A 113,149-nucleotide genomic window follows, 5' to 3' on the forward strand; every position below is an offset into this window, starting at 1 on the left:
GTCCGGGTCGGCCGGTTCCGGCTGGAGCCGGACTGCGGGCTGGACCGGCTGCCGAGCGCCGACACCGTGATCGTCCCGGCCCTGGCCGACGTCGACGAGGACCCGCCGGCCGACCTGGTCGCGGCGGTACGGGCGGCACACGAGTCGGGCGCGCGGGTCGTCTCGCTCTGCACCGGCGCCTTCGTACTCGCCGCCGCCGGCCTGCTGGACGGGCTGCGCGCGACGACGCACTGGGCGCACACCGAGCAACTGGCCGCGCGCTACCCCCGGGTCGAGGTCGACCCGGACGTGCTCTACGTCGACAACGGCAGCGTGCTCACCTCCGCCGGCAAGGCCGCCGCGATGGATCTCTGCCTGCACCTGGTCCGCCGCGACCACGGCTCGGCGGTCGCCAACGTGGTCGCCCGGCGCCTGGTCGTGCCGCCGCACCGGGCCGGTGGTCAGGCCCAGTTCGTCACCACCCCGGTACCGGCCCAGGACGACCATCCGCTGGCCGAACTGCTCCCCTGGGTGATGCGGCGGCTGGACCAGCCGCTCACCGTGGAGGACCTGGCCCGCCAGGCGAAGATGAGTTCACGCCACCTGGCCCGGCACTTCCACGCGGTGACCGGCACCACCCCGCTGCAATGGCTGCTGACCCAGCGGATCCGCCGCGCGCAGGAGCTGCTGGAGACCACGGACGACAGCGTCGACACCGTCGCCTCGGCCGCCGGCATGGGCACGGCGACGACGCTGCGCCGCCACTTCCAGCGCACCATCGGCGTACCGCCGGACACCTACCGCCGTACCTTCCGGGCCTGAGGCGCGGCACGCCGTGGAACCCGCCCGGCCCGACGGGAGTCAGCGGTCGCGGGGATCGTCGTTGTACCGCTCACCGCTGGACGGCATGCCCACCGCGTCGCGGGGCGGCGTCCGGCGCGGGTCGTCGAGCGACCTCGCCTTGGCCGCCTCGTCCGCCCACTCGCTCCGGTCGGGATTCTGCTGCTGTCCCGCCTCGTCGGCGCGGGCCGGGCCGGACTTCGCCTTGCCGGATTTCTGGCGGGCCATGACGTCCCTCACGTTCCTCTGCCGGTCGGCGTGAGCGCCGGCCCGGTACCTGGTCGGACGATCCGGCCTTCCCCGACTGGGTACCGGCAAACCCGGCCACCGCAGCGGCTCCCGGCGCGTGGTTGAGCCCGGCACCGCCGGGTAAGGCCGACAAAGGCGGCGGGACGGCGGCGGGACGGCACGACCGACACCGGCAAGCCGCGCCGGGAAGAGGCAGGGGAGGCAGCCGGATGGACATCCGGACCAGCGACACCACGATTCCGGCCGGCGAGGTACGACTGACCGGCGACCTGGTCGTGCCCGCCGACGCGCGCGGGATCATCCTGTTCGCGCACGGCAGCGGCAGCTCCCGGCACAGCCCGCGCAACCGGATGGTGGCCGAGGCGCTCAACCGGTACGCCCTGGCGACCGTGCTGGTCGACCTGCTGACCCGGGAGGAGGAGGCGGTCGACGACCGTACCGGGGCGCTGCGCTTCGACATCGGCCTGCTCACCGGCCGGCTCGTCAGCATCGTCGACTGGCTGGCGACCGGCGAACCGGCCGGGCGGCTCCCGATCGGCCTCTTCGGGGCGAGTACCGGAGCCGCCGCCGCGCTCTCCGCCGCCGCCCAGCGCCCCGACCAGGTGTACGCGGTCGTCTCCCGGGGCGGCCGACCCGACCTGGCCGGCGCCGACCTGCCACGGGTACGCGCCGACACCCTGCTGCTGGTCGGCGGGCTGGACGACGAGGTGCTGCGGCTCAACAACCAGGCGCTGGCCGAACTCGACAGCGGCGCGGAGCTGCGGGTGGTACCCGGTGCCAGCCACCTCTTCGAGGAGCCCGGCACGCTGGACCGGGTGGCCCGGGACGCGGCGGAGTGGTTCGTCGACCACCTGCCGCCCAGCTGACCCTCCCGCCGGGCTGACCGGGCTGACCGGGCTCACCGTCCCGCCGGGCCGCGACCCGGACCCGGCGGGCGTGCACCGGTTTTCCATACTCGAAGGATGACGGCGGTGCCCCGCGACCTGAGTACGACGGACCTCGGCTACCTCAACGGTGGTGCCTGGGGCGCCGTCCGGGCCGGACTGGTGACGCTGCACGGCCGGGGCGGTGTGACGGCCGCCCGGCCCGGCGGGCTCAGCCGGACCGGCGGCCTGCCGGCGTACGCGGAGCCGCTGGAACGGGCCCTGTTCGGTGCGCTGTACGGCACGATGTCGCCCCGGGAGGTGGCCAGCCGGCGGCGGGTCCGGCAGGCCCTGGCCGAGCAGCGGGAAGGTCTGATCGGGCTGGGACTGCTCCGCCCGGCATGGCGCCGGTTGCTCCTGCCGGCCACGCTGGTGCTCGTGCTGCCGCTGCTGGTGGCCCGGCTGGTCGCGGCCGACCTGCTCGGCGTCGGCGTCGGCCTGCTGGTGGTGCTGGCGTTCGTCGGGATGGCCGGCTGGTTCCTGCCCCGGCGCACCCTCTCCGGCGAGCGCACCCTGCGCGACGCCCGGCGCCGGCATCCCCTTCCGACCGGCCCGGACGGCGTACCGGCCGACCACCCCGCCGGGCTCGACCCGGGGCTGGCGGTGGCGCTCTACGGCACCGCCGGGGTACTGCCGGCGGTGCGGCAGTTCGTCCGGGACAGCGGGCTGCTCGACGGCGGTACCTGGTCTCGGCTCCTCGGCGACTCCACACTCGACGGCTCGATGCCGGCCGGCGGAGCCACCGGGCACGCCTGAGGCGACCCGTGCCCGGAGCACACCGCGCCCGGCCCCGGAGTGGCCCCCGCCGGCCCGGAGTTGCCCCCGGCCGGTCAGCCCAGCCGGGGCGCGGGCTGGCCGGTCAGCTCGGAGCGGGTCGCGGCGGGCCGCTGCGCCGGCTCGGTGGGCAGCACCGGGAAGCCGTCGGTGCGGTAACACAGCTCGTCGGAGGTGATGATGCCGACCTCGTGTTCCGGCAGCTCGGCCAGCCAGCGCAGCCCGGCCTGACCCATCGCCACCCCGGCCGTCGCGTACGCGTCGGTGCGGCCGAGGTCCGTGCCGACCACGGTGACCGAGGTCAGCTCGGTGGCCGGGGCACCCCGGTACGGGTCGATCACGTGGAAACCGCGCTCGTACGTGCCGGAGGTGGCGATCGCGAAGTCGTTACCGCCGAGCACCCAGCAGATCTTGTCCTCCTGCCACGGGTGCCGGATGCCGATCCGCCACGGTTCGCCGGGTCGGGGGCCGCCCCGGGCCCGGATGTCCCCGCCCGCGTTGATCCAGTGCGAGCGGCAGCCCGCCGCCAGCAGCCGGTCCGAGGCCACCTGCACCGACCAGCCCTTGACGTAGCCGGACGGGTCGAAGCGGCCGGTCGCGTACGCGTCGAAGTAGCCGTCCGTCTCCCGCCACAGGTCGGCGCAGGTCTCGACCACCAGCCGCAGGTCGGCGGAGCAGTCCTGGATGGAGAGTTCGCCCCGGTCGAAGCGGTTGACCTCGCTCTGCTCCTTGTAGGTGCTGAACCGCTCGTCGACCTCGCGGAACCAGTCGAACGTCTGCTCGGCCAGCGCCTCCAGGCGCCGGGCCGGCAGCGGATCGGTGAGCTGCACGCTGATCGGCGTACCCATGATCTGCTCGACCCGGCGCAGCCCGGTGGTGCCCATCGGAGTCAGGCCTTCGCCTTGTCGAGCGCCGACTGGAGGGACGCCTTGTAGGCCGCGCTGGTCAGGCTCGCCCCGGAGACCGTGTTCACCTTGCTGGCGCTGGTGGCGGCGAGCGACTGCTGGCGCAGCTTCGGGATCGCGCCCTCGTTGATGCTGGCGCTGGTCGGGTCCTCGTCGGGATAGGTCGCGTCCGCGCCGGTGACCTTGCCACCGGAGACCTTGATGGTCACCTTGATGGCGCCGTAGTCGTAGTTGGCGGTCGCACCGACGAAGGTGCCGTCCTTCAGCCCGCCGGCCGGCGCCTTGGCCGGCGGCTTCTTGGCCGGCGGCGCGGTGGTCTTCTTCCCGGCCGGCGCCTTGCCGCCCGGCGTCGGGCTGGCGGTCGCGTCGCCGGTCTCCTCCTCCAGCGCCACCTGGGCGGGGTCGTCGGTCGAGGTGCCGAGCTTGGCACCGATCAGCAGGGTGGCGCCGATGGCGGTGCCGAGGACGGCGAAGGCGGCGCGACGCACGGGATGTACCTCCGTTGGGGGTGGAAGTCCGAGGGATCGGAATTCTCCGGGGGATCAGAATTCGAACGGGTCGAGGTGGATCTGCCGGCGCGGTACCCGGAGCTTGCGCATCGTCCGCATCGAGACGTCGACCAGGCCGGGCGGTCCGCAGAGGTAGACGTCCCGACGGCGTACGTCCGGCACCAGCTCGCGCATGCCCTTGGCGGTGAAGAGGTGCCGGGGCGCCGGGTCCTCGCGCGAACCGATCACGTACCAGACCTGGGCGTTGCGGGACCGGGCCAGGAAGTCCAGCTCGTCGCGGAAGAGCAGCTCCTCCTCGCTGCGGGAGCGGTAGATCACCACCGTCTGCTCGGGCAGGTCCTCCAGCAGCGCCCGGATCGGCGCGATGCCGCTGCCACCGGCGATGAGCAGGGCCCGGGGCCGGATCGCCCGGTCCGCGGTGAAGACCCCGGACGGCCCCTCGGCGAAGATCCGGGTGCCCGGCTCCAGGTACTGCAGCGACTCGGTGTGGTCGCCGACCACCTTGACGGTCAACCGCAGCCACTGCTCGTTCGGCGCGGCCGAGAGCGAGAACGGGTGCGCCTGCCACCAGCAGCCCTTGGTGAGGAACCGCCACCGGAAGTACTGCCCGGCCCGGGCGTCCAGCTCGTCGAGGCGGTTGCCGGAGATGTAGATCGAGACCATCTCGAACGCCTCCGGCACCACGTCCTCGACCCGCAGCCGGTGCCGCAGGTTGAACGCGATCGGGGAGATGATCCGTCCCCAGAGGACACAGGCGATGACGAAGACGTAGAGCCCGGCCCAGAAGTACTGCCCGAAGCCGGGCTTGGACAGCTCCTGCCCGGCGGCGAACTGGTGGCCGTAGCTGAACAGCAGCACCAGGTAGGTGCTCAGGTGCAGGTAGTACCAGAGTTCGTAGTTCATCATCCGGCGGATCGCCCGGATGGCGAGCAGCGCGATGCCGACCAGGATGCCGGTGGCCACCGTCGCGCTGATCATGTCTTCGTACGTGCTCAGCAGCGACCAGGTGCCCTCGACGATCGGGGTGTTGGTGAGCTTGCTGTAGCCGACCGCGATCAGCCCGGCGTGCGCCAGGATGGCGAGCAGCAGGAAGGCGCCCAGCTCCCGGTGCCAGATCAGCAGCGAGTGCGCCCCGATCCAGCGTTCCAGCCAGCGTACCCGGCTCATCAGCAGCACCTGGGCGAGCAGCAGGAACCCGCCGACCATGCCGGTGAGCCGGCCACCGGCGATCAGGATGTCGGCGGTGGTCCGGATCGACCCGGCCGGGGTGTTCAGCCACCACAGCTCGACGCTGGTGGCCAGCGCCGACCAGAAGACGATGTGGAAGAAGAGCCGGCCACTGCGGTCGTACGGCTCGACCTCGGCGGTCTCCCGGTGCCGGGCCGCCTCCGCCGCCCCGCTGATCGGGTTGGGCCGGTACGCCGGTGCCTCCTCGGCGTACGACCACGGCTCGCGGCCACGCGTCGCAGCCGGTTCACGGCCACGGGTCGGAGACGTCCAGTCGCCCTCGGAACGGGTCGGCTCCGCCGGGGTGTACCGCTCGAACTCGTCGTACGGTTCGCGGTCGCGCCCACGGGGTGGCCGGTCGTAGGGGTCCTCGGACGGCACCCGGGGCAGCAGGCCGGTCACCCATTCGGTGAGCGGCTCGGCCGTTTCGACATCCCGACGACGAGTCACGAAGAATATGTACCGGTTGACGGTGTCGGAAACCAGTCCGAGCGGCCCGCTTAGTTCAGTCTTAAGAATCGCTTGGTTGGGGGCTAAGGAAGCGACCGTGCGGTGGCCCGGGCGCTCCCCGCCCCCGGACCACCGCACCCCCCGTTGGTCGACTCCCGTCGATCCACCGCACGGGCGGTCGACGTCGCCCCCGTCAGTCCCGCCGACCCGCCCCCTCCCGGGCGGCGAGGGGGCGGATCACGCGCCGGGCCGCGTCAGCGGGCCGGCGCGACGCACAGGATGAAGTCCTCGAGCGTGCCGATCGCGCCGTCCTGGTAGAGGTACTGCGTGTAGTCGGTGGACTCGCAGGCGGACTCCTTGATGGTGCCGTCCTTGCGCAGCAGCACCTTGAGCGCGCCCTTGGTGCCGCAGCTCGCTTCGTCGACCTCGTCGGTCGCCTCGTCGATCGTGAGGCAGTCGCCCTTCTTGAACTGGTCGAGGTTGCCCTCGATTGACTCCTCTCCCGGAGTCGGCGACGGCTTGCCCTTCGGCGGGGTCGCCTTGGCGCTCGCCGTCGGGCTCGGGGTCTCGTCGCTGGCGGCCACGTTCGACGGCTCGTCGTCGCCGGCCCAGAGGTACGACGCGATGCCGCCGCCGCAGCAGAGCAGCACGACACCGAGGACGATGCCGATGACCAGCGGCGCCTTGCTCTTCTTCGGCGGCGGAACCGGCGCGTCGAACTGTGCCGCCGGCCCGGCCGGCGACGAGGGCGTCGACGGGTAACCACCGGACTGCTGGTAACCACCCGACTGCGGGTAGGACTCCGGCTGTCCGTAGGGGTTGCCGGACGACGGAGACTGCCCGTAGGGACCGCCGGACGACGGGGACTGCGGGTAGCCGCCCTGGGAGGGCGGCGGGTAGCCGGAACCGCCGCCCGCCGGGCCGCCGTACCCACCGGGCTGGCCGGACTGGCGCGGGTCGTGGGGCGGCTCTCCGGGGCCGTAGCCCGGAGGGGGATATGTGGACATCATTGCCTTTCGCCAAGAACTGTATGGTCGCGCCCCCTGCGAGGCCCGTTGGCCGGGGCCGCCGGGGAAGCAGCGTTTGGAGCAGCAGCATTATGGGCCCGCCCGGTTCGCCCGGCGCGCCCGGACCAGGGGTCGGGACGGTGGCGGTAGTCGGATGGTCGGGTGCCCGGCGCTCGATCCGGTGTCAGGGACTTCCCCGCACCCGAGTCCCCCCGAACGCCGACCCCCGTGACCGGCCCGCCCCCCGCGGGCCTCTAGCAGCTTGGGGATGCCCGCCACACAACTGCCACACGATTGCCACACGCCACGCCGCCGCAACCCCGGCGCACCGCGCCATGCTGGGCAGACACCGTAGTACGGTTTCATGTCCGTGATTTGCCTGCGGCTCAGGGAGACGGCGAGTGAGGTTCGGGGTGCTCGGGCCGCTGCGGGTCTGCACGGACTCCGGCGCCGAGCTGGTGCTGCGCAGCCGACACCAGCGCACCGTGCTCGGCGCGCTGCTGGTCGGCGCCGGCCAACTCGTCACCGTCGACCGGCTGGTGGAGACGCTCTGGGGTGACAACCCGCCGGCCTCGTACGCCTCCAACCTCCAGACCTACGTCTCCCGGCTCCGGGAGCGGCTGCCCGGCCTGCGCATCGAGCACCGCAGCGACGGCTACCTGCTGCGGGTACGGACCGACGACGTCGACGTACTGGTGTTCCGGCGGGAGGTCGCCACCGGTCGGGCGGCACTGGCCGCGGGCGATCCGGCGCTGGCGGCCGACCGGTTCCGGCGCGGACTGCGGCAGTGGCGGGGACGGCCACTGGCCGACCTGACGGTGCCGACGCTGGAACCCGAACTCGCGCAGTGGGAACTCGAACGGGTCGGCGCGCAGGAGGACTGCGTCGACGCCGACCTGCGCGCCGACGGCGACCTCGCCACCGTCCTGTCCGAACTGCACCAACTGGTGACCGAGCACCCGATGCGGGAGCGGCCGTACGGCCAGTTGATGGTGGCGCTCTACCGCGCCGGGCGCCGGGCCGACGCGCTGGCCGCGTACCAGCGGGCCCGGGAGATCCTCGTCACCGAGCTGGGCGTCGAGCCGGGACCCGAACTGCGCCGGTTGCACCAGGCGATCCTGCGGGGCGAGGAACCGTCGGTCGGCCGGGTCGGCAACCGGCCCGAGGTCGCACCCCGGTCACCGTTTCCGGTCTGCCAGTTGCCGCCGGCCCTGTCGGGCTTCGTCGGCCGGGCCGGCAGCATCGAGCGGATCGAGCGGCTGCTGGGCGCGGCGGACGGCGGGGTGCCGGTGGTGGCGGTCTCCGGCCAGCCGGGCGTCGGCAAGAGCGCCCTGGCGGTGACGGTGGCGCACCGGATCCGGGAGCGGTTCCCGGACGGGCAGCTCTTCGTACACCTGGCCGGTGCCTCGGCCGCACCCCGGGATCCGGCCGCGGTCCTGGCCGACCTACTCCGGGTGCTGGGCGTGCCCGGTTCGGCGCTGCCGCAGAACCTCTCCGCGCTGGCCGCCGCCTACCGGGCCCGGCTCGCGGACCGCCGGGTGCTGGTCGTGCTCGACGACGCCGCCACCGCCGCACAGGTCCGGCCGCTGCTTCCGGGTACCCCCGGGAGTGCCGTGCTGACCACCAGCCGGCGCCGGCTCAGCGGCCTGATCGACGCCCGGCACCTGCCGGTCGGCCCGCTCACCGACGACGAGGCCCGGGCGCTGCTCGCCGACGTGGTCGGTCCGGAGCGGGTCGCCGAGGAGCCCGGCCAGGCGGCCCGGATCGCCGCCGCCTGCGGCAACCTGCCACTGGCGGTCCGGATCGCGGGTACCCGGCTCGCCACCCGGTCGTGGCCGCTGGCGATCCTCGCCGACCGGCTCGACGACGAGCGGCAGCGCCTCGACGAGCTGGCCGCCGGAGACCTCCAGGTCCGGGCCAGCCTGGCGCTGAGCGTGCAGGCGCTCTCCCCGCCGACCCGGGAGGCGTTCGGCCTGCTCGGTTCGCTCGGCCCGGTCAGCTTCGCGGCCTGGGCGGTCGCCGAGCTGCTGGAGAGCGCCGACGCCGACCGGATACTCGACGAACTCGTCGAGGCGAGCCTGTTGGAGGTGACCCGGCCGGCCGACGGCGGCGAGCCGCGCTACCGCCTGCACGACCTGCTCCGGGTCTACGCCGAGGAACTCGCCGCCACCGACGACCGTCCCGCGCCGGACCGGCCCTCCTGCACAGTGGAGCCAGCGGGCGCGGCGCCGGGGCGGCGGGCCGGGGCGCAGCGCCGACTGGTGGCGGCGGCCGCCGCGCTCGCCGGCAGCGCCGCTCGCCGGCTGCCCCGGACCCTGACCTGGGCCCGCCTCGCGGAGCCGGCCGAACGGGTACGCCCACCGCGCGCCGCCGAACGGGCCGCCGCCGACCCGCTCGGCTGGTTCGGCGCCGAACTCGACCTCCTCACCGGCCTGCTCGGACTCGCACCCGAGTGCGGGGCCGAACGGGCCGCGATCGACCTCGCCGAGCGGCTCGCCCCGTTCTGCTGGGTGCACGGGCACTGGACGGCGCTCCAGGCGGTGCAGCGGCTGGCCCGACAGGCCGCCGAGCGGATCGGTGACGACCGGACCATCGCCCGGGCCGACTTCGTGACGGGCCTGCTCCAACTGGCCCGGGGCGACCTGGCGGGCGCGGCGCAGCGGCTGCGCGACGGCCGGGACCGGTACGAGCGGCTCGCCGACCGGCACGGCCTGGCCTGCCTGCTCAGCGACGAGGCGGTGCTCTACGACTACCAGAACCGCGCCGAGGACGCCGCGTCCACGGCCGAACGGGCGGTGGCGCTGTTCCGGGCCGAGGGGGACCCGCTCGGCGCCCTGCTGGCCGCGCCGGTGCTCTCCGCCGCGTACCGGGGGCTGGGCCGGCTGGACGAGGCGCTGGCGGTGGACGAGGCGGCGGTGGCCGAGGCAGGTGAACTGGGCGCCGCCGAGATCGTCACCGCCCGCTGCCTGAACGCGCTCGCGGTGACCCGGCTGCTCCGCGACGAACCGGCGCTGGCGTACGCCGCCGCGGAGCGGGCCGTGGCGCTGCTGCGTACGGTCAACGACCGGTACGTGCTGCTGGCCGCCCTGCGCCACCTCGCCTCGGCGGCGATCTGCCTCGGCCGGCGCGCCGAGGCGGTGCACCGGCTCCGGCAGAGCCACGACCTGGCGGTGCAGTTGGGCGACCGCCCCTGGGCCACCGGCCTGGAACGGGACCTGGCGGTGAGCTGGATCGGCGAGGGACGCGCGGCGGCGGCGGTCGACGTACTGCGCCGCTGTGTGCGCACCTTCGAGGAGATGAGCATGCCGTCGGCCCAGGCGGCCACGCTGAACATGCTCGCCCGGGCGTACGACGAGACCGGTGACCGGGAGGCGGCCCGGGACGCCCGGTTCTGGGCCGGGATCCTCAGCGATCCCCGGGACACCCGGACTCCGGCGCTGGCCAGCATCGTACTGCGGTTGGCCGACGCGCCGGGGCTGGTGAGCAGCGGCTCCTGACCGGCCGGGGCGGTGCGTGAGCAGGGCGGAAACGTCGTACCCGACCGGTAGTTTTGGCAGGTGAACCGTACCGATCGGCTTTATGCCCTGGTGGAGGAGTTGCGCGCGGTCGCACCCCGACCGCGCAGCGCACGCTGGCTCGCCGACCGATTCGAGGTCGACGCGCGCACGATCAGGCGGGACATCGGCGCCCTACAGGAGTCCGGCGTGCCCATCTACCCCGAGCTGGGTCGGGGTGGCGGCTACGTGCTGGACCGGGCCTACACGCTGCCGCCGGTGAACATCACCCCGCGCGAGGCGATCGCCGCCGCCGTCGCGCTGGAGACGATGGCCGACACCCCGTTCCTCGATGCGGCACGTTCGGTGCTGCACAAGATCCTGGCGGTGATGCCACCGTCCGGTGTGGAGGCCGTGGCCGAGCTGGCCGGCCGGATCAGGCTGACGGCGCTGGAGCCGGAGCCGGTGGCGGCGCCCGCCCGGCAGGTGCTCCGGACCGCCGGTGACGCGCTGCTCAGCCGCACCGTGCTGGCGATCGAATACGTCGACCGCAACGGCGCCGCCTCGCAGCGGCTGATCGAGCCGGTGGAGCTGCTCGGCGCCGGCCGGCTCTGGTATCTGGTCGGCTGGTGCCGGCTCCGGCAGGAGGTACGCGGGTTCCGGCTGGACCGGATGCGCCGGGCCGCGCCGACCAACGAGACGGCTCCGCCCCGGTCGATCGAGCCGGCCTGGCGGGGTGGGTTGGACGTGCCGGCGACCCCGCTGCAACTGCCCGGACGAGCGGATTCGTCGAGAAAAGCGGACAGGATGCTGTCCTGACCGGCGTCGAGAATGGTGGATGACGAGGCCGGCGCGGTGCCGCCGACGCGATCGGCGGGCCGGGCCGGATCACCGCCCACGGGAGGACTCTCGCGATGACCATCAACACCAACCACAGCTCGGTCGTGGCCCCCGTCGACTCCCGACCGATGCTCTGGCAGAACTGGATGGCGCTGCGCAACGGCGACCGGTCGCTCGTCGAGGAGATCCTCGCGCCCACGGTTCTGGCCCACCTGCCGGTGCCGGGCGGGTCGCCGGAGCAGGTCCGGGGCCGCCAGGCGCTGGTCGCCTGGGTCTCCGGCCGGCACGCCGGCTGCCCCGACGCGCAGCTCGCCGTCGAGGTCGGCCCGATCATCGGGCCCGACCTGATCGCCGGCCGGTGGATGCTCACCCGGGCCGGCGACGACCCGGGCAGCGTCTGTCCACACCGGATCGTCGTGGCCTGCTCCGGGGTCGACATCCTGCGGGTCGACGGCGACCGGATCGTCGAGTACTGGAGCCACGACGACAGCGTCCGGCTGGACCACTGCCCGACCTACAGCGCCGCCTAGCAACTGACGGCTCGGGTGCGGGGCGGGACGGTGCATACACCGTCCCGCCCCGCACCCGGCCCTCCCCACCGGGCCGGACCGGTGTCCCCCGTCGACACGGTCCCGGGCACGGGCCCGCCTGGCATGCCGGTCAGGAGGGTGCGGCCTCGCCCCGGTAGCTGCCGAACGACCAGCGGTTGCCCTCCGGGTCACGGACCAGCACCTCGCGCCCGCCGTAGTCGGTGTCTCGCCGGTCCTGGACCACCTCGGCACCGGCCGCGACCGCCCGGGCATAGAGCGCGTCCACGTCGTCGGTCACCGCGTACGCCCCGAAGCTGCCCGGTTGCAGCGCCCACGGGTCCGCCGGATCGTCCCGGGCCGAGCCGAGCATGATGCCGCCGCCGGGCGGCCAGCGGAGCTGGGCATGATGCACCAGGTCACCCTCGGCGCTGACCATGACCTCCTCGAAGCCGAACGCGTCGACCAGGAACCGGATCAGCCCCCGGGCGTCCCGGGCCCGCAACGTGGGCCAGACCTGCGGCGGCGGAGGTGAGTTGACTGTCATGCGGCCGAGTCTGCCGACCCGGCCCCCGCCCCGGCTTGGACGTTTCGGAACCCGGCGCCGCCGGCCTCGTCGGCCAGCCATCGGCTCGGCGGGCAGCCGGCGAAGGCCCGGAAGTCCCGGTCGAGGTGCGCCTGGTCGTAGTAGCCCGCCGCCACCGCCACCTCGGTCAGCGCACCGGCCCGGCCCGGCCGGGGCGGACGCTGGAGCAGCCGGCGGGCCCGGTCGAACCGCACCACCCGGGCCGCCCGCTTCGGGCTCAGCCCGATCTCCACCCCGAACGACCGGCTCAGATAGCGGGAACTCCAGCCGGTCTCCCGGGCCAGCTCCGCCACCGGTACGGCGCCGCCGCTGGCCAGCAGGCGCCGCCAGGCGTGCACGAGTTCGGCCGGGAGTCGGGTGTCCGGGGTGAGCCGTTCGGTGAGCAGCCGGTCGAGCAGCGCGAACCGCCCGGCCCAGCCGTCGGTGGCGTGCAGTCGTTCCCGGAGTTCGGCGGCGAAGGGCCCGAGCACCGTACCGGCGTCGAGGTCGGTGTGCGCGAGTTCCCCGGCCGGCAGACCGAGCAGCGCCCGGGCACCGAGCGGACTGAGCGCCAGTTGGATCCCGGACTGCCGGCCGGGGTGCGCGATCAGCGCGGGCGCGGTGTGCAGGCCGCCGAGCAGCGTGTCGTACCGGCCCGGCGGGGTGGCCGGATCCGGGTGGACGGCCACCACCAGCGGATCGTCGAGGGTGACGATCAACGTCAGGTACGGCGACGGCAGTCCCCGGTGCCGTCCCGGCGGTTGGCCGCTCTCCCGGTAGCCGACGTAACCGGCGAGATAGGGCCGCAGTGCCGGCGCCGGACGCCGCTCGACGAATTCCGACCTCGCCTCGTCCGTCACCCTGGCACCTCCCGCACGGCTCCGACCAGCCTATGTCCGCCGGCCGGGGCGCGGTGGCGGGCGTTTGCCGGGTACCCGGCCGGGTAGCCCGGCCCAGGTGGTGGAGGGGGAGGATCATGCGGATCGGCATCGTCGGCACCGGGCACGTCGGCGGCACCCTGGCCCGGTTGTTCACCAAGGCGGGCCACGAGGTGGCGGTGGCCAACTCGCGAGGCCCGGAGACACTGCGCGGGCTCGCCGAGGAACTGGGCGAACGGGTACACCCGGCGACCGTGGCGGAGGCGGCCCGGTTCGGCGAGGTGGTGGTGGTCTCGGTACCCGTCGGCCGGTACGCCGAGCTGCCCGCCGAGCCGATGCGGGGCAAGACGGTGATCGACACCGGTAACTACTATCCGGAGCGGGACGGCCCCAACCCGGAGCTGGACCAGGACCGGACCACCTCCAGCGAGCTGCTGCAACGGCAGCTGCCGGAGGCGCACGTGGTGAAGGCGTTCAACGCGATGCGCTGGGAGCACCTGCGCGAGTACGGCCGCCAGTCCTCGGCGCAGCGCCGTTACGGCATCCCCGTCTCCGGCGACGACGACGGGGCGAAACGGCAGGTCGCCGACCTGATCGAGCAGGTCGGGTACGAGCCGGTGGACGCCGGCCCGCTGACCCAGGGGCGCCGGCACCAGCCCGGTACCCCGGTCTACCTCGCCGACCTGGACGGCGCCGAACTGCACAGCCGGCTCGGCGCACCGTAGCCGAGCAGCCGGGGCGCCCGCTGGGCGGCGGCGAGCAGGCAGACCCCTCTCCCCCCGGGCGGCTCCGGATCCGCCGGGGGCGGCGGGGCGATGTCGATGGGGCCGAACAGCGGCGGCCAGCGGCGGGTCAGTTCTCCGGCGGGTTCCGTCCGGCGTCGCCGGGTCTCGTCGGGCCCGCCTCGTGCTCCTCGCCGGTCGGCGCGACCCGGTCGTCGTCGTCCGCGCGTCCGGGCCGGCGGGAAGTCCCGGCATCGTTGGCGGCACGCCGGTCGGCCGCGACCCTGTCGACCACGTTGTAGAGGACCGCGGCGATCGGCACCGCGACGAAGGCGCCGACGATCCCGCCGAGCAGGGTGCCGGCGGTGACCACCAGCAGCACCACCACCGGATGCAGCCGGACCTGCCGTTTCATGATCAGCGGTTCGAGCAGGTTCCCCTCGGTCTGCTGCACGGCGATCACCGCCGCCAGCACCAGCAGCGCCGTGGTCGGCCCCTTCGCGGCCAGCGCGACGAGTACCGCGATGCTTCCGGCGACGGTGGCCCCGATGATCGGCACGAAGCCGCCGAGGAACGTGATCACCGCCAGCGGCAGCGCCAGCGGGACGCGGAGCAGCACCAGGGCGATCCCGATGCCGATCGCGTCGATCGCGGCGATCATCATCGTGCCCCGGGTGTACGCGCCCAGCGTGTGCCAGCCGGCCCGACCGGCCGCCGCCACCCGGGGGCGGGACGGTTCCGCGACCCGACCCAGCACCCACCGCCACATCGGGCGCCCGTCCTTCAACAGGAAGAACAGCAGCACCAGGACCAGCAGCAGGGCGCCGGCCGCCTCCGCCAGGGTGGCCGCGCCGCTGACCGGGTCCGGAGCCGACTTCTGCACCCCGGTGACCGCCTGCCGGGTCAACCTGTCGAGCTGCTGCTCGCTGATCGGCAGCGTGCCGGTGACGAAGTCCCGGGTCCGCTCCAGCCCCTGGTCGAGCTGTTGGGCCAGGTCGGAGAACTGGTCGGCGGTCAGCCGCCAGACCAGCAGTACGGCACCGCCGAGCAGCGCCAGCAGCAGCAGTACGGTGGCCAGCGCGGCGAGCGCCGGCGGAAAGCGGTACCGGCGCAGCCGGCTGGCCACCGGATCGAGCAGCCCGGCCAGGAACAGGGTGGCCGCGAGCGCGATGCTCAGCGGTGCGAGCCGGGTGGCGATCTGCGCCAGCACATACGCCCCGGCCGTGATGACGAGCAGGCAGGCACTGGCCAACACCGCCCAGCGCACCAACCAGGGGAGACGGTCCAGTAGCTGGCTGGGGCGCCCGCCGTACCCGTTCGACCGGTCGGCCGCGTTGCCCATGTCCGCCTCCTGTCGACCTCGGCGTCACGGGTACCCGCCCGATGCCCGGGCGACACCTGCCGCTGTCGGCCGATCTGTGCGGTTCCGGCGGTGAAAGCCGCCCGGGACCCGACCCTGTCAGGAGGCGGAGCCGGGATGCCGTTCCGGCCAACGGGAAGGTGTCGTGCCCGACATCCGGTTCGGTGCCGGCGAGTTGTGCCCGGACGGCGACAGGTTCCGGCCCGGCGTCGGCGAGCCGGCGCCCGGGGTCGACGAGTTGCCGGTCGGCGGGGCGGAACTCCGGCTCGGCGTCGGCGCGTTCCGGCGACGCAGCGCGCGACGGTAGTAGTCGTCCCGGTGCGCGAACTCGACCGGCAGCGAGCCGGGCAGGTCGACGCCGCGCCGGGGGTCGGCGAGGGCGTCGGCGTGCAGCGCCAACCCGGCACGGCTGAGCAGCGCGTCCCACTCCGGCGGAGCCAGCTCCACCATGGCCGGATTGGCCAGCCGGAACCCGGCGACCGCCCGCCGGATCACCGTGGCCAACCGCCGTACGCTCTGCGGCGAGTCGAGCGGGCCGCCGGAGAGGGCGAGCGCCGGCCGGCCGACGGCGCGTACCGCGTCGCAGACGACGAGCAGGCGTTCACCGGCCACCGCCGGATCGGTCTCCGGACCGGTGCCGGGCGCGAGGATGCGCAACCCGGCCGGCCACTGCCAGCGGATCTGCCCGGTCACCACCCGGCTGGCGACCGGTCCGGTCCGCCGCCGGTGCCGTGGATCGGCCCCGAGCCCGGGCGCCGGTCCGATGTGGCAGTCCACGCAGACGTACGTCAGCCGCCGGTCGGTGACGGTCACCTCGGCCGGACGCGGCAGCGACCAGGCCAGCTCGTCCGGGCCGGCGTGCGGGGCGAGCAGGTATCCGGCGACCTGGACCCGGTCACGCCACAGCACCCGCTCGTCGGTGTCCAGCACGAGCCGGCGGTGCCAGTCGAGCCGGGGGAAGTAGGTGTCGTCCTGGTCCGGGTCGTCGAAACGGTGGGGCCGGATGAAGAACGGGGACGCGTTCTCGGTCATGGGGGAGGGCCTCCCGGGTACGGGACGTCGTACCTTCTAGGCTGGCGGACTTCCGATCCGCTGTCACGACGGTTGTTGGGGGGTCGGACGCTCGGCTGACCCCCGGACGGCCGTTGGGTGACTGGCGTTGGATCTACGGCCGCGTCGACGTGACAGCGAGGGGAGTCGACGTGACGCCGCGGCGATCGGCGGCCGGGGCCGCGCCGGCTAGTTGCCGATCTCGTCGGCCCGGACGAGACCGTCCTCGATGGCCCGGGCCAGCAGCGCGGCCTTGGTGGCGGCGGGCCGGCCGGCCCGGGCGTACTTGATCCGGGCCCGGTCGACGTACTGCTTGACGGTGTGCTCGCTGATGTTCATCCGGCGCGCCACCGAGGCCTTCGACATCGACTGGAACCAGAGCAGCAGCGCCTCGCGCTCCTTGTCGGAGAGGACGGGCCGGCCGGTACGCCGGTCGCCGACGATCGCGCCGGCCAGCGCCGGTGGCACGTACGGCCGGTCGCTCGCCGCCGCCAGTACGGTGTGTACGCAGTGCTCCCGTCCCTCCTGTTTGGCCAGGAAGGCCACCGCACCCGCGTCCAGGACGGCCAGGATGGTGTCGGAGTCGCTGTGTTCGGAGTAGACCACCACCCGCCGGCCGGCGCCGCTGAGTTCGGCCACCTTGTCGATCACCATCCGGCCGCGCAGCCGCAGGTCGAGCAGGATCACGTCGGCCGGTGGCTGGCCGGCGGCGAGTACCGTGTCCGGGTCCTCGCCGGTCGCCACCACCGCCAGCCGTGGCTCGGCGGCCAGCCACGAGCGGATCCCCTCGATGACCACCGGGTGGTCGTCGACGATCGCGACCGTGATCCGCGATCCTCCCGGGGTCACGCCGCCCGCCACCGGGTCTGCACCCATACCAGTTCCTCGTTCTCCTCGTAGACGTACTCGACCTCGCCGCCGGCAGCGGAAAGCTGGTCGTCGCCGGTCCCTCCGATGGTGTCACCGGGCTGGTCCGGCCCGGACGTGATGATCGACGTGCCGGGTGTGGTCAGGCTCACCACGACCTCGTCGGGTTGGCCGACCACGGTCAGCCGGGCCCACCGGGTCGCGGCGGCCAGGGTCGAGGTCAGCGGTTCGGCGAGCTGGCGGCGAATCTCCACCGGCAGTGCCGGCAGCGTGCCGACGGCCACGAAGTCGACCGGCAGGCCGTTGCGTTCCACCACGTCGACGCAGGCGCGCAGCTCGTGCAGGAGCGGATCCGGCACGTCGTCGGACTCGGCGATCAGGCGGCGCAGCCGGGACGCCTCCAGGGCGCAGCGGCGCTGCACGGCCGGGTCCGCCGGATCGGCCCGGCCCTGCGCGAGTTCGGTCAGGATGGCTCCGGCGGTCCGGTCCAGCGCGGCGAGCCGGTCCCGCCGGGTCTGGTGGGTCCGGCCGGCGGCGGCCCGCTCGGTCTCGATCGCCGTCCGGGCCGCCGCCGCCCGGGCGGTGGTGCCGGCGAGGGTGCCGAGCAGGTTCACCGCGATCATCATCGCGATCGGCAGGGTCGCGTTGCCGTAGACGGCCATCGCGTACCGGCTCAGGTCCGCGGCGCCGCCGCCGCGCAGCGCCAGTACCCCGACCAGGGCGATCGCCGCGCCGACCGCCAGTACGGCGACCAGGGCCGGGATCCGGCGACCCCAGAGCAGGAGTACGACGAACCAGCCGAGGGTCGCCCAGCCGAAGTTGGCGGAGTCGAAGACCAGCGCCCCGGGTACGCAGGCGAAGACCACCACGTCGACCAGGAGCAGTACCCCGACGAGTGGCCAGGTCGGCGAGGGGGTGCCGCGCAGCAGGTTGACCGCGGCGACCACCCCGACCGCGCCGAAGACCAGCCAGCCGATGCCGACGACCCAGGGCAGCCGGTAGTGCTCCCAGTCGCCGAGTACCGCCGGGAGGTTGATGGCCAGGTGCCAGCCGAAGGCGATCAGCACGGCGGCGATCCGGGGGCCACGTTCGACGGTGGCGGTGACCGTACCCGCCGCACCGCCGGCCAGGTCAGTGGACATCCGGCCACTCCAGCCGGATCCGGGTGCCCCGGCCGGGCGCGGAGCTGACCTCGGCCCGGCCGCCGACCGTCGCCATCCGGCCGCGCACGGACTCCCGCAGGCCGTACCGGTGCCGGGGGACCGTGGCCGGGTCGAAGCCGGGTCCGTCGTCGACCACCTCGACCGCGACGGTGTCGCCGCTGCGGCACAGTCGCACCGAGGCGGTGGCCCCCGGCGCGTGCCGGAGCACATTGGACAGTGCCTCGCCGGTGCTGTGGGTGACTGCCTCGGCGACCGGGGCCGGCACCGCGCACGGCTCCAGCGCGGCGCTGGCCCGCAACTCCGGCAGGCGGCCGAGCAGGGTGCGCAGCCGTTCGTCGAGCGCGATCAGCCGGACCTCGCCCTCCGGTTCGACGCCGGACGCCGACCGGTCGCCGGCCAGGCCGGCCAGGGTGCGCAGGTCGGCGGCGGCCCGTTCGCGCAGCAGCGGTGAGCGGCCGGCGACAGCGCCGAGACCGACCACGGTGAGGGTGGAGAGCACCGTGTCGTGCAGGTCGCGGTTCTGTTGCCGCTCGGCGGCCCGGGCGGCCCGCGCGGTCACGGCGGCCCGGGCGGTCTCCTGGTAGGCCGCGAAGGCGGCGTCGGCGAGCCGGCTGCTGCGCCGGGCCACCCCGGCGAGCGCGGCCGCGCTGACGGTCTGCACGACGAGGGTGACGGCGTGCCCGACCGCCTCGATGTCGTCGCCGGCCAGATGCGCGCCGATGCCGTACGCGGCGGCCACCAGCAGCCCGGCCGGGATCGAGCGGGTGGCCGGCAGGATGAACTGGGCGACGATCACCGAGGTGCTGGACTGGATCGCCACCCAGCTCACCTCGCCGGGCAGTACCTCGGCGGCGACCACGTCCCGGATCAGCAGGCAGGTGCCGACGGTGAGCAGGATGTCGACGGCCATCGCGGACATCGGCCGCCGCCACCGGACCACCAGGGCGGCGAAGAGCACCGACCAGGCGGTCAGCAGGCTCACCACGACGACGAGCAGCGGGGTGGAGACCGGCGGGGTACGCACCGCGAGCGCCGCCACCGCGCAGGCGATCCCGCAGGTGAGCCGGAGCAGGGCCGGAAAGATCGTGTAGACCCAGCCCAGCGCGCTCGCCGCCGGCATCTCGGTGCCGGCCGGCGGCGGGTCGACCGGCCCGGGTCGCCCGGCCGGCGCGGAGGCGGCGGTGGCGGTGGAGACAGTCACGTGCCCGACTCCTCCCGTCGCTCCGCCGCCCCGGCGGTACGTCCGAACCGGACCGCACCCAAGACATCGATGCCGAACAATAGCAGAGGCATAACGGCTGGTTTGCCCCAGATGACACCCGTTGCCGGCCGTCTCCGGTCGACGGAAACGCCGGACCGGTCCGGCACGACCTGACCGCCGGACGGGGGTCACGGTGACGGCCGGACGGGGGTCAGTGTGACAGCCGTACGGGGGTCAGCGCGACCCGTACCGCCGGTCCCACGGGTGTGGCGGGATCGGGTGATCGAGGGTCAGGCGTGGTCGTTGGCGGGCGGTACCGCGTCGACCGGCATCCGGTAGATCCACACCGGATAGTCGACGTTCGAGGTGCCGCCGGAGAGCCCCGGGGTCCGGTTGAGCTGGGCCGCCGGGATCCAGAGCTGACCGGTGCCGTCGAGCCAGAGCGCGTCACCCCAGACCAGCCGGGGGTCGGCGACCAGCGTCTCGATCCGGCGGTCCAGGTCGATCGCCAGGATGCGCCGCCGGTCCACGTCACTCAGATAGATCACCCCGGCCGCGTCGATCGCGGTACCCCCGGTCGTCGGGGTGTCCACCCACGGCTCGACCTGCTGCGCCACGATCTCCGGCGGAATCTCCGGGTCGTCCAGGCAGCGCGTCTCGATCCGGTGCAGCGGCCCCGAGGCGGGCTGGTAGTAGAGATACCGCCCGTCCGGCGAGACCTCCAACTGGTCGGCGTGGATCCGCAGCTCCCGGCCGTGCGCGTCGCGGATCATCTCCCCGTCCGCCCGCAGCGGGCGGCGCGCGACGGTACTGGCGTGCCCGTCGAGTACCCGCCGGCACGCCCCGGTCGCCAGGTCCAGCACGATCAGCCCGGGTGCGCCCGCGTCGGTCAGGTAGCCCATCCGGCCGTTGAACCGGACGTCGTCGACGTAGCTGTTCGGCCGCAGCGCCGGCCCGAGGTCGTAGCTGCGGAGCACCGTCGCCGACTCCGGCTCCACCACGATCAGCCGGGGACCACCGGGTACGACCGGCAGCCCGACCCCCGGACTGCCGGCGTCGACGATCCAGAGGTTGCCGTCCGGCCCGATTCGCAACCCGTTGACGTGCACGAAGGCGCCCTCGGGATCGAGGTCGTCGCGGACCTCGTTCCAGGCCGCGTCGGGATAGGGGAGGATCCGGCCGTCCGAGACCACCTCCCCGACCTGGATCCCCGGGCCGTCGGCGGAGGGGAAGCTCACGAAGACCCGGCCGTCACCGGTGGTGGTCACGCCGGTCCAGACCCGGTCGGCGGCGGTCACCGGGCGCAGCCGGGGATTCTCCTCGATGGTGGGGCGCACGCCGCCGAGCCTATCGCCGGACACGCCCCGGAAAGTCCCTTTCGTTGCAGCTCAATGCTTCTACCGTGGCGCACATGCCGATCCCGCCGTACGTCGCCCGGCTGCGTGCCGCAGTCGGATCCGAACTGCTGTTGCTGCCCTCCGCCTCGGTACTGCCGGTCGACCCGGCCGGCCGGCTGCTGCTGGTACGCCACCGTGGGCACACCGAGGGGTGGGGGCTGGTCGGCGGTGTCGTCGAGCCCGGCGAGTCCCCGGCCGAGGCCGCCGTACGGGAGGCCGCGGAGGAGATCGGGGTGCGGGTGCGGTTGACCGGGCTGCTCGACGTACTCGGCGGTCCGGAGTACGAGGTGACCTATCCGCACGGCGACCGGGCCGCGTACGTCACCGCGGTCTACCGGGCCGAGATCGTCACCGGCACGCCCGTACCGGACGGCGACGAGGTCGGCGAGGTCGGCTGGTTCGGCCGGACGGAACTCGCCGCGCTGCCGCTCAGCCGGTTCGCCCGGGCCGTGCTCCGGACCACCGGGTACCTCGCCGGGCCGTCCGGCCACCTCGGCGGATCGTCGGGGCACCAGCAGCGCTAGTCGGAGCACCAGCAGCGCTAGTCAGGGCATTTACGGCGTTTCGGGGCATATCCTCGGGCACGATGGCCGAGTGGAGTTCGCCCCGGCCGAATCGCCCGCCCGCCGCCGGCCCGGCGGTACGGCGCTACCCGGCGTGCTCCATCAGTCACCCGGCCACGACCGGGGCCACGACGCGGGCCGGTCGGCTGCCGGTACCGGCTGACGGGCGGCCCGGGTGGACGGCGTCATCGACACCCTCACCGCACTCTCCGGCTGGGCGGCGCTGGTGGTGGTCGGCGGGCTCGCCTTCGGCGAGTCCGCCGCGTTCGTCGGGTTGTTCCTGCCCGGCGAGACCGCCCTGCTGCTCGGTGGTGCGCTCGCCGCGACCGGCCGGGTGAGCCTGCCGGCGATGGTGGTGGTCTCCACCGTCGGCGCCATCGCCGGGGACAGCGTCGGCTACGAGATCGGTCGCTGGACCGGCCCGCCACTGAAACGCAGCCGGGCCGGGCGCTGGGTCGGCGAGGAGCGCTGGAATCGGGCCGAGCGGTTCGTGGCCCGGCACGGACCGCTGGCGGTGCTGCTGGGCCGGTGGGTCGGGGTGCTCCGGACCCTGGTGCCGGCCCTGGCCGGAATGAACCGGATGCCGTACCGCCGGTTCCTGCTCTTCAACGCCCTCGGCGGCGCGGCCTGGGCGACCACGGTGGTGATGGTCGGCTATCTGGCCGGCGCCTCCTGGCGGCGGATCGAGGACCACCTCGGCGAGGCCGGTGCCGGCCTCGCCGCGCTGGTGGTGCTCTGCCTGGCGGTGTGGTGGCTGATCCGACGACGGCGCCGGGCGCGACGCCGGGCCCGGCCGTGACCAGGGCGGGCGTCGGCGGCGGTCAGCGGGCCCCGACGGGTACGTCGATGATGCTGGCCAGCAACTCCTGGGCCCGCCGGGCCCGGTCCATGTCCTCCCGCTGGATGCGGTCGATGAACTGCCGGACGTCGTCGTGCCCCTCGGCGTCGCTCTTGTACTGCTCGTAGACCTGACCACCCTTGAGGGCGTGGTACTGGATCGACACCAGGTCATAGACGATGTTGTCGGCGTGACCGTGGACCTTACCCATCGTGGTCTCCCTCCCTCGGCTTCCGTCGCCGGCTACCCGGTTACCGACCGTTGAACCGCCACCGACGACACCACCGGCGACGGTGCGCTGGTCGACCGGCGTGGCGGCTCGGTCGCGGCGGGACCGGTCAGGGAGGGATCGGTCGCGGACGGGCCGGGTTCGGGTTCGGGTTCGGGGCGGGTTCGGGTTCGGGTTCGGGTTCGGGTTCGGGTTCAGGTTCGGGGGCGGGGCGGATTCGGGGGCGGTCAGTCGGCGTTCGGCCAGGGTGACGCGGCCACGACGACGCCGTACAGCAGGTGGTCGGCGAGCAGGGCCAGCCGTTCCCGGGCATCGTGGTGGCGGCGGTCGTCGATGCCGAGCAGGGGTGCGAGGCCCGCCTCGAAGACCGCCCAGAAGGCGAAGCCGTACGCCGGGCCGGTCCAGGGCTGTCGCCGCAGCGACCGGGGCAGCAGACCGAAGAGCATCCCGCCGCCGGCACCGTAGGCCCAGTGGACCAACTCGACCAGGGCCTGTCGGCGGTCCACCGGGATCCGCCGGAAGAGGCTCGGCGCGGTCTGCCGCAGTACCTCCTCGGGCGGGGTGCGTTCGACCAGCCCGAGGCCGGTGGTCACCTGCCGGAAGCCGGACATCGCCATCGCGGCGAACGCCCCTCGGGTGGTGCCCCGCAGCGCCGCCGAGGCCGCCCGCCTGGGGTGTCGATCCGTCACCTGGGGCTCCTCTCCGTGCCGGCGAGCCGCGCGTTCCCGTACCGGCGAACCGCGCGTTCCCGTACCGGCGAACCCTGCGCCGCCTCGCTCGCCGGCCAGTCCAGCCGTGCGCCGCCCTCGCTGCTACCCGGGCAGAGCGCCGGGAAACCGAACCCGGGGTCGGAACTTCCCGGCTGACCCGCCGGGACCGGTGATCGCCGGACAATAGTTAAGAAGACACTTGACTATTGCTCACCCGGCGCCAATACTTAAGTACATGCTTAACCAAGGGTACGAGCTGGACCGGGTGTTCCAGGCCCTGGCCGACGGCACCCGGCGGGCCATGGTCGAGCGGTTGGTCCGGGGCCCGGCCCCGGTCAGCGAACTCGCCCGACCCTTCGCCATGTCCCTGCCGGCCGTGATGCAGCACCTCCAGGTGCTGGAGACGAGCGGCCTGGTCCGCTCCGAGAAGGTCGGCCGGGTCCGCACCTGCCAGATCGAGCCGGCGGTGCTGCGGATCGCCGAGGAGTGGCTCGGCGCGCAACGCACGTCCTGGGAGCGGCGCCTGGACCGGCTCGACGACTACCTGACCGAAGACTCCGACCCGCAAGAGAACGGGAGCACGCCATGACCGACCGATCCGTGACGCACGGGACCTTCAGCCTCGAACGCAGCTACCAGCTTCCACCCGCCCGGGTCTTCGCCGCCTGGGCCGACCCGACGGCCAAGGCGCGGTGGTTCGCCGGTCCCGCCTCCGTCGAGCACCACCTCGACTTCCGGGTCGGTGGCCGCGAGGTCAACCGGGCGCGCGGCGACGGCGGCGAGACGCTGACCTTCGAATCCGTCTACCAGGACATCGTCCCGGCCGAGCGGATCGTCTACGCCTCCACCCTGCACGCCGGGGAGACCCTGGCCACCGCCTCGCTGACCACCGTGGAGTTCAGGCCGACGGCCGGCGGCACCGAGCTGCTCCTCACCGAACAGGCCACCTTCCTCGACGGCCACGAGGAGCCGGCCTGGCGGGAGCGGGGCACCGACGACTGGCTGACGGCGCTCGGCGTGGAGCTGCGCCGGCCGGCCGGAGTCGAGTGACCGACCCCTGACCTGCCCGGCCGGCCTTCACCGATCCACGGCGAGGCGTACGCCGAGACCGATGAAGATGCCGCCGGTCGCGGCGTCGATCCGGCGGCGTACGGCGGCCCGGCGGCGCAGCCAGCCGCCGATCCGCCCGGCGAACACCCCGACGGCACCGTCCACCAGGAACTCCAGCCCGATCAGGATGGTGCCGAGGATCGCGAACTGTAGCCAGACCTGCCCCAGCGCCGGATCGACGAACTGGGGCAGGAACGCGATCGTGAAGGTGACCATCTTCGGGTTGAGCAGGTTCGTCAGCAGCCCGCTCAGGTATGCCTTCCGACCCGAGAGTCCACCCCCGGTCGGCAGCTCGGCCCGGGCGTCGCGGCGGTGCCGGATCAACTGCACGCCGAGATAGATCAGGTAGGCGGCGCCGACGATCCGGACCACCGCGAACGCTGTCGGCGCCGCCGCGAAGAGCGCGGCCAGTCCGGCCGCCGCCACGGCCACGTGTACCGCCTCGCTGGTCGCCACCCCGGCGGTGGCGAGCAGGCCGGCCCGGGAGCCGCCGCGCATCCCGCAGCCCAGCACGAACAGCATGTCCGGGCCGGGCGTGATCATGGCGATGATCGTGGTCAGGGTGAATGCCAGCAGCAGGTGTTGGTCGATCGGCATCCGGTGATCCTTTCATCCGTACCGCGATGTCGCCGTTCGCGCGCCGCCGCCACCGGCCCGCGCAGCCATGGCGGCTGCCTCCGGTACCCGAAAATGGCTGGGCCGGTCATCCGGCGGCGCCTAACCTGCCAGCAGCGACAGCCGGGATCGTCGACCACCGTCGTTGCCGAGGGAGCTGCGTTGGCCACCGCTGATCTGCCGCACGTCGAGGTGCCGACCGACGAGGCGCTCGTCCGCCGGCTGATCGCGGCCCAGTTTCCGCGGTGGGCGGAGCTGCCCGTCGTACGGACCCGGAGCTGGGGCACCGACAACGCGATGTACCGGCTCGGCGACGACAAGGTGGTCCGGCTGCCCCGCTTCGCCCGATGGGCACCGCAGGTCGACCGGGAGCACCGGTGGCTGCCCCGACTCGCCCCGCACCTGCCGTTGACCGTCCCCGTCCCGCTCGCGCTCGGCCAGCCGGCAGAGGGCTACCCGTTCCGGTGGTCGGTCTGTCCGTGGCTCGACGGCGAGAACCCGGCGCGCGGGGGCGGCCCCGACCCGGACCGGTTGGCGCGGGACGTGGCGGGGTTCATCCGCGCGCTTCGCCGGATCGATCCCACCGGCGGTCCGGCACCCGACGCGAGCAACGCCTTTCGGGGCGTACCGGTGGGCGACAGCCGGCCGTCCCTGGCGACGGACGGCAACCTGCGGCGGCGGATCGCGGCCCTGTCCGGGCTGGTCGACACCGACGCGCTGGCGGCGGTCTGGGACGCCGCGCTGGCCGCGGTGCCGGCCTGGGACGGCAGGGGCGGCTGGATCCACGGCGACCTCGCCGCCGGAAACCTGCTCACCGTCGACGGCCGGCTCCGCGCCGCGATCGACTTCGGCTGCCTGGCCGTGGGCGATCCGGCCTGTGACCTGATGGTCGCCTGGACGCTGCTGCCGGCGGGCAGCCGCGCCGTGTTCCGGGCCGCGCTGGAGGTCGACGACGCCAGCTGGGCGCGGGGCCGGGGCTGGGGCATGGCCATGCGGGTGCCCGCGCCGGAGGATTTCTCGGCCGCCGACCCGGACCGGGCGGCCTACGCTCGGCGGATCGTGGCCGAGTTCGTCGCCGACCACCGGCAGCCCGGATCCGGGACCGAGCAGGCCGGGGACGAGCAGGCCGGGGCCGAGGAGGCCGGGGCCGAGGAGGCCGGGGACGAGCAGGCCGGGACCGAGCAGGCCGGGGACGAGCAGGCCGGGGACCGATCCCGGTCCCGGCTGTCCGGGGAGTCACCCACCGCGTGACCGCCGGCTCGGTCCGGAGTCCCCTGGTACGCGACGGTGCGGAGGACCATCGTGGTCCTCCGCACCGGTCGTGTCGTTGTCGGTCGGTCAGCTGGCGCTACAGGTCGGTGACAATCCCGTGCCGCTGCCGGTGCCCTGGAAGCCGAACTCGGTCGACTGTCCGGCGGCTATCCGGCCGTTGTAGCTCACGTTGGTGAAGGTGACCGCGCCGCTGGTGCCACTGCGGTTCGCGTTCCAGGAGTTGGTGACACTCGCACCGGACGGCAGGGTCACTCCGACCGACCAGCCGTTGGTGCCGGAGGAGCCGGCCGTCACCCGTACCGTGGCGACGAATCCGCCGTTCCAGGAGTTCAGCGACACCGTCGCGGTACAGCCGCCCGGCCCCTGGGTCGGCGGGTTGGTGGGCGGGTTCGTCGGCGGGTTGGTCGGCGGGTTGGTGGGCGGGTTCGTCGGCGGGTTGGTCGGGGTGACGCCGTTGTTCAGCGCGCTGAGCGTCGCGTCGTACGCCGGCTTCTTGTTGCCGTTGCAGTCGAACAGCAGCGGGGTGCCGCTGCTACGCCACGAGTCGCAGTCCCGCACGCCCCAGACGGTGATGCCGGTGCAGCGGGCGACGGCGAGGCAGTCGTTCACCACGTTGCGGTAGGTGTTCGCCTGGGTCGTGCCGGAGCCCTCGATGTCCAGCTCGGTGATCTGTACGTCGACGCCGAGCGCCGCGAAGCTGGAGAGCGTGGTGCGGTAGTTGCTCGGGTACGGCGAGCCGCTGTTGAAGTGCGACTGGAGACCGACGCAGTCGATCGGTACGCCCCGGGTCTTGAAGTCCTGCACCATCCGGTACACCGCCTGGGTCTTGTCCCAGGTCCAGTTGTCGGTGTTGTAGTCGTTGTAGCAGAGCTTGGCGTTCGGGTCGGCGGCGCGGGCGGCCCGGAAGGCGGCCTCGATCCAGTCGTTGCCGGTGCGCTGGAGGTTGGAGTCGCGGCGGGCGCCACCGTTGCCGTCGGCGAACGCCTCGTTCACCACGTCCCAGGAGTCGATCTTGCCGGCGTAGTAGCTGGCCACCCGGGTGACGTGGTTGAGCATGGCCTGCCGCAGCGCCGTACCGCTCATGTTCTGCATCCAGCCCGGCTGCTGCGAGTGCCAGGCCAGGGTGTGGCCCCGGACCTTCCAGCCCCGGCTGATCGCGTGGTTGACGATCCGGTCCGCGTTGGTGAAGGTGAACTGGTTCTGCTGCGGCTCGGTCGCGTCGATCTTCATTTCGTTCTCGGGCGTGGCCTGGTTGAACTCGCGGTTCAGCACGGTGCTGTAGGTGCTGTCGCTGAGCTTGTTCGCCGCCACGGCCGCGCCGAAGTAGCGCCCGCCCCGCTCCGCCGCCGACGCGCCGAGCGTCGTCGCGGCGTTGGCGGAGCCGGCGAAGGTGAGGGCCGCACCGGCGGCGAGCACGCCGACGGCGAGTGAGACCAGTGCGGCACGTGGGCCGGGCCTCGCCATCAGGCGTCTGGGGTCAGGGACGGTTCTGCTGCTCATGACCTGTTGCCTCTCGGATCCGGGAAGGGATGGTGTGCGGGTGTGTCGTCGATGTGCCCGTCCGTTGTGGTGCCGGCTCGGTGGACGGTGTCGGGTGGAGTGGGTGGGCGGCCCGGGGCGACCCGAGCCCGGACAACCTCGGCGAGCCCGGCGCAGAGGTCGCGGTGGCGACTCGTGTCGCGGTCTGAGCGACGACCACGGCACTCGGCGCCGGCGGGGGCGTGAGCCCGTGTCACGGGCACGGGACGGGGGTTCGGAGACACCCGACCCTACCGCTGTATCGACAGGGCTCGATTTTAGGAGGCTAACGGAAAGATTCCGAAACTTCAATCGGGCCCACTCTAGTCGTATCGACGCGGGTAAGGATATGGATAGCTTTCACCGGTCTTCCGGCGACCGGCTGGGTCGGACATACCCGCTGGTCACCGGCATCAGGCAGAACGGCGTTGCGTGAGCCGGGCTAAAGCACGGACGGCCGAAACTTTTCGCCGTACGTGCCGCATCGCCGGCATCGTCCGTCCTTAGTGGGATTCGTCGACAACGATGGATGCGGTCCGGATCGCGGCGATCTCACGAGTCCGGGTCGGCGAAATTCTCCCGCTCGGCCGATGACGACCCGGCGGCACCGGCTTCGGCGGCGACCTCCGCGAGCCGCCGCCGCAGGAACGCCCGTTCCGGCTCGTTGCCGACCAGGTCGAGTGCCCGACGGTACGCCGCAGCGGCCTCCCCGGCGCGACCCAGCCGACGCAGCAGGTCCGCCCGGGCGGCCGGCAGCAGGTGGTAACCGGCCAGCCGGCCCTGCGCGTCGAGCGCGTCGAGCAGCCGCAACCCGGCGGCCGGACCGTCCCGCAGCGCGATCGCCACCGCCCGGTTCAGTTCCACCAGCGGTGACGGCGCCAGCCGGGCCAGTACGTCGTAGAGCGCGACCACCTGCGGCCAGTCCGTACCGGCCACGTCGGCGGCCTCGCCGTGCAGCGCGGCGATCGCGGCCTGTACCGCGTACGGGCCGGGGCGGTTGGTGAGGGCGTCCGGCACGAGCCGACGGCCCTCCTCGATCCGGTCGCGGTCCCAGAGCGTGCGGTCCTGCTCGTCGAGGAGTACGAGGTCGCCCTCGGCGGTGCACCGGGCGGCCCGGCGGGCGTCGACCAGCAGCAGCAGGGCGAGCAGCCCGGTCACCTCCGGTTGCCGGGGCAGCAGCCGGTGCAGCAGCCGGGCCAGCCGGATCGCCTCGTCCGCCAGGTCGGCCCGGACGAGCTGTGGGCCACTGCTCGCCGCGTACCCCTCGGTGAAGATCAGGTAGATCACCCGGAGTACCCGGGGGAGCCGGGCCGGCAGTTCGGCGGCGTCCGGGACCCGGAACGGGATCCGGGCGGCCCGGATCTTCTGCTTCGCCCGGCCGATCCGCTGGGCCATCGTCGGCACCGGGACCAGGAACGCCCGGGCCACCTCGGCGGTGGTGAGTCCGGCCAGGCAGCGCAGGGTCAGCGCGATCTGCGTCTCGCCGGGCAGCGCCGGGTGGCAGCAGGTGAAGAAGAGCGCCAACCGCTCGTCCGGCAGGTCGCCTCCGTCGGTCGGGTCGGGTGCGGCCGGCCCGTCCCGGATGGCCTCGGCCCGGAGTACGGCCAGCCGGGCCGCGTAGGCGCGGTCCCGGCGGAGCCGGTCGACGGCCCGGCGCCGGGCGGTGGTGAGCAGCCAGGCCGCCGGACGGGTCGGCACACCCTGCACGGGCCAGTGCAGCAGGGCCGCCTCGATCGCGTCCGAGGCGACCTCCTCGGCGAGGTCGAGGTCGCCGAAGTGCCGGACCAGGGTGGCGAGCAGTCGCCCGCGCTCCTCCCGGAACACCCGCTCCAGAATGTCGACGGTCGGCCGCTCGCCACCCGACACGGCTATCCGCCCTGACCGCCGTCGACGCCCTGACCGCCGTCCATGCTCGGCCGGAGCCGGTCGCTCGGCCGGAGCCGGTCGCTCGGCGAGAGACGGTCGCTCGGCCGGAGCCAGCCGATCGGTCGCCCGGCCCCGGGGGACGGCGTAGCGCGGGTCACGGCTGCTCGAACTCCATGATCGGTCGAATCTCGACCTTGCCGCGCAGGGCGCCGGGGCAGCGGGCGGCCCAGCCGATGGCGGCGTCCAGGTCCGGCAGGTCGACCAGGTAGTAGCCGCCGAGGATCTCCCGGGTCTCCGCGAACGGGCCGTCGGTGACGGTCGGCTCGCCCTCCCCGCCCGCCTGCACCGTCGTGGCGGTCTCGGTGCCCTGCAACGCCTGGCCGTCGAGCATGACGCCCGCGTCGGCGAGCAGTTTGTCGTACGCCCAGTACGTGTCGATCTCCGCCTGGATCGCCTCCGGATCGGTCGAGTCCTGGGCCGGGTCGCCGTAGATCAGGAACATGTACTTCACGCCAATCTCCTCCGTCTCGTTCCGCCGAACCGGCCGCCGGGCGTCACCGGCTCGCTCCGGATCCTCGGGCAGCGGACTGCTGCACAGCATGACGACGAACGGCCCCGGCCGGGAACGACAGCCCGGGCCAAGTTTCCGCCGACCTGCCCCCCGCGTCTCCAGGACGGAGAATGGTGCGATGCGCATTGCGGTGACCGGCGGTGCCGGGACGGTCGGACGCTCGGTGGTCGAGCACGCGCTGGCCGAGGGGCACACGGTGGTGGAGATCGACCGGCCGTCGGCCCCGTACGCCGGCAGCGCCGTGCCGGCCGGGCTGGTACGCCGGCCCGCCGACGTGACCGACTATCCGGCGCTGCTGCGGGCGCTGGACGGCTGCGAGGCGCTGGTGCACCTGGCGGCGTACCCGAAGCCGTGGGGCGAGCCGGACCACGTGGTGCACAACGTCAACGTCACCGCCAGCTACAACGCGCTGCGGGCCGCCGTCGAACTCGGGATCACCCGGGTCTGCCTGGCCTCCAGCGTCAACGCCGTCGGCGGCGGCTACAGCCGGAAGCCGCGCTTCGACTACTTTCCGCTGGACGAGCGGCACCCCAGCTACAACGAGGACCCGTACAGCCTGTCGAAGTGGCTCGGCGAGGCGCAGGCGGAGAGCTTCGCCCGCCGGTACGCCGGGCTGACCGTCGCCAGCCTGCGGCTGCACGCGGTGGTACCGACCCGGCCGAGCACCCGGGCCGGTTCGGGGCAGTGGGCGCTCGCCGTCCGCGACCTGTGGGGGTACACCCTGGCCCGGCCGGCGGCCCGGGCCTGCCTGCTGGCGCTCACCGCCGACTTCACCGGCCACCAGGTCTGCTACGTGGTCGCCCCGGAGACCACCTCGGACATCCCGAGCGAGGAGCTGCGCCGCGAGCACTACCCGGAGGTGCCGGTCCGCGGCGAGCTGCGGGGCAACCAGGGCTTCTTCGACTGTACGAGGGCGGAGCGGCTGCTCGGCTGGCGCCACGACGAGTAGCCGGGGCGCCTGCGGCGGCGGACATCGCTCCGACAGCTCCGCTTTCCTTGACAAAAACAGTTGTCGGTGACAGGCTTGCCGCATGTTCGACATCGCAGTGATCGAGGACCCGGCGGCGGCCGAGGTGTCGCTCGACCCGATCCGGGCGCGGCTGCTGGCCGAGCTGGCCGAGCCGGCCTCGGCCACGATGCTCGCCGCCCGGGTCGGCCTGGCCCGGCAGAAGGTCAACTACCACCTCCGGGCGCTTGAGCAGCACGGGCTGATCGAGCTGGTCGAGGAGCGCCGCAAGGGCAACGTCACCGAGCGGGTGATGCGGGCGACCGCGGCGTCGTACGTGATCTCCCCGGTGGCGCTCTCCGCCGTGCGGCCGAACCCGAGCCAGTCCCCGGACCGGCTCTCGGCGCGGTGGCTGCTGGCGCTCGCGGCCCGGCTCGTCCAGGACGTGGGTGCCCTGATCACCGGCGCGGACCGGGCCGAGAAGCGGGTCGCCACGTTCGCCATCGACGCCCAGGTGCGATTCGGCTCGGCGGCCGACCGGGCCGCCTTCGCCGAGGAGCTGGCCGGGACGGTCGCCAGACTCGTCAGCAGGTACCACGACGAGTCCGCGCCCGGCGGCCGCGACCACCGGGTGGTGATCGCGCTGCACCCGCACGTCCCGGCCGACCCGGAGAGCCCCGAACCGACCGGTTGAGCCCGGCCACCCGGTACGGCCGCCCGGTACGGCCGCCCGGTACGGCCGCCCGGTACGGCCGGACAGAGACATCCCCGCAAGGCCGGCACGGTCGGCCTGATTCCGCACGTCAGCGAATTGGAGACTTCTACCGTGGGACACGAATTCGAGCTGCGCAAGGAGATCGAACTGGCCGGGACGCCGGACCAGGTCTGGGCGGCGATCGCCACCGGCCCCGGCATCGACTCCTGGTTCATGGGACACACCGAGGTGGACCCGCGCGAAGGCGGGCGGAACACGTTCGCGATGGCCGGCCACACCGAGGAGTCGACGGTGACGGCCTGGGAACCCGGCAAGCGGTTCGGATACGCCACCGAACCCGGCCCGGACGGCACGTTCATGGCGATCGAATATCTGATCGAGGGACGTGACCAGGGCAGTACGGTGCTGCACCTCGTGCAGAGCGGTGTGCTCGGCGACAACTGGGAATCCGAGTACGAGGCGATGCGCGACGGCTGGGACATGTACCTGGCCACCCTGGCCGCGTACGTGCGGTACTTCCCGGGCCGGCACGGCACCCAGGTCGCCGCGTTCCGGCCCGGTGCCGGCGAGCCGGACCAGGTCTGGGCGGCCGTGGCGGAGGCGTTCGGCATCACCGGCGCGATCACCGAGGGCACGCCGGCCCGGCTCACCCTCGACGGCCTGCCGCCGATCGAGGGAGTCGTCGACATCACCGGCCTGCCCACCTATTTCGGGGTACGCACCGACGACGCGCTCTACCGCTTCCTGCACTCCGGTACCGACCGGGGCAGCGTGCTGGTCCTCGGCCACCACATCTTCGCCGACGACGTGGACCAGGCCCACGCCGAGCGGGTCTGGCAGGACTGGACCGCCCAGCTCCCGATCCGCTGACCCGAAGCCGGCGCCACCCGGTGTACGACCCCGGAGACGGATCGGGGTCGTACACCGGGTGGAGTAGTGATTTCGACTCCGATCGGCAGACGTGCGACGGCACCCCCGCTCCCTAGCGTCGGGGCATGGCACAACGACGTCTGCTCTGGGTCGGGCTGGCCGTGGCACTGGTCGGGCTCACCCTCAACCTCGGCTGGTTCTGCGGCCCGCCGCACGTCTGGCTCGACGACCCCAATCTGGTACCGATGCCCGAGGCGCTGCCCGGCTGGTGGGTGATCGCCACCGGCGTCGTACTCCTGCTCGTACTCGTGCTCTGGAGCCTGCGGCCGCGGAGCCGGCGGTGACGGCCACCCGGCGGAAGGTGCTCGGCTGGCTCGGCGCCGGCACCGGCCTGCTCGTCGCCCCGGCCGCCGGATACGCCGGCTACCTCTGGGCGGAGTCCGGGCGGAGCAACGTCGGCACGCTGTCGTTCCGCAACCGGCTGCCGATCCCGCCGCTGCTGCCGCCCACCGTCGACGCCGACGGGCGCAAACGGTTCCGGCTCACCCTGGCGGCCGGCCGCACCGAACTGCTCCCCGGCACCAGCACCACCACCTGGGGCGCCAACGGACCGATCCTCGGCCCGACACTGCGGGCCCGGCGCGGTGACCGGGTCGCGGTCGACGTGACCAACAACCTGCCCGAGACCAGTTCGCTGCACTGGCACGGCATGCACCTGCCGGCGGTGATGGACGGCGGTCCGCACCAGCCGATCGAACCCGGCCGGACCTGGCAGCCGTACTGGACGGTCGAGCAGCGGGCCGCGACCCTCTGGTACCACCCGCACCTGCACCGGCGTACGGCGGCGCACGTCTACCGGGGGGTCGCCGGCCTCTTCCTGGTCGACGACGACGAGGCCGACACGCTGCCGCTGCCCCGCCGGTACGGCGTCGACGACATCCCACTGATCCTCCAGGACCGGAAGCTGCACGACGACGGCACACTCGACGAGTCCGGCCTGGAGTTCGGCGGGTTCTCCCTCACCGGCCTGCTCGGCGACCGGATCCTGGTCAACGGCGGCTACGACCCGTACCTGGAGGTCGACGCCGAACTGGTCCGGTTCCGGCTGCTCAACGGCGCCAACGCCCGGGTCTTCTCCGTCGGGTTCGCCGACGACCGGGAATTCTCGCTGGTGGCCACCGACGCCGGACTGCGGGACGCGCCGCTGCCGCTGCGCCGGCTGATGCTCTCGCCGGGCGAACGCGCCGAGATCGTCGTCCGGTTCCGGCCCGGCGAGGAGGTGCTGCTGCGCGGGTTCCCGGCGCCGATGGGCGGCAACGCGCTGATCCGGCGACTCGCCGGCGGTGCCGACACCTTCGACCTGCTGAAGATCGTCGCGGCGCCGGCCCTGCGGCCGTCACCCGCGCTGCCGCCCCGGCTGGCCGCCGCGCCGCCGGTGCCGGCGCCGACCCGGGCCGAGCCGTACCGGATGACGATGGGGGACTTCCGGTTCGACGAGCGGGTGCACGACCCGACCCGGATCGACCGGGTGGTCCGGGCCGGTTCGGTGGAGACCTGGGAGATCGGCAACACCGGCGGGATCCCGCACAACTTCCACCTGCACGGCGCGGCGTTCCACCTGCTCGACGTGGACGGCCGGCCGCCGGCACCGCACCTGGCCGGGGAGAAGGACACCGTGTACGTACCGCCGGGCGGCCGGGTCCGGCTCGCCGTACGCTTCCTGGCACATTCGGACGTACGGACGCCGTACATGTTCCACTGCCATCTGCTCGCCCACGAGGACGCCGGCATGATGGGACAATTCATCGCCGTCTCCGCCCGGGACGAACCCCGGGTGCCGGCCGACCTCGCCGGCACACATCCGGGGCACGGAAAGTGAGGTCCGATGCGCCGCCTGGAGTGTGCTGCTCGCGCCGGTCAGCGCCGTCACCCTCACGGTGGCGACCGAGGTTGCCGGCGGAGCCGCCGGCTGAACCGCGTCGGTGTGGATCGGCCGGTGTATCCCGGACCGGTGGGGTCACCGGCGTCCGTGGGTGTCGGGGGCCGGGGCGGTGTCGGGGCCGGTCGACCGGGTGCCCCAGAGCCGGTCGGCGTTGCCCTGCCGGACGGCCTCCTCGTAGGCGCTGACCTTGTTGCTGATCAGGTCGAGACAGTCGTGGAGTTCGGCGATCCGGTCCAGTACCCGCTGCCGGTGTGCCCGGAGCAGTTCGAGACGTTCGGCCTCGTTGCCCGGGCCCTCGCCGACCAGTTCGGCGAGGCGACGGATCGCGGCCAACGGCATTCCGGAGGCCCGGAACTTCGTACAGTTGTCGAGCCACTGCACGTCCCATTCACTGTAGACGCGACGGCCACCGCTGCTCCGGCGCGGCCGGGAGGTCAGCAGCCCTTCCCGCTCGTACAGCCGGAGGGTGTGCACGCTCAAGCCGGTGCGTTCGGCCACCTGCCCGATGCTGAATTCCGCAGGAGTGTCGAGCATGGCCCGGAGCATACGCGCGCGTTGACCTAGACCACGGTCTAGCGAATAGCTTCGCTCGCATGACGGTGAGAGCAGGCAATCGGGATAAAGGTTTCGATGTCCGGGGCGGGATCGGTGCAAGGGTTGGGGCCGGGGCCGGGGGGACGGCTGGGTTCGGTGGGACGGCCGGGTTCGGGGCACGGAGTACCGCCGAGGAGGTGTTGCGGGGGATCGACCTCTCCGGCCGGCTCGCGCTCGTCACCGGCGGGTACTCCGGACTCGGCCGGGAGGCGACGGCGGCGCTCGCCCGGGCCGGCGCCCGGGTGGTCGTACCCGCGCGGCGGCCCGCGGTGGCCCGCGCCGCGCTGGCCGGGATCGGCGGGCTGGAGGTGGACGGGGTGGAGGTCGACGGGGTGGAGGTCGACGAACTCGACCTGGCCGACCTGGGCAGCGTACGGGCCTTCGCGGACCGGTTCCTGGCCTCGGGCAGGAGCATCGACATCATGATGAACAACGCCGGCATCATGGCCTGCCCCGAAACCCGGGTCGGCCCGGGCTGGGAGGCACAGTTCGGCGTCAACCACCTCGGGCACTACGCGCTGGTCAACCTCCTGTGGCCGGCGATCAGGCGGGACGGGGGAGCCCGGGTCGTGGTGCTCACCTCCCGGGCCCAGCACCCGTCGGCGATCCGCTGGTCCGATCCGCACTTCACCCGTGGCTACGACAAGTGGCAGGCGTACGCCCAGGCGAAGCGGGCGAACGTGCTCTTCGCGGAACGGCTCGACACGCTCGGCCGGGAGGTGGGGGTGCGAGCGTTCTCGGTGCACCCCGGGCACATCCTCACCCCGTTGCAGCGGCACCTGAGCCGGGAGGAGATGGTCGCCGCCGGGTGGGTGGACCTGGACGGCAACCTGGTGGACGCCGAATTCAAGACGCCGGAGCAGGGGGCGGCGACCCAGGTCTGGGCGGCCACCTCGCCCCAGCTCGCCGGAACCGGCGGGCGGTACTGCGAGGACTGTGCCGTGGTCGACCAGGAGTTGGACCCGGAAGGAGCGGCGCGGCTGTGGACGCTGTCGGCCGAGTTGACCGGCGTCGACGCGTTTGGGACCCGGCCCTGACCTTGGCGCAGCTCGGGGTGTGCGCACAGCGGTGGGCAGACGCGCCCGGTGTCGGGAACGCCTGGCATGGCGTACCCGATGCGGGGCGGGCAGCCGGCGGCACCGCCGGTGCTGATCGGGTACGAGCCCCCTGCGGTACGCTGACAGCCGCCGTCAGGTCGCCTGGCGTCGCCCGCCCTCGTAGCTCAGGGGATAGAGCAACGGTTTCCTAAACCGTGTGTCGCAGGTTCGAATCCTGCCGGGGGCACCCCAAAGATCAGCGAAAACACCATCTGACCAGCGGATACGTTCAGTGGTCGATGTGATCGCGTAGGCAGCCGTAGGCCGCTCCGAGCCGCCGTTTGTCGCCAGTCGTGCAGAGTACGTGCAATGATCTTGGAGCCTTTCGGGCGCATGTTTGCGCAGCTCACAAGGCACAAAGGCGAGGAGGCCGCAGCATCGGCTACGGCCTCTCGAACCCTATCGGTGATCGTCACGCGGACAGCGCCGCCTCGATCCGCTCGTTCATCCGACTCCGGTCCCCGTCAATGCACTTCGCGTACACCCTGAGCAGCACGTCGACGGAATGACCCGCCCGCTCCGCGACCTCCGGAGCGGGTAGGCCCGCGTTCAGCCAGAGCGAGACTCCGGCATGCCGCAAGTCGTACGGCCGCCCCGCCAGCGGCGACGCCACAAGGTCCGGTGGCAGGCTCAACGCCCGCGCCTCTTCCCAGACCCGGGAGTACGTCGAGGACGCCACCACGTTGCCCCGCTCACTGCGGAACAGCCGGCCATCCTTGCCGACGCCGAACCGTTCGATGTGCCACCGAAGGAGCCCGACCAGCTCCGGCGGAATCGGTACCTCCCGCGCTTCCGTCTCGCCCCGGTGTTTCAACCCGCGATCGTCGTGCACCTCACCGCTGTCGGTGTAGCGCTTGCCCGCCGCCGGACGGGACTTCTCCACCGTCAGCAGACCCCAACCCGACTCGGGCAGGTGGCAGTCCCGCTCCCGCAGGCCCAGCGCCTCACTCGGCCGCAGCGCCGCAAAGTACAGGCAGGCGTAGAAAGCGCGTAGCCGCTCACCTCGCCGCCCGTCTCTGCCGCGCCGGCCGACGTACGTCACTGCGGTCAACAGTTCCCGCGCCTGGCCGACGTTGACCACCACCCGCCGATCGACCTCCGCCGTCACCTTTCGCCGAGCCGACCGTACGCGCGCCGCCTGGTCGTCGTCGCGGCTGCTGGCCGCCCATCCATCCGGAGCCCGAGCGCGTCCAGGGCCGGCCGGATCACCGAGGCTTCCGCCAGGGACGGCAGTGGACGCGATGCCTTGCCAAGCCAGCGCAGCGCGGCGATGACCTCCGTCGGTTGGTCGAGTTGCCGAGCGGCCGGCGGTAGCTCGTACTCCCGAAGCGCCCGACGCAGCAGCGCCGCATCGGGACGGCCGGGCAGGTCCTGGATGAGCAGCCCGGTCACGGCCGCGAGCGCGTCTGTCATGCTTTCCCGCGATTTCGCGGCGGCACCCGGCCATTTCATGTCGACGTACCGCCGTACGAAGGCAAGCCAGGTCACCGACTCCTGTGGCGGCACCATCGAACCGGGCAACCCGGTATCGGTGTCGAACGCCTCGCCACGGTTGACGGCCTGCATCAGGTCCGAGCGGAAGTTATCCGCCAGAGCACGAGTGCCGAAGGTCCGAGACTTTGGCTCCGTGCCCACAACCCACCGGACGGTGTACGACTTCTTGCGCTTGGCCAGGGTGTTGACCTGGATACCGCGAATCCGTACCTCGCGCGACTTCACGCCGCCTCCCGGTGCTGGTCCAGCCAGGCTCGCAGGTCACGCCGCTTGATCCGTAGCTCACCGTTTGGCAGCTTGATGCACTCCGGTGCGACGCCCAGCTCACGCCACCGGTAAAAGGTTCGCCGCGATACACCGTTGAGCGCGGCGAGAACCTGAGGAACGGTCAACAGGTCGTTGTCCATAGGGGTGGTTTCCTCCAGGAGTCAGGCTGCGGGGACGAAAGTCTGTGCGGTTGCCGAAACATCGCCGGACGCCCGTTGCCGGGCGGTGTCGAGGTCTGTTCGCCAGCGGATGCGGGCTGAGATGGCGCGCAGGATGCGGTGTTCGAGGGGTAGGACGTCGGGGTCTTCGGGGCGTGCGAGTTCGAACCGGTACCGCTGCGGGTTGTCGGCCGTTGTCTGGTCCTGGCCGTGTCCGTCGCCCTGGTCTCCGTCGGCCGGATCGGTGTCGGCCATGCCACCAGCGAGGATGGCGCGAATCCAGGCCCGGTTGTCCGCCCGGTGATCGGCGAGGGTCTTGCCGGACCACTGCCGGGAGACGAGAACCCGCCGGCCGGTGAAGCCGAGCGTGGAGCGTTGGTGGACCTTCCCGGTACAGCGGCCGGGGGTCAAGCCTGCCTTGACCCCGTCAGGCTGGACGCCGTAGAGGAGCCAGTTGGCGCAGGTGGGCGAGCAGGGCAGGACGGAGAGTTCGGCGTGGAGCCGGTCGAAGTGCGCCTTCTGCGCGTCGGAGCGTGGTCGGGCCTGGTCGGTCAGGTCCTTGGTGACGTACTTCGTGACGTAGCGGATTGACCGTTCCGCGTCGCGGGTGCCCTGCTCGATGCCGCGTGCGTCGATCCGGCCGAGCCGGGCGACGTATGCCGGTCGGGCGGCGGGTTTCTCCAGCTCGTCCAGGGCGTGCGACCACGGGGTCAGCGGCTCGCGTGTCTTGGGGTCGACGTACGCCTGTTGCTCGACATCCCACACGGGCGGTTTGTCGACGGTGTAGCACGGTTCGTTGAACGCTGGCCACCACACTTGGTGGTAGGTCGCGGCGGCGATCTGCTTGAGTAGCCGCCTCGGGAGGGTGCCCCGGATGGCGAAGTGTGCGTGTGGCGCGAGCCGGCGTTGTAGCTCGACTGCTCCGGCGTATTGGACGTTCCAGCTGTAGTGACCATGAGCGTTGTTGACGGCGTGTCGGCTTGATCGATGGAGAGACCTCCGGCGAGGTGTGAGGTGCTGACGCCCATACCTACCGGAGGTCTCTATGGCCCACCGTAACGCCCGGCTGGAAAGTGGCCCCCTCGTCCCTGTGTCGGGCCACCCTCTCGTGGATGTGGGGCGACCCTCTGTGCTCCACGGGGGGGGTGGTGTTGACGGGGGGGCGGGTGTGGGCCGGGGGGGGGTGGGGTGGGGTGGCGGGATGTCCGCAAGCGCCGCTGACCCGCGGACGTCGCACCGTTTCCGGGAAGGAGTGGCTTCCCGACCCCGCGAAGCCACTCCTTCCCGGAATTGGCGTCCCCCCCGCATCGTGGCGGGAGGTCAGGTGGTGGCGCGTTTCACGAGGGCGCTGATGCGGGTCTCTACGTCGGGGGTTAGGGCGGTCAGGGCGAAGGCGGTGGGCCAGATCGGGCCCTCGTCCAGGTTTGCCTGGTCGCTGAAGCCGAGCGTCGCGTAGCGGGTCTTGAACTTGGCGGCGGGCTGGAAGTGGCAGACGATCTTGCCGTCAAGGGTGTAGGCGGGCATCCCGTACCAGAGCTTCGAGGCGAGCGCGGGGGCGCTGGCGGTGACGATCGCATGGACACGTTCGGCCATGATCCGGTCGGAATCCTGCATCTCGGCGATCTTCGAGAGCACGTCCCGCTCCGCCTCCGCCGCCTTGTCCGCCCGGGAGCCACGGCGCGCTGCCTTCTTCTGCTCTTGGGCGTGTTCCTTCATCGCGGCGCGCTCTTCGGCGGTGAAACCCTGGTAAGTCCTGTTGCCGTCGCTACTCATGGTTGACACTTCCTATCGCTCGGTACGAAAGCCAAGATCGGCAGTGTTGGCCTGGCCGTACTGTTCGTACGAGGTGGAGACGGCCTCCCACTGGAAACCGTCCGGGTCGGCGAAGGTGCCGGCACTGCTGCCGATGACGAGGCGGTGTGATCCGGTGCCGTCGGGGGAGACGCCTGCGTCCTTGGCGGCGGCACGGCGGCCGTAGAGGGCCAGCCTGATGCCCGAGGTGGCAAACTCGACGTACTTGCGACCGAAGCTTCTGGCCACGGGCAGGCCGCGCTCGACATAGCAGCGCTTGGTCGCGGCGACGTCGGCCACGCCCAGCAGCAGGACGATATCGTCGACGTGTCGGCTGGCCGGGCCGGTGTTCTTCTTCGACGACGAAGCGATCTTCCAGATCGTGCCGTACGGGTCACGTAGCACCCCGCCGTAGCCCCAGAAACTCTTCGCGGCCGGCTTCAGTGCTGTCGCTCCGCGTTCGACGGCGGTGTCGAAGTAGCTGTCCACAGTGTTCGGCTGGGACACCACCAGCGACATGGCGAACCCGCGAAAGCCGGTCGTGGGTGCCTGCGAGGCGCGTACCCGCACTCGGGCGCCCAGGTCGAAAGCCCCGGAGTAGAAGGCATTGGCGGCGACGGGGTCGGGTACTTCGAGCGTGACAAACTCGATGGAGGACATGGCAGGGCCTTTCCATAACGGGGCGGTTCAGGCAGAAGAGCAGTTCAGGTGGAGTACGTTCAGTCCTGGATCAGTCCCAGGACGTTGCCGTCCGGGTCGGTGACGGTGGCGACGGTGCGGCCGCCACCGACGTCGTGCGCGGGCTCGGTCACGGTGGCGCCTGCGGCGGTCAGTTCGGCGAGTTTCGCCTCGATGTCCGGTACGTGCCAGTAGGCCACCGGCGAGGTCATGCCCTGTGGGCCACCGCCCGGCACCAGCCCGATGTGCTGACCCCCGGTGTCGAAGCCGACATAGTAGGACGAGTCACTCGTCGGCGGCACGCCGAGCAGAGCCGCGTACACCGCCTTGGCCTTCGCCAGGTCCGACACCGGATGCAGCACGGTCTTGACTCCCTGGGTGGCAGAACCGGCCATGGTTACTCCTTCGATCGCTGGTCGCGGGCCACCGTCGGCCCGGTCGGTTCGGGTACGCAGACAGCGTCTCCGCCGGCACGTCCGGTGCGGATCCGTGCTGACCACGGAGCGGCCACGGAATCGGCACACGGAGGGGCTGACAGAATGGGGCAATGGTTGACATCTCGACTCGGGAAGCCGAGGTGCTCGCGTTGGTCGGCGAGCACCTCAGCAACGCCGAGATCGGGGCCCGGCTGTTCATCTCGGTGCGTACCGTGGAGACCCACGTCTCGTCGCTGCTGCGCAAGCTGGAGGTCCCGGATCGGCGTGCGCTCGCCCAGCGGGTGCCTGAGGAGGCCGTCGCCGGCCCGGCCCAGCCGGTACCGGTCCTGCCGGCCCCGCTGACCTCGTTCGTCGGTCGGGTGCGCGAGCGGACCGAACTGACCGAGCTGATCAAGGCGCACCGTCAGGTGACCGCGGTCGGCCCTGGTGGCGTGGGCAAGACCCGGCTCGCGCTGGCGGTGGCCTCGGAAGCCGCTGGCGAGTACCCCGACGGGGTATGGTTCGTCGACCTGGTCCCGGTCGCCGATCCTGGCATGATCGCGACTGCCGTCGCCGGGGCGCTCGGCCTCGGCGAGCAGCCCGGCCGGGACATGACCGGGTCCGTCGTTGCCGCGTTGGCCGGCCATCACGCGTTGCTGGTCCTGGACAACTGCGAGCACGTACTGGACGGGGTGGCGCCGCTGCTCGAGCGGCTGTTGGCAGCGTGCCCCGGGGTGACGGTGTTGGCGACCAGCCGGGCCCGGCTGATGGTGCCGTTCGAGCGGGTGTACCAGGTGCCACCGCTGTCGCTGGCTGTCGACGGTGGATCGGACGCGATCGCGTTGTTCATGGAGCGGGCGGCGGCGGTGGGCTGGCCGCTGGATCCGCCACTGCGCGAGCAGGTCGCCTCGATCTGCGAGCGTCTGGACGGCATGGCGCTGGCGATCGAGCTGGCCGCCGCTCGGTATCCCACGCTCGGGCTGGACGGCATCACCACCGCGCTGTCCCATCCGCTCCGGATGCTGACCGGCGGATCCCGGGCCGATGAGCGGCACCGTTCGGTGCGGGCGGTACTGGACTGGAGCCACGCCCTGCTGGAGCCGGCCGATCGGGTGCTACTGCGCCGGGTGTCGGTGTTCGTGGCACCATTCACCGCGCAGGCGGCGGCGGAGGTCACCGGAGCCGAGCACGTAGCGGAGGGCGCCGGGTTCGAGGGCGCGGCGGAGGGCGCCGGAGCCGAGTACGCGGCGGAGGGCGCCAGGTTCGAGGGCGCAGGGGAGGGCGCAGGGGCCGAGGAGGGTCTTGTCGCCGAGGGGCTGGCGCGGCTCGCCGAACAGAGCCTGCTGGTGGTGACGGCCTCCCCGGGCGGCACCCGGTACCGGGCGCTGGAGACCATCCGCCAGTACGGGACGGAGCGGCTCACCGAGGCCGGTGAGCTGGTTGACGCCCGGTCCCGGCACCTGCGCTGGTGCTTGGCCAAGGCCGCTGGGCTGACGGAGACGGGGGCGGACTGGCGGGTCCGCTTCGACGCGGTGGCCGACGACCTCCGTGCCGCCCTCGCCTGGGCGGCCGACCGGGCAGAGCAGCGCGCGGACGCCTGTCGCCTCGCCCGGTTCCTGGCAGAGCTGACCTTCACGCGTCACCTGACCGCCGAGTCCCAGCAGCGCTACGAGCAGGCGGCCGCGCTCGCCGACGACCCCGCGGTCACCGCGTCGATGTACCGGCAGGCCGCGGCCGTGGCCGGCTGCCGGACGATCGGTGACGACATGTACCGGCTGCGGCGCGCTGCCGCCGACGCCGCCGGTCGGGCCGGTGACACCGCTGGCGCGGCGGGTGACCTGGCGACCGCCGCCACCATCGCCTACCGCTTCTCGAGCAAGTTCGTGCGGATCCCGTCCCCGGCGGAGGCGCTCGCGCTGCTCACCGAGGCGCGACAGCTGGCCGGCGACGACCCGGCCGCGCAGGCCGCGGTCTCATTGGCCGAGGCGGGAGTGCTCTCCGACGCGTTCGGTGCCGCCCAGGGCCCGCCGGACAACGCCGTACCGGAGACGATCGCGCGCGCCGAGCGGGCGGTCGAACTCGCCCGCCGGACCGGCGACCCGCTCGCCGAGTCGGCCGCACTCGACGCACTCACCGCCGCGCACAGCTGGGCCGGTGACACCTTGGCGGTCGCGGCCACGGCCCGGCGCCGGATCATGCTGCTCTCCGACACACCGGATACCCCGGCTGGTACCCACGAGCTGATCGACGCACTCGGCATGGTCACCGAGACGGGCCTCGGCGCCGGGGACGTGCCGGGCGCCCGGCGGTGGGCACGGGAACTGGCCGGCCATCCGGCGCTGGCCGAGGTCGGGCACCTCGCCACGTACCGGCTGCTGATGGTGGAGGCACTGGCCGGCAACGCCGCCGAGGTGCTGACCGGCAGTGTCCGGTTCCTCGACGGGTGGCGGCGGTCGGGCAGTCCGGCCCTGCCGGGCCTCGCTCCGGCGGCGGCCGGGGTGGCGATGATCCACGGCCTGCGCGCCGACCAGGAGGCGAGGGGCGAGTGGCAGGAGATCCTGGACCAGTTCGGCACCTCGGCGGGCGGGCGTACCTACGGCTACGGGGCGGTCTTCGACGCGATGCTCCTGCTGCACCAGGGGCAGGCGCCGGAGGCGCTGGAGCGGGTGGCACCCGAGCCCGGCGAGGTGTGGAAGTGGGTCACCTGGATCTGGCTCCACTGGTACGTCGCACTGCGCGCCGAGGCCGCCGTACTCGCCGCGAGCCCTGACGCTCGCGACCGCCTGGCGGAGGCCCGGACCATCGTGGCCGGCAATCCGGTGGCCGATGCCATGGTGGCACGGGCCGAAGCCCTGCTGGACGGCGACCGGGCGGCACTGCTCGGCACGGCAGCGGCCTTCGAGGTGGCCGGCTGCCGCTACCAGTCCGGCCGGACTCTGCTGCTGGCCGGCGGCGCCGATGCCGAGCGCGGGGCGGCCGTGCTCCGCGAGCTTGGGCTCGCCCCGACGGGCAGCGAGCCTGGGGTCGCCCCGATGGGCAGCGGCGTCGACGGGCTGGTTCGGCCCGGGTGATAACTCGGGCTCGCGAATGCGGGCGGTCGGCTGGAATACATGACGCAGGGTGTCGTGATTGGTTGGCAGGCTCGTCGACACGTGGGGAGCCGTTCCTGGCGTGCCCACACCTGCGAAAGAGCTGAGGCTGACAATGGATCGAACGGCGGTCAACCCGTGGGCCTGGTCGGTGGAGTTGGGGTACAACCAGGGCGAGGTCGTCTCCGGGCACACCCGGACGCTGTACTGCGCCGGGCAGGCCGCGATGGGTGGCGACGGCCGACCCCGGCATGCCGGTGACCTGGCGGCGCAGTTGGCGCTGAGCCTCGACAACCTGGAAGCCGTACTCGCCGGGGCCGAGATGTCCCTCGCGAACCTCGTCCGGCTCAACGTCTACACCACCGACGTCGACGGGCTCTTCGCGCACTACGGCGTGCTGGCGTCGCGGCTGGGTGCCGCCGGGGTGGCACCGCCGACCACGATGCTCGGGGTGACCCGGCTTGCGATCCCCGACCTGATGGTCGAACTTGAGGGGACCGCCGTCGCGTGACGGCAGCCGGCCGCGGACGTCGCACAGATTCCGGGAAAGAGTGGCTTCCTGACCCCGCGAAGCCACTCTTTCCCGGGATTAGCGTCCCCCGCGCATCGTGGCGGGAGGTCAGCCCCGTTTACGCTTACCGTGCCCGCAGGACGACGATCTCCGGGTGGGTGCCGGAGAGGCTGATCGGGTACCGCTGCCGCAGGGCCAGCCCGGTCGCCTCCACATCGGGTAACTGGCCGTCCACGTCGGAGAGCAGCAGCACCGCGCGGCCGTTCGGGCGTAGCACCCGGCGCAGCTCCGTCCAGAACCGCCGCTGTTGCCCGGCCAGGATGCCGGCGAACGGCACCTGCCGGTCCCACGGCGGGTTGGTGAGCACCAGGTCGACGGCGTCGTCCGACAGTGGGATCCGGCCGGCGTCCGCGACCACCCAGCCGACCGGTGTGTCCCGGCCGTTGCCGGCGGCGATCGCGACGACGGCCCGGTCGATGTCACTGCCCACGATGGACAGACTCCGACCGGAGAGAGCCGCCTCGACCGGTATCGTCCCGGCACCGCAGCAGGGATCGAGGAGCCGGTCGCCGTCCCGCGCCCCGACGAGCCGGACCAGCGCGGCGGCGACCGGCGGATGCAGGCTGCCCGGCCGGGACATCCGACGGTACGCGCGGCGGTGCAGCGGCCGGTCCGCGATCCGCAGCGCCACCAGCGCCCGGTCGTCGACGAGGGTGACCCGCCAGGAGAGTCCGCCGGGCGGTGGCGCGACCCCGCCCCGTCGGCTGTGGTACGGCAGCCCGAGCGCGGCGGCGATCGGCTCGCCGACCGCGTCCTCCAGATCGAACCGGGTGAAGTTGCGCCGCCCCAGGAACGACGCGGAGACGTCGATCCCGGACAGCGGTGCCCACTCGTCCGTGCCGGACAGTGGTGCCGAGCCGTCCGTGCCGGACAGTGGTGCCGAGCCGTCTGTCCCGGAAAGCCGGCGGTCGCGCATGCTGGAGGTCGGTTGTCGGGCAGCGCCACGGCAGCGGCGCCACCGGGTCAGCAACTCCCGCAGCGGCAACGTCGACGCGGCCTTGCCCAGCATCCGCAGATCGGCCCGGCTGCGGCCGATTCCGTACACGGCCGTGCCGACCAGGAAGATGTCGTCGGCGCAGCGCAGATCCAGTACCTCCGGACCGGGATCAACGCTGTCGAACCACACCTCACGGTGTGCGACCGCACTGACCCGGCCCACTTGAAGTGTTGCTATCTCGTCGGCCACCACCGGCTCGATGCCCCGCACCGTCCGCGCCACCAGGCGCGCGGCCGTCACGACGTGACGACGGTGCCAGGACGCGGTGTGGCCCCGGCGCGAGTACGCGCCGGCAACCGAAAGATCATTCGATCTTCTCCCACGTCGCGACTCGGGGCGACGCGTCGCCGCCCCGCATCGCTGGCGAGGGGTTGTCCGCAACCCGCCAGCGGTCGCGTCAGGCGAGGAAGAAGAAGTTCATGGCCTGGAGGATAGCGATCAGGTCGGCGGCACGTCGCCGGATATTTTCGGCGCCGGGTCGTTCCGGAGCCGACTGTAGAGCCAACCGTCCCGCCACCGGCCGGCCCGGAACTCGACCGACCGCAGCACACCCTCGCGGCGGAACCCGGCCTTCTCCAACGACCGCTGCTCCGCCGTGTTCTCCGGATGGGTGCCGGCCTGGATGCGCTCGGCCGGAGTGTGCGTGAACAGGTAGTCGCAGAGCAGCGCCTGGGCACGCCAGCCGATGCCCTGGCCGCGCCACTCGGGCAGCAGCGCGATGCCGATCTCCCAGAATCTCGCCACGCCGAACCCGTCGGCGTGCCAGCCGACGAACCCGGCGGCGGTGTGTTCCTGCTCGGCGTCGGGATCCGGGGAACCGGTCTCGACGATCAGCCGGCTGTTCTCGGCGCCGAGGTAGCCGTCGGCGGCGTACCGGCGTACCGGCTCCTGGGCATCGCGGAAGCCGGCCCAGTCCAACCCGACCAGGCCCGGCTCGGTCAGGAAGCGTTGCAGCATCGGAAGGTCGTCCTCGCGTACCGGGCGGAGCCGTACGGATGCTGCCACGGTCTGCTCCTACTCGGGTCGGTTGAGGAGGGGAAATAAGCCTCGCTCGTGCCGGACTCACAATCCTCAGCTGTTGTGCCCAGATCGTCAGTCGGTCGGCTGCGAATCGGGGTAACCCACCCCGCTGAGCCGTTCCGACACCTGCCAGAGCCGGGCCGTGGTGGCCTCGTCCAGGGCTCGGGCGGGGATCTGGGCCGGGGCGGGTCCACCGTGCAGTTCGCGGTAGCCGTCCGGGCCGTAATATCCACCGCCCTCGGCCGTCGGGCTCGTCGCGGCGAAGATCGCTGGCAGGGCGCCGGAGGGGATGTCCTGCCAGATCCCGGGCACGAGATAGATCAGCCGGTTCCGGATCCGGTTGAGCCGCAGCGAACCCCCGCCGTGGGTCGGGCCGGTCACCTGGAGGTTGGTGACGGCGGCACCCGGATGCGCGGCGTTGCTCAGGATGCCCCAGCCGCCCGCGGTGCTGCGTCGCTGGAGTTCCCGGGCGAACATCAGCAGGGCAAGCTTCGAGAGCCCGTACGCCCGCAGCGGCTGGTAGCGGCGCTCACCCTGGAGGTTGTCGAAGTCGAACCGCCCGATCCGGCTCATCAGGCTGCTGATCGACACCACCCGGGCGGCACCGGCGGCGCGGAGCAGCGGGAGCAGGTGACCGGTCAACGCGAAGTGCCCGAGATAGTTGACGGCGAACTGGAGTTCGTACCCGTCCTCGCTGAGCGCCCGGGGGCGCGGCGTCATGATGCCGGCGTTGTTGACCAGGATGTCGATCGGCCGACCCTGCTCGGTCAGCGCAGTGCCGCACGCGGCGATGCTGGCCAGCGATGCCAGGTCCAGGTGCTGGAGGCTCAGCTTCGCGCCGGGCACCTCGGCGCCGATCTCGGTGACGGCCCGCTCGCCCTTGGCCTGGTCGCGTACCGCGAGGATCACCTCCGCGCCGGCCCGGGCGAGCCGATGGCTGACGCCGAACCCGATCCCACTGTTGGCCCCGGTCACCACCGCGAGCTTGCCGGTCAGATCCGGTACGTCGATGTCAGGTGCGCGGTGCGGCATACGATCATTATCGATGCTGGCCCGCCCTTCGTGGGGGGCGCGGCGTTCAGTGCCGCTCGGGCAGCCCGTTGACGAAGCATCGCCACGCGGCGGGCCGGAACGCGAGCGTGCCGCCGTGCCGGTCCTTGGTGTCGCGTACCAGCACCTGACCGGGTACGTCGACGGCGACCTCGACGCACGCCCCCTGGTTGCTGCTCCGGGTGCTCTTTCGCCAGGTGAGGATCGTCGGCTCAGTCATCGACAGCCTCCTTGATGATGGCGGCGAGCAGATCCTCGGAATCCTCCTGGCTGAGCGCCAGTTCCGAGAGCGTCTGCCAGGCGCCCTCATGGTCAGCCACTTCCACCGGCTTGTCCAGATAGAGCGCGCCGGTCAGGTTCTCGCTGTAGACGGTGGTGGGCTCGGGTGGGCGGGTGCCCTGCGTCGGGAAGTCGAAGATGTGGAACGAGTTGGAAACCGAGGCCCGGTGCGGCCCGACCGCGAACGGCAGCACCCGGACGGTGACCGAGGGGTGGCGGTTGCTGTTCGCGAGGTGGGCGAGTTGGGCCACCCAGGCGTCGTGGTCGGCGATGGGGCGGCGCAGTACCGCCTCGTCCACGATCACTTCCAGGTCGGGGGCCTTCGGCTGGCGACGGGTCAGGATCCGTTGCCGTTCCAGGCGTAGCGCGACCTTGCTGGCGACCTCCTGCTCGGTGACCCCGGGCTTGGTCCGGATCACCTCGGCGGCGTACTCGGCGGTCTGCAACAGGCCGGGGATCAGCGACGACTCGAACTGGCGGATGCGGGCGGCGGTCGCCTCCATGCCGACGTACAACTGGAACCAGGAGGGGATGACCTCGCCGTACGCGTGCCACCAGCCCTTGGCCTTGGACTCCTTGGCGAGGCTGAGCAGGACGTTGGTCATCTTCGGGTTGACGCCGTAGAGCCGGCACATCGCCTCGACGTCGTGCGTGCGTACCGTGGTCTCGCCGCGCTCTATCCGGTACATCCGGGCGCGGGACCATTCCAGGATCTTGGCCGCCGGTTCGAGATTGATCCCGGCCTCCTCCCGGGCGATCTTCAAATGCCGGCCGAGTTGACGTTGCGGTACGGATGACGCGCGGTCGGCCACGATTCGCTCCCATCTCTTCTGGACAGTTTCGAACGACTGGAACGAGACAGCGATATCGGGTCGGGCGTATCGATGTCAATATTTTCCGGCAAATCTCGCGCCATACTGCTGACCGCACGGGCGTCGATGTCCAGACTCCTGCGCCCGGCTGCGGCTGGCGGCGACGTACAGTCCGTTGATGGTGCGGGCGGCGGCGGTACCGGAGCGGCTGCGGTGGGCGGTCGAGTTGTTGCGGGTGGCCCCGGACGACCAGATCCTGGAGATCGGTTGCGGCAACGGGGTCGCGGTGTCGCTGGTCTGCGACCGGCTGGTCGGCGGGCGGATCACCGCGATCGACCGTTCGGTGGCGGCGGTCCGGCAGGCGGAGCGGCGCAACGTCGAGCACATCGCGGCGGGGCGGGCGGTCGTCCGGCTCGGTGCCCTGGAGGAGTTCGGCGCGCCGGAGGGGATCGGTGCGCTGGAGGAGTGTGGCGCGCCGGTGGGGTCCGGAGTGGACGGTGGGCGGTTCGACAAGATCTTCGCGGTCAACGTCAACCTGTTCTGGACCCGTTCGGCCGCCGCCGAGCTGACCCTGCTCCGCCGGCTCCTGCGGCCGGGCGGCGGGCTCTATCTCTGCTACGAACCGCCCGAGGCGACCCGGGTGGCGGAGCTGGTCAGGCGGCTGCCGGCGACGCTCTCGGCGCACGGGTTCGCCGCCACGGCGGTCACCTCGGCGATCACAGCCACCACCTCCCTGCTCTGCGTCAGCGGTCGGGCGGACCGGCGGCCGGAGGGGACGGGAGCGGGAGTCGGCTAACCGACCCCGAACGGGACGCAGCCGCCCGCCGGCGGCTCGGGGTCGTCGGCGATGGCCTTCACCAGCAGCGCACTGCAGTGCGCGACGGTACGCAGCTCGTCGTCGGAGAGCCGGTCGAGGATCCGACGCATCTTCTCCGCCCCGGCCGTCACGAACCGGTCGACCAGGTCGCGCCCCGGCCCGCTCAGCTCGATTCGGCGTACCCGGCGGTCGTGCGGGTCCTCGCGGCGGGTGACCAGGCCCTGCGCGACCAGTCGGTCCACCATCCCGGTCATGGTGGCCAGGCTCACACCCATCGCGGTGCTGAGTTCCTGACCGGCGATGCTGCCGTGCGCCGAGAGCACCAGCAGCGCCTTGAGCTGTGGCAATGTCAGATGCAGCGTGAACAGCGGATTCGCCGGGTCATTGGCGAAGAGATGCTGCATCTCCCGCTGCGTCTCCATGATCTGGGCGATGAGATCGTGCCGGTTACCCATCGATCCCTCCAGAGCACGAGACGGCGGCAACGGTCGGCCGCAACGCGGCCACGCCCTCCGCGGTCAGCGGAGGTTACCAGGGATGTGCCAGCCCCAGAATACTTCGCTGTGAGCGAACTGTTAGTGTCAGCCTAACTTTATATCCACGGGGAAAAGGAGCGAGCCGCATGTCCGTGGCCGTCCAACCTGACGCCGGGAGCGACAAGCTCGATCCCGGCGTCCTGAGGGTCGCCGGTGTGGTGGTGCTCGGCGCCATCATGTCGATCCTCGACGTCACCGTCGTCAGCGTCGCGATACCGACCTTCCAGCGCGAGTTCGACGCCAGCTACGCCACCGTCGCATGGACGATGACGGCGTACACGCTGGCCCTGGCCACGGTGATCCCGATCACCGGCTGGGCGGCCGACCGGTTCGGCACCAAGCGCCTCTACCTGATGTCGCTGGTGCTCTTCCTCGGCGGCTCGGCGCTGTGCAGCGTGGCCTGGGACATCGGCCCACTGATCGTCTTCCGGGCTCTCCAGGGTCTCGGCGGCGGCATGCTGATGCCGCTCGGCATGACGATCATGACTCGCGCCGCCGGCCCGCACCGGGTCGGCCGGGTGATGGCCGTGCTCGGCGTACCGATGCTGCTCGGCCCGATCGGCGGCCCGATCCTCGGCGGCTGGCTGATCGAGGCGGCCTCCTGGCACTGGATCTTCCTGATCAACGTGCCGGTCGGGATCATCGCCTTCGTCTTCGCGCTGCGGGTCCTGCCCAAGGATGAGCCGCAGCCCTCCGAGTCGTTCGACTTCCTCGGCATGCTGCTGCTCTCGCCGGGTCTCGCGCTCTTCCTCTACGGCGTCTCCTCCATCCCGGAGGAGGGCACCGTCGCCGCCGCCAAGGTGCTGGTTCCGGCGATCATCGGCCTGCTGCTGATCCTCGCGTTCGTGGCGCACGCCCTGCGCAAGGACCACCCGCTGATCGACCTCAAGCTGTTCAGGAACCGCAACCTCACCGTCTCGGTCGTCACGATGACGCTCTTCACCGTGGCGTTCATGGGCGCGATGCTGCTGCTGCCCAGCTACTTCCTCCAGGTACGCGGCGAGGGGACCCTCGACGCCGGCCTGCTGCTCGCCCCGCAGGGCATCGGCGCGATGCTGACCATGCCGATCGCCGGCCGGCTGACCGACCGGATCGGCCCCGGCAAGCTGGTACTCGGCGGAATCGTGCTGATCGCCCTGGGGCTCGCCCCGTTCACCCAGATCACCGCCGACAGCTCGTATGGGCTGCTCCTCGGTGGCCTGTTCGTGATGGGCATGGGAATGGGCATGACCATGATGCCGATGATGTCGGCGGCGATGGCTAGCCTCACCCACCAGCAGGTCGCCCGGGGCTCCACGATGATGAACATCGTCCAGCAGACCGCCGGCTCCATCGGCACCGCCGTGATGTCCGTCATCCTCACCAACCGGGTGCTGGAGAGCCAGGCGGCCACCGCGTACAGCGCGGTCACCCAGGGGCAGGTGCCGCGCGACCAGGTGCCGCCGGAGGTACTCACCCAGGGGCAGGCGTCGCTGGCCGACGCGTTCAGCCAGACGTACGTGATCGCGCTGGTGCTGATCGTCCTCTGTGTCATACCGGCGGTGCTGCTGCCGCGCAAGCGGATCGAGCCGGCCGCGCCGGAGCAGGGCGAGGTGCCGGTCCCGGTCGTCATGCACTGACGAGCACACCCCGGAGCGCCGCTCCGGGCACCGCGAAGCCCTCCCGCCGCTCCGGCGGGAGGGCTTCGGCGTCCGCACCGGCCCCGGCCGGGACGAATCGGCGTCCTCCGCACGGTTACTTCCGCCTTGTCCGGGTACCCGGGAGTGCACAGCGGGCAGGGACGGAGGCGGAGGCGGACCGATGACGACCACCAGGGGTGAGGAACGGGCCGCCGTCAGGCCGGCCAGCCTCAGGTTGCCGGGGATCGTGCTGGGGGTGGGGCTCGGCGGATTCGTCGACGGCATCCTGCTGCACCAGATCCTGCAATGGCACCACCTGCTCAGCAGCACCAACACCGACAACGTCGGGGTGCGGTACTACGACCCGAAGACCGTACCCGGGCTGGAGATGAACACCCTCTGGGACGGCATCTTCCACGCGGTCTGCTGGCTGGCCGTCCTGATCGGCCTGGCCATCCTCTATTCCCGGGTGACCCACCACCGCCGCCGGGTCTGGACCTCCCGGGTCCTGTGGGGCTGGATCCTGGTCGGCTGGGGGCTGTTCAACCTCGTCGAAGGCATCCTCGACCACCACATCCTCGGCATCCACCACGTCTATCCGGGCCCGGACCAGCTCTGGTGGGACATCGCCTTCCTCGTCCTCGGCGCGCTGCTGGTCGTCGGCGGCTGGCTGCTCCAGCGCGGCGGACGCTCGTTCGACCCCGTCTCCGGGCCCGACGCGCCGACCGGCGGGCGGGCGCCCCGGAACACCTGATGGGTCACGAGCCACACCACCTGCCCGAGCACGGGGCCGGCATCGACGTGTTCGGGGTACTGCTGCCCGCCGTCGTCCTGCTGCTCTGTGCCGGCCTCTACCTCCGGCTGGCCCACCGGGCACGGCGGCGCAACCCGGCGCTGGGCTGGAGCCGGTGGCGCACCCTGAGTTTCGGCGTCGGGCTGCTCCTGCTGGCGGTGGCGCTGCTGCCGCCGGTCGCCACCTTCGCGCACACCGACTTCCGGGGTCACATGGTCGCGCACCTGCTCGTCGGCATGTACGCCCCGCTCGCCCTGGTGCTCGGTGCCCCGGTCACCCTGCTGCTGCGTACGCTGCCCGCGCGGCGCGGCCGGCGGCTGACCGGGCTGCTGCACAGCCGTCCCGCCCGGATGCTGACCCACCCGGCAACCGCCTGGCTGCTCTCCACCGGCAGTCTCGTGCCGCTCTACTTCACCCCGCTCTACGACACCGCGACGAGCCACCCGGCCGGGCACTGGCTGCTGCACCTCCACTTCCTGCTCGCCGGTTGCCTCTTCGCGCACGCCATCGCCGGCCCCGATCCGGCGCCCGCCCGGCCCGGCGTGCGTACCCGGCTGGTCTACCTCGGCTGCGGCATCGCGCTGCACGCCGTCGTCTCGCAACTGATGTACGGCGGCTACTGGGTGCAGATCGCCGCACCCGCCGTCGAGGTCCGGACGGGCGCCGAACTCATGTACTACGGCGGCGACATCGCCGAACTGCTGCTCGCCGCCGCCCTGGTCGCCACCTGGCGCCCCGAACGCCGCCCGCAACCCGGTGCCCGACCGCAGCGGCGGGCCGCCCCGGCTCCGGCCGGCGGCAGCGGGCTCTGATGATCACCGCGCTGGCGGGGCGGTGGGGCTGGCGCGGACTGGCGGGGCGGCGGGTTGCGGCGCCATCCAGCCCGCCACCGGGAACACTCCGGCGCGCAGACTGTCGAGCTGGGTGCAGAGACGGGGCAGGCGCCGAATGTCGGAGCGCGTGGGTGCACAGACGGGGCAGCTCGACAGTCTCCGTGCCCGGGAGTGCCTACCCGGCCGGCCGGAGACCGGCGATGCCCTGACGGCTCGGTACGCCTAGAAGAGGGGTTCAGCCGGTGCGGAACAGGTCGGCCCGGGACTGCTCCCGGGGTTCGCGCTCGTCCCGGGACCACCACCAGGCGTAGCTGATCGCCCCGGGGCGGGGTGTGGTCAGCACGATCCGGGCCACCAGCGGTCCCTCGTACGCGGTGAACTGGCCGGGGGTGCGCTGGGTGAAGCGGACCATGCCGGGCAGTTCGAGGCTGGCGACGTGCAGTTCGAGTCGACCGCCGGCCCCGAGGACCAGCACGCTGTGCTCGACGTGCCGCAGCCCGTCGCTGTCGGTGGTCGCCTCGTAGTCCAGAATGGCGGCACGTCCGTCGAGGGCGGTCCCCACCACCATCCGCGCCACGAACGGCCCGCTCTCCGGGCCGTCGCCCCGGCCCCGGTACACCCCGGTCGCGGCGGTGAGGCGGTGCAGTACGTCGGTCTCGGCGGGCACGGCGACACCGTAGCGTCCGGGCGCCAGCCGCTCCGGCCGAGCTACTGCCGCGTTGACGGTACTGCGCATTGAATAGTAGTATCGCTGACGTGGACACGACCCAGTTGCTCAAAGGCGTGCTGGATCTCGCGGTCCTGGCCGTGCTGAAGGACGAGGACGGCTACGGCTACGACATCATGCGCCGGCTCCGCGCCGCCGGCCTCGAAGAGATCGGCGACGCCTCCGTCTACGGCACGCTGCGCCGGCTCTTCCAGGCCGGCCTGCTCACCACCTACGTCGTGCCCAGCGAGTCAGGCCCGCACCGCAAGTACTACGCGCTCAACCCGGCGGGCCGGGACCAGCTCCGCCGGTCCGGCAAGGTCTGGCGGTCCTTCGCCACCACCATGGACACGTTGCTCGACGACGAGGGGATCGCGGCATGACCGTCACCGAGCAGGAGATCGCCCGGTACGTCGGGCAGGTCCGCGAGGCGCTGGCCGACCTCCCGCCGCCGGTCCGCGACGAGCTGCTCGAAGACCTGCCCGAGCATCTGACCGAGGTGGCGGCCGAGGCGGAGGGGTCGCTCTACGAGCGGCTCGGCCCGCCCGAGGCGTACGCGATGGAGCTGCGCACCGCCGCCGGGGTCACCCCGCCGGCCGGCACCGTCAACCTCGACCAGCGGATCGGCGCGGCGGTCCGGAAGAGCCGGGAACGGATCCGCGCCGTCGACGGCCGGCTCGGCCCCGTCGTCGGCTACAGCCGGCTCAGCGACTTCCTCCGGCTGCTCCGCCCCGGCTGGTGGATCCTGCGCGGCTACCTCGCCGCGATGCTGATCACCGTACTGCTGACCGGCACCTCCTTCGGCCTGCTGCCCCGGCTCGGCGGCAGCGGGCTGGCCGCCCTGCTGCTGCTCGGCGCGACCGTCACCGGATCGATCTGGCTCGGCCGGCGTACCGAGCGGCTGGGCCCGCGCCCGAGGATGGTCCTCAACCTGGGCGCGGTACTGCTGGTCCTCTTCGGGCTGGCCGGCTTCCTCGAACTGGACAGCCGGGCCGGCGGTGGCGGCGGCCCGTTGCAGTACGAGCAGGTCTACACCGACCAGTACTCCGGGGTGCAGGACGTCTACGTCTACGACAGCGAGGGCCGGCTGCTGGAGGGGGTACGCCTCTTCGACCAGAACGGCGAGCCGATCCGGCTCGGCCACCCCTGGTGCGCCGAGGCGCGCGAGCAACTCCTGCCCGGTCCGGACTACACCGACCCGATGCGGCAGCCGTACCCGTACTGCCCGGAGGGTGCGCCGTTCCGGTTCGGACCGACCGCGACGCCGACCCCGGAGCCAACCCCGGAGCCGACCCCGGAGCCGACCGCACCGGCCGAGCCGACCGCCACCCCGAGCGGGGCGCAAACGCCGACTCCTACCCCGACCGGCTGACTCGCAAACCCGGCCCGGCCGGGCCGGCGACGACGTGGCGTACACCTGTGCAACAGGAGGTGTACGCCACGTCGCTGTTGGCTTCCGTCCCCTCGCCGGGCGTGGCAGGCTACCCGAACACCCGGCACGCAAGCCCCGGACCACCGGACTTTGGGTGGGTGAAACTGTGCGACCAGCCAACGATGACTGACCGACAGGAGGGCCACCGATGGGCGAGATGGTGAGTTACCGGAGTAACGGGGGGACCAGCGAGGGCTACCTGGCGCTGCCGGCCGGCGGCGCGACCGGTCCCGCCGTCATCGTGATCCAGGAGTGGTGGGGACTGGTGCCGCACATCACGTCGGTCGCCGACCGGTTCGCCGAGGCCGGCTTCGTGGCGCTCGCCCCCGACCTCTACCACGGCGCCTCCACCACCGAGCCCGACGAGGCCGGCAAGCTCCTGCTGGGTCTGGCGATGGACCAGGCCGCCCGGGACATCGCCGGTGCCGCCGACTACCTGGCGGAGCGGCCCGAGGTCACCGGCGACACGGTCGGCTGCGTCGGCTTCTGTGCCGGCGGCAGCCTCGCGCTCTGGTCGGCGACGCTCTCCGAGCGGATCGTCGCGACCGTCGGCTTCTACCCGGTGCTGCCCTGGGAGCGGATGCGGCCCGAGTGGTCCAACTACACCGGCAAGGCCGCGGTGATCCACTGCTCGGAGGAGGACGGCACCTCCGCCGCCGAGGGAGTCAAGGCGGCCCGGCAGGCGATCGAGGCGGCCGGTGGCGACTGCACCACCCACGACTACCCCGGCACCCGGCACGCGTTCTTCAACGACGACCGGCCGGAGGTCTTCGACCAGCGCGCGGCGTCCAGCGCCTGGGCCCGTACCCTGGAACTCTTCCGGTCCCGACTTGGCTGAACCGCACCGTCCCGCCGGCCCGGACCGGCGGTCGCGTACCCCGGCCGACGTGCTCGCCCGCGCCGCGCGCGCGGGCGACCTGGCCGGGTTGGACGACGCCGTCACCGACTGCTTCGCCTGCCCCCGGCTCGTCGCCTGGCGGGAGGAGGTCGCCGTCGTGCGCCGGGCCGCCTTCCGCGACCAGGAATACTGGGGCCGGCCCATCCCCGGCTTCGGCGTCCCCGACGCCCGGATCGCCATCCTCGGGCTGGCCCCGGCCGCGCACGGCGGCAACCGGACCGGGCGGATCTTCACCGGTGACCGCTCCGGCGACGTGCTCTTCGCCGCGCTGCACCGGGCCGGCCTGGCCAACCAGCCGACCAGCGTCGCCGCCGACGACGGCCTCGCCCTGCGACACACCCGGATCGCCGCCGCGGTCCGCTGCGCCCCGCCGGAGAACAAGCCCAGCCCGGCGGAGCGGGACACCTGCGCCCCCTGGCTGCACCGGGAGATCGAACTGATCAGACCCACCCTGCGCGTCGTGGTCACCCTCGGCGCGTTCGCCTGGGCGGCGTGGTGGCCGGTGCTCCGCCAGGTGTACGGGGTGCGACCGCCCACCCCGCGACCCGCGTTCGGGCATGGGGCACACTGGTCGCTAGACGAGGCCGTCCCGCAGGTGCTCGGCTGTTACCACGTCAGCCAGCAGAACACCTTTACCGGGCGACTCACACCGACAATGCTGGACGAGGTGTTCGCCCGGGCCCGGCACCTGGCCGGGCTCGACGAGGATCACTAGACGGCTCAGGGGGGCGGTGCGATGACCGACGGGCACTCCGGTCGTGCCCGCCCGGCACCGCACCCACCCCGGTCCAGCCTCACCGCCAGCCTGCTCCGGACGCTGTGGCCGCTGGCGGCGGTCGCCGGGCTGCTGGCGCTGGCCGCGCTCGCCGCCGCGCACTCGTCGATCGGATTCACCCGGGTCGAGCCGCCGGCCGACATCGTGCCGACGATCGAGCAGCCGACCCAGCCCACCGGGCTGGAGCAGCCGACCAACACACCCGGGCCCGGCCAGCCCGGCGACTTCATCCCGCACTGGGTTTCCTACCTCGGCGCCGTGCTCTGCGGTGCCGTGGTGGTGGCGGTACTCGGCGCGCTGGTCTGGGCGCTGGCCCGGGACCTGCTGCGCCGCCGCCGGGGACTGGCCCGGCCCGGCGCCCGGAAGCTCCGCTCCGCGCGGGAGACCGCGGAGGAGGTGGTCGCCGCGCTCGACGCCGGCCTGGTCGACCTCTCCGACAGCGACGCCGACCCGCGCCGGGCGGTGATCGCCTGCTGGGTACGCCTGGAGCAGGCCGCCGCCGCGGCCGGGGTCGAACGCCGGCCCGGCGACACCCCGACCGACCTGGTGACCCGGCTGCTCGGCGCCGGCCGGCCGGTCAGCGCCGACGTGCTGGCCGCGTTCGCCGACGTCTACCGCGAGGCCCGGTACGCCACGCACACCGTCGACGAGCGGATGCGCGCCCAGGCCCTGGCCGCACTGCGCCGGCTGCGTACCGAACTCACCGCGCCGGTCGACCGGCTGGGCGGGGACGGTGGGCGGGCGACGGCCGGAGGCGGGCAGCGGTGAGCGGCTCCAGCACCAGCATCTTCGACCTGCTCCAGGACGAGGAGGAGCAGCAGCCCACGGCGACCCGTCGGCGTGCCGGCGTGACCGGCTGGCTGCGGCTCGTACTGGCGGCGGCCGGTCTCGCCGCGGCGGTCGTACTCGGGCTGCGCATGGTCGGGGTCGGCGTCTCCGCCGTCGCGGTCTTCGCCGGCTTCCTCGCCCTGCTGCTGCTGCGCCGGCTCACCCGGGCCCTCGCCCCGCCGCCGCCCCCGGTACAGGTCCGGCTGCGCCGCCCCGCCGAGGGCGGCGAGGAGGACGGCAGCTACGACTGGACCGTCCGGGACGCCCTGGGCAGCTCGGTCAACCGCTGGGAGACCAAGCTCACCTGGTCGCAGGGGGAGCCGGAGCGGTTCTCCCGGGCGGTGCTGCCGGTGCTCGCCGAACTCGTCGACGAGCTGCTCCGGCAGCGGCACGGCGTCACCCGGGCCACCGACCCCGAACGGGCCCGGGCGCTGCTCGGCGAGCCACTGTGGAACTTCATCGACACGCCTCCCAAGCGCACCCCGGCGCCGCGCGACCTCGCGGCGATCGTCGCCCAATTGGAGAAGCTATGAAAGAAGCGGACCAGGTCAGCACCTTCGACGTGGGTCGGCTGGCGCAGGCCGTGCTGGACCAGGTCGGCACGGTGGTGGTGGGCAAGCGGGACGCCCTGGAGCTGGTGCTGGCCGGGATCCTGGCCGGCGGACACGTGCTGCTGGAGGATCTGCCGGGGCTCGGCAAGACGCTGACCGCCCGCTCCTTCGCCCAGGCGCTCGGGCTCGACTTCCGGCGGTTGCAGTTCACCCCCGACCTGCTCCCCGCCGACGTCACCGGGTCGTTCCTCTACGACCAGCGGACCGCCGACTTCAGCTTCCGGGCCGGACCGGTCTTCACCAACCTGCTGCTCGCGGACGAGATCAACCGTACGCCGCCGAAGACCCAGGCGGCGCTGCTGGAGGCGATGCAGGAGAAGCAGGTCTCGGTCGAGGGCGTCACCTACCGGCTGGACCCGCCGTTCCACGTGATCGCCACCGCCAACCCGATCGAGTACGAGGGCACCTATCCGCTGCCCGAGGCGCAACTCGACCGGTTCCTGCTCCGGGTCTCGTTCGGCTATCCGGGCCCGGAGGAGGAGTGGGACGTGCTCCGCCGCCGGATGGCCCGCCGCCAGGAGGAGGCGGAGCTGAAGCCGGTGGTCGACGCCGGGGTGCTCCGGGCGATGCAGGCGGCCCTGGAGAACGTGGTGGTGGAGGACTCGATCGGCCGCTACATCGTGTCGCTGACCGCCGCCACCCGGGAGCACGCTTCCGTGCTCGTCGGCGCCTCGCCGCGCGGCTCGCTCGCGCTGCTGCTGCTGGCCCGGGCGATCGCCGCGTTCGCCGGCCGCGACTACGTGATCCCCGAGGACGTCAAGGCGGTGGCGGTGCCGGTGCTCGCACACCGGATCACGCTGCGGCCGGAGATGTGGCTGCGCCGGGTCGACCCGTCTTTCGTGGTCAACGAGGTACTGGAGACCACACCCGCGCCGGCCAGCGGCGCGCTGCCCAGCTACGCCGGGCCGGCCGGGGCACGCGCGACGTGAGTTCCACCGGACCGACCCTGCGACCCGCCGTACCCGGGCAGCGGGCGGCCGCCCCTGCCCTGGCGGCGTCGTCCGGGGGCGCCCCCGTGCCGGACTGGGTCTCCACCCGGGCACTCGGCCGGGCGGTACTGCTCACCGGGCTCTTCCTGGTCGCCGGTGCGCTGCTCGGCCGGATCGACCTGGTGGTGCTGGCCGCCCCGTTCGCGCTCGGCACCGCGTACGCGCTGCGCCGCCGCCCGGTGCGGCCACCGGAGATCGGGATCGGGGCCGAGGACACCAACCTGGTCGAGGGGGGCGAACTGGTCGGCGGGATCAGCGTCGGCAACCTCGACGAGGTCGGCTACGACCTGGTGCTGGTCCGTACCGTGGTCTCCTCCTGGCTGCGGATCGACGAGGTCCGGTTCGCGCCCGGCGGTGCCGGCGCGGAGGGCTCCGTACCGGCGGACGGCGCCGTGGCCCGGTCCGGCCGCCGGGACGCCACCGACCGCCCCTACGGCTTCACCGTGCCGGCCGGCACCGTCGCCGACCTGGAGTTGCGCGGCGGGACGCTGCGTTGGGGCCGGCACTCGCTCGGGCCGGCCGCGGTGCGGGCGATCGCCTGCGACGGGCTGCTGGCCAGCCAGACGGTGCGCAGCGAGGCCCGCGCGGTGCCGGTCTATCCGGTGACCGAGCCCTTCGACGCGGACGAGGCGATGCCCCGGGCCGCCGGCCTGGTCGGCGGGCACCGGTCGCGGCGCCCGGGCGAGGGCGGCGAGCTGGCCGGGGTACGCATCTTCGGACCGGGTGACCGGCTGCGCCGGATCGACTGGCGGGTCTCGCTGCGGGCCCGCCAACTGCACGTGGCGGCGATGCTCTCCGACCGGGACGCCGAGGTGGTGCTGCTGCTGGACGTGCTGGCCGAGGCGGGCCGGTCCGGCGGGATCCGGGGCAGCGCCTCGGTGCTGGACACCTGCGTCCGGGCCGCCGCCGCCATCGCCGAGCACTACCTGCACCGGGGCGACCGGGTCTCGCTGCTGGAGTACGGCCCGTCGGCCCGCAGGCTCCGCCCGGCGACCGGGCGGCGGCAGTACCTGACCCTGCTGGAGTGGCTGCTCGACGTCCGGGTCGAACAGTCCCCGCACGAGCCGTACGACCAGGTCTTCGGCCCGCAACTGCTCTCCTCCAACGCCCTGGTCGTGGTACTCACCCCGCTGGTCGACCCCCGGTCGGCGGCGATGCTGGCCCGGCTGGCCCGCTCGGGCCGGTTCGTGGTGGCGGTGGACACGCTGCCGCCGTCGGCCACGCCGCCGAAGCGGGGGCAGTGGACCGAGGTGGCGCACCGGCTCTGGCGGCTGGACCGGGACATCACGATCGGGCAGCTCCGCGAACACGGGGTGCCGGTGGTCACCTGGGCCGGGGCCGGCAGCCTCGACCTGGTGCTCCGGGACGTCGCCCGGCTCGCCTCCGCACCCCGGCCGGCGCTGCGGTGAGCGCCGTCGTGTCGAACGGAGCGCCGCCATGGTGACCCGGATCCGCGAGTTCTACGCCGCGATCGGCCGGATCACCCTGGTGCCGCTGCTGGTCCGGGTCGGTGTCTTCGGCTGCGCGCTGGTCGCGCTGCTGCTGGCGTACCCGGAAAGGCCGTCGGACCCGCGCCTGCTCGGCCTGCTGGTGGTGGCGGCGCTGGCGCCCGCGGTGGCGCCCCGGCGCAACTGGCCCACCATGGTGCTGCTGGCCGCGGTCGGTGCCTGGGTGGCGGCGACCGGCTGGTACGACCAGCAGGTGGAGCTCTGGCGGCTGCTCGCCCTGGCCACCTTCCTCTACCTGACCCACACCCTCGCGGCGCTCGCCGCCCTGCTCTCGTACGACGCGGTGGTCGCCCCCGAGGTGCTGGCCCGGTGGGTGGCCCGGGCGCTGGGGGTGGCGCTCGCCTCGGCGGTGATCTCGATGCCGCTGCTGGCGATGGACGGCCGGTTCGGCGACCGGAGTTTCGTCGTCGCGCTGCTCGGCGGGCTGGTCCTGGCGGTCTGCGCCGCCGCGCTGCTCGGCTGGCTGTTCCGGCGCAGGTGACGGCCGGTCTGCACCGGTCCGCCGGCCCGGCGGAACAAGATCGGCGCAAACCGGGGTAACGGGGGTCACTTGGCGTCGTCAATCACAGAAGGGGCATCTGGCCAGCATCTGGCGCCGGGTGGGGGAAAGATGGAGGGGTGAAACCGCAGCGGATCCTTGTGGTAGGTGCCGGTCACGTCGGCCTGTACGCGGCCCTGCGCCTGTCGAAGAAGCTCCGGTCGTGGGAGGCCGAGGTCATCGTCGTCGACCCTCAGCCCCACATGACGTACCAACCCTTCCTCCCCGAGGCGGCGGCCGGCAACATCTCCCCCCGGCACTCCGTGGTGCCGCTCCGGCGCGAACTGCGCCGCTGCACCGTGGTCTCCGGCACGGTCACCCGGATCGAGCACGACCGGAAGACCGCCGTGGTGCAGCCGATCATCGGCCCGGCCCGGGAGATCGAGTACGACCACGTCGTGGTGGCGCCCGGCTCGGTCTCCCGTACCCTGCCGATCCCCGGGCTGGCCGAGCACGGCATCGGGTTCAAGACCATCGGTGAGGCCATCTACCTGCGCAACCACGTGCTGGACCGGTTGGACGTGGCCGCCGCCACCACCGACCCGGACGTCCGGCGCTGCGCGTTGACCTTCGTCTTCGTCGGCGGCGGCTACGCCGGCATCGAGGCGCTGGCCGAGATGGAGGACATGGCCCGGGACGCGCTGAAGTACTACCCGGAGCTGAAGCCCGACGACATGCGCTGGGTACTCGTCGAGGCGACCCTGCGGGTGCTGCCCGAGGTCGACCGGGACATGGGCGCGTACACGGTCGCGCAGTTGCTGAAGCGGAAGATGGACATCCGGCTGGAGACCCGGCTGGAGTCCTGTGTGGACGGCCTGGTCCGGCTCTCCGACGGGGACAGCTTCCGGGCCGACACGATCGTCTGGACGGCCGGGGTGAAGCCTTCGCCGATGCTGGCCCAGACCGACCTGCCTCGGGACGACCGGGGCCGGGTCACCTGCCTGCCGACCCTCCAGGTGGTCGACGGCGACCGGGTCGTCGACGGGGCGTGGAGCGCCGGTGACTGCGCGGCGGTGCCGGACCTGACCGGCCCGCCCGGGGCGTACTGCTCGCCGAGTGCCCAGCACGCGGTGCGGCAGGCGGCCCGGATGGCCGACAACATCCGGGCGGTGATCCGGGGGCGGCAGCCGGTCGAATACAAGCACAAGCACGCCGGCAGCGTGGCCAGCCTCGGCCTGCACAAGGGCGTCGCCCAGGTCTACGGGATCAAGCTCAAGGGGCTGCCGGCCTGGTTCATGCACCGGACGTACCACATGAGCCGGATCCCGTCGCTGAACCGCAAGGTACGGGTGATCGTCGACTGGACCCTCGCCTTCGTCCTCCGCCGCGAGGTGGTCGCGCTGGGCCAGTTGCACGACCCCCGGGAGGAGTTCGTCGAGGCGAGCACGGCGGCGGGCAGCCGTCCGGGCGACCGCCGCCCGGTCTGACCCGAGCCCGGCGCCCGGTCCGTCTGCACGGCCGGGCGCCGGAACTGCTCGGTCCGTCGGCCGCTCGGTTCGTCTGCTGCTCGGTCCGTCGGCCGCTCAGACCCGCCAGGTCCAGGCGTCGGCGACTCGGGTGCCGGGGCCGAGCAGCGCCTCCAGGGTGCCGCGCAGGCTGGCCGCGTTCGGGGCGTCGTCGGTGACCGCGACGCAGGAGGCGCCCCAGAACTCGATGTCCCGCCGGGCCTGGTCGCGCTGCTCCTGGCCGATCACCGGTACGCCGCCGTTCTTGGCCACGTCGGTGAGCAGTTGCGAGGTCGGCTGCTTGTAGGTGCCCATCGAGGCCTGGCCGCCGGCCGCGTACGGGCCGATGAAGAAGCCCTCCGGCAGCGCGAACGAGGCGTCGGCGGCGGCGGCCCAGCGCATCGGCCAGGGCTCCTGCGGGGTCGGCAGCGGCACCGGCACCAGTACGCCGTTCGGCTCGACACAGTCCCGCCAGTGCCCGTCGGCGATGAACTGCGGCAGCGGCGGCCGGGCGGCGGTCGGGATCTGGGCCGGGAAGATCGGCAGCAGCGCGATGACCGCGGCCAGCGGCACCATGATCCGTACCGGCCGCTCCGGTGCGGCCAGTCCCCGGTCGACGGCGAGCACCAGCACCGTGGCGATCAGCGGCAGCAGCGCCAGGGCGAACCGCATCGGCAGCGCGCCGTCCACCACGGGGAGCCCGAGGAGCAGTGAGTACGGTCCGGTGATCCCGGTCTGCTCCTTGTTCACCACGATCGTCGGCCCGAGCGAGAGCGCCGCCATCACGACGCCGGAGGCGACGCAGGCGATCACCACCGGTTTCCGGATCAGCCAGCCGGCGCCGAGGACGGCGGCGAGCAGGAGCGGCCAGCCGAGGAAGGTGTTGTACTCGGCCGGCCCGGTGGTCAACCGGGCGGCCTCGGGCGAGCCGGCGATCGACATCGGCGAGATCGCCGACCAGCTCGCCAGGTCGGCGTAGAAGTAGTGCGGGCTGAACATGCCGTTCGGCACGCTCTGCTCCCCGGCGAACTGGAACCAGAGCGGGTACGCCAGCACCGGCACGGCGAGCGCGACCGCCAGCACCATCCCGGCGAGGAAACCGGGCATCACCCGCCGGGCCAGCGACCAGTTCGCGGCGGCGTACGCCAGGGTGAAGACGACCAGGGCGACGGCGGCCAGGAAGAGCGTCTCCTCGCCGACGAAGACCTGCACCGTCACTCCGGCGGCGAGCCCGACCGCCGAGGTGACGATCCGGCGCCGGTCGATCCCGGGCCGGTCCGGCCGGGCCTGCGGGTCGGCGGCCCGGACCATCCGGACGACCAGCCAGATCAGCACCGGCACCAGCCACTGCGCGGTCATGTGCAGGTGGCTGTTGGACTGGGAGATGATCCCGGGACCGAAGCCGCAGAGCCCGGCGCCGAGCGCGGCGGCGAGCCGCCGTGCGCCGAGCAGCCGGGTGAAGAGCAGATACCAGGCGATCGCGGTACCGGCCAGGTTGCCGGCGGCGAGCAGCGCGAAGGTGACCGGTGCACCGAAGGCCAGCGTGACCGGCGCGAAGAGGAAGCCGAGGGCGATGACCGTGGTGTTGGCCATCAGGTTCACCCCGTCCGGGGCGTTGAGCCGGTCGCTCAACAGCGAGAAGTCGCCGTGCAGCACCCGGGAGTCGACGGCCAGGAACCACTCGTAGAGGGCCTGGTCCTCCGGGTTGAGCGCCAGCACCCGGGCGCCGGGATCCGGCCAGAGCCCGGCGGTGAGCCAGCCGGCGAGGACGACGAAGAACAGGCACGTCGCCAGGTCGGGCCAGTGCCGGTGCAGTGCGCCCGGCCAGCGCCCCCGGAAGGACCTGGTCGGGCCGGAGACGGTCTCTGTCGTGGCCGGGCCGGAGTCGGCGTCCTGCGCCGCGCGGGCAGTGCTGGTCACGACAGTGACCCTAGTGCCGATCCGAGAACGGGGTGCGCCCGGTGGGGCTCCACCCGCTACCGTGGCAGGCACCAGGACCGAGGAAATTCGGTACCTGCCCGGGTGGTGGAAAGGCAGACACGGCCGCCTTAAAAGCGGCTGCCGCAAGGCGTGCGGGTTCGACCCCCGCCCCGGGCACTATCCGTGCTGCCGGCCGGCCGAACCCCTCCGCCGGGTGGCCGAGTGACGTGGATCTCCACAACCTCGCCGGGGAGCATTACCCTGGATAGGGCACGGGCATTGTGCACCGACCTTTTCAGGAGGCTTGACAAAGTGAAGACGTCCAATCCGGTGCTGGCCCGACTCGGCCAGGCGGCCGAGCGGGAGCGGGCCGCGGGTTACGCCCCGGCCGGCGCATACGGACAGCCCGGCTACGGGCAGCCCTACCCGACGGACGCGGGCTACCCCGCCGCGCCGCCCACCGTGGCGCCGATGTCCATCGACGACGTCGTCGTCAAGACGGTCACCCTGCTCGGCATCACCGGGCTCTCCGCCGCGCTCGCCTGGGTCCTGGTGCCGGACAGCGCGATCGGTGCGGCCTGGATCGGCGCCGCAGTGGTCGGGCTGGTGCTCGGCCTGGTGATCTCGTTCATGCGGATCGCCAACCCGGCACTGGTGATCACCTACGCCGTCGTCGAGGGCGTCTTCGTCGGCATGGTCAGCAAGTTCTTCGAGGTCATCGCCGGATACCAGGGCATCGTCCTCCAGGCGGTGATCGCCACCTTCGGTGTCTTCTTCCTGATGGCCGGGCTCTACAAGGCCAAGGCCATCCGGGCGACGCCGAAGTTCATCCGCGGCGTGATCGCGGCGACCGTCGGCATCTTCGCGGTCATCCTGATCAACTTCGTGCTGGCGCTCTTCGGCGTCGACACCGGACTGCGCGACGGTGGCCCGATCGCCATCGGGTTCAGCCTGATCTGCATCGTGATCGCCTCGCTCAGCTTCATCCTCAGCTTCCACGAGGTGGAGGAGGGCGTGCGGATGGGGCTGCCGCGCCGCTACTCCTGGACCGCCGCCTTCGGCATCCTGGTCAGCCTGGTCTGGCTCTACATCGAAATCCTGCGGTTGCTCAGCTACTTCCAGGGCGACGACTGAGCGGAGTCGACTCCCTGATCTGATCCCGGCGGCCGGTCGACGGCCCGCCAGGCCCTACCGACGCCCGTCCCCGCTTCCCGGGGGCGGGCGTCGCGCTGGTGTGGGGGATGGATCAGGGTACTGCCGGAGTTGTCTAGTTTATTGTCGTTAGACGTGAGAAGTTCCAACCCGGTGCTGACCCGGCTGGACGACACCGCCCGGGTGGAACACCGCGTCCTCGGCGCCGGGGCCGCCCGGCCGATGACCGTCGACGACGTGGTGGTGCGTACCGTCGGCCTGCTGCTGCTGACCGGTGCCACCGGCGCGGTCGCCTGGACGTACGTCACCGACGGCTGGGCCGCGCCGGCCGCGCTCGGCTCCGCGCTGGCCGGGCTGGTCCTGGCCCTGGTGATCTCGTTTCGGCGGGTCACCAACCCGATCCTGGTCGGCGGGTACGCGGTGCTCCAGGGCGTACTGCTCGGCGTCGCCAGCCGGGGCTTCGAGGCGGTCTACCCCGGCATCGTGGTGCAGGCCGTCGTCGGCACCTTCGGAGTCTTCGTCGGGATGGCGGTGCTCTACGGGCTGCGGGTGCTCCGCGCCACGCCCCGGTTCGCCCGGCTGGTGGTCGGGGCGCTGATCGGGGTGGTGGTGCTGAGCCTGGTCAACCTCGCCGTCTACCTGATCTCCGGCCGGGAGGCCCTGGTCGTCTACAGCACCGGCAGCAAGGTCGGCTGGTTGCCGTACGTCTTCGCGCTGGTCGCCATCACGGTCGGCGCGCTCACCTTCGTGCTCGACTTCGACCTGGTGGAGCGGGGGGTACGGGACGGGCTGCCGGCCCGGTACGCCTGGTTCTGCGCGTTCGGACTCCTGGTCGGCCTGGTCTTCCTCTACTGGCAGATCCTCCGTCTGCTCAGCTACGTACGGCGCTGAGCCCGAGCGACCGTAGACTCCCCGCGATGGACGCGCCCGAACCCACCCGCCCGGCCGAGCCGCTGCTCCGTCAGCTCGATCTGCTGGTCCGTCAGGTGGGGCACTGGACCCCGCCGCGCTGGGCCGCGTCGGGCCCGTCCGGTGGGCCGGCCCGGGCCGACCTGGTGCACCGGCTGGTCCAGCTCCTGGCCGATCTGGGCGCGGACGCGGCCGGGGAGCCGCGCCGGCCGGTACCCCGGTTGGAGAACGACCTGGCCCTGCCCGACCAGCTCCGGGTGGTGGTGGCCGACCTGGTCGCCGCCGGACCGCCGCCGCCGGTGCTGGCCGGCGCGGCCGACGAGGTGGCGGCCGTCCGACAGGCGCTCTGAGCACCACCACCACCGACGGCCGGCCGGGCCGGTGGGTCAGCTCAGCTCAGCCGCTCCAGCACCATCGCCATGCCCTGGCCGCCGCCGACGCACATGGTCTCCAGCCCGACGGTCCGGTCGTGCCAGTCCAGGGCGTTGAGCAGGGTGCCGGTGATCCGGGCCCCGGTCATCCCGAACGGGTGCCCGACCGCGATCGCCCCGCCCATCACGTTGAGCTTCTCCAGCGGGATGTCGAGCTGCCGGTACGAGGGGATCACCTGGGCCGCGAACGCCTCGTTGATCTCGACCAGGTCGACGTCGTCGATGGTCATCCCGGCGCGCCGCAACGCCTGCCGGGACGCCTCGACCGGACCGAGTCCCATGATCTCCGGGGAGAGCGCGGTCACCCCGGTGGAGACGATCCTGGCCAGCGGGGTGATCTCCAGCTCGCGGGCCCGTTCCGCGCTCATGATGACCACGGCGGCCGCGCCGTCGTTGAGCGGGCAGCAGTTGCCGGCGGTGATCCGGCCGTCGGGGCGGAAGACCGGCTTCAGCCCGGCCACCCCCTCCAGGGTCACCCCGGCGCGGGGGCCGTCGTCGGAGTCGACCCACTCGCCGGAGGGCAGGGTGACCGGGGTGATCTCCCGGGCCCAGAAGCCGTCGGCGATGGCCTTTTCCGCGAGGTTCTGGCTGCGTACGCCGAACTCGTCCATCTCGGCCCGGCTCACGTCGTACGCCTGGGCGAGGTTCTCGGCGGTCTGCCCCATCGTCAGGTAGATGTCCGGCAGTCCGCCGTCGAGCCGGGGGTCGGTCCAGACCGGCGCGCCGGCCTCGGTACGGGCCGCCGAGCGGGCCCGGGCCGCGTCGAACCTCGGGTTCTGCCAGCCGCCGCCGACGAGTGCCTGTGCCTCCGGCGGCAGGGCGTCGGAGTTGCCCCGGGCGTACCGGGAGACGCACTCGACGCCGGCCGAGACGAAGACGTCGCCCTCGCCGGCCCGGATCGCGTGGAACGCCATCCGGGTGGTCTGCAACGAGGAGGCGCAGTAGCGGGTGAGGGTGGCTCCGGGCACCGTGTCCAGGCCGAGCAGGGTGGCCACCACCCGGGCCATGTTGAAGCCCTGCTCGCCGCCGGGCAGGCCGCAGCCGAGATAGAGGTCGTCGATCTGGGCCGGGTCGAGCTGCGGGATCTTGTCGAGGGCCGCCTGCACGATGGTCGCGGCCAGGTCGTCCGCGCGCAGTTCACGCAGGGAGCCCTTGTGGGCCCGGCCGATGGGGGAGCGGGCGGTTGCGACGATAACGGCTTCGCGGGGGGACGCGGTCGACATGAACCAACGTTAACCCGCTTCGGCTCCGGGGTCACCAGCGGGCGAGCCGCCCCGCCGCTCCGCCGGGCCGGGGGCAGGCGGGGCGGACGGGTACGGCATGGCCGCGACCAGTTCCCCGACGAACCGGTCGGGATCGTGGTCGAGGAGTTGCTCGCCGGCCGGACCGAGGAAGGCGACCAGGAAGGCGCGGTAGAAGCAGGCGCCGAGGAAGAGGTTGGCCAGCGCCACCGGGTCCGCCGTCGGGGCGAGCCGGCCCCGCTCCCGCTCCCGCCGGAGGTACTCGGCGAGGACGGCGTTCGCGTGCTGCGGCCCGGCGCCCGTCTGGCGGAACAGTTCGCGCTGCCGGTCGAGCAGTACCGGTTCGGCGAAGAGCGCCATGGCGAGCTGTGCCGACTCCTCGTAGACCCGGAGCATCTGGTGGCCGAGTTCGGTCAGCCGGGCCGGGACGGTGCCGCTGCCGGCCTGCTCCGGCAACTGGACCATCAGCCCGATGAACGGGGCGAGCCGGATCCGCAGGACCGCGAGGAAGAGGTCCTCCTTGCCGGTGAAGTGCTTGTAGAGGGTGGCCTCGGAGTAGCCGGCGACCCGGGCGATCTCCTTGGTCGTGGTGTGCGCCAGCCCCCGCTCCCGGATCACCGTCGAGGCGGCGGCCAGGATGCGCTCGCGGGTCGCCTCGCCTCGGCCTCTGCTGGTCATCGCTCTCGTTCCGTCGGTGTCCGGCGGGGGTGGATCGACCCCGCTTGACAGGTGGTGAGTGCTCACTACTCTAAAGGTAAGTGAACACTCACTACCCCTCGGGAGCTGGGAGCGACATGAAACTCACGGTCTTCGCGGCCAGCGGCGGGATCGGCCGACACCTGCTCCGGCAGGCCGTCGCCGCCGGTCACGACGTGACAGCGGTGGTACGCAGCCCGGCGAGCCTGGCCGGCGAGCCCGACGCCGTACGGGTGGTCCCGGCCGACCTGAGCGACCCCGACCCGGCGGTACTGGCCGACGCCGTGCACCGGGCCGACGCGGTGCTCTCCGGCCTCGGCCCCCGGTCGATGGCGGAGAGCGGGGTCGCCTCCCGGGGCACCCGCGAGATCGTCACCGCGATGCGGGCCCGGGGCGTACGCCGGATCGTCGTGGTCAGCGCCGCCCCGATCTCCACCGTCGCCGCTCCGGGCCGCCCGAAACCACCGCCCGACCCGGGTGAGGGACCACTGCTGCGGTACCTGCTGGGTCCGGTCCTCAAGACCGTGCTCCGGAAGCCCTACGCCGACCTGGCGGCGATGGAGGAGCTGCTCCGGGAGAGCGACCTGGACTGGACCGTCGTACGGCCGCCCCGGCTGACCGACAAGCCGCTGACCGGCGCCTACCGCACGGCGTACGGAAGGAGTGTCCGGGGCGGGCTGGTCGTGCCGCGCGCCGACGTCGCGCACTGCATGCTGCGGGCGCTCGAACAGCCCGAGACGATCCGGCAGGCGGTCGCCGTCGCCACCTGACCGCCGGCCGGGCCGGGCGGAACTACCGCTGCCGGGTCCCGGCTGCGGCCCGGGCCACCGCGGGGAGCATGGCGTGCGCCCAGACCCGGTAGCCGTCGGCCGACGGGTGGTAACCGTCGTGGCAGAGCGTGCCGGCGTCGGCCCGGAACACCGCACCGGTCTCGGCGGCGAGGTCCACCACCGTGCCGCCGGCCTCCAGCACGGCGACGGCCTGCGCCCGGGCGGTCTGCCGGCCCAGCCAGCCGGCGACCTGGCGCAGCGGGGGTGCGATGGCCCGGACCGCGCCGAGGTCGGGACAGGTGCCGACCACCACCCGGACGCCGGCACCGCGCAGCCGCCGCACCGCCGCACCGAGGTACGCCGCCGCCTCCGCCGGCCGGCGCAGCCCCACCACGTCGTTCGCGCCGACCAGGATCACCGCGACGTCCGGGCGCTCGCCGAGCAGCGCCCGGGCCACCTGGGTCGCCAGGTCGGTGGAGCGGGAGCCGGAGACGCCGACGCTGGAGAGCCAGACCTGACGCTCACCGGCGCCGCCCGGCCCGGCCCCCTCGGAGAGCAGCCGGGCGAGCTGCCCGCCGACCGTGTCGTCGGCCCGGTCCACCCCGACCCCGAGCGCCGCCGAATCGCCGAGCAGCACCAGCCGCAGCGGCGGCGCGCCGGCCCGGCCGACCGTGGAGCGCAGCGCCAGGCCCAGCTCCGGGCGGGCGTACCGCCGGCTGCGGGCCACGAACGCCTCGCCGGCCAGTAACGCCATCCCGCCGACCGCACCGGCGAGCAGCGTGACCGCGGCCCCCCGGGCGATCCGGGTCGTCATCCCGTACGTCGCCGTGCCGCTCGTCATGTCGAGTCCGGTCATGCTCGTTCCTCTACGGTGGAGGTTGTCGCCTCGTCCAGCGGTGCCGGTGTCTCCGGTGGGCCTCCAGTCTCTCCCGTCCGGGGGTGGCCGAACCAGGCCCCACGGCGGCGCAGCTGTGCCCACCGCCCGCCCGGGCCGTGCTCGTGCCCGCCGACCCGGACACCCCGAACCTCCGTACCGGCGTGCCGGGCCGCCTCGTGGGCGGCCGCCGGCAGCGACCGTACGCCCTGGTCGACGGCGAGCGAGGGGCGCCGCTCGGTACCGGCGCCGAGCGCGGCCAGTACGGTCGGCAGCAGGACGGCCGCCGCGATCGCGTACCCCTCGGCGGAGGGGTGGAAGTGGTCCCAGGCGAACATCCGGGTCGGTTCGGCGGCGAACCGGGGACCGAGCAGGTCACCGAGGGAGACGGTCAGGCCACCGGCCTCGACCACCGCGACGGTCTGCGCGGCGGCCAGTTGCCGGCTCCACCGCCGGGCCAGCCAGCGCAGCGGCGGCTTGATCGGCTGGATCGCGCCGAGGTCGGGACAGGTGCCGACCACCACCTGGGCGCCGGCGGCCCGCAGGTCGCGTACCGCCTCGACGAGGTAGCGGACCGCCACCGCGTGCGGGGTACGGTTCGTCACGTCGTTGCCGCCGATCAGGATCACCGCCACGTCCGGCTGGCGCTCCAGCGCCGCGTCGACCTGCGGGCGGAGCCCGGCGGAGAGGCAGCCGACCACGGCGAACCGGTACAGCCGGACCGGTCGACGCAGCCGGCGGGAGGTGCCGGTGGCGAGCAGCGCCCCGGGCGTCTCCCGGGGCCGGTGCACCCCGTAGCCGGCGGCGGAGGAGTCACCGAGGATCACCATCGTGATCGGCTCGCCCGGGAACTTGGCGCCGTAGACACCGTCGCCGCGCGGCGGCGGCGCCTCGGCCAGCGGGATCACCCGGCGGGCCTGCCGGGCCTGCCCGAGCAGCAGCCCGTAGCCGGCGGCGGTGGTGAGCGCGGTCAGTCCCACGCCCAGGGCGGTCGCCTTCGCCACCCGCCGGGCGACCGGCCAGGCCGACCACTCCGGCTGGGCCGGCTCCGCCCCCCACGCCGTCCGGTGCCGCCGCGCCGGCCGCCGCGGCTGCCACCGCGACGCCAGGTTCCGCTGCCGCGACCGTTGTCGCCGTGTCGATCCGGCCGGACTCATCAAGGCCCCCCGCCTGTCACGCCGTACCCTTCGCGACCTTCGAGATTAACCCCGGTCGCCCACCTCGCGCTGTCGGCGTTCCGCCTCCGCCGAGGGTGGCGGTCGGGTACCCGGCGAGCGCCGGTTCATCGCCGACCGTCCGGCGTTTCTCCGATTCCGACCGGATTTCGATCCCGACCGGATTTTCCCGACGAGCGGTCGGTTGCGTTCGGATGCATCATGAACTCAGAGGAGGGCGCGGACATGGCCACCAGGACACTTCGACGAACTGCCGCCTTCAGGGCGCTGTTCCGGGCACTGACCGCCGGCTCCCGGGGCGGACCGTCGCTGGGCAAGCGGATCGCCGCCCTGCCCCGCATGATCGCGGCGACCGCCCGGGGCGAGTACGACGGCGGGCTGCGGCTCGCCCTGATGACCGCCGCGACCGCGTACGTGCTCTCCCCGGTCGACGTACTCCCGGAACTCACCCTGCTGATCTTCGGCCTGGCCGACGACGCGGTGATGGTGACCTGGCTGGCCGGTGCCGTACTCGCCGAGACGGAACGCTTCCTCGCCTGGGAGGCCGCCCGGGACTCCGTGATCCCCGGCCGGGTGGTGCACTGACCCCGCCCCGGGCCGGGGAACCCCGGCCACGGGCCGGGCCGGCGGCACGTACGCTGGCGGGAGAACCCACCATCCTTCGCCCCGACCGCACGCCACCAGCACCGACCCTGTGCCCGGCCAGTGCCGTCCGGCCGGCGAGCACCGAGAAGGGCACAACGTCGTGCGCTACTACGACAACGTCATCGAGCTGATCGGTGACACCCCGCTGGTCCGGCTCCGGCAGGTGACCGCCGGAATCCCGGCGACCGTCCTCGCCAAGATCGAGTATTTCAACCCGGGCGGTTCGGTCAAGGACCGCATCGCGCTGCGGATGGTCGAGGAGGCGGAGCGGGCCGGGCTGCTCCAGCCGGGCGGCACCATCGTCGAGCCGACCAGCGGGAACACCGGCGTCGGGCTGGCGCTGGTGGCGCAGACCCGGGGTTACCGGTGCGTCTTCGTCTGCCCGGACAAGGTCAGCGAGGACAAGCAGAACGTGCTGCGGGCGTACGGGGCCGAGGTGGTGGTCTGCCCGACGGCGGTCGCCCCGGAGGACCCCCGCTCGTACTACAACGTGTCGGACCGGCTGACCCGGGAGATTCCGGGCGCCTGGAAGCCCAACCAGTACGCCAACCCGGCGAACCCGCGCTCGCACTACGAGACCACCGGTCCGGAGCTGTGGGAGCAGACCGGCGGCCGGATCACGCACTTCGTGGCCGGGGTCGGCACCGGCGGCACCATCTCCGGTACCGGCCGCTACCTCAAGGAGGTCTCCGGCGGGGCGGTACGGGTCATCGGCGCCGACCCGGAGGGCTCGGTCTACTCCGGCGGCACCGGCCGGCCGTACCTGGTCGAGGGGGTCGGCGAGGACTTCTGGCCGGAGACGTACGACCGGGGCATCTGCGACGAGATCGTGGAGGTCTCCGACAAGACCTCCTTCGAGCTGACCCGGCGACTCGCCCGCGAGGAGGGGCTGCTGGTCGGCGGCTCCTGCGGGATGGCGGTCGCCGCCGCCCTGGAGGTGGCCCGGAAGGCCGGCCCGGACGACGTGGTGGTGGTGCTGCTGCCGGACGGCGGCCGGGGCTACCTGTCCAAGATCTTCGACGACGAGTGGATGGCCCGGTACGGCTTCATGGACACCAGCGCCACCGAGCCGACCGTGGCCGACGCGCTGAACAGCAAGCCGAACGGCATCCCGGAGCTGGTCCACGTGCACCCGACCGAGACGGTCCGGGACGCCGTCGACTACATGCGGGAATACGCCGTCTCGCAGCTTCCGGTGCTCAAGGCCGAGCCGCCGGTGGTGACCGGCGAGGTCGCCGGCTCGATCGCCGAACGGGATCTGCTGGACGCGCTCTTCACCGGCCAGGCGAAGCTGCACGACACCATCGAGCGGCACATGGGGCCGCCGCTGCCGATGATCGGCGGCGGGCAGCCGGTGAGCGAGGCGGTCGGGCTGCTGGAGAAGTCCGACGCGGCGCTGGTGCTGGTGGACGGCAAGCCGAAGGGCGTACTCACCCGGCAGGACCTGCTGGCCCACCTGGGTGCGCACTCCCGCTGACCCCGGCACCCGCCCGGCGCCGCGCGCGGCTGGACCGTCAGCGGGCCAGCTCGGCCGGTACCGCGATCACGTCGACGAAGGCGCCCCGGCGCAGCAGGGTCATCGGCAGCCGGGTGCCGATGGCCGGGCCGAGCATGAGCCGTTGCAGGCTCTGCCCGTCCGCCACCGGCCGGCCGCCGGCCGAGATGATCACGTCGCCGAGGTAGATCCCGGCGACCCCGGCCGGGCTCTCCGGGACGACCTCCACCACCCGCAGCCCGCGCCGCTGGCCGGTGCGCTCGGCCACCGCCGGCGGCAGCGGTACCGGCACCCCGGCGACGCCGAGCCAGGCCCGCCGGACCCGTCCCGAGGTCACCAGGTCGCCGATGATCTGCCGGGTGGTGGAGTTGATCGGCACCGCCAGGCCGAGGCCGTACCCGGCGACGGCGGTGTTGATCCCGACCACCCGGCCGGCGGCGTCGGCCAGCGCCCCACCGGAGTTGCCGGGGTTGAGCGCGGCGTCGGTCTGGATGACGTCCTCGATCAGCCGGACGACCCGGCCGTCCCGGGCCGGCAGCGACCGGCCCAGCCCGGAGACCACCCCGGCGGTGACCGAGCCGGCCAGCCCCATCGGGTTGCCGACCGCCACCACAAGCTGCCCGATCCGCAGCGGGTCGGCGTCGCCGAGTTCGGCGGGCGGGGCGGCGGTGGCCCGGACCCGGAGTACGGCCAGGTCGGAGAGGGGGTCGGTGCCGACCACGTCGAACCGGGCCTCGGCGCCGTCGCCGAAGGTGGCCTGCCCGCCGGCCGCCCCGTCCACCACGTGCGCGCTGGTGAGCAGGAACCCGTCGTCGGTGAAGGTCACCGCCGAACCGGCTCCGGCGCCGCGCGGACCGCGTACGGCCAGCGCGGCCACGCTGGGCAGCACCCGGGCGGCCACCCCGGTCACCACCTGGGAGTACGCGTCCAGAGCGGCCCGCTCGGCACGCTCCGGTTCTGCTCGTTCGGTGCTCATGTGCCGGTCAACGCCGGCCAGACCCCGGTCGATCCCCGGCGCCGCTGCGCCCAGAGCGAAATCCGCCGACCCGTCCCGTCCGGGCGGGAGCCGTCGTTGACCCGCGCTACGGCAGGTCGCGGGCGTAGCGCAGCTGTGGGGTCAGCACCGGGCCGATCGCGCCCTCCCGCTCGACGCCGTCGGGCACCCAGCCGCCCCGGGCGTAGAAGTTCCGGGCGTGCGCGTTGTCGACGAGTACCCAGAGCACGGCCCGGCGCCAGCCCCGGGCGTGCAGCTTCGCCAGCGCGTCGACCATCAGGGTCCGGCCCACCCCGTGGCCCTGCACGGCCGGGTCCAGGTGGATCGCGTACAGCTCGCCGACGTCCGGGCCGGCCGAAACGGGTTCGGTGGGGTCGTGCGGCCCGAGATAGGTGAAGCCGAGCAGCCGGCCGTCCCGTTCCGCCACCGTCATCAGGTGGGTGTCCCGCTCGTAGGTCCAACGCTCCGCCCAGTACCGCCCCATCATCTCGCCGGTCTGTGCCGCCAGCGCGTCCGCCGGGATGATCTCCCGGTACGCCGCCGCACGCGATCTGTGGTGCAGGTCGCCGATCGCCAGCAGGTCGGCGGTCACCGCCGGGCGCAGAGTGAGGGTCATTAGTTGATCGTAGTAACGTGGCCGATATGGTCACCTGGGACAGAGTGTGTGATCTGGTGTCGGTGCTACCCGAGGTGGAACAGGGCATCTCATACGGGACGCCCGCCTGCAAGATCCGGGGCAAGCTCTTCGCCCGGCTGCTGGAGGACGGCGAGCGGATCGCGATCTTCACGCACGAGCGGGAGGCGCTGCTCGCGGCGGCGCCGCAGACCTACACCGTGCCGGCGCACTACGCCAACTATCCGATGGTGGTGGTCGCGCTCGACACCGCCGATCCGGTCGAGCTGAGCGAACTGCTCACCGAGTCGTGGCGGATCAGGGCGCCGAAGCGGCTGGCGGCGACCCTGCCGCGCTGACCGCCACCCGGGGCGGCACCGCCACCCGGGCCAGATCCTCGGCGATCACCAGGTCACCGTCGAAGTGCTCCCGGGCCTCGGCCGCGAAACGCTCGGCGGCCGGTGGCAGCCCGGCCCGGGACGTCGGGGCGTACCGCTGGGAGAAGTGGGTCAGCACGAGCCGGCGTACCCCGGACTCGGCCGCCACCCGGCCGGCCTGGGCCGCCGTCAGGTGGCCGACCTCGGCGGCGAGCGCGGCATCCTCGGCCAGGAACGTCGACTCGATCACCAGCAGATCGGCCCGGTCGGCCAGTTCGAAGACCCCGTCGCAGAGCCCGGTGTCCATCACGAAGCCGAACCGCTGGCCGGGACGCGGCGCGCTCACCTCGGCGAGCGTCACCCGCCGGCCGGCCACGTGGACGTGACCGGCCCGGATCAGCTCGCCGATCGCCGGCCCCCGGACGCCGAACCCGGCCAGCCGGTCCGGCAGCATCCGCCGCTCGTCCGGCTCGACCAGCCGGTAGCCGTACGTCTCGACCGGGTGCCGGAGCCGGCGGGCCAGCAGCGTGCCGGCGGAGGTCTCGAAGGTCTGGCCGTCCCGCAGCACCGGCAGTTCGCGCAGCTCGGCGGTCTCGTGGAACGAGCTGGCGTGCCACAGCCGGGCGAAGAAGTGCGCGTCGCCGCCCGGATAGTGCGCGTCGACCGGATGCGGCACCCGGTCCAGCGAGAGCCGCTGGATCACCCCGGGCAGGCCGAGACAGTGGTCGCCGTGGAAGTGCGTGACGCAGATCCGGGTCAGGTCGCCGGCCGGGATGCCGGCGAACATCATCTGCCGCTGGGTGCCCTCGCCGGGGTCGAAGAGGATCACCTCGCGGTCCCAGCGCAGCAGGTACCCGTTGTGGTTGCGGTGCCGGGTCGGCACCTGGCTGGCCGTGCCCAGCACCGCCAGCTCACGTACGGACACGGCGGCCTCTTCGAGGGGGTACCGGTCGACGGCGTCGGCGGTCGACCGGAGAAATGGTCGACCCCCGGGGTTCCGCGTGACGGTCGTCACGCGAGGGCCGGCTGGACTGTGGCCGGCTCGCCCCGGGGGTCGGGTGGCTGTCGTGGATTCGCCGCACCGCTGCCACACGGTCTCGACGACTTGCAACTGCCCGCTTGCGGCGGACACCGAAACTGTCAAGGACAGCGGCTAGCGGACAGCCACCTCACGAGTCCTGTTGCTATACAAAGCTCGGACCACCTCCCTTCCCGTGTACGGCCACGCTATCCATCCCCGGACGGCCCCGGCAACGGTTTTTGGCCACACTTCCGCGCGGAGGGCGGGTCCCGGCGGTTACGCCCCGGTCCGAGCCACCCCGACCGGGCAGGTCGGCCCGTTCGGCCCGTGGTTGCAGTACCCGTTCGGGTTCTTGGACTCTGACGAACAGTGATGTGCTGATTCGCGCCTTCGAATCAACGCGACCGGTAGGCGTCGGCGCGATGTTCTATGGCCGTCACGGTCACGACGCGGTCGTCCTCGTCGATCTCGTAGAGGACTCGATACGTGCCCCGTCTGGCCGACCAGGTTCCCTGGAACGGTGGCAGAAGCAGTCGTTTGCCGACGCGATGCGGGTTGTCGAGGAGGGCGGTGGTGATGAACTCGTAGACGGCTGCGGCGATCTTCTCTGGCAGCCGCCCGGCCAAGGCGCGTGCGGCCGGCCCGGCGACCTGCAGTCGGTAGCGGTCGGAGGCCGGGCCAGTCACCGTGCCTGCTTCGACCGCTTCGCCATCAACGCCGCGAGTTCGTCGGCGTCGAGAACGTCACCGGCTTCGACGGCTGCCTTGGATTCGGCAAGTTGCCGCATGGCTTCAGCGCTGGACAGGACCTCCAGCGTCTCTTCCAAAGCCGCGAGATCGTCGGCGGAGATGAGTACCGCGGCGGTGTGGCCGTGTTTGGTGATCTCTATCCGCTCATGGGTCGAGGTCACCTCGTCGATGAGTTCTGAGAGGCGGTTGCGAGCGTCGGTGAAGGGCACGACAGTCATGCTCGAAGTATAGGCAGTTACTGGCGTGAAGTCTGTACAAATTTGAGGCTTGGTGGATCAGGCTACCGGGCCGATGGCCCGGTAGCCTGCGGTGCTACGCGGTCTTGGCCACGCCAACCGGACAAGTCAGGCCATTGGGGCCATGATTACAATAACCGCCCGGGTTCTTGGTCGGCGCCAGGTACTGCTGGTGGTAGTCCTCGGCGTAGTAGTAGTCGCCCAGCTCGGCGATCTCCGTGGTGATCTCGCCGTGCCCGGCCCCCGCCACGATCGGCGCGAACGCGTCCCGGGACGCCCGGGCGACCGCGGCCTGCTCCTCGGTGGTGGTGTAGATCGCCGACCGGTACTGCGTGCCGACGTCGTTGCCCTGCCGCATCCCCTGGGTCGGGTCGTGGTTCTCCCAGAAGACCTTGAGCAGGTCCTCGTAACCGATCTTCGAGGGGTCGTAGACCACCTGGACCACCTCGGCGTGCGCCGTCCGGCCCGAGCAGACCTCCTCGTAGGTCGGATTCTTCGTATAACCGCCCGCGTAGCCCGCGGAGGTGGAAATCACCCCGGGCAGCGTCCAGAACAGCCGCTCGGCTCCCCAGAAACAGCCCATCCCGAAGACGGCGACCTGGGCACCCTCGGGCCACGGGCCCCGCAGCGGGGTACCGAGCACCTCGTGCCGGTCGGCGATCGGCATCGCGATCGGCCGGCCGGGCAGGGCCTGGTCGGGGGTGGGCAGCTCGGCATTGGTGCGCCGTAGGAACACGATGGAACTCCTCTCGTACCTCTGCCGGGTGTAACACGACACGCACCCGGATCCTTACCCGCCCAGGCCCGCACCACCCCCTCGGGTTCACCCGGCCGGGGGAGCCGGATGGCGCTGGGGCGGGAGGTGCCGGTGGGTGCTCCGGCGGATCGTGGGATCCGGCGGGCAGGCCGGTCGGAGGGGGCGACGAGATGACGGTGCAGACCACGGAGGTGCCGCGCTGGGCGGTCCGGGCGGCGTACGCGGTGCCGCTCTGCGTACTGCCGTCGGCGCTGTCCCGGCTGGCCCTGCTCGCCGGGCTGCTCGACGGCGGCGGCACCTCGGTGACCGTCACGCCGGCCGAGCGGCTCTACGTGCTCTCCCTCAGCCTCGTCTCGATGGGGCTGGCGCTGCTCACCGTCGGCCTGGTCCGGCCCTGGGGCGAGCGGCTGCCGGGCTGGCTGCCGCTGCTGGGCGGCCGGCGGGTGCCGATCCGGGCGGCGGTGGTACCGGCCGTCACCGGGGCGGGCGTGCTGATCGGGCTCTGCGGCTATCTGCTGGTCGAGTCCCTGTTCGACCTCGTCGGGCCGGTCCGGCCGGCGATCGGGGAGGCGGGCACGGCGACGCTGGAGGGCAGCGCGCAGGTGGTGGTGGCCGTCACGTACGCGCCACTGGTGGCCTGGGGGCCGCTGCTGCTGGCGGTCGCCGTCGCGTACCACCGGCGGCGGAGCCGGGGCGGGCGGGCGACACCGGGGCGGGCCGCCTCCGCCGCGGCTACTCGGTGAGCGCGGCGGCGATCCGGTCGGCGTACGAGCCGGCCTCGGCGTCCGAGGCGTACTTCGTGCGGGGCCAGAAGAAGCCGCGCAGCCCGTCGCCCTTCGTCCGCGGTACGACATGGGTGTGCAGGTGCGGCACGGACTGGGAGACCCGGTTGTTCATCGCCACGAACGTCCCGCCCGCGCCGAGCCCCTCCTCGACGGCCACGGCCAGCCGCCGGACCAGCCGGAAGTAGCCGGGCAGCGCCTCGTCCGGCAGCTCGCCCAGCGTCTCGACGTGTGCGCGCGGCACCACCAGTAAGTGCCCCCTGAACACCGGGCGGACGTCGAGGAAGGCCACCCCGTCGGGGGAGTCGACCACCCGGAACGCCGCCGCGCCCGCCACGATCCCGCAGAACACGCACCCCGCCACCAGTGCAGGCTAGCCTTCTGCAAATGAGTCACGGCTTCGAGACACTCGCCATCCACGCCGGCCAGGAGCCGGAGCCCCGCACCGGGGCGGTGGTGCCGCCGATATACCAGACCAGCACGTACGCCCAGGACGCCGTCGGCGCGCCCCGGCTCGGCTACGAGTACAGCAGGTCGGGCAACCCGACCCGGGACGCGTTGCAGGAGTGCCTCGCCGCGCTGGAGGGCGGCCCGGTCGGGCTCGCCTTCGCCAGCGGGCTGGCCGCCGAGGACGCCCTGCTGCGTACCGTCTGCCGCCCGGGGGACCACGTGGTGATCCCGGACGACGCGTACGGCGGCACGTTCCGGCTCTTCGCCCGGGTCGCCGAGCGCTGGGGACTGAGCTGGACGGCGGCCCGGATCTCCGACGTCGACGCGGTCCGGGCGGCGGTCCGCCCCGGCCAGACGAGGGTGATCTGGGTGGAGACCCCCACCAACCCGCTGCTCGGGATCGCCGACATCGCCGGGCTGGCCGCGCTGGCCAATGACGTCGACGCGCTGCTGGTCGTCGACAACACCTTCGCCTCGCCCTACCTCCAGCAGCCGATCGCGCTCGGCGCGGACGTGGTGGTGCACTCGACGACGAAGTACGTCGGCGGGCACTCCGACGTGGTCGGGGGCGCCCTCGTCGCGGCCAGCGCCGCGCTCGGCGAGGAGCTGCGCTACCACCAGAACGCGATGGGCGCGGTGAACGGGCCCTTCGACGCCTGGTTGACGCTGCGCGGGGTGAAGACCCTCGGGGTACGGATGGACCGGCACTGCGACAACGCCGAGCGGATCGCCGACTATCTCAACGGGCATAGGGCGGTGTCCCAGGTGCTCTACCCGGGCCTGCCGGAACACCCCGGGCACGAGGTCGCGGCGAAGCAGATGCGCCGGTTCGGCGGCATGATCTCGTTCCGGGCGGCCGGTGGCGAGGAGCACGCCGTACGGATTTGCGACCGGGCGAAACTCTTCGTGCTCGCCGAGTCACTGGGCGGAGTCGAGTCGCTTATCGAACATCCGGGCCGGATGACACACGCAAGTGCCGCCGGCTCGCCGCTTGAAGTTCCCGCCGATCTCGTGCGACTGTCTGTCGGCATCGAGACCGCCGACGACCTACTCGCAGACCTGGAGCAGGCGCTCGGATGACCGCTGTCCGGCCGCCCGGACGGCGCTGCGGACAAGCCGATGGGGAGTTGGCCGTGCAGGACATCACGCCGAACTGGGTGGGCGCGACCGCGAAACAGATCGCCCGGGCCGTCCGTCGTGGGGACGCCTCCGCCACCCAGGTGGTGGCGGACCACCTCGACCACATCGACCGGGCGGACCGCGAGCTGTCCGCGTTCCGGGTGGTCCGGGGTGGCGAGGCGATCGTCGAGGCCGAGAAGGTCGACGAGCAGGACGACCTGGCGAACCTGCCGCTGGCCGGGGTGCCGATCGCGGTCAAGGAGAACACCGCCGTCGCGGGGCTGCCGACCTGGAACGGGTCGGCAGCCGCGCGTACCCCGGTCGCCGAGTCCGACCACGAGGTGGTCCGGCGGCTGCGCGGCGCCGGAGCGGTGATCGTCGGGGTGACCCGGATGCCCGAGCTCGGGCTCTTCGGGGTCACCGACGACGAGACCGTGGCGACCCGCAACCCGTGGGCGACCGACCGGACCCCGGGCGGCTCCTCCGGCGGTTCGGCGGCGGCCGTCGCCTCCGGGATGGTGCCGATCGCGCACGGCAACGACGGACTCGGCTCGATCCGGATCCCGGCCGCCTGCTGCGGGCTGGTCGGGCTCAAGCCCGGCCGGGGCGTCGTACCGAGCCAGCTCGGCGCCAACGACTGGTACGGCCTCGCCGAGCAGGGCATCCTGGCCACCACCGTGGCGGACGCGGCGGTCGGCTTCGCGGTGCTCGCCGGACGCCGGCCGGACAAGCTGGTACCGCCGGAGCGGCTCCGGGTCGCCGTCTCGCTCCGCTCACCGGTGGCCGGGGTACGCCCGGACCAGCCCAACCGGGACGCGGTGGGCGCCGCCGCCAAGCTGCTGGCGGTGGCCGGACACGACACCGTCTCGGTCGACCCGGTCTATCCGACCTCGCTGGGGCTGCGCGGCGTCGCCACCTGGCTGGCGGCGGCGGCGAACGAGGTCGAGGCGGCCGGTCTCGACCCCGCCACCCTGCAACGGCGCAGCCGCCGGCACGCCGCCCTCGGCGGCTGGGCACAGCGCCGTGGCCTGGTACGCGAGCAGGACCGCACCCGGTGGCGGGAGCGGAGCGTCAACTTCTTCGGCGACCACTCGGTCGACCTGATGCTCACTCCCGCGCTGGCCAGCGCCCCTCCGCCGGCCCTTGGCTGGGCCACCCGCTCGTGGCGGTCCAACCTGCTGACCTGCATCCGCTACGCGCCGTACGCCGCGCCGTGGAATCTCGCCGGCCTGCCGTCGCTGGTCGTACCGGTCGGGCTGCGCCCGGACGGGCTGCCGGTCGGAGTGCAGCTGGTCGGCCCGCCCGGCTCGGAGCTGCTGCTGCTCGGCGTGGCCGGGCAGTTCGAGCTGGCCGGCCCGTGGCGGCGGCACGCGCCGGACTGGCCCCGGGTGCCCACCCCGGCCGGCTAAGCGCCGCCGCCCCGGCCGGACCGGAACGACGGGACCGGGCGACGGGGCCGGACCGGCACCCCGGACCGGCGGCGCCGGGTGGTCAGCCACGGCGCGGTCGGCTCGGGCAGCAGCACCGGACCGGTGGGCGAGAGGGTACGGCCGTCGACCGTCACCGTGCCCCACCGCCCGGGTACGGGCACACCGTGCAGTACCGCCGGGCCGGGCTCGGTGCCGACCGTCGGGGTGAGCCGCTCCCGTACCTCGATCTCGGCCAGCGGCATCACCTCCGGACCCTCGCCGGCGTAGACGTACACCCGGTCGACGCCCTGGTGCAGCAGTACGCCGCTGACCGGCTGCGGCCGGCGGAAGAACCGGCGCCCGGCGCGTACCCGGGCGGCAGCGCGCCAGCCGACGCCGAGCCCGAGCAGTGCGAGAACCACCACGAGGGCCAGCCACGGCGTCAGGTCGTACGGCTCGGTGACGAGCTGCCGCAGGCCGGCGTCGTCCACCGCCAGCTCGACCGTGGAGCCGACGGGATAGGCGGCCGCGTCGAGGACGGAAAGCCGCGCGGGCGGCCGGCCGGCGGGGAGGTCGAGGTCGACCTCTGCCCAGGACGGGTGCGCGCGCACGGTCGCGGTGACGATCTCCGCCCGGCGCTGCTGGTCGTCGACCTCGCTCTGCCGCAGGCCGGTCCAGCCGGCGACGACCAGCGCGGCGACGAGCAGCAGGGTGGCGGCGACCGAGGTACCCAGCGGCGGGCGGGGCAGCCGTGCCGGCGACGGCGGTACGGCGAGCCGGGCCCGCCGGTGCCAGTCGCGCAACCCGGCCCGGTACCGCGCAGGGCCCCGGGCCAGCCGGGCGAGCAGCCCGCAGCCGACCGCGTACCCGACGAGCAGCGGATAGAACCACGGCGGCAGGTGCTCGGACTGGGTCAGCTCGTAGCCGAGCGTGACGGCCAGCGACGTGCCGGCCGCCGCCCCGGCGAACTCCAGCCGCACCAGGGCGAGCAGCGGCAGGCTGCCGACCAGCCCGAAGATGACGTTGCCGACCCGGTCCGGGTGGCAGGGTGCCGCCACCGTGCAGGCGGTGGCCGGGACGACGACCAGGAACAGGCAGCAGAGCAGCACTCCGGCGCCGAAGCCGAGCCACCCAGCGTACCGGGCCAGCGACTCCGCCCGGCCCTGCGGCTCGGCCGCCAACCGGAGCCGGATGACGTCCCGCCAGGGCAGCGGTGGCGGTTGCGCGCCGTCCAGCGCCGCCGGACCCTGCTCGGAGATCGGCTCGGTACCGGCAGACATCTGAGGCTCCGTCCCCGTCTTCGGTCCGGCCCGCCGACGGCCGGTCGGGGCACCGGGCGGGGGTGACGCCGTCCGAACGAACGGCCCGAGCGAGAGGGTAGAACGCCTCGACGATCGTCGACGGCGGCCGGCGGGGTGACCTCCGGCACGCCGGTACCGCCGACGCGAACACCCCGGGAGCGGGATGCGACGATCTGGGGCATGACGGAGCTGGTCGGACTCGCCGAGGTCGCCGCCGCCCGCGAACTGCTCGCCGACGTCGTCCGGGTCACTCCGCTGGAGCCGTCCCGGCCGCTCTCCGCCGCGCTGGGCGGACCGGTCTGGCTCAAGTGCGAGCACGTGCAGCGGGCCGGGTCGTACAAGGTGCGGGGCGCGTACGTGCGGATCGCCCGGCTCTCGGCGGCGGAGCGCGACCGGGGGGTGGTGGCGGCCAGCGCCGGCAACCACGCCCAGGGGGTGGCACTCGCCGCCGGGCTGCTCGGCGCCGCCGCCACGGTCTTCATGCCGGTGGGCGCGCCGCTGCCGAAGGTGGCGGCGACCAAGGGGTACGGCGCCCGGGTGGAGCTGGTCGGCAACACCGTCGACGAGTCACTGGTCGCGGCGGAGGACTTCGCGAACCGTACCGGTGCGGTCTTCATCCACCCGTTCGACCACCCGGACGTGATCGCCGGGCAGGGCACGGTGGCGCTGGAGATCCTGGAGCAGTGCCCGGAGGTGCGGACCATCATCGCCGGGGTCGGCGGCGGCGGACTCGTCTCCGGGATCGCGGTGGCGGCCAAGGCGCTCCGCCCGGACGTACGCGTGATCGGGGTGCAGGCCGCCGGTGCCGCCGCCTTCCCCGCGTCGCTGCGGGCCGGCGAACCGGTACGGCTGCCCGCCTTCGCCACGATCGCCGACGGCATCGCGGTCGGCCGGCCCGGTGAGGTCACCTTCGCGCACGTCAGCAAGCTGGTGGACGAGATCGTGACGGTAGCCGACGAGGACATCTCGCGGGCCCTGCTGATGCTGCTGGAACGGGGCAAGCAGGTGGTGGAGCCGGCCGGGGCGGCCGGGGTGGCCGCGCTGATGTCCGGCGCGGTGCAGGTCGAGCCGCCGGTGGTGGCGGTGCTCTCCGGCGGCAACATCGACCCGCTGCTGATGCTGCGGGTGATCGAGCACGGGCTCGCCTCGGCGGGCCGCTTCCTGCGGATCACCGTGCGCTGCGCCGACCGGCCCGGCCAGTTGGCGTCGCTGCTGGGCATGATCGCCGAGCACCGGGGCAACGTGGTCGACGTGGTGCACCAGCGGCAGAACCCGCACCTGCGGCTCGGTGAGGTCGAGGTGGCGCTCTCGGTGGAGACCCGGGGCTCCGAGCACTCCGACCGGCTGATCAGTGCGCTGCGCGGCTGCGGCTACCAGGTCGACGTCGCCCAGCCGGGCTGAGCCGGCTGGGTCGGACGTCCCGGCCCGCCGCCTCCGACGGGCCGCTGCCGGTCAGCCGCCGTACGCCTCGAACCGGACCACCGTCACCTTGATCTCCGCGCCGCTCGGCGCCGTGTAGGTGACGGTCTGGCCGGGCCGGGCGCCGAGGATGGACTTGCCGAGCGCCGACTCCGGGCTGTAGACGGTCAGGTCGGTGGTCGCGGCGATCTCCCGGGAACCGAGCAGGAAGGTCTCGGTGTCGTCGGTGTCGTCGTCGAAGTGGATCGTGACGACGCAGCCCGGCGCCACCACGTCCGCGGCCGGCGCCTCGCCGACCTGGGCGGTACGGAGAAGTTCCTGTAGCTGACGGATCCGGAACTCCTGCTTGCCCTGTTCCTCCCGGGCGGCGTGGTAACCGCCGTTCTCCCTGAGGTCACCCTCTTCGCGCCGGGCGTTGATCTCCGCGGCGATCGCAGGACGGCCGGCGATCAGCTCGTTGAGCTCCGCCTGCAGCCGGTCGTAGGCCTCCTGCGACAGCCAGGTGGCTGCCTCGCGGTCGGTCGTGGACACAGACGATCTCCTCGGGTAGTCGTGGACAGGGACGAATTACCAAGTTACCAGTGCGCTACACACCGGACGCCACGTCATTTATCGGTGGCCGGCGCAGGCCGGGGCGCTGCGGGCGGCCGGAACGCCGTCGCGCCGGGTGGCTCGGGCCGCCGGTCGGCGAGGCTCGGGAGCGCGGTTCGGCCGACCGTCGGGGCGGCCGGTGCCGGCCGGCGGTCAGCCGTTCGGGCTCATCCGGTGGGGCGGCAGCGGAGCACCTCGCCGAGGATCGGCCGGGCCGTGGTGACCAACCGGTGCCGGGCGGTCAGGTGCCGCTGCCCCGGCTCGGCGTCGACCCGTACCTCCTCGCGGGCGACCTCGGCGCCGTCCTTGGAGCGGGCCCGGAGCACGCAGATCGCCGAGCCGCCGGCCGGCACGGTGACCCGGAAGTCGAGCACGAGCTGGCTGTCGGTGATCTCGGTGTAGGTGATCACCTGGGCGTCGTAGTTCGGGTCGCCGTACTGCCGGTAGAGGCGGTAGGAGACGGCGCTCATCACCACCAGCAGGGCGACCGCCAGCAGTGCCGCGACCCAGGGCCGGCGGCGCCGCTGCGCGCGGCGGTGGCCGTACCGGCCGGGTGGGAACACCGGGGCGGTCGGTACTGGTGTGGCGGGCGTCTCGGACACCGGCGGGTATCTCCTGGGACTGTTGTCGGTGGCATCGGCAAGAATGGGTACGCCCATCTTCTCATCGGCGGCCGGGCCGGCTCTGGCAGGTCCGCCACCGGTCGGCAGACCACGGGTCAGCAGACCACCGGTCAGCGGAGGGCGGGCGTTCGAGGGGGACGGGGGGCCGAGCCCGGCCCGGGGCATCACGAGGGAGCACCTGAGTTGGCAGAACAGCTACGTCTGATGGCCGTGCACGCCCATCCCGACGACGAGTCGAGCAAGGGCGCGGCGACCATGGCGAAATACGTCGCCGAAGGGGTGCAGGTCCTCGTCGTCACGTGTACCGGCGGCGAGCGGGGCAGTGTCCTCAACCCGAAGCTGGACCGGCCGGACGTCTGGGCCAACATCGCCGAGATCCGCCGGGCCGAGATGGACGCCGCCCGGGCCATCCTCGGCGTCGAGCAGGCGTGGCTCGGCTTCGTCGACTCGGGGCTGCCGGAGGGCGACCCGCTGCCCCCGCTGCCGGAGGGCTGCTTCGCGCTCCAGGACGTCGAGGTCGCGGCGGCGCCGCTGGTCAAGCTGATGCGCGAGTTCCGTCCGCACGTCGTCACCACCTACGACGAGGACGGCGGCTACCCGCACCCCGACCACATCATGTGCCACAAGGTCAGCGTGGCGGCGTTCGACGCGGCCGGTGACCCGGAGCGCTTCCCGGAGTCGGGTGCTCCGTGGCAGCCGTTGAAGCTCTACTACGACATCGGCTTCTCCAAGGCGAAGATCATGGCGCTGCACGAGGCGATGCTGGCCCGGGGCGCGGAGTCGCCGTACGCGGAGTGGCTGGAGCGGTGGGAGGACCGGCCGGACAAGGGGCCGAGGATCACCACCCGGGTCCCCTGCGCGGACTACTTCCCGGTCCGCGACGACGCGCTGCGCGCCCACGCCACCCAGGTCGACCCGGACGGCTTCTGGTTCCACGTGCCGATGGAGTTGCAGCAGCAGGCCTGGCCGACCGAGGACTTCGAGCTGGTCCGCTCGGTCGTCGACAGTCCGCTGCCCGAGTCGGACCTCTTCGCCGGGGTTCGGGAGACCGCGCAGGTCCGGTGAACCGAGGCTAGGCGTACCGTAAGGGGGTAGGCCGCCACATCGGAGGATTTCCAGTCATGCTTACCGCTGCGCAGGTGCTCGCGGAGAACAACTTCGGTGACACCCGGACCGGCGGCCTGGCCGGACCGATGGGTCTCTTCCTGATCACCGTACTGGCTATCGCCACGGTTCTGCTGATCCGTAACATGAACGCCCGGTTGCGCCGGCTGCCCGAGCGCTTCCCGCACCAGCGGGACGACGAGCCGTCGGCGGCCGAGCCGGGCGACCCGGAGGCGTCTGCCGAGGCGCCTGCGGCGGAGGAATCTGGTGGAAGCGCTCCCAATGCCCCCCAGCAGGACAGGAACAGCCAGTCCGCGCCATGATTCACGCTAATCCGGCCAGGCGCCCCCTGTTGCGCTCAATCGGATTGGCTTAGCCTTCCGCCGGGGGACCAAAAGTCCCCGCACCGTGCGCGGGAGGGGGCGCCGATGAGAACCAGACCCGACGCCCAGCGCCGGTCGCGGCACGGCCACGTCCCGAGACGGCCACCGGCGAACGGCGGCGATCCGTGACGTCCGGGCGTCGGTCCGGGCGTTTCCTCGCCCTGGTCGGCATCGCGTCGGCACCCCGTCGGGTGCGCGTGCTCACCCTCACCGTCCTGCCCGTCGCGGTGACCCTCGTCGCGGCCGGTCTGCTCATCCCCACCGACCTGCCCGCCGACGACCCGCTGCCGGCGATGGCCCGGCTCGGCATCGCCACCGCCGTGATGGCGACGGCACAGCTCTTCCGGCTGCGGTTCCGGGTCGGTTCGGGCCGGGTCAGCGTCACCTGGGGCGAGGCGTCCCTCATCATCGGCCTCTCCCTGGTCCCGCCCGGCTGGCTGCCGGCCGCCGCCCTGCTCGGCGCGGTGCTGGCCTGGACGCTGCTGACGATCTTCGTGGACCGGCGTTCGTCGCTGGACGTCGTACACAGCGCCGCCTCGCTGACCATCTCCGTCGCGCTCGCCGTCACGGTCGCGCTGACCGTCGCCGGTGCGCTCGGCACGCCCGTACCGGACGTGCTCGGCACCCGCCTCGTCACCGAGCTGACGCCGCCGCTGATCGCCGCGCTCGCGGTCGGGTCGATGACGTACCTGCTGGTCACCGCCGGGCTGGCCGGATTCACCCTGTCGCTGCGGCACGGCGAACGGCTCTGGCCGGCGCTGCTGCGCGCCCTACAGGGCAAGCTGCTGATGTTCGTCGGCAACGTCTTCGTCGGGCTGGCCGTGGTGGCCGTGGTCGAGTACGACCCGCGCTGGCTGCTCTTCCTGCCGCCGGTGCTCTGGCTGCTCCAGCAGACGTACAGTCAGCGGCTCCGCGCCGACGACGAGCGACGCGCCTGGCGGGCCCTTGCCGAGGCCACCGGCGCGCTCAACCAGCTCGACGAGCACGGCGTCGCGACCGCCGGGGTGGCCGGCCCGCTGGCCCTGTTCGGCGCGGAGTGGGTCGAGGTGGACGTGCGGCGCGGCGACGGGCGGTGGCGGCGCTACCGTGGCGAGCCGGGCGGTCCGGTGGTGCACCGCGACCTGACCACCGCCGAGCGGGCCGACAGCGGCGAACGGGCCGGCTTCCCGGCGCCGCCGGACGACGGAACCGCCCGGCTGCCCTTCGCCAGCCGGCTCGGCCTGGATCTGGCCGCGAGCCAGGTCGGCGGCGACCTGTCGACCGGCCGCGCTGCCGGCATCGACGGTCGGGCCGGCGCCGAGCACGGTCCGGCGGCCACCGGACGGGCCGACCAGGAGCTGACCCGGCCGCTTGTGGTGGGCAGCTCCCCGGTCGGCGAGCTGCGGGTACGCTTCCCCCGCTCCGCCCCGCCGAGCCAGCGGGAGCAGGACGCGCTCTCGGCGTTCGGCGACGCGCTGGCGGCGGCCCTGCACGACGCGGCGACGCACCGCCAGCTCCGGCTGGTGACGGCCCGCTCGTCGTACGAGGCGGTGCACGACGCGCTGACCAACCTGATCAACCGGGCCGCCCTGCTGAGCAAGGGCGACCTGGCGCTGCACCAGCTCGGCCACGACCACCCGGTGGCCCTGCTGCTGCTCGACATCAACCACTTCAAAGAGGTCAACGACACGCTCGGGCACGCGGCCGGCGACGAGCTGCTCCAGGTGACCGCCGACCGGCTGGACGCGCTGGTCCGCCCCGGTGAGCTGCTGGGCCGGCTCGGCGGTGACGAGTTCGCGCTGCTGATCCCCTCCCCGGCGGTACTGGCCGAGCCGGCCACCGACCGGTCGCCGATGCCGAACGTGCTCCGCCGCGCCCGCGAGATCGTCGAGCTGCTCGCCACCCCGATCGAGGTGGCCGGGGTGCGGATGTCGGTCGAGGTCTCCGTCGGGGTGGTGGTGGCCGGTGCGGGTACCGCCGACATGACCGAGCTGCTGCGCCGGGCCGACATCGCGATGTACCAGGCGAAGCAGGGCGGCGGCAGCGTCGCGTCGTACGACAGTGCCCGGGACGCGGCCAGCACCGACAAGCTCGCCCTCCTCGCCGAGCTGCGCGAGGCGCTGGACGTGGACGACCAGCTCGAGTTGGCGCTCCAGCCGGCGGTGGACCTCTGCACCGGGGAGCCGACCGGGGTGGAGGCGCTGATCCGCTGGCGGCACCCCCGGCGGGGCCGGCTCACCCCGGCCGACTTCGTCCGGACCATCGAGGGCAGCGAACTGCTCGGCGCCTTCACCCGCTATGTGGTGGACAAGGCGCTCGGCGTCGCGGCCGACTGGGCCCGGCACGGTCTCGACGTACCGATCTCGATCAACCTGTCGGCGCGCAGCCTGCTCGACCCGAGGCTGCCGGCCGAGGTGGCCGAGTCGCTGCGCCGGCACCAGGTGCCGGCGCACCGGCTGGTGCTGGAGATCACCGAGACGGTGGTGATGAGCGAGCTGGAGGTCATCGACGAGGTGCTCTCCGCGCTGCGCGCGATGGGCGTGCAGTTGGCGGTCGACGACTTCGGCACCGGCTTCTCCTCGCTGACCTTCCTGACCCGGATCTCGGTGGACGAACTCAAGGTCGACCGGTCGTTCGTGATGAAGATGGCGGAGTCACCGGAGGCGGCGGCGATCGTCCGGACCACCGTGGACCTCGGCCGCGAGCTGGGGCTGCGGGTGGTGGCCGAGGGGGTGGAGACCGCCGACCAGCGGGCCGCGCTCGCCGAGCTGGGCTGCACCGCCGCGCAGGGCTACCACTTCTTCCGGCCGATGCCGTCGGACAAGATCGTCGCGGTGCTCCGGTCGCTGCTCGACTCCGCGCAGGCGCGGATCCTGCCGCTGCGCGCCGACGGCGCCTCGTAGCCGGTTCGGCTGAGTATCCGGGCTCGGTCGCGGCCGGTGGCGGTACTGCACACTGTGCCGATGAGGCGGGTGAAGCTTTCGCTGGCGGTACTCCTGGCCGCCGGAACACTGCTCGGCTGCGCGGGACCGGGTGCGCCGGGCGGGCCGGCGGAGATCCCGGACGAGGTGCTGCTGCGCAGCGACGACCTGGGCGGCGCGGAAGTCTCCGCCGGTGGCCCGCAGGCCCCGCACTCGCTGCCGCCCCGGCCCTGCGCCGGCACCGTTCCCGCCGTCCCGAGCGGTTCCGCCCCGAGCGGTTCCGTGTCGAGCGGTCCGGACCGGCCCGAGCCGCTGGCCGAGCGGACGATCAACGCGACGATGGGCCGGTACCGGGTCTACGAGTACGTCGGCCGCTATCCGGCCGGGCTCGTCGAGCGCGCGATGGCGACGCTCCGGGACGAGCTGTCCCGGTGCGGCCGTCCGGCCGAGGGCGAGGACTGGAAGGTACTCGCCGAGGACAGCGCCGGCCTGCTGCTCCTGCGGTCGTACTCCGGCGGTGACGCCACCGCCGCCTACTACGTCGGGGCGGCCGGGGACTACCTGGTGGCGGTACTGGTCACCGGCACCAGGACGCCGAACGGCGACCCGACCACCGCCTCCGGGCTCGGCAGCACGGCACTGGCCCGGGCCGGTGGCACCCGGGGTACCCCGGCGCCGCCGACCACCGCGGCCGGGCCGGCGACCTGGACGACGTACGAGGCGGAGGTGACCGGCCTGCGACGCGGGCCGAACCCGCGCACCCTGCTGGTCGACGTGGCGGTGCCGGCCGGTGGCCCGGACTGCGCCCGGAACCCGCGGGTCGGCTGGTACACCGAGGAGAACGGGCTGATCTATGCCAACATCGTGGTCGACTCGGCCGGGTCCGGACAGGTCGGCGGCTGCCCGACCCGGGCACCGGGGGTGGCCCGGCTGACCTCGCCGAAGCCGGTCGGCGATCGGGTGGTGGTGCTCAACCAGCAGCCGTGGGCGCCGGACGGGACCGGCTACCGGCGCTGCTCCGCCGATCTCGGCTGCACGCCGCCGGCCGACCACTGCGACTCGACCTGGGTGCTCGCGGCGATCAAGGGGATGGACGTACCCCGGAACAGCTCCCGGAAGGTGGAGGAGTGTGACGGGAACTGGCTGGTGATGACGCTCGACCTGAACACCAACCAGTGCGGTGTCGGCGGGCGTCCCGGCTGCTCGGCGCCGCCGGCCCGGTACCGGTACTTCCTGCGCTTCGAGTCGGCCGGCTGGCGGACCGTGCTCCGGACCACCGCCCCGGGCTGCGCCGACGTGCTGACGGTACGGCCGGACTTTCCGGCCGCGCTCTGCCGTACGCTCCCGGCGCCCGGTTAGGCCGCGCCGGGACGCCTCGAACGCCCGAGCGCCGAGCGGCGTACCGGCACAGCGGTTATGGTCGTCGGGTGAATCGACTGGCCGACGCGACCAGCCCCTACCTGCTCCAGCACAAGGACAATCCGGTCGACTGGTGGCCCTGGACGGCCGAGGCGTTCGCCGAGGCGCGCCGTCGGGACGTACCGGTGCTGATCTCGGTCGGCTACGCGGCCTGCCACTGGTGCCACGTGATGGCGCACGAGTCCTTCGAGGACGCGGCCGTCGGCAAGCTGGTGAACGAGAACTTCGTGGCGATCAAGGTGGACCGGGAGGAACGCCCGGACGTCGACGCCGTCTACATGACCGCCACCCAGGCGATGACCGGGCAGGGTGGCTGGCCGATGACGGTCTTCGCCGCCCCGGACGGCACCCCGTTCTTCTGCGGCACCTACTTCCCGAAGGCCAACTTCGTCCGGCTGCTCCAGTCGGTGACCGAGGCGTGGACCGGGCAGCGCGAGGCGGTACTGCGCCAGGGCGCCGCCGTGGTCGAGGCACTGGCCGGCGCCCAGGCCGTCGGCGGGCCGCGCGCCCCGCTCACCGCCGAGACGCTCGACGCCGCGGCCGACCAGCTCGCGGTCGAGTACGACGAGACGCACGGCGGTTTCGGCGGCGCGCCCAAGTTCCCGCCGCAGATGAACCTGCTCTTCCTGCTCCGGCACCACCAGCGCACCGGCGCCACCCGCGACCTGGAGATCGTCCGGCACACCTGTGAGGCGATGGCCCGGGGCGGCATCTACGACCAGCTCGCCGGCGGCTTCGCCCGGTATTCGGTGGACGGGCACTGGACGGTGCCGCACTTCGAGAAGATGCTCTACGACAACGCGCTGCTGCTGCGGGTCTACACCCAGCTCTGGCGGCTCACCGGGGACCCGCTCGCCGCCCGGGTCGCCGCCGAGACCGCCACCTTCCTCCTCGACGACCTCGGCACCCCGGCCGGCGGCCTGGCCTCGGCGCTGGACGCCGACACCGAGGGCGTGGAGGGGGCGACCTACGCCTGGACCCCGGCCCAGCTCGTCGAGGCGCTCGGCGAGGACGACGGCCGGTGGGCCGCCGACCTCTTCGCGGTCACCGCCTCCGGGAGCTTCGAGCACGGCACCAGCGTGCTGCGGCTGGCCCGGGACGTCGACGACGCCGACCCGGAGATCCAGGAACGCTGGCAGCGGGTCCGGGCCGCGCTCCGGGAGGTACGCGACCGCCGGCCCCAGCCGGCCCGGGACGACAAGGTGGTCGCGGCCTGGAACGGGCTGGCCGTCACCGCCCTGGTCGAGTACGCCACCCTCACCGCCGACCCGGTCGCCGGGGCGGCGGCGGTGCGGATCGCCGAGGTGCTGGCGGAGCGGCACATCGTCGACGGTCGACTGCGCCGGGTCTCCCGGGACGGGCAGGTCGGTGAGCCGGCCGGGGTGCTGGAGGACTACGGCTGCGTCGCCGAGGCGTTCTGCGCGGTGCACCAGTTCACCGGGGAGGGGCGCTGGCTGGAGCTGGCCGGGCTGCTGCTGGACGTCGCCCTGGAGCGGTTCGGCACCGGCGAGGGCGGCTTCTACGACACCGCCGATGACGCCGAGCAGCTGGTCAGCCGGCCGGCCGACCCGACCGACAACGCCACCCCGTCCGGGCTGTCGGCGGTGACGGCGGCACTGGTGGCGTACTCGGCGCTGGGCGGCCAGGTGCGCTACCGGGAGGCGGCGGTGGCGGCGTTGGAGACCGTGGCGCCGATCGTGGCCCGGCACGCCCGGTTCACCGGGTACGCGGCCACGGTCGGCGAGGCGCTGCTCTCCGGCCCGTACGAGATCGCGGTGGTCACCGCCGATCCGGCCGGTGACCCGCTGCTGGCGCTGGCGCACCGGCACGCCCCGCCCGGGGCGGTGGTGGTGGCCGGCGAGCCGGACCGGCCCGGCGTACCGCTGCTCGCGGACCGGCCGATGATCGAGGGCGGCCCGACCGCGTACGTCTGCCGGGGCTTCGTCTGCGACCGCCCGGTCACCTCCCCGGACGCCCTGCTCGCGCAGCTCGGCGTCGGCGGGAGTTAGGCTTGCCCGCGCTATGGATTCCCGCACGGGTCTGCCCGTTGTCGGCATGGTGGGCGGCGGCCAACTGGCCCGGATGACCCACCAGGCCGCGATCGCCCTCGGCCAGTCGCTCCGCGTCCTCGCGCTCACCCCCGAGGACGGGGCCGCACTGGTCGCCGCCGACGTCCGGTACGGCGAACACACCGATCTCGCCGCGCTGCGCGACTTCGCCGACGGCGCCGACGTGGTCACCTTCGACCACGAGCACGTGCCGACCGAGCACGTCCGGGCGCTGGCCGAGGCCGGGGTGACCGTCTATCCGCCCGCCGACGCGCTGCTGCACGCCCAGGACAAGCGGGTCATGCGGGAGCGGCTGACCGAGCTGGGTGCCCCGGTGCCGCGCTGGCGGCCGGTCGCCGAACCGGGCGACCTGGTCGGCTTCGGTGCCGAGCTGGGCTGGCCGGTGATCCTGAAGGCGGCCCGGGGCGGCTACGACGGCCGGGGCGTCTGGGTCGTCTCCGGCCCGGCCGAGGCCGCCGAGCTGGTCGGCACACTGCGCGCCGCCGGGACCGAACTGATCGCCGAGGAGCGGGTCGCGCTCCGCCGGGAGCTGGCGGTGCAGGTCGCCCGCTCGCCGTTCGGCCAGGTGGCGGCGTACCCGGTGGTGGAGACCGTGCAGCGGGACGGCATCTGCGTGCAGGTGCTGGCGCCGGCACCCCGGCTGCCGGAGGAGGTGGCGCTGCGGGCCCAGCAGCTCGCGATCGACCTGGCCACCGCGCTCGGCGTGGTCGGGCTGCTGGCGGTGGAGCTGTTCGAGGTGGCCGGCCCGGACGGCGAGCCGGCGCTGGTCGTCAACGAGCTGGCGATGCGGCCGCACAACTCCGGGCACTGGACGATCGAGGGTTCCCGGACCTCCCAGTTCGAGCAGCACCTGCGGGCGGTGCTCGACTATCCGATGGGGGACACCGCGCTGACCGCCCCGGTGGTGGTGATGGCCAACGTGCTCGGCGGCCCGGACGGCGGCATGTCGATCGACGAGCGGCTGCACCACCTCTTCGCCGAGGACCCGGGTGCCAAGGTGCACCTCTACGGCAAGCAGGTCCGGCCCGGCCGGAAGATCGGGCACGTCACGGTGCTCGGTGACGATCTGGAGAAGGTACGTGCCCGGGCGGCTCGCGCCGCCTGGTGGCTGCGGGAGGGGCACGAGTGACGGAGTCGGCGCCGCCGGTCGGTCTGATCATGGGTAGCGACTCGGACTGGCCGGTGATGGGTGCGGCGGCCGAGGCGCTGGCCGAGTTCGGCGTCGGCTACGAGGTCGGGGTGGTGTCGGCGCACCGCACTCCGGTGAAGATGATCGACTATGCCCAGGCCGCCGCCGGCCGGGGCATCCGGGTGATCATCGCGGGGGCGGGCGGGGCCGCCGCGCTCCCCGGGATGGTGGCCTCGGCCACCCCGCTGCCGGTGATCGGGGTACCGGTGCCGCTCAAGCACCTCGACGGGCTGGACTCGCTGCTCTCCATCGTGCAGATGCCGGCCGGCATCCCGGTGGCGACCGTGTCGATCGGCAACGGTCGCAACGCCGGCCTGCTGGCGGTACGCATCCTGGCCGCCTCGGACGAGACACTGCGGGACCGGATGGTGGCGTACCAGGCCGAGCTGGAGACGCTGGTCGCGCAGAAGGAAGCCGCGCTGCGGGCCAGCCTCGGCGGCTAGGCGTACCGAGCCAGCCAGGGCGTTGCCGGCTTCCGGCCGGTCGGGTCGGCACCACCCGCTGCGGAGACTGTCGAGCTGCCCCGTCTGTGCGCCCACGCGCTCCGGCACTCTGCCCCGTCTCTGCACCCAGCTCGACAGTCTGCGCGCGGCACTCCCTCCTGCCGCCGCCCCGCCGCTCCGTCGCCCTGCCGCCCCGTCGCCCCGCCGCCCCGCCGGGGGCACGCGCCGGGTGGCGGGCGCGGTCAGCGGCGGGTGCGGTCAGCGCATCCCGCGTACCGCCCGGAAGCGCTCCTGGGTGCGGCGCCGGTTCTCGTTGCTGGCCCCGAACGCCAGCAGCAGCAGGCCGACCGGGATCAGCACCAGCCACGGCCCGAAGCTGAACAGGGCGCGCAGCGCGGCCAGCGCGGTCACCACCGCCCCGATGATCACCGGGGCCTGCTGCCGCCGGTTGGATCCCCAGATCAGCGTGGCCACCCCGCCGAGCAGCAGCAGCACCTGACGGATCGCGCTGTCGTTGCCGGCCAGCACGATCACCAGGGTGGGCAGGAACGCCGCCACCAGCGCCGGCCCGTACGCCACCCAACTGCTCAGGTCGGCGCGGTGCCGCATCTCCAGCAGGCCGACCAGCAGGGCCAGGACGGCGAACGCCAGCGTGTACGCCTCCGGCAGCGCCACGTCGGCGAGCGCCATCAGCATCCACCAGGCGACGACCTCACAACCGACCGCCGACCAGAAGAGCGTGCGCCGCTCGGCCGTACGACGGTACGGCCGTACCGCCGCCATGCCGAGCACGGCGCCCCAGGCGGCGAGCAGCGCGGCGATGTGCCGGGGTGAGTCGTAGGCGAGCGCGGCGGCGATGAGCGCGGCAGCGTACCCGCTCCACTCCACCGTGGTCGCCTCGCGGATCGCCTCCGGCCGGCGCAGTCGGGGCAGCATCGCCGCGACCAGCAGCAGCACCGCGCCCACCGCCAGCACCCCGAACGCGGACCAGGCCGGGTCGAGCCCGAGCACCAGCCCGAGGGTGAAGACGAAGGTCTGGGCCATCACCGAGGCGAAGAGCCAGCCGAGGATGCGGGCGTTCTGGGTCCGGCCGCCGAGCGCGGCGACCGCGCCGACCCCCACCGCCGCGCCCAGGGTGAACAGGGTCAGCTCCCGGCTGGCCAGCGCGCCGGCCAGCCCGGCCCCACCGGCGGCCAGCCCGATGCCGAAGACCAGGATCCGGGTCAGCCGCAGCGAGCGGGCGACCTCGGCGTCCGGCGGCGGCGGGGTCAGGGCCAGCCCGAGCATCGCGATGGTGAAGACGGCGAGCGCCGCCAGGGTGCCGTTCGGCCAGGCCAGGTCGAGCGAGATCGGGGTGATCAGCAGGGTGATCGCGGCGCCGGGCAGCACCACGGGTACGGCCCGGGCCGGCCGTCCGCCGCTGAACCCGGTGGCGGCCAGCCCGGCCGCGATGGTCAGCAGCAGCGCCGCCAGCACGTTGCCGGGGTCGACGGCACCGGGCTCCGGGTCGACGAGCGCGGCCGGCACCCCGTCCCAGATCTGGGTGAGCGTCTGGTACGGCTCGACCAGCGCCACCACCAGGGCAGGCGCCAGCGCGGCCACCGCCAGGGCGGTCGGCAGCGCCGCCGCGAGCATCGCCCCGACGGCCGGGCTGACCGACCAGCGGCCGCCCCGCGCCGGCTCGGGCAGCCGGCGCAGCGCGCCGCCGAGCATCACCGACCAGCGTCGGATCGGCTCCCGCAGCGGGGTCGGGGCCGGGGTGACCGCCCGGATCAGCTCGGCGAGCACCCCGAGCAGTACGGCCGCGGCGGCGTAGACGCCCCAGGGCAGGCCGGTGAAGAGCGCCGCCACCGAGGTCGCGGTGGCACCGCCGACGATGCCCATCGTGGCGTACGGGAGGTATTGCGGGACCTGGCGGCGGACCAGTCCGGTCACCGCGACGCCGAGGCTCGCCCCGGCGAGGGTGGCCAGCACCACCACCTCGGCCGGCCGGTGCAGCGCGGCGGCGAGCGAGGCGAGCGCCCCGCTGAGCGCGAAGAGCGCCCCACCGGCGGCGAGCCCGCCGATCTGGGCGGTCTGCGGCGGCATCGACCAGGTGTCGGCCTCGTCCGCCGGGCCGGAGAGGGTACCGACGACCCGGGCCAGGATGGCGACGACCGCCCCGATCAGCGCGACGATGCCGAGCGCGGCGGCGGTCGTCCACGGCCGGACCAGGCTCGCCCCGACCGCGTGCAGGGCCACGACGCCGGCCACGGTGGCCCGGGCCAGCCCGGCCCGGGGATCGCTGGCGACGACCGAACTCACCCCGTAGACGGTGGCGACCGCCCCGCCGACCACGATCGGGGACCACCAGGGCAGCCCGAACGCCGCCGGGGTGCCGATGGTGGCGAGTCCGACACAGACGGCGGCGACGTCGTACGCCCACGGCCGGGGCAGGGCGATCGCGGCGGCGCCGGCCAGCAGGAGCAGCGCGACCGGGGCCTGCCAGCCGGTGCCGGTCTCGCTGACGTGCCACTGCGCGAGGTCGGCCGCCCAGAGCCGGCCCGGGGTGGCCAGCACCTGGAGGCCGCCGCTCAGCGCCGTCCAGCCGGCGAGCAGCGCCACGATGCCGCCGGTCAGCGCGATGCCGAGGATCGGTCCGCGCCGCCACTCGACCGGCATGGCCCGGATTCCGGCGGCCACCACCAGGATGAGGAAGGCGGCGGCGGCCAGCTCGGCGCCGTCGCCGAGGATGCCGGCGATCCGGGCGAGGGTGCCGACCAGGGCGGCGGTGACCGCCGCGGCGGCGATGTCCGAGCCGTCGAGCAGCCGGTCCGCCCGCCGGCCGGAGTCGATCGACGGCGCCAGCACCAGCAGTACCGCGCTGACCAGCAGCAGCCCGCCGACCAGGGTGTCCGGCAGGGTGGCGCCGGGTGCGCCGAAGGCCGCCGCGGTGACCGCGAGTGCGCCGAGGCCGGTACCGAGGGCCAGCGGCACGCTGATCTGCCGCTGGGCGACCTGGGTCACCGCCGCGTAGCAGAGCACCGCGCAGACGGCCAGGAAGCTGGCGGCGAGGACCGGTTCGGTGGCCTCCCGTACCGACAGGGCGGTCGGGGTGGGGTCGACGGGTACCGCCGAGGCGACGAAGGCCGCCACCGCACCGGGGAAGGCGAACGCCGCCCCGCCGGCCGCCCAGTCGCCGACCAGGCCGGACCACCGGCCCGCCGGGGTGGTACGGGCGAGCGGGGCGAGCGCCACCAGCGCACCGCCGACGGCGAGCGCGAAGAGTACGGCCGCGGTCAGGCCGGGCCGGGCCACCGAGGCGGCCGCCCCGGCGAGCCCCACCACGGCGGCGGCGACGGCGTGGGTCAGCGCGGCCCGCCGGGTCTCGGCGGTCAGCCCGACCACCCCGATGGCGACGGCGACCAGCACCGGTGGCCAGGGAGCGGCGACCCAGCCGAGCCCGAACGAGGCGGGCATGGCGAGTGCGGTCAGCGCCGCACCGACCACGGCGAACTCGCGGCGCACCTCCGGCGGCGAGGAGAGCACGGCGGCGATGGTGAGCAGCAGGGCGGTGACGGCGAGCTGCCAGGAGGTGTCGCCGACCCCGGCGGCGAGCTTTCCGGGGTATTCGGAGAGATCGGCCTCCCAGACCGGGAGCGCGGCCCGGATCGGGGCCAGGGCGGCCCGCAGCGCCCCGCCGGCCACCACGATGCCGATGACGATCAGGGCGGCGGCGGAGGCGAGTTGCGGCCCGCGCCGGGCCGCCTCGGGGACCGCGCGTACGCCGAGCCCGGTCAGCGCGATGACGGCGGCGATCACCACCAGGGCCCGCCCCGGCAGGGCGACCGCGGCGACCCGGCCGGCGGCGCCGATCACGGCCAGGGTCAGGATCCCGGCGCCGATGTCCGGCAGGGGCGGCCGGCGCAGCACCAGCGCACCGACCATGCCGACCCCGGCGGCGAGCAGCAGCGCCAGGCCGGCCCGGGACGCGCCCGGTACGGTGTCGGCGTTCACCAGCGCGATGACGGCGCAGACCACGGCGACGGCGAAGGCCAGCCCGTGCAGCGCCCAGGCCAGTTCCCGGACCCAGGGGGTGCGGGTCGTCGACCGGACGCCGGGGGTGCGGACCCGCTTCGTCGGCCCGCCCAGCGCCGGATCGGCCTGGACGACCGCGTCCGCCTCCTCGGGAAAGGTCTCCGGCCGATCCGGGCCGATCCCGTCCGGGTCGGTCGGGTCGCCGCCCACCCGTCCCGGCCGCTCGTCGGGGCGGACTCTCGGCGTGCCGGGCGGGGCGGTCACCGGCACCTCGGGGCCGAACCGGAACCGGGCCGGCCAGCCGGTCAGCCGCCCGTCGTCACCGAAGAGCCGACCGAGATAGAGGTTGCCGACCGCCACCGCCGCCAGTACCACGGCCCAGCCGGCCGGCCCGGTGACGAAGGAGTACGCCAGCAGCGGCAGGATCGGCTGCACGGCGAGTACGGCCGCGTAGCGGGGGGCGTTCAGCCCGGTCACCGAGGCGTACCCGGCGGCGACGGCGGCGGTGAGCAGGAAGGTCAGCCCGGCGAAGAGCGACCCGGGCAGTCCACTGTCGCCGAACCGGTCGACGGTCCAGAGCGAGTACCCGGTCAGCGGCACCAGCAGCAGCCCGACCGCCGCGATGGTCTCGGCGGTGGCGCTCAACCCGCGCTGGGCCACCCGGGGCGGTACGGCCAGCATCAGCGCGGTGGCCAGCACCAGGATCGCGACCCGGCTGAAGTCGTCCAGCGAGCTGAGCGCGACCGCGACGAAGACCACCGCCGCGATGCCGAGCAGCAGCGCCCCGAGCCCGAGCAGGATGTTCTGCACCTCGCGGGTGGAGGCCTCGGGTCGGGCCTTCCCGCCGTCGTCCCAGCTCGGCTCGGCGCCGGCCGGTGGGGGTGGCGGCGGTGGGGGCGGTGTGCTGGGTGTGGTCCGGTCGGGGCCGCTCCTCGGCTGTCGGGGTACCCGGGGTGGCGGCCCGCCCGGGGCGGTCCCGGGCGCGGCGGTCGGTGGGCGCCGGTTGGCCTTGCGCCGGATCACCCGGCGCGGCTTGGTGTTCTGCTTGCGGCGCTGGTCCGCCGCGTGCGACAGGATGTCCCGCTGGAAGAGCGCCGCCTGCATCTGCGAGGCGATCGTCTTCTGCTCCCTGGCGAGCGCCGCCTCGCGGATCTTCATCTCGGCGATGGAGCGCTCGATCCGGGCGACGTCGTCGGCCCACCGGAGCTGCTCGGTCCCGCAGTGCGGGCAGTGTGGTGCCGGCTCGATCTCCCGGCCGCACGAGGAGCACTGGTACGTCGTACTCACGGCACCCCCTCCAGCCGGCGCGCAGGCCGCATCACGGGCTTACACCGAAGCATGCCCACGGGAGGCTGCCGTTGAACAGCCCCCGGTCGCGTGCGAAACCCGGCTGAGGAGATCCTAAAAGGCCGGCCGTGGACCTGGTCGGGTCCACGGCCGGCAAGTCGGCGTCGAATTCACGATTGTCGCCGTCCGGCCGCTGCGCTATCGGCGGCGCGGCGGCGGTTTCGGCGCTAGGGCCGGCCCATGCCCCGGTAGTCCCAGCCGGCCTGGGTCCACAGTCCAGAGTCGAGGCAGTTGCGGCCGTCCACGACCCGCCGTCCGGCGGCGAGTTCGCCGAGCGCCACCGGGTCTGCGTTGCGGAAGTCGGCCCACTCGGTGAGTACGCAGACCAGGTCGGCCCCGGCGACGGCGTCGTTCATGCTGGCCGTGTACGACAGCTCGGGCCGCTCGCGGCGGGCGTTCTCCATCCCCTGCGGGTCGTAGACCTGCACGTCGGCGCCGGCCTTGTGCAGCGCGGCGGCGACGGCGAGCGAGGGGGCGTCCCGGACGTCGTCGGAGTTCGGCTTGAAGGTGGCGCCGAGCACCGCGATCCGGGTCCCGGAGAGGTCCGGCCCGGCCGGCCCGTACCGGCGGCCGAGCAGTTCGGCGGCGAGCTGGAGCACCCGGCTGCGGCGGCGCAGGTTGATCAGGTCGACCTCGTGCAGGAAGCGCAGCGCCTCGCCGGCACCCAGCTCCTGGGCCCGGGCCTGGAACGCCCGGATGTCCTTGGGCAGGCAGCCGCCGCCGAAGCCGACGCCGGCCTGGAGGAACCGGTTGCCGATCCGGGGGTCGTAGCCGATCGCCCGGGCGAGCTGGGTGACGTCGCCGCCGGCCACCTCGCAGACCTCGGCCATCGCGTTGATGAACGAGATCTTGGTGGCCAGGAAGGCGTTCGCGGCCACCTTGACCAGTTCGGCGGTGGCGAAATCGGTCACCACCAGCGGAACCTCCCGGTCCTCGGTGGCGGCCAGGTCGTAGACGCCCTTGTGCGCGGCGTAGAGCATGCCGTTGGCCCACTCGCTCTTGACGCCGACCACGATCCGGTTGGGCCGGAGCACGTCCTCGACGGCGAAGCCCTCCTGGAGGAACTCGGGGCTCCAGGCGACCTCGACCCCGAGGCCGACGTCGGCGTGCTTGCCGACGAGCTGCTCGATCCACTCGGCGGTGCCGACCGGGACGGTGGACTTGCCGACGATCAGGGCCTTGCGGGTCAGGTGCTGGGAGAGCCCGGTGACGGCGGCCTCGACGTACGACAGGTCGGCGCCCATGCCGTCGGCCCGCTGCGGGGTGCCGACGCAGATGAAGTGCACGTCGCCGAAGGCGGCGGTCTCGGCGATGTCGGTCGAGAACCGGAGCCGACCGGCCGAGAGGTTGCGCTTGAGCAGCTCGTCGAGGCCGGGCTCGTGGAACGGCACCTCGCCGCCGGCCAGCTTGGCGATCTTCTCGGCGTCGACGTCGAAGCCGATCACCTCGTAGCCGAGTTCGGCGAAGCAGATGGCGTACGTCGCGCCCAGGTAGCCGGTGCCGAGGAAGGTCAGACGCGGGCGGGCGGCGCCGGACGGCGGAGTCACCGCCGGGATCGTCGGCATGGGCTGAGTGCTCGGGTACGGGATCGTCACGCCTGTGTTCTCCGCTCGCAGTGGCGGCGCTTCATTGCGTCGCGGTGGGAGGTCGGCGCCGGAGGAGAGCGCCGATGTCGGACATTGTGGGCCTTGTTCACCTGGTGTCGAGGGTGCGCGGTCGGCGAGTCGGCCGCCCGCACCGGGACGACAAGCGCTGAGCCTACGCGGATCGCGCTTCCCGGTGCATCTTCGGTCGGGCTTTTCACAGCGTGCCCGCCGGCCCGGGTGCACCGCCCCCTGGCCGTCCGGCTCGCCCCATCTCGGCGCTATTCCCCTGATTTCTGCTGCTAGGCGTGTTTGGTAGGTGGTGGGCGAACGTCCTACCTAGAAGATCTTGACCGTCGGAAATGGCTGCTCATAGGCTCCGAGCCACCTCCACGTCGATCTCCGCAGCCTCACCCCACCCCCGAGAAGGGAATCCGAACGTCAGATGACGGTTCCGAAGTTCCCCCCGACGCCCGCTCCGAAGCCTCCCAGATCGATGTCCCGGCGCCTCGGCGGGGCAGCTGTCGCCCTGCTGCTCGCCCCGCTGCCGCTGCTGCCCGGCGCCCCGGCCGCCGCCCACCCGGGCAAGCCGCCGACCCCGGCCGGATGCAGCCAGGACCCGTCCGCCCGGCTCACCGGGGTACCGAGCCCGGAGCGGCACCTCGGCTTCCCGCTCGGCCTCGGCCAGCAGCGGGTGGTCACCGACGACGAGATCCGCTCGTACCTCGGTGCCGTCGACGCCGCCTCCGACCGGGTCGTCACCGGCAACGTCGGCAACAGCGTGCTCGGCCAGTCGATGCCGTACGCGATCGTCTCCGACCCCGGCCACCTGCGCCGGGGCGAGCTGGAGAAGATCGCCGAGAACATCCGCGATCTGCGCGACCCGCGCAGGCTGTCGGACCGGAAGGCGGCGGAGATCGCCGCGAAGGGCCCCGCGATCGTCTGGGTGACCGGCAACGTGCACGGCGGCGAGAAGTCCGGCGGCGACGCCGCGCTGAAGACCCTCTACGAGCTGGCCGCCGGCCTCTCCTGTGAGGTACGCGAGCGCAACCGGAACCTCGTCACGATCATCGTGCCGACGCAGAACCCGGACGGCCGGGACGCCAGCCGCCGGCAGAACGAGTACGGCTTCGACCTGAACCGGGACTGGTTCTCCCGTACCCAGCCGGAGACCGACGCCAAGCTGGAGATGCTGCGCCGCTATCCGCCGCAGGTCTACGTCGACGCGCACGAGATGGGCGGCGACGAGTACTTCTTCCCGCCGAACGCGGACCCGATCCACCACGAGATCTCCGACGAGGCGGTCGACTGGATCAACCGGATCGGCGCGGCCAACGCCGAGGGCTTCGGCTACAACGGCGCCTGCACCGAGACGGTCACCAGCGAGTGCTACTTCAACTACGACACCTACGACATGTTCTTCATGGGGTACGGCGACACGGTGCCGGCCACCGGCTTCGGCGCCGCCGGGATGACGTACGAGAAGGGCAGCTCCTCGGCGGTCCAGGACCGGGTGCAGCAGCAGTTCAACACCCAGTGGGCAACCGTCGGCTGGGCCTCGGAGAACCGGCGGGAGATCCTGTCGGACTACTTCCGGATCTGGTCCGACGCCCTGGCCGAGGGTCGGGCCGGCAAGCTCCAGCCGAACGAGGTCGTGCAGCCGACCAACGAGGTCCAGTTCCCGGTGCCGGACATCACCGTCCGGTCGTACTTCCTGCTGCCGAACCGGCAGCTCGGCGACGTACGCCAGCTCGTCGAGCGGCTGCGCCGGATGGACGTCGAGGTGTACCGGCTGACCAAGCCGGTGAAGGTGCCGAACGCGAAGATCTTCGGCGGCCGGTCGGCCCGGAACCACACCGTGCCGGCGGGCGCGTACTGGATCCCGATGGAGCAGCCGCAGAAGCACTGGATCCAGGCGATCCTGGGCGAGGACCCGTACGTCCCGTTCCCGTACTTCTACGACGTCTCGTCCTGGAGCAACCCGCTGCTGATGGGCGTGGAGACGATCTACACCGGTGACCGGCTCTCGCCGCGGGCGGAACGGGTCCGCGGCATCGACGGCGGGCGCGGCGGGTACGCGCCGAGGCACGGCTCGTACGCGTACCCGCTGGACTCGGCGGCGGCGGCCGAGCTGACCTTCAAGCTGCTCGGCGCGGGCGTCGAACTGCGCCGCGACCAGCGCAGCGGCGTCGTCACCCTGCCGGCGGCGGCCCTGACCGGCTCGCACGACCGGCTCGCCCGCTCCCTCGGGGTGACCCTGACCGCGAGCTGGCGCGGCGTCACCGGCACCCGGCTGGCCCTGCCCGACGTCGGCCTCTACGCCGGCACCGGCATCTCCACCACCTCCGGCTCGCACGGCGAGGCCCGGTACGTCCTCGGCGACCAGTGGGGCCTCGACCTCAAGCCGGTGAGCACGGCGGACATCAACGACAACACCGCCGCCTTCACCGGCCGGACCGTCCTGCTGGTGCCGGACGGCAGCAACCCGACCGGCGGCCTCACCGCCGCCGGCCAGGCCAACCTGCGGGCCTGGGTGGCGGCCGGCGGCACCTACGTCGGGCTGCGCAACCAGGGCACCCGGATGGCCCGCTCCGCCGGGCTCACCTCGACGGTCGAGCTGCCGAAGCCGACCGACTACACGGTGATCGGCTCGCACCTGCGGGTCGACGTCGACCGGAGCAGCCCGGTCGGGCTGGGCCGGCCGGCCGAGGACTTCGAGTTCAACAACAACGACTCGATCCTGTCGCCGAGCACCACGGGTAGGAACGTGCTGACGTACCCGGCCGACGGGCGGTTCTGGCTCAACGGCTTCACCGAGCACGCGGACGCGCTCAAGGGCACGGTCGCGCTGGTCGACGAGCCGACCGGGGCCGGCCGGGCCGTGCTGTTCGCGTTCAACCCGCTGTTCCGGGCGTACAACGAGAGCGGGCTGCACCTGGTCGCCAACGCGCTGCTGGCACCGCGTACCGCCCCGGCGGTCGCGGCGTCCCCGGGTGCCCGGGCGGCGGCTCCGGCCGTACCCCCGGCGCGGGCCTCGGCCGCAGCGGCGCCGGCGGCGGAGAACCTGGGTGGTGAATGGCGGCCGATCTCCATCCGGGTCGCCGCGACCGACCTGGACCGGACCCGGGCGATCGTCGCCCGGCACACCGGCGACGCCCAGGTCGGCACGGCGGGCGGTACGGCGTACCTGACCATCCCCAACCCGGAGGGTCTGACGTCGGACGAGCACCCGTTCCTGCGTGAACTGGTACGCGAGATCCGCGCGGCGGGCATTCCGCTGCGTTCCGTCGTCGGCTAGCGCACAGCGGTACGAATGTGGAGGGTGGGAGACATCTCCCACCCTCCACTGACTGTCGAGCTGCCCCGTTTCTGCGCCCAGCTCGACAGCCTCCGCGCGTCGGCTCGGCTCGCGCCGCACTCCCGGTGGCGGAAGCGCCAAGTCCAAGATTCTTGGAGATCTATGGCGCGTGGTGAACCACAGATCACCAAGAATCTTGAAGTACGCCGCGCACGGCGACGCGGAGGTCGGCTACGGCGACGTCCCTTCCCGGCGGCGCTCTCCGGCCGGCCTCGGCCCTCCCGGCGCAGCAGGTGGGGAGGGCTGTCGGGACTAGGTTACTGGCGGGTATGGTTCGGATATCCGGGGCGTGGGGCCGCCGGAGACGAGTGCCGGGGAGGGCCGCGGTGACCAGTGAGCCGTCGTTCGACGCATACCTGCTGCCTGAGGAGCACCAGGCGATCCGGGAGGCCGTCCGGGAGGTCTGCGACGCCAAGGTCGCGCCGAACGCGGCCGAGGCCGACGAGACCGGCGAGTTCCCGAAGGCGTCGTACGAGGCGCTGAGGGCCGCCGACTTCCACGCCCCGCACATCCCCGAGGAGTACGGCGGAGCGGGCGCCGACGCGCTCGCCACCGCGATCGTGATCGAGGAGGTGGCCCGGGCCTGCGCCTCCTCCTCGCTGATCCCGGCCGTGAACAAGCTCGGCACCATGCCGCTGCTGCTGTCCGGCTCCGCGGAGCTGAAGCGGCGCTACCTGCCGCCGGTGGCCCGGGGCGAGGCGATGTTCTCGTACTGCCTCTCCGAGCCGGAGGCGGGCAGCGACGCCGCGTCGATGCTCACCCGGGCGGTCCGGGACGGCGACCACTACGTGCTCAACGGCGTCAAGCGGTGGATCACCAACGCCGGGGTGTCGGAGTACTACACCGTCTTCGCGGCGACCGACCCGGCGGCCCGCTCGCGCGGCATCTCCGCCTTCGTGGTGGAGAAGTCGGACCCGGGGGTCAGCTTCGGGGCGCCGGAGAAGAAGCTCGGCATCAAGGGCTCGCCGACCCGTGAGGTCTACCTCGACAACGTGCGGATCCCGGCCGACCGCATGATCGGCGAACCGGGCAGCGGCTTCGGCACCGCCATGCAGACCCTGGACCACACCCGGGTCACCATCGCCGCCCAGGCGGTCGGGATCGCCCAGGGCGCGCTGGACTACGCCAAGGGGTACGTGCGGGAGCGGCGGCAGTTCGGCAGGGCGGTCGCCGAGTTCCAGGGCGTGCAGTTCATGCTCGCCGACATGGGGATGAAGCTGGAGGCGGCCCGGCAGTTGACGTACGCGGCGGCCGGTAGGTCGGAGCGCGGCGACGCCGACCTGACCTACTTCGGTGCCGCCGCGAAGTGCTTCGCCTCGGATGCCGCGATGGAGATCACCACCGACGCGGTGCAGCTGCTCGGCGGGTACGGCTACACCCGGGACTACCCGGTCGAGCGGATGATGCGGGACGCCAAGATCACCCAGATCTACGAGGGCACCAACCAGGTCCAGCGGATCGTGATGGCCCGCCAACTCCTCAAGGACTGACCTCGGGTGCCAGCGCGGGCCGCTGCCACGCCACGGCCGCGCAACGCCGACCGGCGTGGATGGCCTGCGGATAGGATGGCCGCATGAGTGCGGAGGCGTTCGGCAGGGCCCTGCCCGCCGTCGTCACGCTCGACGACCTGGCGGCCATGATCGCTGCCGACGAGCACGGCCATCGGTATGAGCTGAGCCCCGAGGGAGCCCTGTCGATCATGCCGCCGCCCGATTCCGAGCATGCCGCGATCGCCAGCCGTCTCCTGGTCTGGCTCGCCATGGCGGGTTGGCCGGCCGAGCAGGTGCTCCAGGCCGCCGGCATCCGGATCCCGGGCCCCGACGGCGACGGCGGCCGGATCCCCGACCTCACGGTCTGGGCCCGTGCACAGCCACGGAGTGTCTGGCTGCCCCTGGCCGACCTGGTTCTGGTGATCGAGATCGTGTCACCCGGCTCGGCGGTGATCGACGAGGTCGTCAAACGCCGCGAGTACGCGTACGCCGGGATCCCGCGCTACTGGATGGTCGAGCGGGACGCGGCGCAGACGGTCACCCTGCACGTCCTCGGCCCGGACCGGACGTACGAGGTGGCGGCGAAGATGCCGTTGGCCTGGCTGTTGCAGACCGACCCGGCCGACCACCGGATCGGCGAGTGACCTGTCGAGCGGCCGGTCGACAGCGCCGGTCCGTCGCGAGCGGGCGGTGGACGGTGCTGGGACCGTCAGCGGTCGCCGAGGCGGCGGGTCGCCCCGTCCAAGCCGTCGTCGTCCGGGCCGCCGGTGAACTGGGTGGTCTCGTCGGAGCGCCCGAACTGGGTGGTCTCGTCGCTGCCCGGCTGGCCGGATCGGGGTGCCGGAGCCGGCGGCGTCAGCGGGCTGAAGATGGGCGGCTGCGGCGGCGCGCCCACCGGCGGGCCGGAGATCGGTGAGCCCGGTGGGCGCCCCAGATTGCCCGGCGCGGTCGGCTGACCGTACTGCGGTGCGCCCGTCGGGGCGTTGTACGGCGGTGCCGACGGCGTCTGCTGGTGCGGCCCGGCAGGGCCGTAGTTCGGCGGTACGGCGGGTCCGAAGTTCGGCGGTGCGGACTGGGCGTAGCTCGGGGCGACCGAGGGGCCGTAGTTCGGTGGGTGCGTCCCCGGGCCACCGGGCGGGAACTGCCCGGGCGGGAACTGTCCGCCGGACGGCATGGGGGTGCCGGGCGGGAACTGTCCGCCGGGCGGCATCTGACCGGCCGGCGGGTGGGGTGCGAAGCCGGACTGGCCGGCGGCGCCGCGGTAGCCGGCCGCGGCGGGGCGGGGCGAGCGCCAGCGCTGCGGTACGAGCAGGGTCGCGCCGAGCAGCACGGCCAGCAGCGTGGCGAAGGCGCCGGACGGTGCGGTGAGGGCGAAGTCGACGCCGACGAAGGAGCGCGGCAGCAGGTCGATCATCGACCCGAAATCGATCATGGACCAGAGTGCCATGACCATGAAGAGCAGGCCGGCGACCGCCGTACCGACCGGGGACCACCGGGGCAGCAGCAGCGCGGCGAGCAGCCCGGCCACGACCACGATCGCGATGAACCCGACGATCATGTCCCCGGTCTGCTCCCGGGAGATCCCACCGTTGAACCTGACCAGTCCGATCCCGGACAACACCCAGATGACCGGCGCGCTGACCAGCCCGAATACCAGCGATCCAAGGTGTCGCACTGCAACCTCCCCAGCCGGGTGCCTCCCGGCACCGTACCCGGGCCGGGCAACGCCGGTCCTCGGCGTGTCGGTCCGGGGCGGGTCGACCCGACGACCCGCCCCGGCATGGTCAGCCGGTCGTGCTGTCGGCCGCGTCGTCGCGCTTCGTCGCGGTCCGGGGCGGCGCCGACCACGGCGAGCCGGCGTCGCGGCGCGGCAGCGGCGGTAGCGGTTGCGTGTCCGGCTCCGGGTAACCCAGCGTCGGCGGCTTGATGTCGCGCTCCGGCGGGTTGTTCAGCAGGGACCAGTCGGTCGGGGTCGGCTCCTCCTCGTCGGCCGGGGTCGGTGCCGGGGCGGCGGCGACCGGGCCGGGCCAACGACGCCAGCGCTGGATGCTGAAGGTGGCCATCAGCAGCAGCAGGCCGACCAGGAACGTGGTGCCGTTGTCCAGCACCTGCACCAACGGCAGCGGGTCGCCGAACACCTTCCAGTTCGCCGGCACCGCGTCGCGCACGGTGAAGGGGTCGACGAACAGCCCGACGTACGGTGCCGCCAGCAGCAGGCCGGCGACGAGCGGACCCGCCGGGGAGAGTCGCAGGGTGCCGAGCAGGCCGAGCAGGATGCCCGCGACTCCGAGGTAGACGGCCCCCTGGATCAGGTTGGCCGTGTTGAAGGTACCGACTTCCTCCCAGCGGGTGACGGTGCGGGCGGACCCGTCCTGACCGAGCGCGATCAGGGCCCAGGTCAGTGGCGCCGCCACCACTCCGGCGAGGAAGCTCCAGAGATGTCGCATCCGCGCACCGTACCGTTTCGGAGGCCGCCCGGCAGCCTGCCCGGGCGCGTCTCGTATCGATCTTGCTGACTGTCACCGTGGGATGACCGGGTGACCCGGGTAACCGCCGTCACCGGCGAGGGCGGCGGCGCGGCGGGTCGCCGTACCGTTGCGGGCATGACCGAGCAGCTCTCGCCGCCGGCCGGCAAGCCGACCTCGTACTCCCGGGTCACGCTGAGCCGGATCATGACGGCGGTCGACGTCAACCTCTACGGCACCGTGCACGGCGGCGTGCTGATGAAGTTCGTCGACGACGTGGCCGGAGCGTCGGCGGCCCGGCACTCCGGCGGTACGGCGGTGACCGCCGCGATCGACGAGATCGTCTTCGCCGAGCCGGTCCGGGTCGGTGACCTGGTGCACGCCCACGCCCAGGTCAACTGGACCGGGCAGACCTCGATGGAGGTCGGGGTCCGGGTGGTCGCCGAGCGCTGGGACAGCGCCGAGGACGCCCCGATCCTGGTCGCCACCGCCTATCTGGTCTTCGTCGGGGTGGACGTGGCCGGCAACCCGCGCCCGGTCCGCCCGGTGCTGCCGGAGACCCCCACCGACGAGCGCCGGTTCCGCGAGGCGGAGATCCGCCGGGAGCACCGGCTGGCCAGGCGCAGGGCGATCCAGGCGCACCGGGGCGCCGGCGACTCCTCCGTCGCCGGCTGAGCCGCCCCGGCGCCGGCCACCCCGGGGCGGCCCACATGATCCGGGGGCCGGACATGTGCGCCGGGCACGCGTACCGGCGCCGCCTGCCGGGCGGAGAATTGCGGGTCGGGTACGGCAGTATGGCGACCGGGTCCGGCACACCGGCGTGTCGGCCGTAGGGAGGGGCAGGACCATGGTTGGCGAGGTGCTCTGGACGCCGCCACCGGCCGGCGACGACCGGTCCCGGATCGGCGACTACCTGCGCTGGCTGCGCCGGCACCGGGGCCTCGACTTCGACGACTACGCCGCGCTGTGGCGCTGGTCGGTCACCGACCTCGACGGCTTCTGGCGCTCGATCTGGGACTACTTCGAGGTGCGAGCCCACACCGAACCGACCGCGACCCTGGTCGACACCTCCATGCCCGGCACCCGCTGGTTTCCCGGCGCCACCCTCAACTACGCCGAGCACGTGCTCCGGATGCCCGGGATGGCCGACGACGAGCCGGTGGTGATCGCGCAGAGCCAGACCCGCGCCCCGGTCACCCTGACTGCCGCGCAGCTGCGCGAGCAGGTACGCCGGGTCCGGGCCGCACTGGTTCGTCTCGGGATCGGCCCCGGCGACCGGGTGGCGGCGTACGCCCCGAACATTCCCGAGACGTTCGTGCTGATGCTCGCCACCGCCAGCCTCGGCGCGGTCTTCTCCTCCTGCGCCCCCGAGTTCGGCACCCGCAGCGTGCTCGACCGCTGGCGGCAGATCGCCCCGACCGTGCTGGTGGCCGTCGACGGCTACCGGTACGGCGACAGGCCCGTCGACCGCCGCGCCGAGCTGGCGACGATCCGGGCCGAGCTGCCGTCGCTCGTACACACGGTGGTGCTGCCCTATCTGGAGCCGGACGCCGCGCCGCCGGAGGCCACCCTGAGCTGGGCGGAGCTGGCGGCCCCGACCGACGAGCCGCTGACCTTCACGGCGGTCCCCTTCGACCACCCGCTCTACGTGCTCTATTCCTCCGGCACCACCGGGCTGCCGAAGCCGATCGTGCACGGGCACGGCGGCATCCTGCTCGAACACCTGAAGATGCTGGCGCTGCACCACGACCTCGGCCCGGGGGACCGGTTCTTCTGGTTCACCACCACCGGCTGGATGATGTGGAACTTCCTGGTCTCCGGCCCGGCGGTGGGGGCCGCGATCGTGCTCTTCGACGGCAACCCGGCGGTCCGGGCCGAGCCGGGTGGGCCGGCCGAGCCCGACCTGGGCACGCTGTGGCGGCTCGCCGCCGAGACCGGCACGACCTATTTCGGCACCTCGGCGCCGTTCCTGCTGGCCTGCCGCAAGGCCGGGCTGCGCCCGGCGGAGTCGTTCGATCTCTCCGCCGTGCGCGGGGTCGGTTCGACCGGTGCGCCGCTGCCGGCCGAGGGCTTCCGCTGGGTGTACGACTCCGTCGGCGCCGACCTGCGGCTCGACTCGATCTCCGGTGGCACCGACGTCTGCACGGGGTTCGTCGGCGGCGTGCCGCTGCTGCCGGTCGTCGCCGGTGAGATCACCTGCCGCTGCCTGGGCGCCAGGGTGGAGGCGCGGTCGGCCGACGGCGACCCGGTGATCGACCAGCTCGGCGAGTTGGTGATCACGGCACCGATGCCGAGCATGC

The 113,149-nt window shown here is 73.1% G+C and carries 109 protein-coding genes, 2 tRNA genes and 2 pseudogenes (2 of these 113 cut by a window edge); 59 read left to right on the plus strand and 54 right to left on the minus strand.

The window, feature by feature from the left end; all coding sequences use genetic code 11:
- On the plus strand, nt 1–801 hold the 3' portion of the coding sequence (locus C6361_RS19795; protein ID WP_107268619.1) for a helix-turn-helix domain-containing protein. The gene continues 147 nt to the left of window position 1, outside the view; the window shows 801 of its 948 coding nt (coding positions 148–948); its start codon lies beyond the left edge, outside the window; the stop codon is at nt 799–801.
- A gap of 39 nt (nt 802–840) precedes the next feature.
- Here the strand turns inward: C6361_RS19795 and C6361_RS19800 are convergent, their stop codons facing one another.
- Entirely contained in the window at nt 841–1,047 is a 207-nt protein-coding gene (locus tag C6361_RS19800) for a hypothetical protein (RefSeq protein WP_107262394.1), read from the minus strand.
- Nucleotides 1,048–1,277: 230 nt separating this feature from the next.
- Between C6361_RS19800 and C6361_RS19805 the strand changes: the two genes are divergently transcribed.
- Nucleotides 1,278–1,934 (plus strand): dienelactone hydrolase family protein, encoded by a 657-nt coding sequence (locus C6361_RS19805; protein WP_107262395.1) that lies wholly within the window; start codon nt 1,278–1,280, stop codon nt 1,932–1,934.
- A 96-nt stretch (nt 1,935–2,030) separates the two neighbouring features.
- Nucleotides 2,031–2,747, plus strand: coding sequence for a TIGR04222 domain-containing membrane protein (locus tag C6361_RS19810; protein WP_107262396.1), 717 nt, complete (start codon nt 2,031–2,033; stop codon nt 2,745–2,747).
- Nucleotides 2,748–2,821: 74 nt separating this feature from the next.
- On the opposite strand, the gene C6361_RS19815 is transcribed toward C6361_RS19810, so the two are convergent.
- The 4 genes from C6361_RS19815 to C6361_RS19830 form a co-directional block, all read right to left on the minus strand.
- Nucleotides 2,822–3,649, minus strand: coding sequence for an FAD:protein FMN transferase (locus C6361_RS19815; RefSeq protein ID WP_369930155.1), 828 nt, complete (start codon nt 3,647–3,649; stop codon nt 2,822–2,824).
- 5 nt (nt 3,650–3,654) lie between these two features.
- On the minus strand, nt 3,655–4,158 hold the full coding sequence (locus tag C6361_RS19820; protein WP_107268620.1) for an FMN-binding protein: 504 nt from the start codon (nt 4,156–4,158) through the stop codon (nt 3,655–3,657).
- Nucleotides 4,159–4,212: 54 nt separating this feature from the next.
- Entirely contained in the window at nt 4,213–5,856 is a 1,644-nt protein-coding gene (locus C6361_RS19825; RefSeq protein ID WP_234358899.1) for a ferric reductase-like transmembrane domain-containing protein, read from the minus strand.
- 254 nt (nt 5,857–6,110) lie between these two features.
- Nucleotides 6,111–6,866 carry a hypothetical protein gene (locus C6361_RS19830; RefSeq protein ID WP_159079390.1) on the minus strand — a complete coding sequence of 252 codons (756 nt, stop codon included), beginning with the start codon at nt 6,864–6,866 and terminating at the stop codon, nt 6,111–6,113.
- A 398-nt stretch (nt 6,867–7,264) separates the two neighbouring features.
- Here C6361_RS19830 and C6361_RS19835 point away from each other — a divergent pair, with 398 nt between their 5' ends.
- The 3 genes from C6361_RS19835 to C6361_RS19845 all read left to right on the plus strand — a co-directional run bounded on the left by C6361_RS19835 (nt 7,265) and on the right by C6361_RS19845 (nt 11,727).
- Nucleotides 7,265–10,360, plus strand: coding sequence for an AfsR/SARP family transcriptional regulator (locus C6361_RS19835; RefSeq protein ID WP_107268622.1), 3,096 nt, complete (start codon nt 7,265–7,267; stop codon nt 10,358–10,360).
- A gap of 60 nt (nt 10,361–10,420) precedes the next feature.
- Nucleotides 10,421–11,176, plus strand: a complete 756-nt coding sequence (locus C6361_RS19840) for a YafY family protein (protein WP_107262400.1) — start codon at nt 10,421–10,423, stop codon at nt 11,174–11,176.
- Between the two features lie 95 nt (nt 11,177–11,271).
- Nucleotides 11,272–11,727: a nuclear transport factor 2 family protein gene (locus C6361_RS19845; protein WP_107268623.1), complete on the plus strand. Its 456-nt coding sequence runs from the start codon at nt 11,272–11,274 to the stop codon at nt 11,725–11,727.
- A gap of 130 nt (nt 11,728–11,857) precedes the next feature.
- Here C6361_RS19845 and C6361_RS19850 read toward each other — a convergent pair whose 3' ends face one another.
- Both C6361_RS19850 and C6361_RS19855 read right to left on the minus strand, forming a co-directional pair.
- Entirely contained in the window at nt 11,858–12,271 is a 414-nt protein-coding gene (locus tag C6361_RS19850) for a VOC family protein (RefSeq protein WP_107268624.1), read from the minus strand.
- On the minus strand, nt 12,268–13,149 hold the full coding sequence (locus tag C6361_RS19855; RefSeq protein WP_107268625.1) for an AraC family transcriptional regulator: 882 nt from the start codon (nt 13,147–13,149) through the stop codon (nt 12,268–12,270). Before C6361_RS19855 ends, C6361_RS19850 begins: the two co-directional genes overlap by 4 nt.
- Nucleotides 13,150–13,265: 116 nt before the next feature.
- Here C6361_RS19855 and C6361_RS19860 point away from each other — a divergent pair, with 116 nt between their 5' ends.
- Complete coding sequence (locus C6361_RS19860; RefSeq protein WP_107262404.1) at nt 13,266–13,892, plus strand: NADPH-dependent F420 reductase; 627 nt, start codon at nt 13,266–13,268, stop codon at nt 13,890–13,892.
- A 127-nt stretch (nt 13,893–14,019) separates the two neighbouring features.
- Here the strand turns inward: C6361_RS19860 and C6361_RS19865 are convergent, their stop codons facing one another.
- From C6361_RS19865 to C6361_RS19890, 6 genes are all read right to left on the minus strand, one after another.
- A complete protein-coding gene (locus C6361_RS19865; RefSeq protein WP_107268626.1) occupies nt 14,020–15,231 on the minus strand; it encodes an AI-2E family transporter in 1,212 nt (403 codons plus the stop codon).
- 117 nt (nt 15,232–15,348) lie between these two features.
- Nucleotides 15,349–16,281 carry a hypothetical protein gene (locus C6361_RS19870; protein ID WP_234358900.1) on the minus strand — a complete coding sequence of 311 codons (933 nt, stop codon included), beginning with the start codon at nt 16,279–16,281 and terminating at the stop codon, nt 15,349–15,351.
- A gap of 207 nt (nt 16,282–16,488) precedes the next feature.
- Nucleotides 16,489–17,175, minus strand: a complete 687-nt coding sequence (locus tag C6361_RS19875; protein ID WP_107262406.1) for a response regulator transcription factor — start codon at nt 17,173–17,175, stop codon at nt 16,489–16,491.
- Nucleotides 17,145–18,308, minus strand: coding sequence for a hypothetical protein (locus C6361_RS19880; RefSeq protein WP_107268627.1), 1,164 nt, complete (start codon nt 18,306–18,308; stop codon nt 17,145–17,147). The genes C6361_RS19875 and C6361_RS19880 overlap by 31 nt, the downstream gene beginning before the upstream one ends.
- Nucleotides 18,298–19,449: a sensor histidine kinase gene (locus tag C6361_RS19885; RefSeq protein ID WP_107271047.1), complete on the minus strand. Its 1,152-nt coding sequence runs from the start codon at nt 19,447–19,449 to the stop codon at nt 18,298–18,300. The genes C6361_RS19880 and C6361_RS19885 overlap by 11 nt, the downstream gene beginning before the upstream one ends.
- 371 nt (nt 19,450–19,820) lie before the next feature.
- Nucleotides 19,821–20,867, minus strand: a complete 1,047-nt coding sequence (locus C6361_RS19890) for an SMP-30/gluconolactonase/LRE family protein (RefSeq protein ID WP_107268628.1) — start codon at nt 20,865–20,867, stop codon at nt 19,821–19,823.
- 74 nt (nt 20,868–20,941) lie between these two features.
- Here C6361_RS19890 and C6361_RS19895 point away from each other — a divergent pair, with 74 nt between their 5' ends.
- Complete coding sequence (locus tag C6361_RS19895; protein WP_107262408.1) at nt 20,942–21,451, plus strand: NUDIX domain-containing protein; 510 nt, start codon at nt 20,942–20,944, stop codon at nt 21,449–21,451.
- 214 nt (nt 21,452–21,665) lie between these two features.
- Nucleotides 21,666–22,289: a DedA family protein gene (locus C6361_RS19900; RefSeq protein WP_107262409.1), complete on the plus strand. Its 624-nt coding sequence runs from the start codon at nt 21,666–21,668 to the stop codon at nt 22,287–22,289.
- A gap of 22 nt (nt 22,290–22,311) precedes the next feature.
- Here C6361_RS19900 and C6361_RS19905 read toward each other — a convergent pair whose 3' ends face one another.
- Together C6361_RS19905 and C6361_RS19915 are read right to left on the minus strand one after the other, a co-directional pair.
- Nucleotides 22,312–22,539 carry a hypothetical protein gene (locus tag C6361_RS19905; protein ID WP_107262410.1) on the minus strand — a complete coding sequence of 76 codons (228 nt, stop codon included), beginning with the start codon at nt 22,537–22,539 and terminating at the stop codon, nt 22,312–22,314.
- A 245-nt stretch (nt 22,540–22,784) separates the two neighbouring features.
- Nucleotides 22,785–23,246 carry a hypothetical protein gene (locus tag C6361_RS19915; protein ID WP_199853024.1) on the minus strand — a complete coding sequence of 154 codons (462 nt, stop codon included), beginning with the start codon at nt 23,244–23,246 and terminating at the stop codon, nt 22,785–22,787.
- A gap of 256 nt (nt 23,247–23,502) precedes the next feature.
- Here C6361_RS19915 and C6361_RS19920 point away from each other — a divergent pair, with 256 nt between their 5' ends.
- Nucleotides 23,503–23,856, plus strand: a complete 354-nt coding sequence (locus tag C6361_RS19920; protein ID WP_199853025.1) for a helix-turn-helix transcriptional regulator — start codon at nt 23,503–23,505, stop codon at nt 23,854–23,856.
- Nucleotides 23,853–24,317 (plus strand): SRPBCC family protein, encoded by a 465-nt coding sequence (locus C6361_RS19925; protein ID WP_107268629.1) that lies wholly within the window; start codon nt 23,853–23,855, stop codon nt 24,315–24,317. The genes C6361_RS19920 and C6361_RS19925 overlap by 4 nt, the downstream gene beginning before the upstream one ends.
- 27 nt (nt 24,318–24,344) lie before the next feature.
- Here the strand turns inward: C6361_RS19925 and C6361_RS19930 are convergent, their stop codons facing one another.
- Nucleotides 24,345–24,974 (minus strand): LysE family translocator, encoded by a 630-nt coding sequence (locus C6361_RS19930; RefSeq protein WP_107262412.1) that lies wholly within the window; start codon nt 24,972–24,974, stop codon nt 24,345–24,347.
- Nucleotides 24,975–25,154: 180 nt separating this feature from the next.
- On the opposite strand from C6361_RS19930, the gene C6361_RS19935 reads away from it, so the two are divergent.
- Nucleotides 25,155–26,243, plus strand: coding sequence for an aminoglycoside phosphotransferase family protein (locus C6361_RS19935; RefSeq protein WP_234358902.1), 1,089 nt, complete (start codon nt 25,155–25,157; stop codon nt 26,241–26,243).
- Nucleotides 26,244–26,330: 87 nt separating this feature from the next.
- Here the strand turns inward: C6361_RS19935 and C6361_RS19940 are convergent, their stop codons facing one another.
- The 3 genes from C6361_RS19940 to C6361_RS19950 form a co-directional block, all read right to left on the minus strand.
- Nucleotides 26,331–27,764, minus strand: coding sequence for an endo-1,4-beta-xylanase (locus C6361_RS19940; protein WP_369930168.1), 1,434 nt, complete (start codon nt 27,762–27,764; stop codon nt 26,331–26,333).
- 570 nt (nt 27,765–28,334) lie between these two features.
- Entirely contained in the window at nt 28,335–29,648 is a 1,314-nt protein-coding gene (locus C6361_RS19945; protein ID WP_107268632.1) for an RNA polymerase sigma factor, read from the minus strand.
- Nucleotides 29,649–29,802: 154 nt separating this feature from the next.
- Nucleotides 29,803–30,159 (minus strand): YciI family protein, encoded by a 357-nt coding sequence (locus C6361_RS19950; protein ID WP_107271050.1) that lies wholly within the window; start codon nt 30,157–30,159, stop codon nt 29,803–29,805.
- A gap of 178 nt (nt 30,160–30,337) precedes the next feature.
- On the opposite strand from C6361_RS19950, the gene C6361_RS19955 reads away from it, so the two are divergent.
- The 5 genes from C6361_RS19955 (at nt 30,338) to C6361_RS19975 (ending at nt 34,629) form a co-directional block, all read left to right on the plus strand.
- The gene (locus C6361_RS19955) at nt 30,338–31,168 is read left to right on the plus strand and encodes an NAD(P)-dependent oxidoreductase (RefSeq protein ID WP_199853026.1); all 831 of its coding nucleotides are present in this window, start codon (nt 30,338–30,340) and stop codon (nt 31,166–31,168) included.
- Between the two features lie 82 nt (nt 31,169–31,250).
- Nucleotides 31,251–31,859 (plus strand): helix-turn-helix domain-containing protein, encoded by a 609-nt coding sequence (locus C6361_RS19960; RefSeq protein ID WP_107262417.1) that lies wholly within the window; start codon nt 31,251–31,253, stop codon nt 31,857–31,859.
- 132 nt (nt 31,860–31,991) lie between these two features.
- Complete coding sequence (locus C6361_RS19965; protein ID WP_107262418.1) at nt 31,992–32,750, plus strand: SRPBCC domain-containing protein; 759 nt, start codon at nt 31,992–31,994, stop codon at nt 32,748–32,750.
- Between the two features lie 125 nt (nt 32,751–32,875).
- Entirely contained in the window at nt 32,876–33,094 is a 219-nt protein-coding gene (locus tag C6361_RS19970) for a hypothetical protein (RefSeq protein WP_107268634.1), read from the plus strand.
- Nucleotides 33,091–34,629: a multicopper oxidase family protein gene (locus tag C6361_RS19975; protein WP_159079391.1), complete on the plus strand. Its 1,539-nt coding sequence runs from the start codon at nt 33,091–33,093 to the stop codon at nt 34,627–34,629. Before C6361_RS19970 ends, C6361_RS19975 begins: the two co-directional genes overlap by 4 nt.
- A gap of 138 nt (nt 34,630–34,767) precedes the next feature.
- Here C6361_RS19975 and C6361_RS19980 read toward each other — a convergent pair whose 3' ends face one another.
- The gene (locus C6361_RS19980; RefSeq protein WP_107271052.1) at nt 34,768–35,226 is read right to left on the minus strand and encodes a MerR family transcriptional regulator; all 459 of its coding nucleotides are present in this window, start codon (nt 35,224–35,226) and stop codon (nt 34,768–34,770) included.
- Nucleotides 35,227–35,336: 110 nt separating this feature from the next.
- Between C6361_RS19980 and C6361_RS19985 the strand changes: the two genes are divergently transcribed.
- Both C6361_RS19985 and C6361_RS19990 read left to right on the plus strand, forming a co-directional pair.
- On the plus strand, nt 35,337–36,323 hold the full coding sequence (locus C6361_RS19985) for an oxidoreductase (RefSeq protein WP_304598551.1): 987 nt from the start codon (nt 35,337–35,339) through the stop codon (nt 36,321–36,323).
- A 174-nt stretch (nt 36,324–36,497) separates the two neighbouring features.
- Nucleotides 36,498–36,570: transfer RNA gene (locus C6361_RS19990), tRNA-Arg, on the plus strand.
- 225 nt (nt 36,571–36,795) lie between these two features.
- Here C6361_RS19990 and C6361_RS19995 read toward each other — a convergent pair.
- Genes C6361_RS19995 through C6361_RS20020 form a run of 7 tightly spaced genes read right to left on the minus strand, consistent with a single transcriptional unit; the run spans nt 36,796 to nt 41,166 of the window.
- The gene (locus C6361_RS19995; RefSeq protein WP_234358904.1) at nt 36,796–37,491 is read right to left on the minus strand and encodes a tyrosine-type recombinase/integrase; all 696 of its coding nucleotides are present in this window, start codon (nt 37,489–37,491) and stop codon (nt 36,796–36,798) included.
- Nucleotides 37,488–38,102: a hypothetical protein gene (locus C6361_RS38255; RefSeq protein ID WP_234358905.1), complete on the minus strand. Its 615-nt coding sequence runs from the start codon at nt 38,100–38,102 to the stop codon at nt 37,488–37,490. Before C6361_RS38255 ends, C6361_RS19995 begins: the two co-directional genes overlap by 4 nt.
- On the minus strand, nt 38,099–38,284 hold the full coding sequence (locus C6361_RS20000) for an AlpA family transcriptional regulator (RefSeq protein WP_107268636.1): 186 nt from the start codon (nt 38,282–38,284) through the stop codon (nt 38,099–38,101). The genes C6361_RS38255 and C6361_RS20000 overlap by 4 nt, the downstream gene beginning before the upstream one ends.
- A gap of 21 nt (nt 38,285–38,305) precedes the next feature.
- Nucleotides 38,306–39,610, minus strand: a complete 1,305-nt coding sequence (locus C6361_RS39265; RefSeq protein ID WP_369930176.1) for a replication initiator — start codon at nt 39,608–39,610, stop codon at nt 38,306–38,308.
- 12 nt (nt 39,611–39,622) lie between these two features.
- Nucleotides 39,623–40,075 carry an iron chaperone gene (locus C6361_RS20010; RefSeq protein WP_107268637.1) on the minus strand — a complete coding sequence of 151 codons (453 nt, stop codon included), beginning with the start codon at nt 40,073–40,075 and terminating at the stop codon, nt 39,623–39,625.
- Between the two features lie 12 nt (nt 40,076–40,087).
- Complete coding sequence (locus C6361_RS20015; protein WP_107268638.1) at nt 40,088–40,753, minus strand: glyoxalase; 666 nt, start codon at nt 40,751–40,753, stop codon at nt 40,088–40,090.
- A gap of 59 nt (nt 40,754–40,812) precedes the next feature.
- On the minus strand, nt 40,813–41,166 hold the full coding sequence (locus C6361_RS20020) for a VOC family protein (RefSeq protein ID WP_107260644.1): 354 nt from the start codon (nt 41,164–41,166) through the stop codon (nt 40,813–40,815).
- Between the two features lie 152 nt (nt 41,167–41,318).
- Between C6361_RS20020 and C6361_RS20025 the strand changes: the two genes are divergently transcribed.
- Both C6361_RS20025 and C6361_RS20030 read left to right on the plus strand, forming a co-directional pair.
- Nucleotides 41,319–44,258 (plus strand): LuxR C-terminal-related transcriptional regulator, encoded by a 2,940-nt coding sequence (locus C6361_RS20025; RefSeq protein ID WP_107268639.1) that lies wholly within the window; start codon nt 41,319–41,321, stop codon nt 44,256–44,258.
- Nucleotides 44,259–44,391: 133 nt separating this feature from the next.
- Complete coding sequence (locus C6361_RS20030; RefSeq protein WP_107268640.1) at nt 44,392–44,787, plus strand: RidA family protein; 396 nt, start codon at nt 44,392–44,394, stop codon at nt 44,785–44,787.
- A gap of 124 nt (nt 44,788–44,911) precedes the next feature.
- Here C6361_RS20030 and C6361_RS20035 read toward each other — a convergent pair whose 3' ends face one another.
- The 5 genes from C6361_RS20035 to C6361_RS20055 all read right to left on the minus strand — a co-directional run bounded on the left by C6361_RS20035 (nt 44,912) and on the right by C6361_RS20055 (nt 49,005).
- Entirely contained in the window at nt 44,912–46,084 is a 1,173-nt protein-coding gene (locus tag C6361_RS20035; protein WP_107268641.1) for a TRM11 family methyltransferase, read from the minus strand.
- A 198-nt stretch (nt 46,085–46,282) separates the two neighbouring features.
- Nucleotides 46,283–46,849, minus strand: coding sequence for a GNAT family N-acetyltransferase (locus C6361_RS20040; RefSeq protein WP_234358907.1), 567 nt, complete (start codon nt 46,847–46,849; stop codon nt 46,283–46,285).
- Nucleotides 46,850–46,936: 87 nt separating this feature from the next.
- Nucleotides 46,937–47,896, minus strand: a complete 960-nt coding sequence (locus C6361_RS20045; protein WP_107268642.1) for an SDR family oxidoreductase — start codon at nt 47,894–47,896, stop codon at nt 46,937–46,939.
- A gap of 46 nt (nt 47,897–47,942) precedes the next feature.
- On the minus strand, nt 47,943–48,134 hold the full coding sequence (locus C6361_RS20050) for a DUF397 domain-containing protein (RefSeq protein ID WP_107268643.1): 192 nt from the start codon (nt 48,132–48,134) through the stop codon (nt 47,943–47,945).
- Entirely contained in the window at nt 48,127–49,005 is an 879-nt protein-coding gene (locus tag C6361_RS20055; RefSeq protein WP_107268644.1) for a helix-turn-helix transcriptional regulator, read from the minus strand. Before C6361_RS20055 ends, C6361_RS20050 begins: the two co-directional genes overlap by 8 nt.
- Nucleotides 49,006–49,183: 178 nt before the next feature.
- Here C6361_RS20055 and C6361_RS20060 point away from each other — a divergent pair, with 178 nt between their 5' ends.
- Nucleotides 49,184–49,801: a cyclopropane-fatty-acyl-phospholipid synthase family protein gene (locus C6361_RS20060; protein ID WP_107268645.1), complete on the plus strand. Its 618-nt coding sequence runs from the start codon at nt 49,184–49,186 to the stop codon at nt 49,799–49,801.
- Here C6361_RS20060 and C6361_RS20065 read toward each other — a convergent pair.
- Nucleotides 49,798–50,277 (minus strand): MarR family transcriptional regulator, encoded by a 480-nt coding sequence (locus tag C6361_RS20065; protein WP_107260628.1) that lies wholly within the window; start codon nt 50,275–50,277, stop codon nt 49,798–49,800. The genes C6361_RS20060 and C6361_RS20065 overlap by 4 nt on opposite strands.
- A gap of 167 nt (nt 50,278–50,444) precedes the next feature.
- Here C6361_RS20065 and C6361_RS20070 point away from each other — a divergent pair, with 167 nt between their 5' ends.
- The 3 genes from C6361_RS20070 to C6361_RS20080 all read left to right on the plus strand — a co-directional run bounded on the left by C6361_RS20070 (nt 50,445) and on the right by C6361_RS20080 (nt 53,582).
- Nucleotides 50,445–51,977: a DHA2 family efflux MFS transporter permease subunit gene (locus C6361_RS20070; RefSeq protein ID WP_107268646.1), complete on the plus strand. Its 1,533-nt coding sequence runs from the start codon at nt 50,445–50,447 to the stop codon at nt 51,975–51,977.
- A 181-nt stretch (nt 51,978–52,158) separates the two neighbouring features.
- Nucleotides 52,159–52,731: a DUF2243 domain-containing protein gene (locus C6361_RS20075; RefSeq protein WP_107268647.1), complete on the plus strand. Its 573-nt coding sequence runs from the start codon at nt 52,159–52,161 to the stop codon at nt 52,729–52,731.
- On the plus strand, nt 52,731–53,582 hold the full coding sequence (locus C6361_RS20080; protein ID WP_107268648.1) for a cytochrome c oxidase assembly protein: 852 nt from the start codon (nt 52,731–52,733) through the stop codon (nt 53,580–53,582). Before C6361_RS20075 ends, C6361_RS20080 begins: the two co-directional genes overlap by 1 nt.
- 256 nt (nt 53,583–53,838) lie before the next feature.
- Here the strand turns inward: C6361_RS20080 and C6361_RS20085 are convergent, their stop codons facing one another.
- Nucleotides 53,839–54,339, minus strand: a complete 501-nt coding sequence (locus C6361_RS20085) for a hypothetical protein (protein WP_107268649.1) — start codon at nt 54,337–54,339, stop codon at nt 53,839–53,841.
- Between the two features lie 20 nt (nt 54,340–54,359).
- Here C6361_RS20085 and C6361_RS20090 point away from each other — a divergent pair, with 20 nt between their 5' ends.
- The 10 genes from C6361_RS20090 (at nt 54,360) to C6361_RS20135 (ending at nt 63,315) form a co-directional block, all read left to right on the plus strand.
- Nucleotides 54,360–54,692, plus strand: coding sequence for a PadR family transcriptional regulator (locus C6361_RS20090; RefSeq protein WP_107260618.1), 333 nt, complete (start codon nt 54,360–54,362; stop codon nt 54,690–54,692).
- Nucleotides 54,689–55,681: a hypothetical protein gene (locus C6361_RS20095; RefSeq protein WP_107268650.1), complete on the plus strand. Its 993-nt coding sequence runs from the start codon at nt 54,689–54,691 to the stop codon at nt 55,679–55,681. Before C6361_RS20090 ends, C6361_RS20095 begins: the two co-directional genes overlap by 4 nt.
- 208 nt (nt 55,682–55,889) lie before the next feature.
- A complete protein-coding gene (locus C6361_RS20100; RefSeq protein WP_107260614.1) occupies nt 55,890–56,579 on the plus strand; it encodes a dienelactone hydrolase family protein in 690 nt (229 codons plus the stop codon).
- A 49-nt stretch (nt 56,580–56,628) separates the two neighbouring features.
- Nucleotides 56,629–57,354, plus strand: coding sequence for a uracil-DNA glycosylase (locus tag C6361_RS20105; protein ID WP_107264226.1), 726 nt, complete (start codon nt 56,629–56,631; stop codon nt 57,352–57,354).
- A 21-nt stretch (nt 57,355–57,375) separates the two neighbouring features.
- On the plus strand, nt 57,376–58,182 hold the full coding sequence (locus C6361_RS20110) for a DUF4129 domain-containing protein (RefSeq protein WP_107268651.1): 807 nt from the start codon (nt 57,376–57,378) through the stop codon (nt 58,180–58,182).
- The gene (locus tag C6361_RS20115) at nt 58,179–58,775 is read left to right on the plus strand and encodes a hypothetical protein (protein ID WP_107260610.1); all 597 of its coding nucleotides are present in this window, start codon (nt 58,179–58,181) and stop codon (nt 58,773–58,775) included. Before C6361_RS20110 ends, C6361_RS20115 begins: the two co-directional genes overlap by 4 nt.
- Nucleotides 58,772–59,782: a MoxR family ATPase gene (locus tag C6361_RS20120; RefSeq protein ID WP_107268652.1), complete on the plus strand. Its 1,011-nt coding sequence runs from the start codon at nt 58,772–58,774 to the stop codon at nt 59,780–59,782. The genes C6361_RS20115 and C6361_RS20120 overlap by 4 nt, the downstream gene beginning before the upstream one ends.
- 59 nt (nt 59,783–59,841) lie before the next feature.
- Nucleotides 59,842–61,251: a DUF58 domain-containing protein gene (locus C6361_RS20125; RefSeq protein ID WP_107264225.1), complete on the plus strand. Its 1,410-nt coding sequence runs from the start codon at nt 59,842–59,844 to the stop codon at nt 61,249–61,251.
- 28 nt (nt 61,252–61,279) lie between these two features.
- Complete coding sequence (locus tag C6361_RS20130; RefSeq protein ID WP_107268653.1) at nt 61,280–61,831, plus strand: hypothetical protein; 552 nt, start codon at nt 61,280–61,282, stop codon at nt 61,829–61,831.
- Nucleotides 61,832–61,968: 137 nt separating this feature from the next.
- On the plus strand, nt 61,969–63,315 hold the full coding sequence (locus C6361_RS20135; RefSeq protein WP_107268654.1) for an NAD(P)/FAD-dependent oxidoreductase: 1,347 nt from the start codon (nt 61,969–61,971) through the stop codon (nt 63,313–63,315).
- A gap of 96 nt (nt 63,316–63,411) precedes the next feature.
- Here C6361_RS20135 and C6361_RS20140 read toward each other — a convergent pair whose 3' ends face one another.
- On the minus strand, nt 63,412–65,253 hold the full coding sequence (locus tag C6361_RS20140) for a hypothetical protein (protein ID WP_234358908.1): 1,842 nt from the start codon (nt 65,251–65,253) through the stop codon (nt 63,412–63,414).
- Nucleotides 65,254–65,349: 96 nt separating this feature from the next.
- Between C6361_RS20140 and C6361_RS20145 the strand changes: the two genes are divergently transcribed.
- From C6361_RS20145 to C6361_RS20160, 4 genes are all read left to right on the plus strand, one after another.
- A tRNA-Leu gene (locus C6361_RS20145) sits at nt 65,350–65,430 on the plus strand.
- Nucleotides 65,431–65,565: 135 nt separating this feature from the next.
- Nucleotides 65,566–66,387, plus strand: coding sequence for a Bax inhibitor-1/YccA family protein (locus C6361_RS20150; protein WP_107268655.1), 822 nt, complete (start codon nt 65,566–65,568; stop codon nt 66,385–66,387).
- A gap of 153 nt (nt 66,388–66,540) precedes the next feature.
- Nucleotides 66,541–67,296 (plus strand): Bax inhibitor-1/YccA family protein, encoded by a 756-nt coding sequence (locus C6361_RS20155; RefSeq protein ID WP_107260601.1) that lies wholly within the window; start codon nt 66,541–66,543, stop codon nt 67,294–67,296.
- 26 nt (nt 67,297–67,322) lie between these two features.
- Complete coding sequence (locus C6361_RS20160) at nt 67,323–67,664, plus strand: hypothetical protein (protein WP_107268656.1); 342 nt, start codon at nt 67,323–67,325, stop codon at nt 67,662–67,664.
- A gap of 41 nt (nt 67,665–67,705) precedes the next feature.
- On the opposite strand, the gene C6361_RS20165 is transcribed toward C6361_RS20160, so the two are convergent.
- Both C6361_RS20165 and C6361_RS20170 read right to left on the minus strand, forming a co-directional pair.
- Nucleotides 67,706–68,968, minus strand: a complete 1,263-nt coding sequence (locus tag C6361_RS20165) for an acetyl-CoA C-acetyltransferase (RefSeq protein WP_107260598.1) — start codon at nt 68,966–68,968, stop codon at nt 67,706–67,708.
- Between the two features lie 9 nt (nt 68,969–68,977).
- Nucleotides 68,978–69,664, minus strand: coding sequence for a TetR/AcrR family transcriptional regulator (locus C6361_RS20170; protein WP_107260596.1), 687 nt, complete (start codon nt 69,662–69,664; stop codon nt 68,978–68,980).
- Between the two features lie 116 nt (nt 69,665–69,780).
- On the opposite strand from C6361_RS20170, the gene C6361_RS20175 reads away from it, so the two are divergent.
- Entirely contained in the window at nt 69,781–70,452 is a 672-nt protein-coding gene (locus C6361_RS20175; RefSeq protein ID WP_107260594.1) for an NAD(P)-dependent oxidoreductase, read from the plus strand.
- 22 nt (nt 70,453–70,474) lie between these two features.
- Here C6361_RS20175 and C6361_RS20180 read toward each other — a convergent pair whose 3' ends face one another.
- Both C6361_RS20180 and C6361_RS20185 read right to left on the minus strand, forming a co-directional pair.
- The gene (locus C6361_RS20180) at nt 70,475–71,266 is read right to left on the minus strand and encodes an SGNH/GDSL hydrolase family protein (RefSeq protein ID WP_369931443.1); all 792 of its coding nucleotides are present in this window, start codon (nt 71,264–71,266) and stop codon (nt 70,475–70,477) included.
- A gap of 38 nt (nt 71,267–71,304) precedes the next feature.
- Entirely contained in the window at nt 71,305–72,330 is a 1,026-nt protein-coding gene (locus C6361_RS20185; RefSeq protein ID WP_107264222.1) for an SGNH/GDSL hydrolase family protein, read from the minus strand.
- A gap of 372 nt (nt 72,331–72,702) precedes the next feature.
- Between C6361_RS20185 and C6361_RS20190 the strand changes: the two genes are divergently transcribed.
- Nucleotides 72,703–73,086, plus strand: coding sequence for a YkvA family protein (locus C6361_RS20190; protein ID WP_234358910.1), 384 nt, complete (start codon nt 72,703–72,705; stop codon nt 73,084–73,086).
- A gap of 160 nt (nt 73,087–73,246) precedes the next feature.
- Entirely contained in the window at nt 73,247–74,623 is a 1,377-nt protein-coding gene (locus C6361_RS20195) for a cystathionine beta-synthase (RefSeq protein WP_107260590.1), read from the plus strand.
- Between the two features lie 37 nt (nt 74,624–74,660).
- Here the strand turns inward: C6361_RS20195 and C6361_RS20200 are convergent, their stop codons facing one another.
- Together C6361_RS20200 and C6361_RS20205 are read right to left on the minus strand one after the other, a co-directional pair.
- Nucleotides 74,661–75,617, minus strand: coding sequence for a S1C family serine protease (locus C6361_RS20200; RefSeq protein ID WP_107268657.1), 957 nt, complete (start codon nt 75,615–75,617; stop codon nt 74,661–74,663).
- Nucleotides 75,618–75,723: 106 nt separating this feature from the next.
- Nucleotides 75,724–76,251 carry a GNAT family N-acetyltransferase gene (locus C6361_RS20205; protein WP_107268658.1) on the minus strand — a complete coding sequence of 176 codons (528 nt, stop codon included), beginning with the start codon at nt 76,249–76,251 and terminating at the stop codon, nt 75,724–75,726.
- A 56-nt stretch (nt 76,252–76,307) separates the two neighbouring features.
- Between C6361_RS20205 and C6361_RS20210 the strand changes: the two genes are divergently transcribed.
- On the plus strand, nt 76,308–76,607 hold the full coding sequence (locus tag C6361_RS20210; RefSeq protein WP_199853027.1) for an MmcQ/YjbR family DNA-binding protein: 300 nt from the start codon (nt 76,308–76,310) through the stop codon (nt 76,605–76,607).
- Here the strand turns inward: C6361_RS20210 and C6361_RS20215 are convergent.
- The 5 genes and pseudogenes from C6361_RS20215 to msrA all read right to left on the minus strand — a co-directional run bounded on the left by C6361_RS20215 (nt 76,567) and on the right by msrA (nt 79,367).
- Nucleotides 76,567–77,550 carry a ribonuclease Z gene (locus C6361_RS20215; RefSeq protein WP_107271056.1) on the minus strand — a complete coding sequence of 328 codons (984 nt, stop codon included), beginning with the start codon at nt 77,548–77,550 and terminating at the stop codon, nt 76,567–76,569. The two genes, C6361_RS20210 and C6361_RS20215, sit on opposite strands and share 41 nt — an antisense overlap.
- A 372-nt stretch (nt 77,551–77,922) precedes the next feature.
- Nucleotides 77,923–78,003, minus strand: a pseudogene (locus C6361_RS20220) (peptide-methionine (S)-S-oxide reductase); the annotation flags it as partial.
- Between the two features lie 38 nt (nt 78,004–78,041).
- Complete coding sequence (locus C6361_RS20225) at nt 78,042–78,332, minus strand: type II toxin-antitoxin system RelE/ParE family toxin (RefSeq protein WP_107260580.1); 291 nt, start codon at nt 78,330–78,332, stop codon at nt 78,042–78,044.
- On the minus strand, nt 78,329–78,613 hold the full coding sequence (locus C6361_RS20230; protein ID WP_107268659.1) for a type II toxin-antitoxin system Phd/YefM family antitoxin: 285 nt from the start codon (nt 78,611–78,613) through the stop codon (nt 78,329–78,331). The genes C6361_RS20225 and C6361_RS20230 overlap by 4 nt, the downstream gene beginning before the upstream one ends.
- Nucleotides 78,614–78,707: 94 nt before the next feature.
- Entirely contained in the window at nt 78,708–79,367 is a 660-nt protein-coding gene (msrA, locus tag C6361_RS20235; protein WP_107268660.1) for a peptide-methionine (S)-S-oxide reductase MsrA, read from the minus strand.
- A 191-nt stretch (nt 79,368–79,558) separates the two neighbouring features.
- Here msrA and C6361_RS20240 point away from each other — a divergent pair, with 191 nt between their 5' ends.
- Nucleotides 79,559–80,131: a hypothetical protein gene (locus tag C6361_RS20240; protein ID WP_107268661.1), complete on the plus strand. Its 573-nt coding sequence runs from the start codon at nt 79,559–79,561 to the stop codon at nt 80,129–80,131.
- Here the strand turns inward: C6361_RS20240 and C6361_RS20245 are convergent.
- On the minus strand, nt 80,121–80,534 hold the full coding sequence (locus tag C6361_RS20245; protein ID WP_107268662.1) for an HIT family protein: 414 nt from the start codon (nt 80,532–80,534) through the stop codon (nt 80,121–80,123). The two genes, C6361_RS20240 and C6361_RS20245, sit on opposite strands and share 11 nt — an antisense overlap.
- 23 nt (nt 80,535–80,557) lie before the next feature.
- Between C6361_RS20245 and C6361_RS20250 the strand changes: the two genes are divergently transcribed.
- Together C6361_RS20250 and C6361_RS20255 are read left to right on the plus strand one after the other, a co-directional pair.
- Entirely contained in the window at nt 80,558–81,700 is a 1,143-nt protein-coding gene (locus C6361_RS20250; RefSeq protein WP_107268663.1) for a cystathionine gamma-synthase, read from the plus strand.
- Between the two features lie 47 nt (nt 81,701–81,747).
- Nucleotides 81,748–83,148 (plus strand): amidase, encoded by a 1,401-nt coding sequence (locus tag C6361_RS20255; RefSeq protein ID WP_107260569.1) that lies wholly within the window; start codon nt 81,748–81,750, stop codon nt 83,146–83,148.
- On the opposite strand, the gene C6361_RS20260 is transcribed toward C6361_RS20255, so the two are convergent.
- Nucleotides 83,145–84,428, minus strand: coding sequence for a hypothetical protein (locus tag C6361_RS20260; protein ID WP_107268664.1), 1,284 nt, complete (start codon nt 84,426–84,428; stop codon nt 83,145–83,147). The two genes, C6361_RS20255 and C6361_RS20260, sit on opposite strands and share 4 nt — an antisense overlap.
- Nucleotides 84,429–84,629: 201 nt before the next feature.
- Here C6361_RS20260 and ilvA point away from each other — a divergent pair, with 201 nt between their 5' ends.
- Nucleotides 84,630–85,850, plus strand: a complete 1,221-nt coding sequence (gene ilvA, locus C6361_RS20265) for a threonine ammonia-lyase (protein ID WP_107260565.1) — start codon at nt 84,630–84,632, stop codon at nt 85,848–85,850.
- Between the two features lie 51 nt (nt 85,851–85,901).
- On the opposite strand, the gene greA is transcribed toward ilvA, so the two are convergent.
- A complete protein-coding gene (gene greA / locus C6361_RS20270; protein WP_107260563.1) occupies nt 85,902–86,399 on the minus strand; it encodes a transcription elongation factor GreA in 498 nt (165 codons plus the stop codon).
- A 227-nt stretch (nt 86,400–86,626) separates the two neighbouring features.
- On the minus strand, nt 86,627–87,061 hold the full coding sequence (locus tag C6361_RS20275; RefSeq protein ID WP_107260561.1) for a DUF4307 domain-containing protein: 435 nt from the start codon (nt 87,059–87,061) through the stop codon (nt 86,627–86,629).
- 204 nt (nt 87,062–87,265) lie between these two features.
- On the opposite strand from C6361_RS20275, the gene mca reads away from it, so the two are divergent.
- From mca to purE, 7 genes and pseudogenes are all read left to right on the plus strand, one after another.
- Nucleotides 87,266–88,147: a mycothiol conjugate amidase Mca gene (gene mca / locus C6361_RS20280; RefSeq protein WP_107260559.1), complete on the plus strand. Its 882-nt coding sequence runs from the start codon at nt 87,266–87,268 to the stop codon at nt 88,145–88,147.
- A gap of 56 nt (nt 88,148–88,203) precedes the next feature.
- On the plus strand, nt 88,204–88,509 hold the full coding sequence (locus C6361_RS20285) for a hypothetical protein (protein WP_107260557.1): 306 nt from the start codon (nt 88,204–88,206) through the stop codon (nt 88,507–88,509).
- A gap of 1,001 nt (nt 88,510–89,510) precedes the next feature.
- A pseudogene (locus tag C6361_RS38260) lies at nt 89,511–91,451 on the plus strand (putative bifunctional diguanylate cyclase/phosphodiesterase); the annotation flags it as partial.
- A gap of 60 nt (nt 91,452–91,511) precedes the next feature.
- Nucleotides 91,512–92,828: a hypothetical protein gene (locus C6361_RS20295; protein WP_159079392.1), complete on the plus strand. Its 1,317-nt coding sequence runs from the start codon at nt 91,512–91,514 to the stop codon at nt 92,826–92,828.
- A 68-nt stretch (nt 92,829–92,896) separates the two neighbouring features.
- The gene (locus C6361_RS20300) at nt 92,897–94,897 is read left to right on the plus strand and encodes a thioredoxin domain-containing protein (protein WP_107260553.1); all 2,001 of its coding nucleotides are present in this window, start codon (nt 92,897–92,899) and stop codon (nt 94,895–94,897) included.
- Nucleotides 94,898–94,910: 13 nt separating this feature from the next.
- Nucleotides 94,911–96,086, plus strand: coding sequence for a 5-(carboxyamino)imidazole ribonucleotide synthase (locus C6361_RS20305; RefSeq protein ID WP_107268666.1), 1,176 nt, complete (start codon nt 94,911–94,913; stop codon nt 96,084–96,086).
- A gap of 29 nt (nt 96,087–96,115) precedes the next feature.
- The gene (gene purE / locus C6361_RS20310; protein WP_107271057.1) at nt 96,116–96,589 is read left to right on the plus strand and encodes a 5-(carboxyamino)imidazole ribonucleotide mutase; all 474 of its coding nucleotides are present in this window, start codon (nt 96,116–96,118) and stop codon (nt 96,587–96,589) included.
- Between the two features lie 258 nt (nt 96,590–96,847).
- On the opposite strand, the gene C6361_RS20315 is transcribed toward purE, so the two are convergent.
- Together C6361_RS20315 and C6361_RS20320 are read right to left on the minus strand one after the other, a co-directional pair.
- A complete protein-coding gene (locus C6361_RS20315; RefSeq protein ID WP_107268667.1) occupies nt 96,848–101,893 on the minus strand; it encodes a zinc ribbon domain-containing protein in 5,046 nt (1,681 codons plus the stop codon).
- Between the two features lie 227 nt (nt 101,894–102,120).
- The gene (locus C6361_RS20320) at nt 102,121–103,548 is read right to left on the minus strand and encodes a UDP-glucose/GDP-mannose dehydrogenase family protein (protein ID WP_107268668.1); all 1,428 of its coding nucleotides are present in this window, start codon (nt 103,546–103,548) and stop codon (nt 102,121–102,123) included.
- A 484-nt stretch (nt 103,549–104,032) separates the two neighbouring features.
- On the opposite strand from C6361_RS20320, the gene C6361_RS20325 reads away from it, so the two are divergent.
- From C6361_RS20325 to C6361_RS20335, 3 genes are all read left to right on the plus strand, one after another.
- A complete protein-coding gene (locus C6361_RS20325) occupies nt 104,033–106,834 on the plus strand; it encodes a M14 family zinc carboxypeptidase (protein WP_107268669.1) in 2,802 nt (933 codons plus the stop codon).
- Between the two features lie 386 nt (nt 106,835–107,220).
- Nucleotides 107,221–108,384, plus strand: coding sequence for an acyl-CoA dehydrogenase family protein (locus C6361_RS20330; protein ID WP_107268670.1), 1,164 nt, complete (start codon nt 107,221–107,223; stop codon nt 108,382–108,384).
- Nucleotides 108,385–108,467: 83 nt separating this feature from the next.
- Entirely contained in the window at nt 108,468–109,028 is a 561-nt protein-coding gene (locus C6361_RS20335; protein ID WP_107268671.1) for a Uma2 family endonuclease, read from the plus strand.
- A gap of 65 nt (nt 109,029–109,093) precedes the next feature.
- Here C6361_RS20335 and C6361_RS20340 read toward each other — a convergent pair whose 3' ends face one another.
- Together C6361_RS20340 and C6361_RS20345 are read right to left on the minus strand one after the other, a co-directional pair.
- Nucleotides 109,094–110,059: a hypothetical protein gene (locus tag C6361_RS20340; protein WP_107268672.1), complete on the minus strand. Its 966-nt coding sequence runs from the start codon at nt 110,057–110,059 to the stop codon at nt 109,094–109,096.
- Nucleotides 110,060–110,168: 109 nt separating this feature from the next.
- On the minus strand, nt 110,169–110,831 hold the full coding sequence (locus C6361_RS20345) for a hypothetical protein (RefSeq protein ID WP_107260539.1): 663 nt from the start codon (nt 110,829–110,831) through the stop codon (nt 110,169–110,171).
- Between the two features lie 156 nt (nt 110,832–110,987).
- Here C6361_RS20345 and C6361_RS20350 point away from each other — a divergent pair, with 156 nt between their 5' ends.
- Nucleotides 110,988–111,524, plus strand: a complete 537-nt coding sequence (locus tag C6361_RS20350) for an acyl-CoA thioesterase (RefSeq protein WP_107271058.1) — start codon at nt 110,988–110,990, stop codon at nt 111,522–111,524.
- A 172-nt stretch (nt 111,525–111,696) separates the two neighbouring features.
- On the plus strand, nt 111,697–113,149 hold the 5' portion of the coding sequence (locus C6361_RS20355) for an acetoacetate--CoA ligase (protein ID WP_107268673.1). The gene runs 584 nt beyond the window's last position; only the first 1,453 of its 2,037 coding nucleotides appear in the window; the start codon lies at nt 111,697–111,699; the stop codon falls past the right edge of the window.

This window comes from Plantactinospora sp. BC1 (assembly GCF_003030345.1).
Lineage (GTDB): Bacteria > Actinomycetota > Actinomycetes > Mycobacteriales > Micromonosporaceae > Plantactinospora.

Bases quoted from the DNA above. Each gene is read 5' to 3' on its own strand.
- C6361_RS19800 (WP_107262394.1), bottom strand. From the start codon at position 1,047: ATGGCCCGCCAGAAATCCGGCAAGGCGAAGTCCGGCCCGGCCCGCGCC.
- C6361_RS19805 (WP_107262395.1), top strand. From the start codon at position 1,278: ATGGACATCCGGACCAGCGACACCACGATTCCGGCCGGCGAGGTACGA.
- C6361_RS19810 (WP_107262396.1), top strand. From the start codon at position 2,031: ATGACGGCGGTGCCCCGCGACCTGAGTACGACGGACCTCGGCTACCTC.
- C6361_RS19815 (WP_369930155.1), bottom strand. From the start codon at position 3,649: ATGGGCACCACCGGGCTGCGCCGGGTCGAGCAGATCATGGGTACGCCG.
- C6361_RS19830 (WP_159079390.1), bottom strand. From the start codon at position 6,866: ATGATGTCCACATATCCCCCTCCGGGCTACGGCCCCGGAGAGCCGCCC.
- C6361_RS19845 (WP_107268623.1), top strand. From the start codon at position 11,272: ATGACCATCAACACCAACCACAGCTCGGTCGTGGCCCCCGTCGACTCC.
- C6361_RS19850 (WP_107268624.1), bottom strand. From the start codon at position 12,271: ATGACAGTCAACTCACCTCCGCCGCCGCAGGTCTGGCCCACGTTGCGG.
- C6361_RS19860 (WP_107262404.1), top strand. From the start codon at position 13,266: ATGCGGATCGGCATCGTCGGCACCGGGCACGTCGGCGGCACCCTGGCC.
- C6361_RS19865 (WP_107268626.1), bottom strand. From the start codon at position 15,231: ATGGGCAACGCGGCCGACCGGTCGAACGGGTACGGCGGGCGCCCCAGC.
- C6361_RS19870 (WP_234358900.1), bottom strand. From the start codon at position 16,281: ATGACCGAGAACGCGTCCCCGTTCTTCATCCGGCCCCACCGTTTCGAC.
- C6361_RS19875 (WP_107262406.1), bottom strand. From the start codon at position 17,175: ATGGGTGCAGACCCGGTGGCGGGCGGCGTGACCCCGGGAGGATCGCGG.
- C6361_RS19880 (WP_107268627.1), bottom strand. From the start codon at position 18,308: ATGTCCACTGACCTGGCCGGCGGTGCGGCGGGTACGGTCACCGCCACC.
- C6361_RS19885 (WP_107271047.1), bottom strand. From the start codon at position 19,449: ATGCCGGCGGCGAGCGCGCTGGGCTGGGTCTACACGATCTTTCCGGCC.
- C6361_RS19895 (WP_107262408.1), top strand. From the start codon at position 20,942: ATGCCGATCCCGCCGTACGTCGCCCGGCTGCGTGCCGCAGTCGGATCC.
- C6361_RS19905 (WP_107262410.1), bottom strand. From the start codon at position 22,539: ATGGGTAAGGTCCACGGTCACGCCGACAACATCGTCTATGACCTGGTG.
- C6361_RS19920 (WP_199853025.1), top strand. From the start codon at position 23,503: ATGCTTAACCAAGGGTACGAGCTGGACCGGGTGTTCCAGGCCCTGGCC.
- C6361_RS19925 (WP_107268629.1), top strand. From the start codon at position 23,853: ATGACCGACCGATCCGTGACGCACGGGACCTTCAGCCTCGAACGCAGC.
- C6361_RS19930 (WP_107262412.1), bottom strand. From the start codon at position 24,974: ATGCCGATCGACCAACACCTGCTGCTGGCATTCACCCTGACCACGATC.
- C6361_RS19940 (WP_369930168.1), bottom strand. From the start codon at position 27,764: ATGAGCAGCAGAACCGTCCCTGACCCCAGACGCCTGATGGCGAGGCCC.
- C6361_RS19955 (WP_199853026.1), top strand. From the start codon at position 30,338: ATGCGCATTGCGGTGACCGGCGGTGCCGGGACGGTCGGACGCTCGGTG.
- C6361_RS19960 (WP_107262417.1), top strand. From the start codon at position 31,251: ATGTTCGACATCGCAGTGATCGAGGACCCGGCGGCGGCCGAGGTGTCG.
- C6361_RS19970 (WP_107268634.1), top strand. From the start codon at position 32,876: ATGGCACAACGACGTCTGCTCTGGGTCGGGCTGGCCGTGGCACTGGTC.
- C6361_RS19980 (WP_107271052.1), bottom strand. From the start codon at position 35,226: ATGCTCGACACTCCTGCGGAATTCAGCATCGGGCAGGTGGCCGAACGC.
- C6361_RS20000 (WP_107268636.1), bottom strand. From the start codon at position 38,284: ATGGACAACGACCTGTTGACCGTTCCTCAGGTTCTCGCCGCGCTCAAC.
- C6361_RS39265 (WP_369930176.1), bottom strand. From the start codon at position 39,610: ATGCGGGGGGGACGCCAATTCCGGGAAGGAGTGGCTTCGCGGGGTCGG.
- C6361_RS20010 (WP_107268637.1), bottom strand. From the start codon at position 40,075: ATGAGTAGCGACGGCAACAGGACTTACCAGGGTTTCACCGCCGAAGAG.
- C6361_RS20015 (WP_107268638.1), bottom strand. From the start codon at position 40,753: ATGTCCTCCATCGAGTTTGTCACGCTCGAAGTACCCGACCCCGTCGCC.
- C6361_RS20020 (WP_107260644.1), bottom strand. From the start codon at position 41,166: ATGGCCGGTTCTGCCACCCAGGGAGTCAAGACCGTGCTGCATCCGGTG.
- C6361_RS20025 (WP_107268639.1), top strand. From the start codon at position 41,319: ATGGTTGACATCTCGACTCGGGAAGCCGAGGTGCTCGCGTTGGTCGGC.
- C6361_RS20030 (WP_107268640.1), top strand. From the start codon at position 44,392: ATGGATCGAACGGCGGTCAACCCGTGGGCCTGGTCGGTGGAGTTGGGG.
- C6361_RS20045 (WP_107268642.1), bottom strand. From the start codon at position 47,896: ATGCCGCACCGCGCACCTGACATCGACGTACCGGATCTGACCGGCAAG.
- C6361_RS20050 (WP_107268643.1), bottom strand. From the start codon at position 48,134: ATGACTGAGCCGACGATCCTCACCTGGCGAAAGAGCACCCGGAGCAGC.
- C6361_RS20060 (WP_107268645.1), top strand. From the start codon at position 49,184: ATGGTGCGGGCGGCGGCGGTACCGGAGCGGCTGCGGTGGGCGGTCGAG.
- C6361_RS20065 (WP_107260628.1), bottom strand. From the start codon at position 50,277: ATGGGTAACCGGCACGATCTCATCGCCCAGATCATGGAGACGCAGCGG.
- C6361_RS20070 (WP_107268646.1), top strand. From the start codon at position 50,445: ATGTCCGTGGCCGTCCAACCTGACGCCGGGAGCGACAAGCTCGATCCC.
- C6361_RS20075 (WP_107268647.1), top strand. From the start codon at position 52,159: ATGACGACCACCAGGGGTGAGGAACGGGCCGCCGTCAGGCCGGCCAGC.
- C6361_RS20080 (WP_107268648.1), top strand. From the start codon at position 52,731: ATGGGTCACGAGCCACACCACCTGCCCGAGCACGGGGCCGGCATCGAC.
- C6361_RS20085 (WP_107268649.1), bottom strand. From the start codon at position 54,339: ATGCGCAGTACCGTCAACGCGGCAGTAGCTCGGCCGGAGCGGCTGGCG.
- C6361_RS20095 (WP_107268650.1), top strand. From the start codon at position 54,689: ATGACCGTCACCGAGCAGGAGATCGCCCGGTACGTCGGGCAGGTCCGC.
- C6361_RS20100 (WP_107260614.1), top strand. From the start codon at position 55,890: ATGGGCGAGATGGTGAGTTACCGGAGTAACGGGGGGACCAGCGAGGGC.
- C6361_RS20110 (WP_107268651.1), top strand. From the start codon at position 57,376: ATGACCGACGGGCACTCCGGTCGTGCCCGCCCGGCACCGCACCCACCC.
- C6361_RS20120 (WP_107268652.1), top strand. From the start codon at position 58,772: ATGAAAGAAGCGGACCAGGTCAGCACCTTCGACGTGGGTCGGCTGGCG.
- C6361_RS20130 (WP_107268653.1), top strand. From the start codon at position 61,280: ATGGTGACCCGGATCCGCGAGTTCTACGCCGCGATCGGCCGGATCACC.
- C6361_RS20160 (WP_107268656.1), top strand. From the start codon at position 67,323: ATGGACGCGCCCGAACCCACCCGCCCGGCCGAGCCGCTGCTCCGTCAG.
- C6361_RS20165 (WP_107260598.1), bottom strand. From the start codon at position 68,968: ATGTCGACCGCGTCCCCCCGCGAAGCCGTTATCGTCGCAACCGCCCGC.
- C6361_RS20170 (WP_107260596.1), bottom strand. From the start codon at position 69,664: ATGACCAGCAGAGGCCGAGGCGAGGCGACCCGCGAGCGCATCCTGGCC.
- C6361_RS20175 (WP_107260594.1), top strand. From the start codon at position 69,781: ATGAAACTCACGGTCTTCGCGGCCAGCGGCGGGATCGGCCGACACCTG.
- C6361_RS20180 (WP_369931443.1), bottom strand. From the start codon at position 71,266: ATGACGACCCGGATCGCCCGGGGGGCCGCGGTCACGCTGCTCGCCGGT.
- C6361_RS20190 (WP_234358910.1), top strand. From the start codon at position 72,703: ATGAACTCAGAGGAGGGCGCGGACATGGCCACCAGGACACTTCGACGA.
- C6361_RS20200 (WP_107268657.1), bottom strand. From the start codon at position 75,617: ATGAGCACCGAACGAGCAGAACCGGAGCGTGCCGAGCGGGCCGCTCTG.
- C6361_RS20205 (WP_107268658.1), bottom strand. From the start codon at position 76,251: ATGACCCTCACTCTGCGCCCGGCGGTGACCGCCGACCTGCTGGCGATC.
- C6361_RS20230 (WP_107268659.1), bottom strand. From the start codon at position 78,613: ATGACTGTCGTGCCCTTCACCGACGCTCGCAACCGCCTCTCAGAACTC.
- C6361_RS20240 (WP_107268661.1), top strand. From the start codon at position 79,559: ATGACGGTGCAGACCACGGAGGTGCCGCGCTGGGCGGTCCGGGCGGCG.
- C6361_RS20250 (WP_107268663.1), top strand. From the start codon at position 80,558: ATGAGTCACGGCTTCGAGACACTCGCCATCCACGCCGGCCAGGAGCCG.
- C6361_RS20260 (WP_107268664.1), bottom strand. From the start codon at position 84,428: ATGTCTGCCGGTACCGAGCCGATCTCCGAGCAGGGTCCGGCGGCGCTG.
- ilvA (WP_107260565.1), top strand. From the start codon at position 84,630: ATGACGGAGCTGGTCGGACTCGCCGAGGTCGCCGCCGCCCGCGAACTG.
- C6361_RS20285 (WP_107260557.1), top strand. From the start codon at position 88,204: ATGCTTACCGCTGCGCAGGTGCTCGCGGAGAACAACTTCGGTGACACC.
- C6361_RS20295 (WP_159079392.1), top strand. From the start codon at position 91,512: ATGAGGCGGGTGAAGCTTTCGCTGGCGGTACTCCTGGCCGCCGGAACA.
- C6361_RS20305 (WP_107268666.1), top strand. From the start codon at position 94,911: ATGGATTCCCGCACGGGTCTGCCCGTTGTCGGCATGGTGGGCGGCGGC.
- purE (WP_107271057.1), top strand. From the start codon at position 96,116: ATGGGTAGCGACTCGGACTGGCCGGTGATGGGTGCGGCGGCCGAGGCG.
- C6361_RS20325 (WP_107268669.1), top strand. From the start codon at position 104,033: ATGTCCCGGCGCCTCGGCGGGGCAGCTGTCGCCCTGCTGCTCGCCCCG.
- C6361_RS20335 (WP_107268671.1), top strand. From the start codon at position 108,468: ATGAGTGCGGAGGCGTTCGGCAGGGCCCTGCCCGCCGTCGTCACGCTC.
- C6361_RS20345 (WP_107260539.1), bottom strand. From the start codon at position 110,831: ATGCGACATCTCTGGAGCTTCCTCGCCGGAGTGGTGGCGGCGCCACTG.
- C6361_RS20350 (WP_107271058.1), top strand. From the start codon at position 110,988: ATGACCGAGCAGCTCTCGCCGCCGGCCGGCAAGCCGACCTCGTACTCC.